The following is an 88,103-nucleotide window of genomic DNA, read 5'->3' on the forward strand; positions in this document are numbered from 1 at the left end:
ACGCGGCGGATCGCGCCGCCGTCCTCGTCGTCGTGGATGTCGTGGCGGACCGCGACGGTGCGCGGGGAGTCGATCAGCAGGCCGAGCAGCGTCGCGTCGCGCTCGACGGGGTCGACGGAGGACAGGACGACGACGGGGGTGCGGGTCACGGGCGCTCCTGGTTGATGCGAATCGTTCTCGACAGTTGACGAGAATCATAATCAATAACTACGGTCGTCCGCCATGAGCAACCACTGCCAGGTCCTGGGGAAGGTGCCGACCTTCGGGCGCACCGTGTCCCACTCGGGGCGCCGCACGTCGCGGCGGTTCGTGCCGAACGTCCAGCGCCGCCGCTACTGGGTGCCGTCGCTCGGGCGGCACGTGCGGCTGCGCGTCTCGACGGACGGCATCAAGACCATCGACCGCCGCGGCATCGACGTCGTCGTCGCCGCGATCCTCGCGCGCGGGGAGAAGGTCTGATGGCCGGCAAGCGCGCCGACCTGCGGCCCGTCATCAAGCTCCGCTCCACCGGCGGCACCGGGTTCACCTACGTGACCCGCAAGAACCGCCGCAACACCCCCGACCGCCTCGTGCTGCGCAAGTTCGACCCCGTGCTGCGCCGGCACGTCGACTTCCGCGAGGAGCGCTGACATGGCCAAGAAGTCCAAGATCGCCCGCGACGCCCAGCGCCGCGAGGTCGTCGCCCGGTACGCCGCACGCCGCACCGAGCTGCGCGCCGCGTCCGTGAACCCCCACCTCACCGAGGACGAGCGCCGCGCCGCCCGCGCCGCGCTGCACGCCCAGCCGCGCGACGCGAGCCCCGTGCGGCTGCGCAACCGCGACCTCGCCGACGGCCGCCCGCGCGGCCACCTGCGCACGTTCGGGCTGTCCCGCGTGCGGTTCCGTCAGACGGCGCTGCGCGGCGAGCTGCCCGGCGTCACCAAGTCCAGCTGGTGAGGAGCCACCCGTGAAGCAGGGCATCCACCCCGACTACCACCCCGTCGTCTTCCGTGACGCGTCCGCCGGGTACGCGTTCCTCACGCGCTCGACCGCGACGTCCACCACCACGGTCGAGTGGGAGGACGGGCGCACCTACCCCGTGATCGACGTCGAGATCTCGAGCGCGAGCCACCCGTTCTGGACCGGCAGCGCACGCGTCATGGACACCGCGGGCCGCGTCGAGAAGTTCCACCGCCGCTACGGCACGCCCGGCGGCACCACGCCGAAGGAGCAGGACCGATGAAGGTGCGCGCGTCGCTCGCGTCGCTCAAGAAGAAGGACGGGTCGATCGTCGTGCGCCGCCGCGGCAGGACCTACGTCATCAACAAGAAGAACCCGCGCTGGAAGGGGCGGCAGGGCTGATGGCCGTCCCCAAGCGCAGGACCTCGCGCTCGCGCACGCGGACCCGCCGCGCGCAGTGGGTCGCGACGCCGACGCCCCTGACCCGCGTGCGCGTCGACGGACGCGACGTCGTCGTGCCGTCGCGCCTCGTGCCCGCGCTGCGCCGCGGGCTCCTCGACCCGGGGACGCTGCCGCCGGCACCGTGAGGACCGCGCCCGGCACGCGGCGGCCCCGAGGCGGGGCGGAGAGGCCGAGCCCTCGCCGCCCCGCCTCGTCGTCGCTCCCGCCCCGGGCCAACGGCGCGACCCGGCACCGTCAGGCCACGCGTGCCGCGTCGGGCGCGACGCGGAGCGCGGGCTCGGACGCCGAGGGCGCGGACAGCCGGACGAACGTCGCCGCGAGCGCCGTCGTCACCGGGATCGCGAGCACCAGCCCGATCGAGCCGACCAACGTGCGGACGACCTCCTCGGCGATCTCGCCGCTGGTCAGCAGGCCCAGCAGGTCACGGTCGGACAGGCTCACGAGCAGCACGAGCGGCAGCGCCGCACCCACGTACGCGAACACGATCGTGTAGACGGTCGACGCGATGTGGTCGCGCCCGATCCGCATGCCCTGGCCGAACAGCGCCCGCCACGAGCGCCCCGGGCTCGCAGCGTGCAGCTCCCAGACGGCGGACGCCTGCGTGATCGTCACGTCATTCAGCACCCCCAGGCCGGCCAGCACCATGCCGCACACCAGCACGGCCCGCAGCCGCACCTCGGGCGCGACGGACATCAGGTCCAGCGCGTACTCGCCCGACAGGCCGGTCAGGTGCGCCGCGCCGCCCGCCCACGCCGCGATGCCCGCGGTCGCGACGAGCCCGACGAGCGTCCCGGCGAGCGCGGTCGACGTGCGCACCGACACCCCGTGCGCGAGGTAGAGCACCGCGAACATGATCGCGACGCTCGTCACGAGGGCCACGGGCACCGCGGGGCGGCCCTGCAGCAGCGCGGGCAGTGTGAACGCCGCGACGACGGCGAGCCCCACGGCCATGCCCGCCAGTGCCGCGAGCCCCCGCCAGCGCGCCACCAGCACGACGAGCAGCGCGAACACCGCCGCCAGCAGCGCCATGGGCGGCCCGCGCACGAAGTCGACGAACACGTGCTGCGTGATCATCGCGTCCGGGTCCGCGGTCGGGTCGAACGCGATCGCCGCGACCTGCATGCTCGCGGCCCGGACCGTGTCGCCGACCGCGAGCTCGGGCACGTACTCGGGCGGCACGTGCAGGCCGACCTCGGTGCCGTCGGACAACCGGATCGTCGCCTGGTCGTCGGTGCCGGGGCCGCCGGTGCCGTGGTCGCCGGTGGCAGAGCGTCCCGTGCCGACGTCGCCCGTGCCGCCGTCCCCTTCACCGAGGTCGCCGGCACCGAGGTCGCCGGTCGCGGCGCCGTCGACCGTGCCGTCGTGCACCGCGACGACCTCGCCGCGCACGTACGTGACGCCGGGCCCGTCGGTCGCGAACTGCGGCGGTGCCGCGTCCGGGTCGGGCCACAGCCACCACGCGCCGAGGCCGGTGACCACGACGACCGGCAGCAGGACCGCGGCGAGCAGCACGCGCGCCCGCCGCGCCGACGCTGCTGGCAGCACCGTCGCCCCGTGCCCGTGCCCGTGCCCGTGCCCGTGCCCGTGCCCGTGCCCGTTGCCAGCGTGCTCGTGCTCGTGCGCGCGCCCGTGCTCGTGCCCGGGTCCGTCGTCGCCTGCGGGCCGAGCGTCGGGCGGGTGACCGGCGTCCGGTCCCGTGCCCGTGCCGTGCCGGGCGTCCGCCTCAGCTCCGCGCTGGGCGAGCGCGTCCGTACGGCGCCCGGCGACGTCGTCCGTGTCGCGTCCGCCGGCCGGACCGTCGGAGGCGGGCACGTGGGCCGTCGCCGGTGCTCGCTCGGCGGGTGTCCTGTCCGTCACCGCACCACCCTGACCGCGCCGCGCACCCGAGCGCGGCACGCCACGCCGACGACCCCGAGCCGCGCCCTCTCACCGACCCCTCGCGGCCCCTCTCGCCGACCCCGACCGACGAGCCCCGGCCGCGGAGCTGTCGCCACCGCGCCCGGTCAGCACCGTGTCCGGCCGTGCCCCCGCGCCGCGAGCGCGGTACTCGTTCGTCGAGTGCGCCGGGAACGAGTGCCGCGTTCGGTGCGCGAGTGCCGCGCTCGCGGTGCCCCGCTGCTCGCGGATGGTCCGGCACGGCCACGGACCCGCGGCGCCGTCGATCCAGCGGGGTCGTCGGCTTCTCTCCTCGGCGAGCGCGGTAGTCGTTCGTCGAGTGCGCCGGGAACGAGTGCCGCGCTCGGTGCGCGAGTGCCGCACTCGGCGAGTGACGACCCTGCACGAGGCGCGACGATCGCCTCGGTGGACGGCGGGCGCACTCGCCGTGTGGCTGGGCCTGACCCGGCAGCCACCTGCCTCCGGTCTCGTCCTGCCTGGCGAGCGCGGTAGTTGTTCGCCGAGTGCGCCGGGAACGAGTGCCGCGCTCGGTGCGCGAGTGCCGCGTTCGCAGACGAGTGCCGTGCTCGGTGCGCGCGCACTGACGGCCGGCCGGCCGGCCAGCCCGCCCCCGCGCGCCGGCCGCCCACCCGCGCGCCGGCCGCCCACCCGCGCGCCGGCCGCCCACCCGCGCGCCGGTGCGCTCGCACCCGTGCGACGGGCACGCGGCGCACGGGCGACGTCCGCGACAGGCCGGTGGGCGCGGCACGCACCCGGCGCCCGCGTGCGCCAGACTGCCCGGGTGACCGACCTGCTCTCGTCGCCGCGCCTGCTGGGCGACGGGACGGCGATCTCGCACCGGCCGGACTGGACCTGGCTGCCGCCGGGTGCGGCCCCGACCGACGACGACCTCGCGCGCGCCGCGCGGCAGGCCGAGCAGCTGCTCGCCGAGCACGGCGTGACCTACGGCGGCGACGGGCCCGACGGCGAGCAGCCCTGGCGTCTCGACCCGCTGCCGGTGGTCGTCGACGAGCCCGAGTGGGCGCGCCTGGACGCGGCGCTCGTGCAGCGCGCCGAGGTGCTCGACGCGGTGCTGCACGACCTGTACGGGCCGCGCCGCCTGCTCGACGACCGCGTGCTGCCGCCCACGGCGGTGCTGTCGCACCCCGGCTTCCTGCGTGCGGTCGACGGGCTGCGGCTGCCGGGCGGGCGGGAGCTCGTGCTGACCGCGACGGACCTGGTGCGGGACTCGACGGGCGGCTGGTGCGCGGTCGCGGACCGCACGCAGGCGCCGTCGGGCGCCGGGTACGCCATGGAGGGGCGCCGCGTCACGTCGCAGGTGCTCGCGGGCGTGTACCGGCAGGCGCCGATCGCGCGGCTCGGGCCGTTCTTCCACGCGCTGCGGCAGGCGCTGCGGGAGGTCGCGCCCGAGACGGCGGGCGACGAGCCGCGCGCCGTGCTGCTGTCGCCGGGACCGGGCAGCGAGACCGCGTTCGACCAGGCGTTCCTCGCCTCGATGCTCGGGCTGCCGCTGGTCGAGGGGTCCGACCTGGTGGTGCGCGCCGGGCGCCTGCACCTGCAGGGCATCGACGGGCTCGAGCGCGTCGACGTCGTGCTGCGCCGCGTCGACGGCGACTGGTGCGACCCGCTCGACCTGCGGGCCGGTTCCCGACTGGGGGTGCCCGGGCTGGTGCACGCGGTCCGGCAGGGGTCGGTGAGCGTCGTCAACCCGCTGGGGGCGTCGGTGCTGGAGAGCCCCGCGCTGCTCACGTACCTGCCGCGGCTCGCGCGCGCGGTGCTCGACCAGGACCTCGTGCTCGCGTCGGCGCCCACGTGGTGGTGCGGCGAGGAGCGGTCGCTGCGGCACGTGCTGGGCCGGATCGACCGCCTCGTGCTCAAGCCGACGGTGCACGGTCCGCGCACCACGACCGTGCTGGGCTGGACGTTGAGCGCCGCCGAGCGTGACGCTCTCGCGGCGCGCATCACGGCCGAGCCGTGGCGGTGGGTCGGGCAGGAGCCCGTCGGCCCGACCGTCGAGGAGGCGGGCGTCGCGACCGACCGGCCGGGCGTCGAGGGCGTCGGGCCCGCGGACCTGGGGCCGCGGGCGGCCGTGCTGCGCGCGTACGCGGTCGCGCACGCCGGCACGTACACGGTGATGTCCGGCGGCCTCGCGCGCGTCGCCGACGACCCGGTCGTGTCGTCGTCGTCGCGCGGGGCGACCGCCAAGGACGTGTGGGTCATGTCCTCGCAGCCCACGACGTCCGCCGTCGGGCCGCGCGAGGACGCCGTGACCGCCGTCGGGCGCGTCGCCGGGTACGGCATCTCGCCGCGCACCGCCGAGAACCTGTACTGGATCGGCCGGTACGCCGAGCGCGCCGAGGGCGAGGTGCGCGTGCTGCGCGCCGTCGCCGACCGTTGGGACGACTACCACCGCACGCCCGACGCGCCGGGCGGTCAGGCGCTCGCGGTGCTGCTGCACGCGCTGACCCCCGCCGCGCTCCCGGACGGCGGTGACGCGGGCACCGGGGCGCCCGACGCTCCGCCCGTCGCGCCCCACGTGCCCGCGCTGCGGGACCTGCTTCTCGACCGCCGCACGCCGGGCTCGGTGGCCCGCGCGGTGCGCCGGCTCGGCACCGCGGCGGCCGCCGCGCGCGACCAGCTCTCGACCGACGTCTACGGTCCGCTGGCCCGCATCGAGCGGGCGCTGCGCGACGAGCGCTCGCGCGGCCGCACGCGCGGGCAGGGCGGCGACGCCGACGTCCCGGGGGCAGTCACCGCGGGGCTGCGTCCGACGCTCGACCGCGTCCTCGAGGGCCTGCTCGCGATCTCCGGCGTCGCTGCGGAAGGCCTCACGCGCGACGTCGGCTGGCACCTGCTCGACGCGGGCCGCCGCATCGAGCGTGCGCAGAACATCGTCGACATGCTCGGTGCGACGCTCGTCGTGCGGCGGCCCGCCGACGTCGAGGAGCTGCTGCTCGAGTCGGTGCTCATCGCGGGGGAGTCGGTCATCACCTACCGCCGTCGGCACCAGTCCGGCGCGAGCGTCGCCAGCGTGCTCGACCTGCTGGTGCACGACCGCACCAACCCGCGCTCGCTCGCGTTCCAGCTCGACCGGCTGCTCGCCGACCTCGAGGCCGTGCCCGCGCCGCGGTCCGCCGCGCAGCGCGACCACCTGCTGCAGGGCGTCGCCGAGCTGGTCGCCGAGCTCGACACGGTCGCGGTCGGCAACGAGGTGTCCGAGGACGGGCGCCGCGTGCGCCTGGCCGACGCGCTGGGCTCGATGCTGTGGCGGCTGCGCGAGGCGTCGGACGAGATCGAGCGCGTGCACTTCGTGCGGCCCGGACCGGGCCGCGCGCTCGTGGACCTGTGGGGCACGGGCGACGACACGAGCGGGGGTGGCGCGTGAGCGTCCGGACGTACGACCTCGTGCACCGCACGACCTACGAGTACCCGCAACCCGTCACCGACTCCTACGGCCGCACCACGATGACGCCGCGCGACCTGCCCGACCAGCGCGTGCTCAGCACGAGCCTGACGATCGACCCCGCGCCCGCCGACACGGGCGAGCACGTCGACTGGTTCGGCAGCACGACCACGTACTTCGGGGTGACGACGCCGCACACGCGGCTCGTCGTGACGTCCCGCTCGACGCTCGAGGTGAGCCGGACCGTGCCGCCGCGCGACGCGCTGCCCGACGTCGGCTGGCGTGCCGTCGCGCGCGCCGTGACCGCGGGCGACCTGGGCGCGCTGCGCACCGACGCCGCGGGGCTCGTCGCGGTGCGCGAGGCCGTGCTCCCGTCGACGCACGTGACGTTCGTCGACGAGGTCCGCGACTGGGCCGCGCCGTCGTTCGCGCAGGACCGGCCGCTCGCGGACGTCGTGGTCGACCTCGTCCACCGCATCCGCACCGAGCTGACCTACCGCTCCGGCTCGACGACCGTCCACACCACGCAGGCGCAGCTGCTCGCGCAGGGGGCCGGCGTGTGCCAGGACTTCGCGCACCTCATGATCGCGGCGCTGCGCCTGCACGGCCTGCCCGCGCGGTACGCGTCGGGGTACATCGAGACGCGCCCCCGCCCGGGACGGCCCAAGCTGCGCGGCGCCGACGCGTCGCACGCCTGGGTCTCGGTGTGGCTGCCCGGGCACGGCTGGCTCGACGCCGACCCGACCAACGACCAGCTCGTCGACGACCGGTACGTCGTCCTCGGCTGGGGCCGCGACTACCACGACGTGCCGCCGCTGCGCGGCGTGATCTTCACCGACGGCCGCGGCGCGACGCCCCGCGTCGAGGTGGACCTGGTCCCGGCGGGCTCCGCACCGTTCGTCTGACGCGGCCCGACGGTCGGCCGTGGCGTCAGCGTGCCCGCGCGCGCCGCTCGAGCTCGTCGCGCGTCACCACGAACCCGCCGACGTCGACGACCGTCCCGCCGACCGCCGCGTGCAGCGCCGCGACGGCACCCGCGACACCCGGCGCGACGCGCTGCCGCGCGATGACGTGCAGCTGCGACGGCGTCTCGCGCGTCAGCTCGTACGGGTCCGGCGGCCGCCACGTGACGCGGTACGCCCACGGCCCGTGCTCGTGCGGGTCGATCGTCGACAGGACCATCGGCACCTCGGCCGCGCGTTCGCAGCGCACGTCGACCTCGCCGTCGTACGCGTAGGCGGCGGTCAGCGTGAAACCCGCCGGCGCCGCGCCCGGCGTCGCCGGGGGCGGTGGGGCGACGCGGCTGCCGGTCAGCGCGGGGCGCACCACGGGCAGCGCGTCCTGCACGGTGAGCGGTGCGGGCGACCACAGGGTGAGGTCGACGGCCGCCCCGGGGTCGGGCACGACCGCGCGGTCCCGCGCCGCGGGCAGCACGCCGCCGCCCGTGCGCCGCGCGACGGCCGCGGCCCAGCCCGCGACGAGCTCGGGCGTCACCGTCGTTCCCGGTGCGACGGCCGCGGGGAGCCCGTAGAGCGCGGAGTCCTGCGCGGGCAGGCCGACCGCGCGGGCGCCCGCGGCGTCCAGGGGGTGCGGCCCGTCGAGCTCGACGGTGCCGGCCAGCGCCAGCGCGCCGACCTCCGGCTCGGGCGCCGTCGCGATGCCGCGGAACCGGGCGCCCGACGCGGGGCGTGCGGCGGACGCGTCGTCACCGGACCGCGGGGCGCGGGACCAGCGCGCGTCGGGGAACCAGGCGCGGGCCAGGGGCAGCAGGTCCGTGGCCGCGGGGACGGCCAGCACGTGCCGGCCGTCGAGCGCGGGAGGGACCGCACGCGGTTCGGTCATGGGCGGACGCTACACAGCGCGTGCTGCCGGCAGGTGTCGCGTGCCACGGACGGGTGAGTGCGCGCGGCGCGTCGGGCGGGACGCGCCGCGCGGGCGGGCCGGCGCGTCCGCGGAGCGGACGTCGCCGTGGCGGACGGCGTCGGGACGCCGTCGCCGGAGGGTCGGCGTCCCGAGGGCGTCGTCGGACGGGCCGCCCGGGTCAGGCGTGCACGTCGTGCAGGTGGTGGACGACGTCGTGCAGGAAGTACTGCCCGAGCGTGCGCACCGTGAACTCCGAGCCGTTGCTCCGCCGGCCGCGGCGCTCCCACTGCTCGTCGGTGACCGTGTCGAAGCGGTCGGCGGTCGCGTCGGCGGCCGCGACGAGCTCGTCGGCGACGACGGCCGGGTCCTGCTGGTCGTAGCGCTCGGCCCGCGCGGTCTCGTCCTGGTCCCAGTTCGGGAACAGCGGGTCCTCCTCCTCGACCATGAGGCGCACGCGCTCGTCGAACACGCGCATCACGTCACGCGCGTGCGCGCCGTACTCGAGCGTCGACCAGACCGTCGGCTCGGGGCGCACGCGCGCGTCCTCGCGGTGCAGCGCCGCGACCCACCGCGGCACGAGGTCCCGCACGGTGCCGGCGATGTCGGTCGGGTCGACGTCGGAGGCGGCGAAGCCGCACTCCGGGCACCGGGACCGCAGGACCCAGGTCCAGTCCTTGGCGTCCGGCTCGATCGCGGGCGGGGTCACGGTGCTCTCGGGATGGTGGGTGTCCACGAGCGCCACGCTAGCCGCCGGTGCGGCGTCGCGGGAACCGCTCGCCGCGCCGGCGGTGCCCGGGTGGTGCGATCGGGCCGGTGGTGGTCGGGCGACGCGCCCCCTCCCGCGCGCCGCCCGACCCGGCGACCGGGCGACGGGTCCCCGAGGGGAGCCGGGCGACGGTGCCACCGCGCCGCACGCTAGCCCGCGGACCGTTGCACGACCGTTGCACGGCCGGGGCGTGACCGCGCGGGTCAGCGCAGCGTGCGGTCGAGCTGCGCGAGCCGCGTGTGGGCGCGCAGGTGCGCGGCGGATCCGATGGGCGCGACCTGCGCGAGGGTCTGCCACGCCTGCCAGTCGTCGGCGCCCTCGTCGCCGGCCGTCCAGCGCGCGACGAGGCCCGGGTCGCGCGACGCGAGCGCGGCCGACCGCACCTCGGCGTGCAGCGCGTCGCGCAGGCGGGCGACGCCCGGGGAGGCCGAGCGCGGCAGCATCGGGCCGGTGTACGACGTCAGGGCCGCGCCGGGGTCGCCCAGCGCGAGGGCCTCGCGCACGCCGTCGACGTCGGTCTGCAGCGGTGCGGTCAGGCGGTAGGGGCGGGACTCGGACAGCAGGGGGCCGACGAGTCGGCGCAGACGTGAGATCTCCGCCCGGACCGTGACCTCGGACAGCTCGGACTCGGACAGCAGCACGGCGAGCTCGTCGCCGCGCAGGCCGGCGGGGTGCTCGGCCAGCAGCAGCAGGATCTCGGCGTGCCGGCACGTGAGCCGACGACGGCCGGCGGGCGTGTGCAGCGTGCCCGCGTGCGCGCCGAGCACCTCGAGACGGGCGGTCGGGGGTGCACCGGCGCTCGCGGCGATCGTCGCCTCGACGGCGGTGACCGTCGCGCGGACGAGCGCGAGCGCCATCCACGACGCCGCGTCCTCCCGCCCCGTGACGTCGAGCACCCCGAGCAGGCGGCCGTCGGCGTCGTGCAGGGGGACGGCGGCGCAGCTCCACGGGTGCACCGCGCGCGCCCAGTGCTCGCTGCCGAGCACCTGCAGGGGGCGGCGCGTCGCGAGCGCGGTGCCGAGCGCGTTGGTGCCGACCGCGTGCTCGCCCCAGGCCGCGCCCTCGACGAACCCGACGCCGTCGAGGGGTCGGCGCAGCGTCCGGTCGCCGTCGACCCACAGCAGGCGCCCCGACTCGTCGCTGAGCGCGGCGACCCAGCTCGGCCCCGGCTCCAGCAGCAGGCGCCGGACGATCGGCACGGCCCCGGACAGCGGGTGCGCGTCGCGCAGCGCGGTGAGGTCACGGCCCGCGACGTCGACGGGCGGGACCGGCTGCTCGGGGTCGACGCCGACCCGGCGGCTGCGTCGCCAGGAGTCCGCGACGACGGGCCTGACCTGCCGTCCCGGGTCGTCGCCCGCCGTCACGAACCGTTCGTGCGCGGCGCGCACGACGCCGACCGCCGCGGGGGCGGGTGCGTCGTGCGGCTCGCGCGCGTGGCGGCTCATGGGCGGGCCTCCGTGCTGTGGTCCTAGGTGCCCGCGAATTATAGGCGAATGCGACGAACCGCCGTGAGACAGATCACACGAGAGGAGAGAGGTCTCATCCGACCGGGCCGTTTTGCTGACGGCGTGTGTGAGAATGTCAGCATGCCGAAGATCATCGGGGCCTCGCTCCACGAGCACCGGGAGCAGACCCGACGTCGCCTGTTCGACGCGCTCTCGACGCTCATGGGCGAACGCGGGTTCGACGCCATCACGCTCGCGGACATCGCCGCCGCGGCCGGGGTCGGCCGGACCGCCGTCTACAACCACTTCCCCGACAAGGAGGCGCTGCTCCTCGGCTTCATCACGCACGAGACCGAGCAGTACGCCGCCGGGCTGCAGGCCTCGCTCGACGACATCGAGGACCCCGTCGAGCAGCTGCGCGCCTACGTGCGCGCGCAGGCCTCGCTCACCCGCGTCTACCACGTCGCCCCCGGGCCCGAGCTGCGCTCGGTGCTGTCGCGCGGCGCCCAGCAGCGCGTGCGTGAGCACGTCGGCGTCGTCGAGCAGATCCTGCGTCGCATCCTCGACGCCGGCATCGCGTCCGGCGCGTTCCCCGAGCAGGACCTCGCGACCACCGTGCCCCTCGTCAACGCGTGCCTCACCGGCCGCGGCCTGCCCGAGGCGGGCGCCGACCGCGAGCGCGCGATCGAGCAGACCGAGTCGTTCGTGCTCCGCGCCGTCGGCGCCGGCGTGCCGGTGCCGGCCTGAACGCGCGGCGCGGGCCCGGCCGCCCCGGCGAGGGCGACCGCTCGCAGGGCGGCGGCCGCGGGGCCGACCCCCGACGTGACGTCCGGTCCGGCCGTGCCGACGGCGCTCCGCGCGACGGTGACGGCTCCACGCGCGGTGCGAACGGCCGCGGGCGCGGCGGCCCCGGTGGTGCGTCGACGCGTGGTGCGGCGGCCCGTGGTGGCTCGGCGTCCCGCGGCCCCGGTGCCGGTGCTGCGGGCCCGGGTCTCCGCGGGTCCGCCGGTGATGACGCGCGTGGCCCCGGTGGCGGTGCACGCGGAGCGAGCGGTGGCGCACGCGGAGCGAACGCGTCGCGCCCGGGTGGTCCCGCCGCCGGTGCGCGCACGTCGGGCGTCGGTCGCCCCTCCGACGGTGCGGCGCGCGGCACGGGCCGCGGGGGCGCCCGCCCCGCCGGCACCCGCGGCACGCGGGATCGGCGAGCCGGTGCGCGGGACGAGTGGCTCGGCCGCGCCGAGCTGCCCCCTGCCGAGCGAGGCGCGCGCGCCGGGCGCACGAGCAGCACGCGAGGCCGCGTCGACGGTCCGCACGCCCGGGACGCGTCGCGCCACGACGACGCGTGGGGTGACGCGCGACGACCCCGCACGGACCGACGGGACGCACGTCCCGACGCCCCGCGCGGCACCCGCTCCGACGCCCGCGCCGGCCTGGCCGAGGGCAGCGGTCGGGGACGTCCGAGCGGTGACCGCCGACGGCGCCCCGACGCACCCGGCGTCGGTCGTCCGGAGCCGCCCCGTGGCTCGCGTCCCGACGCGTCCCGAGGCGCTCGCGCGGGCTCGACCCGCGGTGCCGTCCCGGACGCACCCCGCGTCGGACGCGCCGACGCAGCCCGGGGCGGCCGCGCCGGCACCGCGCGCGACGTGCCCCGTCCCGACCGCACCCGCGCGTCGGCCGCGCCGCCCGTGACGCGCGTCGAGCTCACGTACCTCCCGGGCCTGCGCGAGGTGCTGCTCGACGAGGTCGCGCAGGTCCTGCCGGGCGCGCGCGACGTGCACGACGTGCCCGACCGGGACGACGCGCTCGCGCTGACCCTGCCCGGTGCGCTCGCGGGCGTCACGGCGCTGCGGACCGCGGTGGCCGCGTGGGTCGTCGTGCACCTCGACGTGCCCCGGCCGCGGTCGTTCTCGAGCCCCGAGCACCTGCGCCGCGTGGTCGACGCGATGTACGCGTCGCTGCGCGTCGGCGGGTCGTCGTCGTTCCGGTTCGAGGCGGCGGGCGCCGACTCGGCGACGTTCCTGCGGCTCGCGGACCTGCTGCGGGAGGCCACAGGGCTGCTGCACGACCCGGCGGGCGGCGACCTCGTCGTCCGTGTGCGCCGCGGCCGACGCACCGGCGACGCCGACCCCGGCTGGGACGTCCTCGTGCGCGTCGGACCGCGGCCGCTGTCCGCACGGACGTGGCGCGTCGCCGACTTCCCGGGTGCGGCCAACGCGACGATCGCGGCGGCCGTCGCGCGGCTCGCGGGGCTGCGCGACGAGGACCGCGTCGTCAACCTCATGGCCGGGTCCGGCACGCTGCTGGTCGAGCGGCTGCTGGCGGGGCCCGCGGCGGCGTCCGTCGCGGTCGACCTCGACGCGGACGCGCTCGCGGCGGCGCGGTCGAACCTCGAGGCCGCGCGGCTGCTCGCGCGCCCGCCGCGCCCGGTGCTCGTGCAGGCCGACGCGACCGACCCCGACGCGCTCGCCGCGGCGGTCGCCGAGCCGCTCGGCGGTCTCGCCGACGTGGTCCTGGCCGACCCGCCGTGGGGCACGTTGCACGGCTCGCACGCCGACGCGCCGCGCGTGCACGCCGGCCTGCTGCGCGCCGCCCACGCGGTCGCCGCGCCGGGCGCGCGGCTCGTGGTGCTGACGCACGAGGTGAAGGTCATGGAGCGCGTCGTGCGCGAGACGGCCGACCTGTGGACGCCGCGGTCCGTGACGCGTGTCTTCGCGAAGGGCCACCACCCGCGCATCCACGTGCTCGACCGCGTCTGACGCCGACGATGCGACGCCACGTCGCACCGTCGGCGTCCGCACCTGGACGCGCCGACCCCGCGATCTGTCGTGCGGCGTGGTGCCGACTCCGTGATCGGTCGTGCGGCGTGGTGCCGACCCCGCGATCTGTCGTGCGGCGTCGTGCCGGTGCGCGACAGATGACGGGGCAGCGGGTCTCTCGCCCGGTGCGCGGGACCGGTCGGACCGACGGCCGCGAGCGGTGCTGAAACGGTTCGAGGGGTCGCTTCCACGGACGTCGAACCGCACCGTGGACGGGCCCACCCGGCGGCCCGTCGTCACCCGCGCACCGTCGCGACCCGTGACCGCGACCCGGTCGCCGCCCGGACCATCCCGAGGAGACACCCATGCCCACCCGTACCCGCGGCCGGCTCGGCGCGCTCGCCCGGCTCGGTCGCCTGGCGCTCGCCGTGCCGCTCGCGCTCGCCGTGACGGGCGTCGTCGCGTCGTCCGCGAGCGCGCACGGCTCCGTCACCGACCCGCCGACCCGCAACTACGGCTGCTGGGAGCGGTGGGGCGACGACCACCTCAACCCGCAGATGGCCCAGCTCGACCCGATGTGCTGGCAGGCGTTCCAGGAGAACCCGCAGACGATGTGGAACTGGAACGGGCTGTACCGCGAGGGGGTCGGCGGGCAGCACCAGGCCGTGATCCCCGACGGGCAGCTCTGCTCGGGCGGTCGCACGCAGAACGGTCTGTACGCGTCGCTCGACGAGGTCGGTCCGTGGGTCGCGAAGCAGGTGCCGACGACGTTCACGCTGACGCTCACCGACGGCGCCAAGCACGGTGCCGACTACCTGCGGATCTACGTCTCCAAGCCGGGCTTCGACCCCACCACCGAGGCGCTCGGCTGGGGTGACCTCGACCTCGTCAAGGAGACCGGCCGCTACGGCACCACCGGGCTCTACCAGACCGACGTCGACCTGACCGGCCGCTCGGGCCGCGCGGTGCTGTTCACGATCTGGCAGGCCAGCCACCTCGACCAGCCGTACTACCTGTGCTCGGACATCCAGATCGGTGGCGGTGGTTCGACGCCGACCCCCACGCCCACGCCCACGCCGACCCCGACTCCGACCCCGACGCCGACGCCCACGCCGACGCCGACGCCCACGCCGACGCCGACCGTCACCCCGACGCCCACGCCGGGTGCGGGTGCGTGCACCGCCACCGTCAAGGCGACGAGCACGTGGACGGGCGGCTGGCAGGGTGAGGTCACGGTGACCGCGGGCGGCGCGCCGATCAGCGGCTGGAAGGTCACGGTCGGTGGCGCGACGATCACGCAGGCGTGGAGCAGCACCCACAGCGGTGGCGTGCTGAGCAACGCGTCCTGGAACGGCGCCCTCGCGTCCGGCGCCAGCACTACCGCCGGGTTCCTGGCGTCCGGCGCTCCGGGCTCGCTGACGGCCACCTGCACCACGGCCTGACGACGACGCACCACCCGCACGACGCACCACCCGCAGCACCCATCCCATCCGCACGACCGTCGACGGCCGGACGCCACCCACCCTCCCCGGTGGCGTCCGGCCGTCGGCGCGCGCCGACATGCGTCGGTCCGTGCACTGGTCACTTCGGTGACCAGGTGCCGCTCGCCCGTCCCGATTTCTGACCAGTGGGCGGTTTGGAGGATGCAGATCTGACCAGTGGGCGGCGCGGGGGTCTGAGGTGCGACCGCCGGGCGGTGCGGGTGTGCGACGCCCGGCCACCGGCCGTGCGGCCGTGCGCGTGCGGCGAGTGCGCAGGGTCGTCCGTGCACTGGTCACTTCGGTGACCAGTTGCCGCTCCTCGGTTGCGATATCTGACCAGTGGGCGGTTTGGGGGGGAGCCCGATCTGACCAGTGGGCGGATCGGGGGCGACGTCGGGCGGCGCGGAGGCGCGATCTGACCAGTGGGCGGTTCTGGGGTGCGCGATCTGACCAGTGGGCGGTTCTGGGGTGCGCGATCTGACCAGTGGCGGCGGTGCCCGCGCGTGGCACACCCCGTCGTACCGGTGCGCGGATGCCCGGCGGCGTGGGGTGCGACGTCGGTGAGAATGGGCGACGTGACGTCGACCTCCGCCCCCCGTCTGCCCCGTGTGCGCGCGTCCGAGCTGGTCGGGCGCGGCTGGCTCAACACCGGTGGCAGGGACGTGACGCTCGCCGACCTGCGCGGCAAGGTCGTCGTGCTCGACTTCTGGACGTTCTGCTGCATCAACTGCCTGCACGTGCTGGACGAGCTGCGCGAGATCGAGGAGCGGCACCGCGACGTGCTCGTGATCGTGGGCGTGCACTCGCCGAAGTTCGTCCACGAGGCCGACCCGGTCGCGCTCGCGGCCGCGGTCGAGCGGTACGAGGTGCACCACCCGGTGCTCGACGACCCGGACCTGGTGACGTGGCAGGCGTTCACGGCGCGCGCGTGGCCGACCCTCGTGGTCATCGACCCCGAGGGGTACGTCGTCGCGCAGATGGCCGGCGAGGGGCACGCCCACGCGGTCGAGACGCTCGTGGCGGAGCTGGTCGCCGAGCACGAGGCGAAGGGCACGCTGCACCGCGGCGACGGCCCGTACGTCGCGCCGACGCCGCAGCCGACGACGCTGCGCTTCCCCGCGAAGGCGGTCGCGCTGCCGGGCGGCACGTTCCTCGTCGCCGACGCCGGGCACCACGCGCTCACCGAGGTCGCGGCGGACGGCGAGACGCTCGTGCGGCGCATCGGCACGGGCGAGCGCGGGCTGGTCGACGGCGACCCGGACGAGGCCAGGTTCAGCGAGCCGAACGGTCTGTGCCTCGTGCCGGACGAGCTGCGCGAGCGGCTCGGCTACGACGTCCTCGTGGCGGACACCGTCAACCACGCGCTGCGCGGCGTGCGCCTGGCCGACGGGCACGTGACGACGGTCGCCGGCACGGGTGAGCAGTACATGGTCGGCGCGGTCGACAACGTGCTGCCGTCGCAGGGTGCCGAGCACCCCACGGAGCAGGGCGTGGGCGACCGCTGGCCCGCGCACCAGGTCAAGCTGTCCTCGCCGTGGGACGTGACGTGGTCGCAGCCGCTCGCCGCGTTCGTCGTCGCGATGGCCGGCAACCACACCCTGTGGGCGTTCGACCCGACCGCGGGGACCGTGGCCCACCTCGCCGGCACCATGAACGAGGGCCTGGTCGACGGTGCGCCCGGGCAGTCGTGGTTCGCGCAGCCGTCGGGTCTGTCGGTCGCGGCCGACGGGCGCGTCTGGCTCGCGGACGCCGAGACGTCGGCGCTGCGGTGGCTCGACCCCGCGGACGCGTCGGTGACGTCCGTCGTCGGGACGGGTCTGTTCGACTTCGGCCACCGCGACGGGACCGCCGACCAGGCGCTCCTGCAGCACCCGCTGGGCGTCGCGGCGCTGCCCGACGGCTCGGTGCTGGTCGCCGACACGTACAACGGCGCGCTGCGCCGCTGGGTCTCGGGCGTCGACGGCGCCCCGGGCGAGGTGAGCACGCTCGCGACCGACCTCGCCGAGCCCAGCGGTCTCGTGCTGCCGGCGGGCGACGTCGACCACGTGGTGGTCGTCGAGTCCGCGGCGCACCGGCTGACGCGCGTGCCGCTGCCCGCCGGTGCGGGCACGCGGGTCGACGGCGGTGCGCACCGCACGCAGCGGCCCGTGACCGAGATCGGCGCCGACGTCGCGCTCGAGGTCGTGTTCCACCCCGCCGCGGGGCAGAAGCTCGACGACCGGTGGGGCCCGTCCACGTCGCTGCGGGTGTCGGCCACGCCGCCCGGCCTGCTGCTCGACGGTGCGGGCGACGACGTCGCGCTCGGTCGCGCGCTGCGCCTCGACCCGACGGTGGGCGAGGGCGTGCTCCACGTGACCGCGCGCGCCGCGAGCTGCGACGCCGACCCCGCGATCGAGCACCCCGCGTGCCACCTCGCGGCGCAGGACTGGGGCGTCCCGGTCCGCGTGGTCGACGGCGGCGACGGCGCCCTCGTGCTGCCGCTGCACGGCTGACCGCCGGGCGCCCGGCGGGCCGACCCCCGGCGGCGACGTCGCGGCCGGTGCGTCGGCGGTGACGTGCCGCGACCCGTCCAGGCCGCCGGCCCGGCGGCTCCCGTCCTGCCGTCGGCCCAGGGGCTCCCGCCCTGCTCCGGCAGGTGGCGGCGGTGGGCGCCGTGCCGGGAACCGCACCGGCCCACGCGCCGGGTGACCGTCGACCCGCTCGACGACGCCGCCCGTGACGGCGTCAGGCGTTGCGGGCGCCGTCGACCGCGATCGCGACGAGCGCGTGCAGCGCGGTCTGCACCTGCCGGCCGGTCGACGCGAGCGCGGCGACCGCGATCTCGACGACCCACGCGTCCCGCTCGACCGTGACCAGGCGGGTCTCGGCCGCGTCGGCGGGGCTGCCGCCGCGTGCGACCGTCGTGAACGTCTGCGACCCGGGCATGCGCTCGCGCACGGCCCACGAGTCACCGCCGAGGGTCTCGGTGGCCGCTGCGGCGAACGCGCACAGCCGCGGGACGATCGCGGGCGCGGCCGCGCCGATCGCGACCGACCCGCTGGCGGTGAGCCGCTCGACGGCCTGCACGGGGTCGGAGATCGGCGGCGTGGTGCGTGCGCGGGCGCGAGCCCGGCGGCGCTTGGCCTGGTACTGCGCCTGGTCGGCGCGCCGGAACAGGTGCCGTGCCTCGACCGAGCCCATGACGGCGGTCGACGCGATGCCGTAGGAGATCGCGGCGCCGTGCGGCAGCGGGAACTTCGCGACCGTCGTCGCCATGGCCGTCGCGACGGCCTCGCGCGGCTGGTCGACGGTCACGAGGCAGAACTCGTCGCCGCCGATGCGCGCGGCGGTCGCGCCGGGGATCGCGTCGGCCGCGCGGCGCAGCACGTCCGCGACGGCGCGCAGCAGGTCGTCGCCCGCGTCGTGGCCGAGCTCGTCGTTGACGCGCTTGAGCCCGTCGACGTCGCACATGACGACGCACGTCTCGCGGCCCGACGCGAGCGCCGCCTCGGCGGCCTGGTCGGCGGTGCGCCGGTTCGCGAGGCCCGTGAGCGGGTCGTCGGCGATCATGTGGCGCATCTGCTTCTCGAGGTCGACGCGCGCGATCGCACCGGCCGCGAGCGCCGCCAGCACCTCGGCGGTCGCGACGTCGTCGGCGTGGAACAGCGGCGCCTCGAAGTCCCGCAGCAGCGTGATCTGCCCCCACACGGCGTCGTTGACGACGACCGGCGCGGTGAGGGCCGAGGCCGCGCCGATCTCGCGCAGGAGCTCGACCTCGACGCGGTCGCCGGCCGTGGGGTCGCCGGGGCGCACCGAGCGGCCGTGCGCGTCGAACGCGTGCGCGACCCAGCTCTCGCGGTTGCGCAGCAGCGACCGCAGCGCCGGGCGGTCCTCGGCGCGGTACGTGGTGCGCAGGAACTGGTCGCGGCGCGGGTCGTCGGCGGGCTGCTCGACGTGCAGGACGCGCGACGTCTCCTGCGTGATGCGGCTCACCGCGCACGCGTCGGCGCCGAGCACGTCGACCGCCGCGCGGGCGGCCGCCTCGACGACCTCCTCGACCCGGCGGCACGCGTCGAACCGGTGCGCGGCCACCGCGAGTCCGCGCACGCCACCGAGGTCCGCAGCCGAGAGACCCCCTCGGTGCGCACCCTGGGAGGCCGTGCCTCTGCGCGTCACGTGCCCATCATCGGGCCTCGGAGGCCGTCTCGCCGCGCAGCGTTCCGTGAGAGGTGCGTGAGATCACCTCCTGGTGCGCCCGTTCACCCCGTCGCGCGCGGACGCGTCGGCCGTGCTGGAAACGTTTCGCGGCCTTGTCGGCCCCCGGGGCGCTCCGCAGGCTGGGCCGACGTCCCGGGTGACCCGGGACCTGCCCGACACCCTGCGGCGACGACGCCGCTCGCGCGAGAGGGAGCCAACCATGACCCGAGACAGACCGACCCGTCGCACCCGCCGGTCCCTGGGGGGAGGCCTCGCCGCGACCGCGGTGGTGGCGGCCGCGCTGGTCGCCGTGCCGACCGCGGCGCAGGCGCACGGCGGCCTGACCGAGCCGGCCACCCGCACCTACCAGTGCTACGTCGACGGCCTGGCGGGGGGCGAGGCCGCCGGTGAGAGCGGGAACATGAAGCCGCGCCTCGAGCCGTGCGTCGACGCGTTCGCCGAGGGCAACTACTCGTTCTACAACTGGTTCGGGAACCTGCTCGGCACGATCGCGGGGCGGCACGAGACGATCCCCGACGGCAAGCTGTGCGGCCCGGACTCGCGCTTCGACGCGTACAACGCGCCGTCCGACGCGTGGCCGACGACGGCGGTGACGCCCGGCCAGACGATGACGTTCCGGTACGCGGCGGTCGCGCCGCACCCGGGCTGGTTCACGACGTGGATCACGAAGGACGGCTGGGACCCGTCGCAGCCGATCGGCTGGGACGACCTGGAGCCCGCGCCGTTCGACCGCGTGCTCGACCCGCCGATCCGCCCGGGCGGCCCCGCGGGCCCGGAGTACTGGTGGGACGTGCAGCTGCCGTCGGGCAAGACCGGCAAGCACGTGCTGTTCAACATCTGGGAGCGGACGGACAGCCCGGAGTCGTTCTACAACTGCGTGGACGTCGACTTCGGCGGGGGTGGCACGACGCCGACCCCGACGCCGACGCCCACCGCGACGCCGACTCCGACCCCGACTCCGACCCCGACGCCCACCCCGACGCCGACTCCGACCCCGACTCCGACTCCGACTCCGACCCCGACGGTGCCGACGGACGCGGTCTGCGAGATCGAGGTCGACGTCACCAGCCGCTGGCAGGGCGGGTTCCAGGGGAACGTGACCGTGTTCAACGCGACCATGGAGCCGGTGAACGGCTGGGAGGTCGCGTGGGACTTCACGAACGGTGAGCAGATCACGCAGGCGTGGAGCTCGGTCGCGTCGCAGTCCGGCTCGACCGTGACCGTGACGAACGCGGCGTGGAACTCGACGATCGCGCACCACAACGCGGTGTCGTTCGGGTTCATCGCCTCCGGGACGCCGCAGGACGTGACGTCCGCGACGCTCAACGGCAACAGCTGCATCGTGCGCTGACGCGTGCGTGACGTGCCGGTGCGCTGACGCGCGCGTGACGTGCCGGTGCGCCGACGGTGCGCCTGACGCGCCCGCACCCCGCGCAGGGGTGCGGGCGCGTCGCCGTGCGTGGCCCGCAGCCGCGCGTCCCGCGTGGTCGGTGATGCGCGGTCCTGCGCGGTGATGCGCGGTGCGCGCTCAGCGCTGCGCGGTCACGGGCCCCGTGGTGCGCACGTGCACCGCGACGCCGTGCACGTGCGTCGGCACGTCGAGGCGGCGGGCCGTGACGGCGTCGCCGCGCACGCGCACGAGCAGGCCGTACCCGTCGTCGTCGGGCGCGATGCCGATGCCGGACACGCCCGCGCGCCCGGCGAGGGCGGCCTTGAGCTCCTCCTTGGCCCGGCGGGCCTGGTCGAGGTCGGCCACTGCACACCTCCCGCACCCCTCGGCGGCGCGCGGGGCTGCCCGCGTCAGGCGAGCAGCGTCGCGTCGAGCGCCCCGAGGACGGCGTCGATCGGGTTGACGTACGTCAGCCCTCGACCATTCTCGCCCCCGGTCTCCGACCCGGCAAAGAGCAGCCCCAGGGCGACCCCGTCCTCGCGGTACACGAGCGAGCCCGAGTCGCCGCCGCGCGAGAACGGCGACCGCCCGGTGCCCTCGACCTCGATCTGGTCGTCGAACCGCAGGTCGCCCAGCTCCTCGCCGTAGCCGACGACGACGTCGTCGAGCTCGATGGCCGTCACGCGTCCGGCGGTGACGGCCGTGGTGCGGCCGATCTTGCCGACGGTCTCGCCGCCGAGCGCGCGCGCCGTGGTCGTCACGGCGCCCACCGGGTACGTCGCGTCGACGTCGGGGTCGTCGAGCAGCGCGACCGCCGCGTCGACCGTGGCCGTGGTGCCCGCCGCGAGCGGGACCACCGCGGCGAGCGTGCCGACCCGGTCGGCGGGCGCCCGGCCGCCGTCGGCGGGTCCGGGCTGCAGCACGAGGTCGCCGGGCCGCGCCGCGGGGGAGCCCGCGAGCACGTGGTAGTTCGACAGCGCGTGCACCACGCCGCCCACCAGCACGAACGCACCGAGCGTGCCGGCCGTGACGTCGACGTGCGCGATCGAGACGCCCGGCCGCAGCGGCCGCACGCGGCCGGTCTCGCCGGCGGCCTGCGCCGTGATCACGGGGGGTCGCGGGCCCGGCACCGGGCCGTGCGCGAGCGGGCGGATCCGCCCCGTGCGGCGCACGTCGACGGTCGTCCCGACCTCGCCGACCTCGGCCGCGACCTTGCGCGCGAGGCTCCGCACCTGCGGGAGCCCGAGCCGGTACCGCAGCGCGACCGCGTACCCGCCGTCGTCGCGCGGCGCCAGGCCGACCGCCAGCGGTGCGACCGCCGGCGCGTCGGCGCTCGACGCGCGCACCACCCGCTCCGTCAGCGTCCGCGCCACCTGCGCGGCGTGCGCCTTGGCCTCGCGTGCCTCGTCCCGCTCCATGCGCCCCCCTCGTGGACCGTCCGCCGGTGCGTGCCCAGTGTGTCGGGAAGGTCCGACACGCGCCGGTCGTTCGGGTGGCCGCGTGGCACCGGTCCGGCGTGCCGTCGCGGGCACGCCGCACCGGGCATCTCGAGGCATGGGACGAGCCGCCCGCGAGACCGGGCTGGCGTCGCGATCCCGGCCCGGGGGCGCTCCCAGCCCGGTCTCGTACGTCCCGCGTCCCACCAGGTGAGTGGCGAGGCCCGTCGTCGGCCGGCCGGTGCGGCGGCCGCCACCGGGCCCTCGGACGCCCGTCGGCCGCCACCGGCCCTCGGACGCCCGTCGGCCGCAACCGGGCCCACGGACCCCCGCCCCGGTCGGGGCCGGGTCCACGGCGCCCCGCCGGTCGCGAGCGGGCACGCCGACGCCCCGTCGGTCAGGACCGGCGGGGCGTCGGGCAGGGGCGTCCCGTGCGGGACGGCGGGACCGTCGTCCGGGGCGTCAGGCCACCGGTGGAGCGGGCGGCTCCTCGCGGTGCTCGACCACCTGGCGGTGCGTCGTGTTGGTGCGCTGCGCGTTGAGCGCGATCGCGAGGATGAGCGCGAGCACGCCCGCACCCATGCAGATGTAGCCGATGACCGTGAGGTCGACGCCCTCGACCCGGTCGGACACGCCGAACGAGAGGATCGCCCCGATCACCAGGAGTGCGATGCCGCCACCGATGCCCATGTCGCTCCTTCGTCGTACCGCGTCGCGTGGGCCACGGCGGACCACGCGGTGGTCCAGGAGTCTGCTGCCGATCGGGGCGCTCCGCACCCGGAGCGCCGCGGTCCCCGCCCGGGCGGCCGCCTGGGGGTGCCGTCGCCGCGCACCACGGGTAGACACGACGCATGGGTGTCCTCCTCCGCTCCGCCGCGCTGGGCCTCGCCACCGGCGGCCGCTCGTCCGTCGCGTTCGCCGTCCCGGTCGCCGCCGCCGCGCGCCGCGGTCATGACGTCCCCGCGCTGCGCGCGCTCGCGGCCCTCGCGGTCGTGGGCGAGGCTGTGACCGACAAGCTGCCGGGCGTGCCGAGCCGGCTGGTGGCCCCGCAGCTCGCGGGCCGGGTCGTGGCAGGCGCCGCGGGTGCGGGTGCGCTCGCGGTCGTCGACGGGCGTCGCGTCCCCGCGGTGCTGGTCGCGGCCGTCGTCGGCGCGGCCGGGGCGTTCGCGGGGTCGGTGGTCGGCGCGTCGTGGCGGCAGTGGGCCGACGACGACGGCCGGCTGGGCTCGGACACGCGGGCCGCGCTCGTCGAGGACGCGGTGGTGCTCGCGACGGCGGGGGCGCTGAGCCGCTGACGGGTCCGGCGCCGCCTGCCGGCTGACGCCGGCGCACCGACCGTCCCGCGCGACGCCGAGCGTCGGCGCACCGACCGTCCCCCACGTCGTCGAGCGCCGGCGCACGACGGTCCGACGGGGCGCGCCGTGGTCGGGTGGGCACCGCGCACCGGCACCCCGGCGGGGACACGGCCAGGTCTAGGTTCGACGCATGACCTGGCGGACCCTGTCCTCGCGCGTCGCGTACCGGAACCCGTGGATCACGGTCCGCGAGGACCAGGTGCTCGCGCCGGACGGGTCGCCGGCGGTGTACGGCGTGGTCGAGCTGCGGGACTCGGTGTTCGTCGTCGCGCTGACCGACGACGACGAGGTCGTGCTCGTCACGACCGACCGCTACACGACCGGCCCCGGATCGGTCGAGGTCCCCGCGGGCGGCGGCGAGGGTCAGGACCCCCTCGACGCCGCACGCCGCGAGCTCGCCGAGGAGGCCGGGCTGACGGCGCGCGAGTGGACCCACCTCGGGACGACCGAGGCGCTCAACGGCGTCGCGCGTGCGGTCGAGCACGTGTACCTCGCGCGAGGCCTCACGCCCGTCGCCGACGGGGACGCGACCGCGCACGAGCAGGCCGCCGAGGGCATCAGCGCCGTGCGGACCGTGCCGTTCGCCGACGCGCTCGCGATGGTCCGCACGGGCGAGGTCCGCGACGGCGAGACGATCACCGCGCTCGCGCTCGCGGCCCTGCACCTGGGCCGGCTGCGCTGACGACGACGGGCCCGCCCCGGGTGAGGGCGGGCCCGTCGCGGCTCGTCGTCGCTGAGGGTCAGTCGAGCGGCTCGTACGTCGCGTGCACGACGTCGGCGACGGCCGTGGTCGCGTGGCCGTCGCTGGTCGCGTAGACGCCCAGGTGGACGCCCGTGAACCCGCCAGCGGTCTGCGTGCTGAGCGCGCGCCCGTCGACCGTGCCGACCGTGGTCCACGCGCCGTCGGGCTCGCGCGCCTCCGCGGTGTACGTCAGCCGGTCTGCGGTCACGCGCAGGTCGACCGGGCCGTCGCCGGGCAACGGCAGCGTGCCGACGGTGGTCCGCTCGTCGCCCTGCGTGAGCACCAGCTCGACGACGCGCGCGTCGCCGCCGTCGCGCAGCGCGAGGACCGCGTGGTGCGTGTCCTTCTGACGGACGGCGAGGCCCGCGCGCTCGTGCGCCGCCAGGCCGGGCGCCTCGACCGTGGTCGTGAACCGCGCGCGGTGGTGCTGCTGGCGCAGCCCGAGGAACGCGGGCGTCGTCGGCTCGTCGAGCGTCGCCGGGCGCAGCGCGAGGCGCAGCGCACCCGGGCGGGACGTCGTGTCGGCCGGGTCGTCGCCCGTGCGCAGCCGGTTCCAGCGCGGTGACAGCCCACCGGTCGTCGGGTCGGCGAACGTCTCGGTGAACGGCTCGTCCGCGGCGGGGCGCACGACCTCGCCGTCGGGCACGGCGGGGTGCTCGACCAGCGGGGTCACCTGCCCGACGCCCGGCGCGAGCACGGGCCAGCCGTCCTCCCAGCGCGCGGGCACGACGAACGTCTCGCGGCCCAGCAGGTGGTGCCCGTCGACCGGTCGGGTGCCGAGCGCGAACGCCCACCACGCGCCGTCCGGACCCTCGACGAGCTCGGCGTGCCCGACGCTCGACACCGGGTGGTCGCGGCCCAGGTGCCGGTGCGTGAGCACCGGGTTCGCGCGGTTGCCCGCGTACGGGCCGGTGACGTGGTCGGCGCGCGCGACGGTCACGGCGTGGTGCACGTCGGTGCCGCCCTCGGCGATGACGAGCAGGTACCGCCCGTCGACCTTGTACAGGTGCGGGCCCTCGGCCCACACCGCGGCGTGCAGCGCGCCGTGCCACAGCACGTGCTCGGGGCCGACCAGCTGCCGCGTGCGCACGTCGAACCGGCGCAGCCAGATGTCCGTGGTCTGCGGGTCCTCGGGGTGCGGGTCGTGCGTGGGCCGCGCGCCGAGGTACCAGGCGGACCCGTCGTCGTCGAAGAACAGCGACGGGTCGATGCCCTCGGCGTCCTCGAGCCACGTGACGTCGCTCCACGGGCCCGCGGGGTGCTCGGCGCTCATGACGAAGTTGCCCGCGCCCCGGTGCCCGTCGACGAGCGTGCACGTCATCCAGAACGTCCCGTCGTGGTGCCGCAGCGTCGGCGCGTACAGGCCGCCCGACGGCCGGACGCCTTCCATGTCGAGCTGCGAGCGCCGGTCGATCGCGTGGCCGACGTGCTCCCAGCGCGCGAGGTCCGTGCTGTGGTGCACCGGCAGGCCCGGGAAGTACTCGAACGTCGAGGTCACGAGCCAGTAGTCGTCGCCGACGCGGCACACGGTCGGGTCCGGGTGGAAGCCCGGCAGGACGGGGTTGCTGACGGCGCCGCTCATGCCAGGGCCGCCACGGTCGTCGTGGGGCGCAGCGCACGGTCGCGGCCGGGGTGGCGGCGCGGGCCCGTGAGCTCGACGCCCCCGGTCAGGACGTCGCCCTCGCTCGAGCCGCCGACCTGCACGCCGATCGCGCCGGGGTCGACGACGCGTCGCAGGTCGACGCCCGTGTAGGACGTCAGGTCGGCGGGGACGGTGAAGGTCACGCGGCGGGACTCCCTCGGTGCGAGCGGGACACGGACGTACCCCGCGAGCTGCTTGACCGGGCGCGCGACGTCGGCGACCGGGTCGGACAGGTAGAGCTGGACGACCTCGGTGCCGGGGCGCTCGCCCGTGCACGTGAGCGTCACGGACACGTCGAACGCGCCGTCGGTGGGCGCGGTGGGCGTGACCTCGAGGTCGGAGTACGTGAACGTCGTGTACGACAGGCCGTGCCCGAACGGGAACGCGGGCGTCGGGTCGAGGTTGCTGATGCGGTCCAGGCGGCGCGTCAGCGCGGGGCCGAGGTAGGTCTGCGGGCCGCTGCCCGGGTCGCGCGGCACCTGCACGGGCAGCTTGCCGCTGGGCGTCACGCGGCCTGACAGCACGCCCGCGACCGCCCCGGCGCCCTCCTCGCCCGGCATGAACGCCTGCACGACCGCCGCCGCGCGGTCGGCGTACGCGCCGAGCGCGTAGGGGCGCCCCGAGACGACGACGAGCACGACGGGCGTGCCCGTGGCGAGCACGGCCTCGACGAGCTCGTGCTGCACGCCCGGCAGCCGCAGGTCGGGCGCGTCGCAGCCCTCGCCCGACGTGCCGCGCCCGAACATGCCGGCCCGGTCGCCGACGGTCAGCACGCACACGTCCGCGTCGGCCGCGGCGCGCACGGCCGCGTCGAACCCCGACCGGTCGTCGCCGACCACGGCGCAGCCGGGCTCGTGCACGACGTCGTCGCCCGCGAGCTCGGTGCGCAGCGCGTCGAGCAGCGACGGCACCTCGACGCCCAGGCCCAGCTCGGGGTGCCGCGGCAGCACGTGGATGGGGTACGAGTAGCAGCCGAGCAGCACGCCCGGGTCGGCGGCCGACGGGCCGACGACGGCGACGCGCCGCGGCGCACGGTCGGCGGTGGTGCGCAGCGGCAGGACGCCGTCGGGGTTGGCCAGCAGCACGACCGACTCCTCGGCCAGGCGCCGGGCCAGGTCGCGGTTGGCGGGGCTGTCGAGGTCGATCGGCGCGTCGTCGGGGGCGCCGCCGGGCGGCGTGCCGTCGGGCGCGGGTGCGTCGAGCAGGCCCAGCTCGGCCTTCTGCCGCAGCACGCGCCGCACCGCGCGGTCCACGAGGTGCTCGTCGAGCCGGCCGTCGCGCACGAGCGGTGCGAGCTCGCCGAAGCACATCGTGTTGGGCAGCTCGACGTCGAGGCCCGCGCGCAGCGAGCGCGCGCCCGCGTCGGCGGCGTCGGCCGCGACCCCGTGCGCGGTGACGAGGAACGCGACCGCCCAGTAGTCCGAGACGACCGTGCCCTCGAACCCCCACGCACCGCGCAGCAGGTCGGTGAGCAGCGAGCGCGACGCCGCGACGGGTTCGCCGTCGAGGTCGGTGTACGAGTTCATGACCGACCGCGCGCCGCCCTCGCGCACCGCCATCTCGAACGGCGGCAGCAGCACGTCGGCGAGCTCGCGCGGGCCGATCGACACGGGCGCGTGGTTGCGTCCGGCGCGCGACGCCGAGTACCCGACGAAGTGCTTGAGCGTCGCGACGACGCCCTGCTCCTCGAGCCCGCGGACGTACGCGGTCGCGATGGTGCCGACGGTGTACGGGTCCTCGCCGACGGTCTCCTCGACGCGACCCCAGCGGTGGTCGCGCACGACGTCGAGCACCGGGCCGAGGCCCTGGTGCACGCCCAGGCGTCGCAGGTCCCGGCCGATGGCCGTGCCGACCTCGTGCACGAGGTCCGGGTCGAACGACGCGCCCCACGCGAGCGGCGCCGGGTACACGGTCGCGCCGTACGACGTGACGCCCGTGAGGCACTCCTCGTGCGCGATCGCCGGCAGCCCCAGACGGTGGTGCCCGGCGAGCTCGCGCTGCGTCCGCGCGAGCTTGTCCCGCCCCTCGTCGGCGGGGACGGGCTCGGTGCCCAGCACACGCGTGAGGTGCCCCAGCCCGTGCCGCGCGGCGGTCGGGAAGTCGGGCCGGCGCGCACCGAACGTGTCCTGCATCGGCGCGACGACCTCACCCGCGCCGCGCCGGTCGAACCAGTACGAGCCGAGCTGCGCGAGGCGCTCCTCGAGGCTCATCGACGCCAGCAGCAGCTCGACGCGGTCGGCGACCGGCAGGCGCGGGTCCTGCCAGGGGCGCTCCGTGCGGGGGGACGTGGTGGCGGTGGTGCTCACCGGGCTCCTTCCGGTCCGGCCGACGGCTGCGGCGGCGGTGCGGTCGAGTCGCGGACCACGAGCGACGTGGCCAGCTCGATGTGGTGCGAGTCGGGCAGGCGGCCCTCGTCCATGCCGAGGACCGTGCGCAGCGCGACGCGCCCGATGTCCTGCAGCGGCTGGTGCACGCAGGTCAGCGGCGGGTTGGTCCACGCCGCGACGTACGTGTCGTCGTACCCGACGACCGACAGGTCGCGCGGCACGACGAGCCCGAGACGGCGCGCGGCCTCGAGCACCCCGAGCGCCTGCGCGTCGCTGCACGCGAGGACCGCGGTGGGCGGGTCGGGCAGGCGCAGGATCGCGTCGGCGGCGTCGCGCGCGGCGTCGTGGTCGAACGCGACGTGCCGCACGAGCGCGGGGTCGGGCGTGACGCCCGCGCGCTGGCACGCCGAGCGGAACCCGTCGACGCGGGCGACCGCGCCGATCGACGCCTCGGGGCCGCCGATCACGGCGATGCGTCGGTGGCCGAGCGCGAGCAGGTGCTCGGTCGCGGTGCGGCCGCCGGTCCAGTTGGTCGACCCGACGGAGACGAGCTCGGGCGTCGTGAGGTGCAGCGGGTCGATGACGACGACGGGCAGCCGGGCGCGCGCGATCGCGTCGTACGTGGTGTCGGTGACCTGCGCGGTCACGACGATCGCCCCCGTGCGGCGGGCCGCGACGAGGCGGCGGGTCCAGCTCGACGGCGGCTCGTCGCCGCCGCGACGCACGCGCGAGACGGTGACGTCGACGTCGGCCTCCTCGGCCGCGAGCGTGACGCCGCGCAGCACCTCCATGGCGTACGGGCTGCCCAGCTTGTCGACGAGGAACTCGACCGTGCGGCGGCCGTCGCCGCGGCGCGCGCCGGGGGCGCGGTACCCGAGCTCGGCGGCGGCGGCCTCGACGCGCTCGCGGGTCGCGGCGGCGACGTCGGTGTGCCGGTTGATGACCTTGGAGGCCGTCGCGATGGACACGCCGGCGCGCTCGGCGACCGACGTGAGCGTGGGCCGTCCTGCGGGTCGTGGCATCGGTGCCTCCTGGGTCGTCGGGCCGACGCTAGCGGGATCGCGTCGAAAACATCAAGTAGTTCAGAAGGGCTTTCAGGAGGTGGTCGGCCGTTCGCCACCAGCCGTTGACAGCGTCGACGCCGAAAACTAGCGTCCCCATTGCAGCATTGTGCACGAAAAGTTTTCGATGACGAGAACCGGAGGCTCGACGATGAGTTCGACCGCACGCCCTCGGGGCGCGGACGGCACCACCCGCCCCACGAGCGAGCGGTGGCCGATCGCCGCCGCGATGCTCAACTTCCCCGGGTCGCAGGACGCGCCCGCGGACACGTGGGTCGACCACCTCGCCGAGGTCGCCTACGAGGGCTTCACCGAGGTCGACCTCACCGACTCCTGGGTGCAGCCGGGCGACCTGACGCCCGCCCGGATCGAGGAGCTGCGCGGCGCGCTCGCGGCCACCGGCCTCGACCCCGTCGCGCTGTCCGCGATCCGCCGGTCCGTCATCGACCCCGTCACGGGCGACGACAACCTCGCCTACTCGCACCGCACGATCGACGCCGCCGCGGCCCTCGGTGTCAAGGTCGTGAGCGTCGGCCTGCACCGCCCGCTGCTGCCGCAGCAGCGCCAGGCGTTCTGGTTCTGGACCGAGGAGGGCCCGCACGACGACACCGACGCCGACACGTGGGCGCGCGCCGTGCAGCGCCTGCGCGAGCTCGGGACGCACGCGCGCGAGGTCGGCCTCGAGCTGTCGCTCGAGATGTACGAGGACACGCTGCTCGGCACCGCCGAGTCCGCCGTGCGGCTCGTGCACGACATCGACCACGAGGCCGTCGGCCTCAACCCCGACCTCGGCAACCTCATCCGCCTGCACCGGCCCATCGAGGACTTCCAGGCCGCCGTCGCCGCGTGCCTGCCCGTGTCGAACTACTGGCACGTCAAGAGCTACTTCCGCGACGAGGACCGCCACACCGGCACGGTCGTCGCGCTGCCCGCGCCCATGGAGATGGGCTCGGTGAGCTACCGCACCGCGATGCGCACCGCGATCGACGCCGGGTTCACCGGTCCGCTGTGCGTCGAGCACTACGGCGGCGACGGCCTGTCCGTCGCGGCGCGCAACATGCGCTACCTGCGGCGCATGCTCGCGGTCGCCACGGGCGAGGCCCGCGAGCAGGTCCTGCGCACGGCGGGGGCGGGCCGATGAGCGCGCGCGTCGCCGTCCTCGGGCTCGGCGCCATGGGGCTGCCCATGGCCACGACGCTCGCGCGGACCTTCACCACCGTCGGGTACGACGTGGCCCCGGAGCGCGTGACGCTCGCCGTCGAGGCCGGCGCTACCGCCGCCGCGAGCGTCGCCGAGGCCTGCGCGGGCACCGACGTCGTCGTCGTCGGCGTGCGCGACGGCGCGCAGCTCGACGCGCTCGTCCTGGGTGAGGGCGGGGTCGCCGACTCGCTGGCCGCCGGGGCCGTGGTCGTCATCACGTCGACCGTGGGCGAGGCCGCCGTGCGGTCCGTCGCCGACGCGCTCGCGGCCCGTGGCATCCACACCGTCGACGCACCCGTCTCGGGCGGCCCCGTGCGGGCGGGTCAGGGCGACCTGCTCATCATGGTCGGCGCCGACGACGCCGCGCTCGCCGCGGCGCAGGGCGTGCTCGACGCGCTCGCGTCGTCGCTCACGGTCGTCGGCGGCATCGGCGCCGGACAGCAGCTCAAGACCGTCAACCAGCTGCTGTGCGGCATCCACACCGCCGCCGCGTCCGAGGCGCTCGCGCTCGCGCACCGCCTGGGCCTCGACCTCGACGCGTGCATCGAGGTGCTGTCGCAGGGCGCCGCCGCGTCGTTCATGCTCGCCGACCGCGGGCCCCGCATCGCGGCCCAGCTGCGCGGCGAGGAGCCGCCGCTGCGCTCGCGGCTCGACGTCATCGGCAAGGACATGGGCATCGTCGGCGACCTGACGCGCAGCCTCAAGGTCGCGACGCCCGTCGCCGCGGCCGCCGAGCAGCTGTACCGCACGGTCGCCGCCGCGGGCCTCGAGGCCGCCGACGACTCGGTCGTCGCGACGCTCCTCGCCCGCCGGGAGGGGACGTGGTGAGCCCGCTCGCCGACGACCCGGCCCGGTTCGTCGAGGACGCCCTCGAGGGGTTCGTCGACCTGTACCGCGACCAGGTGCGGCTCGTGCCCGGCGGCGTCGTGCGCGCCGTGCCGGCGCCGCGCTCGCAGGTCGCGGTCGTGGTCGGCGGCGGGTCCGGGCACTACCCGGCGTTCTGCGGGGTCGTCGGGCCGGGGCTCGCGCACGGCGCCGTGGTCGGCAACGTGTTCACGTCGCCGTCGACGGCCGACGCGGTGTCGGTCGGGGCCGCGGCCGCGGGCGACGCGGGCGTGCTCATGATCACCGGCAACTACGCGGGCGACGTCATGAACTTCACGCTCGCGCGCGACGAGCTGCGGCGCCGCGGCGTCGACGCGCACTTCCTCGTCGTCACCGACGACGTCGCGAGCGCCCCGGCCGACGAGGTCGACAGGCGCCGCGGCATCGCGGGCGACCTCGTGGTCTTCAAGGCCGCCGGTGCGGCCGCCGCCGAGGGCGCGAACCTCGACGCGGTCGTCGCGGCCGCCGAGCACGCCAACGCGCGGACCCGCACGCTCGGCGTCGCGTTCGACGGGTGCACGCTGCCCGGAGCGGACGCGCCGCTGTTCACCGTGCCCGACGGCGTGTTCGGGCTCGGCGTCGGCATCCACGGCGAGCCGGGCATCGGCGAGGTGCCCGCGTGCACCGCGTCCGAGCTGGCCGCACTGCTCGTCGACCGCCTGCTCGAGGAGCGCCCCGACGGCGCCGGGCCGCGGGTCGCGGTGATGCTCAACGGCCTGGGGCGCACCAAGTACGAGGAGCTGTTCGTACTGTGGCGCGCCGTGCGGGCCCGGCTCGACGCCGCCGGGCTGGAGGTCGTGCAGCCCGACGTCGGCGAGCTCGTGACCAGCCTCGACATGGCCGGCTGCTCGCTCACGCTCGTGTGGCTCGACGAGGACCTCGAGCGGTGGTGGACCGCACCCGCGCAGACGCCCGCGTACCGCAAGGGTGCGCCGCCGGCCGCGGGTGGCGTGGCCGGCGGGTCTGACGCGGGCTCGGGCGCGGCCGGTGCCGGCGCGACCGCCGGGTCCGACGTGGGCGCCGGGGCCGGTGCGACCGGTGCGTGGGGCGCGGACGGCGGACCCGGCACGCCCCGTGCGGGGGAGAACCGGCGGGACGCGGCGGTCGACGACGCGTGGCCGACGGCGCCCGTCGCCGTCGTCGAGGCCGGGCCGCGGGTCGTCGACGACGCGGACGCCGCCGAGGCCGCCGCCGTCGTCGACGCGCTGCGCCGCGTCGCGGACGTGCTCGCCGACCTGGAGACGCGCCTCGGCCGGCTCGACGCGGTCGCCGGGGACGGCGACCACGGGCGCGGCATGCTGCGCGGCTCACGCGCCGCCGCCGACGCCGCGGCCGCCGCGGCGCAGGACGGTCACGGCGCCGTCGCGTGCCTGCAGGACGCCGGGCACGCGTGGGCCGACCGCGCGGGCGGCACGTCGGGCGTGCTGTGGGGCGCTGGCCTCGCGGCCGCGGCCGACGCGCTCGCCACCCGGCCCGTGGGCGACCCGACGGCGCGCGTCGCCGCGGCCGTGCGGGCGGGCGTCGACGCGGTCGCGAGCCTCGGCAAGGCGCGCCCGGGCGACAAGACGATGCTCGACTCGGGCGAGCCGCTCGCGGCCGCGTTCGAGGCCGCGGCGGCGGCGGGCGACGCGCTCGACGCCGCGTGGACCGGTGCGCTCGCCGCCGGACGGACCGCCGCGGCGGCGACCGCCGACCTGCGCCCGCAGGTCGGGCGCGCGCGGCCGCTGGCCGAGCGCAGCGTCGGCACGCCCGACCCGGGCGCCGTGTCGCTCGTCGCGGTGCTCGCCGCTGCCGCGGGGCGCGACCCGCAGGAGGGGGTCGTGGCCGACGTGCTGCCGGCGACCCCGGTGCTCGACGACGGGGCCGGAGGTACCGGTACGGACGAGGGGGAGCAGCGATGAGCGTCGCGAGGATCGTGGTCGGTGCCGACGAGGCGGGCCTGGCGTACAAGGACGTCCTGGCGGACCTGCTGCGCGCGGACCCGCGCGTCGAGGTCGTCGAGGACGTCGGCGTGCACGCGGACGACGACGGCACGGCCTACCCGCACGTGGCCGTGGCCGCCGCGCGGCGCGTCGCCGAGGGTGCCGCGGACCGCGCGCTGCTGGTGTGCGGCACGGGCCTGGGCATGGCGATCGCGGCCAACAAGGTCGCGGGCGTGCGGGCGGTGACGGCGCACGACGCCTTCTCCGTCGAGCGGTCCGTGCTGTCGAACGACGCGCAGGTGCTGTGCCTCGGGCAGCGCGTCATCGGCGTCGAGCTCGCCAAGATGCTGGTGCGGCAGTGGCTCGACCTCGAGTTCGACCCGACGAGCCGGTCGGCCGCCAAGGTCGACGCGATCCGCGGGTACGAGACCGGCGGGACCGACGGCGGGGAGGCCGCCGGCTCCTGCTGACCCGCCCGGGTCCCGGTGGTCCGCCGCCGCCGGGCCCGGGCGCGGGGGCGCCCGCACGTGCGGGGCGTCGCTCGCGACCACCGAGCCCGGCACTCGCCCACCGAGCGCGGTGTTCGCCCACCGAGCGCGGTGTTCGCCCACCGAGCGCGGGCCTCACCTGCCGAGTGCGGTACTCGTGAGGCGAGTGCGGTACGTACGAGTGCCGCGCTCGGCGGCGTTCTACCGCGCTCGGCGTTGCGGCTCGGGGGCACCTTCCGACGGTCGGGTGCGACTCTCGACCACCAGCCGCACCCCGGCGCGGTCCTTGATCGCCGAGTGCGGTACTCGTGAGGCGAGTGCGGTACGTACGAGTGCCGCGCTCGGCCGAGTTCTACCGCGCTGGGCGGCGGGGACCCGGTGGTGAGGTGGCCCACCACGGCGGCACACCCGTGCCGGTGCGTGCGAGCATGGCGACGGGCCTGCCACGGGTGGCGGGCCCCCGGACGAGCGGCGCCGTACCCGGAGAGCGACAAGACGGCAGCCACGGGAGCACCCATGTCCGCCACGTCCCTCGCCTGGCTCGTCCTCGTCGTGTCCGGCGTCCTGGAGGCCGTCTGGGCCTCGGCGCTCGGCCGCGCGGAGGGGTTCACGCGCCTCGGCCCGTCGGTGCTGTTCTTCGTCGCGCTGGCCGCGTCGATGGCCGGTCTGGCGTTCGCGATGCGCACGCTGCCGACCGGCACGTCCTACGCGGTCTGGGTCGGCATCGGCGCGACCCTCACCGTCACGTGGGCGATGCTCACGGGCGCCGAGCCGGCGAGCCTGGTCAAGGTGCTGCTGATCCTCGGGATCGTCGGCTGCGTGATCGGCCTCAAGCTCACCCACTGACACCCATCGGCGTCACCGGCGACCACGTGATCGGTGGTGTCGGCGAGGTAGGGAGTGCGACTGATGACGGGGTCGCCCGGTGCCGGTCCCTGAGACGGTCATCCGTCGCGCTGGCGCGGCCGGGCCCGCGACCGATCACGGTCTCGTCGGGCTCGATCCCTGAGCACGTCATTCGTCGTGGTGGGGCCGTCCGGCCGCGACCGACCTCGGTGGGGTCGAGCGTCGACCGTGAGCCGACCCCGTGAGCCGATCCCGTCGTCGGTCGCTCCCGCGGCGGGCGACCCCGTCGTCGATCGCTCCCGCGGCGGGTGCCCCCGTCATCGGTCGCTCCCGCGGCGGGCGACCCCGTCGTCGATCGCTCCCGCGGCGGGCGACCCCGTCATCGGTCGCTCCCGCAGCAGTCGCCCCCGTCATCGGTCGCTCGGTGGGCGCTCGGGCCGCGACGGATGACGGGGTCGGCGACCGGGCGGGCAGCGGCCACGAGCGGCCACGAGCAGCACCGGGCACGTGAGCGCGCGCGGGCACGCGCCGGGCACGTGCCCGCGTCGCGCGTCAGGCGGCGGTGGTCGCCGCGGGTGCGAACTGGGTGCGGTACAGGTCGGCGTAGAGGCCGTCGCGGGCGAGCAGCTCGGTGTGCGTGCCGTGCTCGACGACGCGTCCGGCGTCGAGGACGACGATGAGGTCGGCCTGCCGGACGGTCGACAGGCGGTGCGCGATGACGAGCGACGTCCGCCCGACGAGCGCCTGGTCGAGCGCGGCCTGCACGGCGGCCTCGGACTCGGAGTCGAGGTGCGCGGTGGCCTCGTCGAGCACGACGACGTCGGGGGCCTTGAGCAGGAGCCGCGCGATCGCGAGCCGCTGCCGCTCGCCGCCGGACAGCCGGTAGCCGCGGTCGCCGACGACCGTCTCGAGGCCGTCGGGCAGGGACGCGACGAGGTCCCACACGTGGGCGCCGCGCAGCGCGTTCTCGAGGTCGTCGTCGGTGGCGTCGGGGCGTGCGAAGCGCAGGTTGCCCGCGATGGTGTCGTGGAAGAGGTGCGCCTCCTGGCTGACGACGCCCACGGTGTCGCGCAGCGACGCGGCGGTGACGTCGCGCAGGTCCTGCCCGGCGATGCGCACGGCGCCGCGCGTGGGGTCGTACATGCGCGTGACGAGCTGCGAGACGGTCGTCTTGCCGGCGCCGGACGGGCCGACGAGCGCGACCATCGACCCGGCGGGCACGTGGAACGTGACGTCGTGCAGCGTGTCGCCCGTGAGGTCGGGGCGCAGGGCGGCGACGGACTCGAGGGAGGCCAGCGAGACCTCGTCGGCCGACGGGTAGCGGAAGCCCACGTGGTCGAGCTCGAGGTCGGCGCCGCGGGCCGCGACGGCCGCGCGGAGGTCGGAGGCGTCGGGCTTCTCGGCGACCGTCGGCTCGAGGTCGAGGACCTCGAGGACGCGCTCGAACGACACGAGCGCGGTCATGACGTCGACCTGGACGTTCGACATCGCGGTGAGCGGCCCGTAGAGCCGCCCGAGGTAGGCGGCGAGCGCGACGACGGTGCCGACGGTGAGCTGCCCGCGGATCGCGAGGACGCCGCCGAGCCCGTAGACGACGGCGGTCGCGACGGCCGCGACGGTGGTGAGCCCGACGCGGAACCACGTCGAGTACAGGGCGCGCCTGACGCCGATGTCGCGCACGCGCGCGGTCTGCTCGGCGTACGCGGCGGACTCGCGCGCGGGGTCGCCGAAGACCTTGACGAGGTGCGCGCCGGCGACGTTGAAGCGTTCGGTCATGGTCTGCGACGCGTCGGCGTTGAGCTCGTAGGACTCGCGCGTGATCGCGGCGATGCGGCGCCCGAACCAGCGGGCGGGCAGCACGAACACGGGCAGCAGGACGAGCGAGAGCAGCGTGAGCTGCCACGACATCGACAGCATCGCGGCGAGCACGAAGACGACGGTGAGCGAGTTGCTGACGACGTTGGACAGCGTGGACGTGAACGCCTGCTGGGCGCCGAGCACGTCGCCGTTGAGGCGCTGCACGAGCGCGCCGGTGCGGGCGCGGCTGAAGAATGCGAGCGGCATGCGCTGCACGTGGTCGAACACGGCGGTGCGCAGGTCGTGGATGAGGCCCTCGCCGATGCGTGCGGACACCCACCGCTCGCCGACGCCGAGCGCGGCGGACACCACGGCCAGCAGCGCGACGGCGGCGGCGATCCCGACGACGACGCGGGTGTCGCCCGCGGTGATGCCGTCGTCGATGAGGCGCTGGAACAGCCAGGGGGTGAGGGCGCCGGCGGCGGCGCCGAGCGCGATGAGGACGAGGAACGCCGCGAGCTGGGCGCGGTAGGGGCGGCCGAAAGCGAGGATGCGGCGCAGCGTGCCGGGGGCGAGGCGCTGCCGGGCGACGCCGCGGTCGCGGCTGAAGCCGCGCAGTCCGGGCGGGCCGGGGACGGGTCCGGGGTGGGTCACGGGACCTCCTGGGGGTGGAGGGGGCGGGGGCGAGCCCGCAAGATGCTGAGGTTACCTCACCATCAAGCGCGGAGGCCTCCCGACTATTCCGACGGCCCGCCGACGTCACCCGCGAAACCGCCGCGGCCGCGGCCCGTGGCGCGCTACGTTCACGCGCGTGATCCTCAGCCCCCGCGGTGACGCGGCCACCATGCCCACGCCCGCGCTCCACCTGCCGGGGAGCGGCCCGCGCGCCGGTGCCGCGCTCAACCTCGTCGTCGCGGTGCTCGCGCTGGTCGGCGGTGTCGTGGGGCTCGTCGTCGAGGCGTTCTCCGGGTTCACGGGCGTCGGCGAACGCCGCGGGACGACGTTCCCGATGTGGGTCGTCTACGCGGCCATGGTCGCCCTCGGTGCCGCCGCTCTGGTGGTCCGCGCGCGACGTGCCCCCTGGTACCGGGGCTGGTCGATGCTCGAGGTGCTCGACGGGCCCGACGGGATCGTCCTGTTCGCGGGCCGGCTCGGCGCGCGGCACGAGGGCCTGGCCGTCCGGCGCGGCGAGACCGTCGAGATCGCCGCGGAGCACCAGCTCCGCACGAGCTACCGCTACACGGTCACGGCGCCGTCGGGCTCGATGACGTTCACGGCCGACGGCTTCGTGCACAAGCTCACGATGCAGCCGCTCGAGGAGCTCGCCGGGCGCCACGGCATCACGGTCCGCACGACCGGCGAGGCCGCGCGCATCGTGCGGACCGTCCCGGCCTGACCGGCCCCGGGCCGGTCGGCACCGCCCAGGCGGACGCCGTCCGGGGCCGCCCTCCCTCGCGAGGTGCCCGGGGCGCCCCGGTAGCCTCGCCCCGTGCGACCCCACGAGCACCCGGACGCGGGCGGGCGCACCGACCGCGGCCGTCCCGCCTGCGACGGCGACCGCGACCCCGCGCGCCCGGTGCAGCCGTCCGAGGAGCTGCTCGACCTGCTGCACGACGTGCTGCGCAACGCGCGCCGCGACGCGTCCGAGCGCCTGGGTGACGCGATCACGCCCGGCCAGCTGCGCCTGCTGCGCACGCTCGACCGCCTGGGGCGCCCGCGCCGCCTGGGCGAGCTCGCCGAGGCCCTCGACGTCGCACCCCGGTCGGTGACGTCGAAGGTGGACCAGGCGGCGGCCGACGGCTGGGTGCGCCGCGTGCCCGACCCCGACGACCGGCGCGCGACGCTCGTCGAGCTGACCGACGCGGGGCGCGAGCGTCTCGACGCGGTCGCGAGCAGCCGCGAGGCCGGGGTCCGTGCGCGCCTGGACGCGCTCGACGACGACGAGCAGCAGACCCTGCTGCGCCTGCTGCGTCGGGTCGCCGGGCGGGGCTGACGCGACGACCGCGGCGCGCAGCCACCACGGCCGTGGTTCGGCGTAGGTTGGCGAGGACCCTGTCCCACCCGACCGGAGGCCCGCGATGGCGCTGCTCACCTGTCACTTCTTCTCCGAGGCCCTGCAGGAGAGCACGGCGATGACCGTGCTGCTGCCCGAGTCGGCGCACGGCCAGATCGGCATGGCCGGCTCGGACCGCAGCGGTCCGCCGCCCGTGCTGTACCTGCTGCACGGGCTGTCGGACGACGAGACGATCTGGACCCGGCGCACGTCGATCGAGCGGTACGTCGCCGAGCGCGGCATCGCCGTGGTCATGCCGCGCGCGGGCCGCTCGTTCTACGCCGACGAGGTGCACGGGCAGGCGTTCTGGACGTTCCTGTCGCGTGAGCTGCCCGCGGCCGTGCAGCACTTCTTCCGGGTGTCGGACCGGCGGGAGGACACGTTCGTCGCGGGCCTGTCGATGGGCGGGTACGGCGCGCTGAAGTGGGCGCTGCGCGAGCCGCACCGGTTCGCCGCGGCCGCGAGCCTGTCGGGTGCGCTGTCGGTCACCGACGCGACGCAGCGCGGCATGCTCCTGGCGATGGTCCCGCAGGTGTGGGGCGACCAGGACCCCGAGGGCACCGACGACGACCTGCTGACGCTGCTCGACCGCGCCGACCCCGCGACGCTGCCCGCGCTGTACACGGTGTGCGGTGCGCAGGACCCGCTGGTCGCCGGCCAGGAGGCGTTCGTCGCGCGGGCCCGCGAGCGCGGCGTCCCGGTCGACGCGCACGTGCACCCGGGCGAGCACGAGTGGGGGTTCTGGGACCGGCACGTGCAGGACGTGCTGGAGTGGCTGCCGATCAGGGGCTGACGAGGCGGGTCCCGCGCTGCGCTGGCTGCGCGTGCGTGCGACGCTCGGCCGCATGGCCGACGACGCCCGGACCCCGCCCGTGCTCCGCGCCACGTCCGTGACGATCGGCGTGCCGGACGTGCGCGCGGCCGCCGCGTTCTGGTCGCGGCTGCTGGGTCACCGTGTGACGGCCGACGAGCCGCCGGCCCCGCACGACCCGCCGGGTGCCGGGTGGGCCCAGGTGGCACCGCCGCCGGGTGCGTCGGGGCTCACGATCAACCTCGAGCACGAGGTGCGGTACCGCGTGCCGGTGTGGCCCGCGCGGGACGGTGAGCAGGTCGCGACGCAGCACCTGGACCTGCACGTCCCCGACGGCGACCTCGACGCGGCGGTCGCGTGGGCGCTCGCGTGCGGCGCCCGCCTGGCCGACCACCAGCCGCAGGCCGACGTGCGGGTGCTGCTCGCGCCGGACGGACACCCGTTCTGCCTGTTCGTCTGAACCCGCGCGGGTCAGCCCGTGACCGGTTGCTGCAGCACGACGGCGCCGACGGCGGCCGTCGTGCCGAGGGCGGTGGTCGCGGCCTCGACGACGCGTGCGAGCACGGCGTCGGCGTCGTACCCGAGCGACGTCAGCGTGCCGGCTGCGAGCGCGACGACCACGCCGTAGGTCGCGTACGCGGTGAGCGGCACCGCGACGAGGCGCTCGCGCCGCGACCCGGTGGTGCCCAGCAGGGGGACCGCGAAGTTGCCGCCGCGGGTCCACACGTCGCGCAGCCCGGGCGTGCGCGTCCACCACCGCGGCGGGCGTGGCTCCCACGGCCAGAGCAGCGGCACGCCACCACCGGTGAGCATGTCGCCCAGCACGTGCACGGCGGCGCCGGTCCCGACGGCGACGGGCAGCCAGTCCCACCCCGTCGGCGCGACGACCGTGACGAACCCCGCGAGGGCGACGGCCAGGGCCCACGCCTGCAGCCGCCCGCGGCCCAGGCCGAGCGCGCGCGCCGCGAACGCGACGAGCAGCAGCGACGTCGCCCCGGCGCCCACGGCGAGGTCGCCCAGCGCGGAGGTCGTCGCCGTGACCTTCCCGGCCGCCCACGCGATGCCGACGAGCGCGGCGACCCCCAGCACCGAGTGCGTGCCGTTGCGGTGCCCGCCCGAGACGGCGCCCACCGCGTCGCAGACCCACTGCGACACGGGCGGCAGCGAGTGGGCGATGGTCGCGTCGTGGTGGTCGGCGTCGGGGGCGAGCGCGGCGCCGGCGCACACCAGCGCGCCGGCGACGACCCCGAGCGGGCCGACGGGGTACCAGCCGAGCGTCAGGGGTGCGGTCGACGCGACGGCGACCCACGCGGCCGCCCCGCACAACGCGTGGTGCGCGCCCTTCACCGGACGCCGCCCGGGACGTCCCGGCCCTCGACGAGCGCTGCGACCTGCGGGGACGGGGTGGTGCGGGGCAACGGGACCTCCGGACGGGTGACGCGGGCGGCGCCCACCTCACCCGTCCGGGCGACGTGCGTCAAATGACCGGTGCGTCCCGCACGGCGCGTCGTCGGCGGGGCACCCGGCGGTGCGCCGAGCGACCGGGTGGCCGTGGGCTCAGTCGAGCCAGCCGCGGTACACCGCGTCGCCGCCGGGCAGAGCCCGCAGCGCGTCCCAGCGCGCGCGCCACGCGCGGCGCGCGGCGGCGGGCGGCCAGGGCTCGGGGCGCAGGCCGGGCGGCAGCAGCGGGTCGTCGCGCATCGCGCGTTCGAGCGCGTCGGCCAGCCGGAGCTGACGGATGGCCACCGGCACGGGTCCGGCGGCGTCCCCTTCGGTCGTCGTGCCCGTGCGGGCGGCGCCGCGCCCTCCGGCACCGCCACACGGGCCACCGCCCGCCGCGCCGCCGCCCGCACCGTCGCCCGCCGCGCCGTCGGCCGCGAGCGCGGATGTCACCGCGTCGTACGCCGCGACCACCGGTCCGGCGGGCCACAGGGTCTCGGCCAGCACGAGCGGGTCGTCGACGCCGCGGACGTCGAGCGTCGTGGCGACGGCGGTGGCCGTGGTGGAGCGGGCCTGCGCCGGCAGCACGTCGGTCAGGTCGTGCGGGCTGACGTAGAGGCTGGTCGCGACGGCGGCGGCGCCGGACGCGAGCAGCTCGCGGCGCAGCGCGTCGCGCACGGCCCGCTCGCGCTCGGGCACCGTCAGGGCGACGAGGTGCCAGCGGCCGTCCCACGGGGCGTCGCCCGCGTCCTGCGCGAACGCCAGCGAGAGCGCGATCCGGTCGCGTGCCAGGCGACGCCGCCCGGCGTCTGTGAGCGCGACGGTCCCGGCGCGTCCGCGGCCCGCCTGCACGACGTCCCCCGCGGCGACCGCGCGGCGGATCGCGAGCCGCACGGGTTGGTCGTCGAGGCCGGCGAGGTTCGCGGTGTCGTAGACGAGTGCGAGCGGCACCGCCCCGTCGGGGGGCAGCAGCGCCTCGAGCGCGGTGCGGGGTGCGACGGCCGGGGTCATGGCGTGGTCCTCCGCTCCAGGGTCGTGACGCGGTCGACACCGTAGACGGGGCCGAGCGGGCCGAGCGAGTCGTGCCCCACCGGGCGGAAGCCGACCCGGTCGTACAGGGCGCGGGCGCGCGTGTTGGCGTCGACGACCGTGAGCCGCACCGCATCGAGCCCGTGCGCCCGGGCGTGGGAGCCGGCCGCGTCGAGCAAGGCGGTGCCGATCCCGTGCCCGCGCAGCCCGGCGTCGACGCAGATGCCGTCGAGCACGAGCGCCCCGGGTCGCTCGTCGCGGCGCAGCGGCAGCAGCACGAGGACGGCGCGCAGCGCGGCGAGCGGGCCGACGTGCCGGCGCAGGCCCGCCCACGTGACGTCGGCCATGCCGTGCCCGCCCCGGTGGTAGCCGCACACGCCGCTGACGCGGCCGTCGGTGCGGGCGACAAGCGCGCGGTCGGGGCGCAGGGTCGTGGCGACGACGGCGCGCCCGGTCGCGTCGTCGCGGAAGGCGGGGCGGAGCTTGCGTCGGAACGCGTGCCAGTAGAGGTCGGCGACGAGGTCGCGCTCGTCGTCGGTGAAGCCGGGGGACACGGTGGTCGTCATGACCTCAACGTATCGCTTACGATACGACCGTGCGAAAGACGATAGTTCGAGTCCTCGTGGTCCTGACCGTGCTGGCGGTCGGCCTCGGCGTCGTGACCGTCGCAGGCAACGACTTCCGCTTCACGCGACGTGAGGTCACCTTCGGCGGGCCGCAGGGATCCCTCGTGGGCGTCCTGACCGAACCCCGCGGCGGCGACGCACGCGGCCTGGTCGTCATGGTCCACGGCGACGGCCCCGTCGAGGCGACCCAGGGCGGTCTGTACTCCCCGTGGTTCGAGGCCGCGGCCGACGCCGGGTTCGCGACCCTCTCGTGGAGCAAGCCCGGGGTCGGCCGCTCCGCGGGCGACTGGCTCGACCAGTCGATGGCCGACCGCGCGGCCGAGGTCGACGCCGCGCTCGACTGGGCGCACGCGCAGGACGACGTCCCGACCGGCACGGTCGTGCTGTGGGCCGCGAGCCAGGGCGGCTGGGTGTTCCCGCGCGTGGTCGCCGACCGCGACGACGTCGCCGGCGTGGTCGCCGTCGGGACGGCCGTGGACTGGCTGCGGCAGGGCCGGTTCCACCTGCTCGCCGGGCTCGACGACCAGGGCGCCGACGACGACGAGCGGGCGCGGGCCGTCGCCGAGAGCGACCGCGTCCGGGACCTGCTGGAGCGTGGTGCGTCGTACGACGAGTACGCCACCACCACCCCCGAGGCCGACCGCATGACCCGCGACCGCTGGGGCTTCGTGCTGCGCAACGTGCACGCCGACGCGACCGAGGGCCTGCGCGCGATGGCCCCGCGCGGCGTCCCCGTGCACCTCATGGCCGGCGAGCACGACCGCAACGTCGACATCGCCGAGACCGAGCGCGTCTACCGCGACCTGCTGGGCGACCACGTGACGGTGTCGACCTTCGACGCCGTGCACTCCCTCGCGCGCCCGGTGGTCGAGGACGTCGACGTGGTCGGTGCCGTCACCGCCGTGGTGCGGCCGCGTGCGCTGCTCGCGCCCGGCGTTCTCGACGACTACCGCAGCGCGCTCGCGTCGATGGGTCGACGCGGGTGGTGATGGTCGGGCGTGGACGTGGGCTTGGTCGGTTCGCCCGGATCGCGTACGTTAGGTGCGCCTAAGTGAGGTAAGCCTAACTTCTGGACGTCCGTCCGGCGTCCACCGCAGGGGGAGACCACGTGACCGAGCTGCTCCACGCCGCCACCGCCGACGACTACGTCGCGACCATGAGGGCCACCGTCGACGCGGTCGCGCACCGCTTCCGCACCACCACCCGACCGTTCTCCGGCGCGAGCCTCGAGCACCTCCAGGAGCTCGTCGACGCGGTCGACCTCGACGGCCCCGGCCAGGGCACCGCCGCGGCCGTGCGCGAGGTCGACGAGCTCGTCGTCCGGCACGCCGTCTGGTACCACGACCCCGCGTACCTCGCGCACCTCAACTGCCCGGTCGCGCTGCCCGCGGTCGCGGCCGAGGCCGTGCTGGCCGCGGTCAACACGAGCGTCGACACCTACGACCAGTCGGGGATCGGCACGCTCGTCGAGCGCAGGCTCGTCGCGTGGACCGCGGGACGGCTCGGGTTCCCCGCCGGCGGCGGGGTGTTCACCTCGGGCGGCACGCAGTCCAACCTGCAGGGCGTGCTGCTCGCCCGGGAGCACGCGCGCGCGGACGTCCCGGGCCTGCGGGCCGAGGACCTCGTCGTCCTCGCGACGGCGTCGAGCCACTTCTCGGTCCAGACCGCTGCGCGCCTCGTCGGCCTCGCGCCCGACGCCGTACGCCTGGTCCCCACCGACGAGGACGGGCGCATGCGCGCCGACGCCCTGGCCATCGCGCTGCGGCACGTCGAGCGCGACGGACGTCACGCGATGGCGGTCGTCGCGACGGCCGGGACCACCGACCGCGGGTGCGTCGACCCCCTCGCGGCGATCGCCGACGTGTGCGACGCGCACGACGTCTGGCTGCACGTCGACGCGGCCTACGGGTGCGGCCTGCTCGTCAGCCCGACGCGCCGCCACCTGCTCGACGGCGTCGAGCGCGCGCGCTCGGTGACCGTCGACTTCCACAAGGCGTTCTTCCAGCCGGTGTCGTCGTCGGCGTTCGTCGTGCGGCACGCGGCCGACCTGCGGCTGCTCGCGCACCACCACGACTACCTCAACCCCGAGGACGCCGACGAGCCGAACCAGGTCGACGTGTCGCTGCAGACCACGCGCCGCTTCGACGCGCTCAAGCTCTGGACGACCCTGCGCGCGCTCGGCCCCGACCGGCTCGGCGAGCTGTGGGACGCGACGATCGACCTCGCCGTCGGCGTGCACGCGCTGCTCGCGGACGACCCCGACCTGCGGCTGCTCGCGCGCACCGACCTGTCGACCGTCCTGTTCCGGTACCAGCCCGACGGTCTCGACGACGCGCGCGCCGACGCGATGGTCGCGCCCGTGCGCCGGGCCCTGCTCGCGTCGGGACGCGCGGTCGTCGCCCGCACCGTGCTCGACGGCCGCCCGTGCCTCAAGCTCACGCTGCTCGACCCGACGACCGCGCTCGCGGACGTCCGGCACGTGCTCGAGCTCGTGCGGCGGACCGCCGCCGACACGCTCGCCGACGCCCAGCCGCTGGCGGAGGTGACGCCGTGACGCCGCGCGTGCACGACGTCGTCGGCGTCGGGATCGGCCCGTTCAACCTGGGCCTGGCGGCGCTCGCGGCCCCGCTGGACCTCGACACCGTCTTCCTCGACCGGGCGCCGGAGTTCCGCTGGCACCCCGGGATGATGCTCGAGGGCGCGACCATCCAGGTCCCGTTCCTCGCGGACCTCGTGACGATGGCCGACCCCACCAGCCCGTACTCGTTCCTCGCGTGGCTCAAGGCGACCGGTCGCCTCTACGCGTTCTACATCCGCGAGAGCTTCTACCCGCTGCGCAGCGAGTACGACGCGTACTGCCGGTGGGTCGCGCAGCAGCTCCCGTCGCTGCGCTGGGGTCGCACGGTCACGGCGGTCGAGGTCGACCCGCTCGACGACGACCTGTACGTCGTGCACGCGCGCACGGCCGACGGCGTCGAGTCGTACCGCACGCGGCACGTCGTGCTCGGCGTCGGCACGCGGCCCGTCGTGCCGCCCGCGCTGCGGGGGCTGGCCGGCCCGGTCGTCCACAGCGCCGACTACCTGCCGCACCGCGACGCCCTGCGCCGCGCGCCGTCCGTCACGGTGGTCGGCTCGGGGCAGTCGGCCGCGGAGATCTACCGCGACCTGCTCGAGGGTCTCGACGTCGACCGCGGCCGGCTGGACTGGGTGACGCGCTCGCCGCGGTTCTTCCCGATGGAGTACACCAAGCTCACGCTCGAGATGACGTCGCCCGAGTACACCGACCACTTCCACGCGCTGCCCATGGAGCTGCGGGACCGGCTCGCGCGCGAGCAGCGCCACCTCTACAAGGGCATCAGCGCGGACCTCGTCGACGACGTCTACGACACCCTGTACCGCCGCAGCGCGACCGGTCCGGTGCCGACGACGCTGCTGACCGACACCGAGGTGACGGGCGCCGTCTGGGACGCCGCCGCGCAGGAGTACACGCTGCGGCTGCGCCACGCGCAGACGGGCGCCGAGCACGAGCGCACCACCGCCGCGCTCGTCCTGGCCACGGGGTACGCGGCACCGGCGCCCGACGTGCTGCTCGGCATCGACGACCGTCTCGACCGGGACGCCCGCGGACGTCTGGCCGTCGCGCGCGACTACTCGGTCGACGGCGGGCGCGGGCGCGTGTTCGTGCAGAACGGCGAGGAGCACACGCACGGCCTCACCGCCCCCGACCTGGGGTTCGGTGCGTGGCGGTCCTCGACGATCCTCGCCGCGGTCTGCGGGCGGGAGGTCTACCCGCGCGAACGGCGCATCGCGTTCCAGGACTTCGGGGTGCCGGACGGTGCGCACCCGTCGCCCGCGGGCACGGTCGACGCGGGGGTGCCCGCGTGACCGGTGGACGTGGCACGGCGCCCGCGACGCCAGGGGACGTCGAGCCGTGGCGGTCGCTGGGTCCCGTGCGGCTCGCGCGCGTCGTGCCCGAGCGCGACGCGCCCCTGCTGCACGCGTGGCTCACGCACCCCGCGTCGTGGGCCTGGCAGATGGGCCACCTGGGCGTCGGCGAGGTGCTGGCGTACGAGCGCGGGATCGAGCGGTCGCCGCACGAGCAGGCGTGGCTCGGCCGCGTCGCCGGCAGCGCCACGTTCGTCGTCGAGACGTACGACCCCGCGCACGTGCTGCTCACCGACGTGCACGACGCGCGCCCTGGCGACGTCGGCATGCACCTGCTCGTCGCACCGCCGACCGGCCCGCGCGTCAGCGGCCTGACCGACGCCGTCATGGCCGCGACGCTGCGTTTCTGCTTCGGGGCGCTGCGTGCCGCGCGGGTCGTCGTCGAGCCCGACGTCCGCAACACCGCGATCGCCGTCAAGAACGCCGCCGCGGGCTTCCGCGTGCTGCGCGAGGTCGACCTGCCCGGCAAGCGCGCCGCGCTGTCGGTCTGCACGCGCGCCGACTTCGCCGCGAGCCGCCTGGGGGCGGACCCGCTGCCGGTCACCCGGCGCGGACCGAGGACCACCGCACCCGCCGTCACCACGACGCCCGCCGTCACCACCGCACCCGCCGTCACCACCGCGACCGAGGACCACCGATGACCGCTGCCGCCCCCGCCCCCGTCGTCCGCCGGCCACTGCCCGGCGCCGGCCCGTGCCCCGCGCCGCGCGACGTGCCGCCCGGCCCGCACCCCGCCGACCACCTGACGCCGGAGCACCTCGCCGCCGCGCAGCGCCACCTGGTCACCAAGGCGCTCGCGGAGTTCGCCCACGAGCGGCTGCTGGCGCCGTCGCGGGACCGCGCCGCCGGTCCGGACCGGTACGTCGTCGCGCTCGACGCACCCACGGGCCCGGTCGCCTACCGGTTCCGGGCGCGCCGCCTCGCGCTCGAGCACTGGGCCGTCGACGCGGCGAGCGTGGTGCGCGAGCGCGACGGGGTGCCCGCGGACCTCGACGTCCTCGAGCTCGTGCTCGAGCTCCAGCCGCTGCTGCGCATCCCCGACGCGATGCTCGCGCTCTACCTCGAGGAGCTGTCGGCGACGCTCGCGGCGGCCGCCTACAGGCGGCACCGGCCGGGGCCGCCGGTCGCCGCGCTGCTGCACGCCGACCTCGCGACCGTCGAGGCCGCGATGACCGAGGGGCACCCGGGGTTCGTGGCCAACAGCGGTCGCATCGGGTACGGCGTGGGCGAGCACGACGCGTACGCGCCCGAGGCCGCGCGCGACGTGCGCGTCGTCTGGTTGGCCGCGCGCCGCGACCGCACGCACCTCGCGCTCGGCGCCGGCCTGGACGAGGACGCGCTGTACGCGCGCGAGCTGGGCGCCGACGCGCTCGCGGGGTTCGCGGCGCACCTGCGCGGGCTCGGCCTGGACCCGGCGCGCTACCGCTACCTGCCCGTGCACCCGTGGCAGTGGGAGCACAAGGTCGCGGTGACCTTCGCGCCGGACGTCGCGCGACGCGACCTCGTGCTGCTCGGCGAGTCCGCCGACCTGTACCGGCCGCAGCAGTCCATCCGGACGTTCCTCAACGTGTCGCGCCCCGAGCGGGACTACGTGAAGACCGCCGTCGCGATCCAGAACATGGGGTTCCTGCGCGGGCTCAGCCCCGCGTACATGCGCGTCACGCCCGCGATCAACGACTGGGTCGCCGACCTCGTGCACGGCGACCCCGAGCTCGTCGCGTGCGGCGTGCGGGTGCTGCGCGAGCACGCGTCGATCGGCTACACGGGCGACGTCTACCACCGCACGCCGCAGCCCAGCGCGCACCGCAAGATGCTCGCGGCGCTGTGGCGGGAGTCGCCCGTGCCGCTGCTGCGCGACGGGCAGCGCGCCGCGACGATGGCCGCGCTGCTGCACCGCGACGCCCACGGCGACGCGTACGCGACCGCCGCCGTCCGGGCGTCGGGACTCGACCCCGTCGACTGGCTCGCCGCCTACCTGCGGGTGTACCTGCGTCCGCTCGTGCACTGCGTCCGCGCGCACGCGCTGGCGTTCATGCCGCACGGCGAGAACGTCATCCTCGTGCTCGAGGGGCACGTGCCCGTGGGGGCGTTCCTCAAGGACATCGGGGAGGAGGTCGCGGTCATGGACGAGCGCCCGCTGCCGCCCGACGTGGAGCGCGCGCGTGCCCTGGTCGACCCGTCCGAGCGCGCCGACGCGATCCTCGTCGACGTGCTCGACGGCGTGCTGCGGCACCTCGCGGCCGTGCTCGTCACCGACGGCGTGCTGACCGAGGAGGACTTCTGGGGAGCCGTCGCGCGCTGCCTCGACGCGCACGCGGCCGACCACCCCGACCTGCCGGCCGACGTCGACGTGCGGGTCGCGCGGTTCCGGCACTCGTGCCTCAACCGCCTCCAGCTGCGCGACCCGCTGCAGATGGTCGACCTGGCGGACCAGGCCTCGTCGTTCGTCTACGCGGGCACGCTCGCGAACCCCGTGGCGCGCGACGGCGCGCTCGTGGCGGCCGGCTGACGCGGTGGGCGAGGGCCGGGCGACGCGCGGGCCGTGCCCCGACGAGCGCGGCGGCCGCCGCTCAGCCGCGGTCGAGCCGGTCGAGCAGCAGCACCGCGATGTCCGCGACCTCGGGCACGCCCACCTGCGGGCGCGCGGCGGCGGGGGCGTCGGGCCCGGCGGGCGCGCGCGTCCCCGTGCTCGCGGCGCCGTCCGCCGCGGCGGGGGCCGACGCGTCGCCGGCCGCGCGCGCGTGCGCCGCGACGCCGTCGCCCAGCATGACCGTGCAGAACGGGCACGCGGTCGCGATGGTCGACGCACCGGTCGCGACGGCCTCGGCGGCGCGGACCGTGCCGATGCGCTCGCCGATCGTCTCCTCCATCCACATGCGCGCGCCGCCCGCGCCGCAGCAGAACGACATCTCGCGGTTGCGCGGCATCTCGGCGACCTCGACGCCCGCGGCGGCGAGCAGCTCGCGCGGCGGCGCGTACACCTGGTTGTGCCGGCCCAGGTAGCAGGGGTCGTGGTAGGTCACGGTCGCGCCGTCGGCGTCCTCGCCGACCCCGGGCGCGAACCGCAGGCGGCCCTCGCCGACCAGGCGGTCGAGCAGCTGCGTGTGGTGCACGACCTCGAACCGGCCGCCCATCGCGGGGTACTCGCGCGACAGCGTGTTGAAGCAGTGCGCGCACGTCACGACGACGCGCGTCGCACCCGCCTCGGTGAGCGTCTCGACGTTCTGCGCCGCGAGCATCTGGTAGAGCGCCTCGTTGCCCGCGCGCCGGGCCGGGTCGCCCGTGCACGTCTCGCCGTCGCCCAGCACCGCGAACGTCGTGCCCGCGGCGTGCAGCAGCTCCGCGACCGCGCGCGTGGTGCGCTTGGCGCGGTCCTCGAACGCGCCCGCGCAGCCCACCCAGAACAACCAGTCGACCTCGGCGGCGGACTCGACGTCCACGCCGACGACCGGCACGTCGAACTCGAGGCCCTTGGCCCAGTCGAGGCGCTGCCGCGCGGGCAGCCCCCACGGGTTGCCGCGGCGCTCCAGCTTGGTGAACGTGCCGCCCAGCTCGGCGGGGAACGCCGACTCCATGAGGGTCTGGTAGCGGCGGATGTCCACGATCGTGTCGACGTGCTCGATGTCGACCGGGCACTGCTGCACGCACGCGCCGCACGTGGTGCACGCCCACAGCGCGTCGGCGTCGACCACGCCCGAGCCGACCAGGTCGACCCCCAGGTGCGGGTCGGCCTGCGCCTCGTCCGACGCGCCCGCCGCGCGCGCGGCCCGCACGTACGGCGCGGTCGCGGCGGCGTGGTCGCGCAGCGCGAGCGTCAGCAGCTTGGGGCTCAGCGGCTTGCCGGTCGCCCACGCGGGGCACTGGTCCTGGCAGCGGCCGCACTCGGTGCACGTCGCGACGTCGAGCAGGCCCTTCCACGGCAGGTCCTCGACCGCGCCGACGCCCAGGCGGGCGTCCTCGGGCAGGTCCTCGACGGCCGTGAGGTCGAGCGGCTCGCCCGCGGCGTCGCGCAGCGGCACGAGCGGGCCGAGCGCGGGCGCGCCGTCGGGCTCGCGCCGCGCGTACACGTTGACCACGGCGAGGAACCGGTGCCACGCGACGCCCATCGTGGGCAGCAGGCCGACGACCACGAACCACGCCATCGACACGAGGATCTTCACGAGCGCGACGACGACGACCGCCGTCTCGAGCGTCGCGGGGGCCGCGCCGGTCCAGGCGCCGCCGAGCCACGCGGTGAGCGGGAAGTGCGCCGCGGTCGCCCACGCCGCGCCGTCCTGCACGCCGAGCGCGTACTCGAGCGAGCGCAGCACCAGCACCGCGACGACGACCAGCAGCACGGTCGCCTCGACGACGTACGCCCACACCTGGTTGGACCCGAAGAACCGCGACCGGCGCTGCTCGCCCTCGCTCTGGGACGCGCGCGGCCGCGTGCGCTGCCGCACCACGACGAGCGCGCCGATGCCGAGCAGCCCAAGCCACGCGAACGCCTCGACCGCCCACTCCAGCGGGTACCAGTGCCCGACCAGCGGCAGCCCGTAGCGCGGGTCGACGAGCTGCCCGTACCCCGTGAGCAGCGTGATCACGAGCACGGGGAACGACACCATGACGACCCAGTGCGCGACGCGCACGACCGGGCGGTGCTGGAACCGGCCGTGGCCCAGCACCTCGCGCGCGAGCGTCGCGAGCCGCGGCCCGACGGGCGCCCACCGCCCCGGCAGCGGCCGCCCGGTCCGCACCGTGCGGACGATCACGACCGCCCCGCGCACGAACGCCGCGACGCCGACGACCGTCGCCACCGCCGCCAGCACCACCGCGACCACCCGCACCCCGCTCACGGGCGTCAACCTATCCGGCCGGGTCGCCGCGGTCCCGGGCCGTCCGCCCCGCGCCGCGCGTCGCCGCGCGACCGCGTCGTCCGCCCGTCCGAACCGCGCTGCGGCCACGGGGGCGCCGGACGGTGCCACGGCGGCGTCCCGGATGCCGGACGGTCGCGGCGGGCGTCCTGCGCATCTCGGGCGGTGCGCGGGCCGATCGACGTGACACCCCTCACGTCGCGGGGCCTCACCCCGGGCCCCGAACTCATCCGTTGGTAGGATTTCCCCGTCCCCCGCACCCGACGTGACGGCCTCTGACCTGCACCGACCACCGGTCCGCGTGCAGGGACGATCTCCGCCGCGGCGGTCGCACCTTCCCACTTCCGGGTCACCCGGTCGTCGTCCGCGGCGTCGGACGGCCCCCGTGCGCCATCGTCGACGTGCGGTCAGACACCGACCACCGACCGACCACCCGCCCCCGACAGGACGGAGCCGGACGTGCTGCTGCTGCTGACGGTCCACCTCGCAGCGGCCCTCGTCGCGCCCGTGCTCTTCCACTGGTGGGGCCGGCGCGCGTTCTGGGCCCTCGCCCTCGCGCCCGCGTCCGCCGCGGTCTGGGCGCTCACCTGGACCAGCGAGGTGCAGGCCGGCAAAGGACCCGTCGAGGTCGTCGAGTGGATCCCGGCCCTCGGGCTGGACCTGAGCTTCCGCCTCGACACGCTGTCGTGGCTCATGACCCTCGTGGTCGGGGGCGTCGGCGCGCTCGTGCTCGTGTACTGCGCCGCGTACTTCTCGCCGACCGCGTCGGGGCTCGGGCGGTTCGGGGCCGTGTTCACGGCGTTCGCGGGGTCCATGCTCGGCCTCGTCACGGCCGACGACATGCTCCTGATGTTCGTGTTCTGGGAGCTCACGACCGTCACGTCGTACCTGCTCATCGGCCACTACGCCGACCGCAAGGCCAGCCGCCGCGCCGCCATGCAGGCGATCATCGTCACGACCGCGGGCGGCCTCGCGATGCTCGTCGGCGTCGTGATCCTCGGGCACGCCGCCGGCACGTACTCGCTGTCCGCGCTCATGGCCGACCCGCCGCCGGCCTCCGGCGCCGTCGTCGCCGCCGTGGTGTGCCTGCTCGCGGGCGCCGCGACCAAGTCCGCGCTCATCCCGTTCCACTTCTGGCTGCCCGCCGCGATGGCCGCGCCGACCCCCGTCAGCGCCTACCTGCACGCGGCGGCGATGGTCAAAGCAGGCGTCTACCTGGTCGCCCGGTTCGCGCCCGCCTACTCCGAGCTGCCCGCGTGGCGGTGGACCGTCGTCGTGCTCGGCGCCGGGACGCTGCTGCTCGGCGGGTACCGCGCGCTGCGTCAGCACGACCTCAAGCTCGTGCTCGCGTTCGGCACCGTCAGCCAGCTCGGCCTGATCATCCTGCTGGTCGGGCTCGGCACGCAGGCCACCGCGCTCGCGGGCCTCGCGATGCTCGGCGCGCACGCGATGTTCAAGGCCGCGCTGTTCACGGTCGTCGGCACGGTCGACGTCGCGTGCGGCACGCGTGACCTGCGGCGCCTGTCGGGCGTCGGGAAGGCGCTGCCGTGGACCGCGCTCGCGGGCGGTCTCGCGACCGCGTCGATGATCGGCCTGCCCCCGTTCGCCGGGTACGTCGCCAAGGAGGCCGGGCTCGAGGCGCTCGCGCACCTCGAGGACGGTGCGCTCGGCTGGGTCGTGCTCGCGTCGGTCGTCGTCGGCTCGGCCCTCACCGTCGCGTACGGCCTGCGCTTCTGGTGGGGCGCGTTCGCGACCAAGCCCGCGCTGGTGCCGCAGAGCGCGACGCAGGACGCGCAGGGCGTCGCGACCACGACGTCGCTCGCCGCCGGCGGCGAGGAGTCGGTCGAGCCGGCGCCCGTCACGCGCCCGTCGTTCCTGCTCACCGCGCCCGCGCTCGTGCTGTCGTTCCTGGGGCTCGCGGTCGCGCTGCTGCCGCAGCTCGGCGAGCACCTGCTCGAGCCGTACGCGTCGACGTACCCGCTCGGCGAGCCCGGGCACCTCGTGCTGTGGGGCGGGTTCGGGCTCGTGCTGTGGCTCACGGTCGGCGTCCTGGCCGTCGGCGGGCTGCTGTTCCTCGCGCGCGACAAGGTCGAGCGCTGGCAGGCGCGCGTGCCGCACGTCCTCGAGGCCGACCTCACGTACCGGCGCTCGATGCGCAAGCTCGATGACCTCGCGGCCGACGTCACGGCCGTCACGCAGCGCGGCTCGCTGCCGCTGTACCTCGGCGTCATCCTCACCACGTGGGTGCTCGCGGTCGGCACCGCGCTCGTGCGCGGGACCTCGTTCCCCGCCGCGGTGCGGCCCTGGGACTACGCCGCGCAGACCGTGTTCGCCGCCGGCACGATCGTCGCCGCGATCCTCGTCGCGCGCGCCCGCCGCCGCCTCAAGGCCGTGATCCTCGCGGGCATCAGCGGCTACGCGACCGCGGGCATGTTCCTGCTGTACGGCGCACCCGACCTCGCGGTCACGCAGGTGCTCGTCGAGACCATCACGCTCGTCGTCTTCGTGCTCGTGCTGCGCCGCCTGCCCCCGTACTTCTCCGACCGGCCGCTCGCGGCGTCGCGCTGGGTGCGCCTCGCCGTGGGCCTCGCGGTCGGCCTCGTCGTCGCGGGCGTCGCTCTCGTCGCGCCGTCGGCCCGCGTCCACGCACCCGTCTCGGCGGACTTCGCGACCGAGGCGTACGAGTTCGGCGGCGGCAAGAACATCGTCAACGTCACGCTCGTCGACATCCGCGCGTGGGACACCATGGGCGAGATCTCGGTGCTGCTCGTGGCCGCCACGGGCGTCGCGTCGCTCGTGTTCCTCTCGGCGCGCGGCGGTCGCATCTTCCGCGAGCGCGAGGCGCCCGCCGACCGCGCGGTGTGGGGCGGCACGGCCGACCCCATGGCCGCGCTGCGCCGCCCCGGCGACTCGGTGACGATCACGCCGCAGGGCAGCAGCGTCGGCACCAACGCCGCCGGTGCCGCGCGCGTCGGGTCGCGCGCCCGCGAGTGGCTGCGCGCCGGACGCACCCTCGCGCCGCAGCGCCGCTCGGTCATCTTCGAGGTCGTCGTGCGGCTGCTGTTCCACACGATGATCGTCTACTCGGCGTTCCTGCTGTTCAGCGGTCACAACCAGCCCGGCGGCGGGTTCGCCGCGGGCCTGGTCACGGGCATCGCGCTGGCCGTGCGGTACCTCGCGGGCGGGCGCTACGAGCTCGGCGAGGCGGCACCCGTGCAGCCCGGCGTGCTGCTCGGCACGGGCCTGTTCCTGTCCGCCGGTGCGGGCCTCGCGGCGTTCCTCGTCGGCGGGTCCGTGCTGGAGTCCTGGATCCTGCACTTCCACCTGCCGGTCTGGGGCGACGTCAAGTTCGTCACGAGCCTGTTCTTCGACGTCGGGGTGTACCTCGTGGTCGTCGGCCTCGTGCTCGACATCCTGCGCAGCCTCGGCGCGGAGATCGACCGGCGTGCCGAGTCCGGCGAGGACGACGTCGCGGACGACGCCGTCGGGGGCGACGACCAGCTCGCGCTCGCACGCGGCCGCACCGCCGCCGTCCAGGCGTCCGCCGTGCCGCGAGACCTGGGCGGCGACGCCGAGGGGGTGGTCCCGTGACCGACGTCGTCATGAGCCCGAACATCGTCTTCGTCGTGACCATCGCGGCGCTGTTCACCGTGGGCACGTACCTCGTGCTCGAGCGCAGCCTCACGCGCATCCTGCTCGGCATCGTCCTGCTGGGGAACGGCACGAACCTGCTGATCCTCGTGGCCGGCGGCGCCGCGGGCGCACCCCCGCTCATCGGCGTGCAGTCCGACCGGCCCATGAGCGACCCGCTGCCGCAGGCGCTGATCCTCACGGCCATCGTCATCACGCTCGGCCTGACCGCGTTCCTGCTGGCCATGGCCTACCGCTCGTGGCAGCTGCACCGCCACGACGAGGTGCAGGACGACGTCGAGGACCGCCGCATCGTGCGCCTCGCCGCGATCGACGAGCGCGCGTTCGAGGACGACGACACCGAGTCGGGCGGCGAGACGCTCGACGAGGAGGCCGCGACCACGCGCGACGAGATGGACGAGGGCCTCGCCTTCGAGGACGTGCACGCCGAACCGGCGCCCGACCACCCGGGCCGCGCCGCGCGCCCGAGCACGACCACGACCGACGGGGAGGAGGGCCGATGACCGACTGGAGCTGGCTCGTCCCGCTGCCCGTCGTGCTGCCGCTGTCGGGCGCGGGACTGACCCTCGCGCTCTACCGTCGACCGCGCGTGCAGCGCGTCGTGTCGCTCGTGACCCTGACGCTCGTCGCCGTGGTCGCGGCCGCGCTGCTCGTGCTCGCCGACGCCGGGCCCGTGGTCGTCGAGATCGGCGACTGGGCGGCGCCCGTCGGCATCAACCTCGTCGCCGACCGGCTGTCGGCGCTCATGCTGACCGTGTCGTCGGTCGTGATCCTGTGCGTCCTGATCTACTCGCTGGCCCAGGGCCGCGAGGACGGCGAGCGCTTCGCGCCGATCTCGATCTTCCACCCCACGTACCTCGTGCTGTCGGCGGGCGTCGCCAACGCGTTCCTCTCGGGCGACCTGTTCAACATCTACGTCGGGTTCGAGATCCTGCTCGCGGCGTCGTACGTGCTCATCACGCTGTCCGGCACGACCGAGCGCATCCGCGCGGGCACGATCTACGTGGTCGTCGCGATCCTGTCCTCGATCCTGTTCCTCGTCGCGATCGCCGGCGTCTACGCCGCGACCGGCACCGTGAACCTCGCGCAGCTCGCGCTGCGCCTGCCCGAGATCGACCCCGGCGTGCGGCTCGTGCTGCAGTCCATGCTGCTGCTCGCGTTCGGCATCAAGGCGGCCGTGTTCCCGCTGTCGGCGTGGCTGCCGGACTCGTACCCGACCGCGCCCGCACCCGTCACCGCGGTGTTCGCGGGCCTGCTCACCAAGGTCGGCGTGTACGCGATCATCCGCACGCAGACCCTGCTGTTCCCCGGCGGGCAGCTCGACGACGTGCTCATGTGGGTGGCCCTGGCGACCATGCTCGTCGGCATCCTCGGCGCGGTCGCGCAGGACGACGTCAAACGACTCCTGTCGTTCACGCTCGTCAGCCACATCGGGTACATGGTGTTCGGCGTCGCGCTGGGCTCCCAGCACGGCTGGACCGCCGCGATCTACTACGTCGCGCACCACATCACCGTGCAGACCGCGCTGTTCCTCGTCGTCGGCCTCGTCGAACGCTTCGGCGGGACGACGTCGCTCGACCGGCTCGGCGGGCTGGCCAAGATGGCCCCGGTGCTCGCGATCCTGTTCTTCGTGCCCGCGATGAACCTCGGCGGCATCCCGCCGTTCTCCGGGTTCCTCGGCAAGGTCGGGCTGCTCGAGGCCGGCGTCGAGCTCGGCACGCCGCTCGCGTACGCGCTCGTCGTCGGGTCCGTCGTGACGTCGCTGCTCACGCTGTACGCGCTCATCAAGGCGTGGAACAAGGCGTTCTGGCAGACCCCGCCCGAGCCGCTGCCCGCGCACCGCGTGCCGCTGCTCATGGTCGTGCCCACCGCCGCGCTCGTCGTCGTGAGCCTCGGGCTCACCGTCTTCGCCGGCCCGCTGTACGGCTACACCGAGCGCGCCGCGCAGACCCTGTCCGACCGCACGTACGTCCAGGCCGTGCTGCCGGACGGGCAGCGCGGCGAGGGCGAGTCGCAGCGCGCCGCCGACGAGGACGTGGAGGCCGGCACGGCCCCGCAGGACGGGGGTGAGGGATGAGCCTGCACCCGCGCCGCACCGGCTGGCGCTTCCAGTGGGTGACGATCCTGTGGCTCACCGCCGTGTGGGTCCTGCTGTGGGGCGACGTCTCGTGGGGCAACGTCGTCAACGGGGCGCTGCTCGGCGTGCTCGTCACCACCGGGCTGCGCATGACGCCCGTCGACTTCCACGGCCGCGTGCACCCCGCCGCGCTCGCCGTGCTCCTCGGGCGGTTCGCGCTCGACCTGGTGCGCGCGTCGTTCGAGGTCAGCCTCGTCGCGCTGCGCCCCCGGTACACGCCCCGCGGCGCCGTGATCTGCGTGCAGCTGCGCAGCCACTCCGACCTGTACCTCACGCTCACGGCCGAGCTCGTGTCCCTCGTGCCCGGCTCGATCATCGTCGAGGCGCACCGGCTCACCGGCCGGCTGTACGTCCACGTGCTCGACGTCGAGACCAGCGGCGGCATCGAGAAGGCCCGCCAGAACGTCCTCGACCAGGAGGCCCGCGTGCTGCGTGCGCTCGGATCCGACGCCGAGCTCGCCGAGGCGGGCCTGAGCCGCAGCCGACGCGCGCGGGAGGTGGCGACCCGATGACCGTGTTCGACGTCGTCGTCCTCGTGTGCGCCGCGCTGCTCACCGTCGGCGCGACCCTCGCCGTGATCCGCGCCGAGCGCGGCCCGTCGATGCTCGACCGCACCATCGCGCTCGACATCGTCGTCACCACCGTGATCGCGGGCGTCGCGCTCTACGCCGCGGTGTTCCGCCGCGCGGACGTCGTGCCGCTGCTCGTCGTGCTGTCGCTCGTCGGGTTCGTCGGGTCGGTGACCGTCGCGCGGTTCGCGGCCGTCGAGCCCGAGGGCGAGGGACGCGTGCGCACGCGCGAGGAGGTCGCCGCCGAGGAGGCCGAGAAGCGCCGCCTCGAGCAGGAGGAGCTGGCCGAGCGCCGCGCGCGCCGCCGCGCCGCGCTCGAGGCCGCGCGGGACGGCGTGCCGGCCGCGGCGACGGGGCCGGACCGCGACGCGTCGGAGCCGGCGACCGAGCCCGTGCCCGAGAGCGCGCGCGACACCGTCGAGGACGAGCCCGACCCCGAGCACCACGGCGGGCCGGCGGACGAGGAGACGCGATGACCCAGGACCAGTGGACCACCGTCGCCGACGTCGTCTCGGCGGTGTGCCTGCTCGGCGGCGCGTTCTTCGCGCTCGCTGCCGGCGTCGGCGCGCTGCGGTTCCCCGACCTGCTGTCCCGCATGCACGCGGCGACCAAGCCGCAGGTGCTCGGGCTCGTGCTCGTGCTCGTCGGCCTCGCGCTGCGGCTGCGCGAGGGCGGCGCGGTGTGGGCGCTCGTGCTCGTCGCGGTGTTCCAGATGCTCACGGCGCCCGTCGCGGCGCACATGGTCGGCCGTGCCGGGTTCCGCACGGGCAAGGTCCGGCAGGACCTGCTCGTCATCGACGAGCTGTCCCGCGACCTGGCGGCGACGCGTCAGACGGACGAGGGCGGCCGCCCGGACTGACCGGCGACGCCCGCCCGCGCGACGTCAGCGGGAGATGCGCCCCGCGAACTTCGCCGTGCCGCGCGTCGCGAGCACGCGCGACAGCGCGACCGCGGCACCCGTGATGACGGCCGCGAGGGCGACCTCGCTGAACTTCACGTCCTCCGCGGTCGAGTCGGCCTGCGGCGGCTTGTGGCCCTTGGCCTTCTGCCACGCCGAGTCGATGATCTTCTGCACCAGCCACGCGGCACCCAGGGCCACGCCCGCGCCGACGATCTTCGCGACCATCGACTGCTTCTGCTCGTCGTCCGACATGTGCGCCTCCTGTGCTCGTCCGCGTGCCCGGGCGCCACGCGGTGCGCGTGCCCTCGCCTGCACGGACGCTACCCGGCCCGGACCCCGGGCACAGTTCGGGGCGCCCACGTGGCGGGGCTAGGATCGTGCGCGAACGACAGGGGAGCGTCCGTCCCGCGTGCGGGGCGAGGACGCTGAGAGTGCGGACCACCGCAGACCCTCGAACCTGATCCGGTTGATACCGGCGTAGGGAGTCGGGCTTTCTCTCCTCCCGCGGTCGGCGTGCCCGCGCGGCACGACGGGCGCTGGACCCCTCCGACGACGACGGAGGAGCACCACCACATGACGACCCACCGCGGCCCTCGTGCCGCACTGGCCGCCGCGACCACCCTCGTGGCCCTCACCGCCTGCTCGGCCCTGGGGACGGGCGACGCGGCCACGCCGGACGCGACCGGCGGCACGTCCGGCGGCACCGTGACCCTCGTGACGCACGAGTCGTTCGGGCTGTCCGACGGGCTGCTGGAGAAGTTCGAGCAGGACAGCGGGCTGACCGTCCAGGTCGTGCAGCAGGCCGACGCGGGCGCGCTCGTCAACCAGCTCGTGCTCACCAAGGACGCGCCGCTGGGCGACCTCGTGTACGGCATCGACAACGCGTTCGCGTCGCGCGCGCTCGACGAGGGCGTCGTCGTCCCCGCCGACGTCACGGCACCCGCGGCGGCCGACGCGCAGACGTACGCCGTGCCGGGCGACGACGACGGCGCGCTCACCGCGATCGACCTGTCCGACGTGTGCCTCAACGTCGACTCGACGTGGTTCGCCGACAAGGGCGTGACGCCGCCGACGACGCTCGAGTCGCTGCTCGACCCGGCCTACCGCGACCTCGTCGTCGTGCCGGACCCCGTGACGTCGTCGCCCGGGCTGGCGTTCCTGCTGGCGACCGTCGGGGCGTTCGGCGAGGACGGCTGGGCCGGCTACTGGGCGGGCCTGCGCGACAACGGCCTCAAGGTCGCCGACGGCTGGTCCGACGCGTACTACACGGACTTCTCCGGGGCCGGTGGCGACGGGCCGCGGCCGGTCGTGCTGTCGTACGCGTCGTCGCCGCCCGTGACGGTCCCCGAGGGCGGGGACACGCCGCGCACCGCCGCGCTGCTCGACACGTGCTTCCGCCAGGTCGAGTACGCGGGTGTGCTCGCGGGCGCGAAGAACCCCGAGGGTGCTGCGCAGCTGCTCGACTTCCTGCTGTCCGACGACGTCCAGGCCGACATCCCCGGCTCGATGTACATGTACCCCGTGAGCTCGTCGGTCGACCTGCCCGACGACTGGGCGCGGTGGGCGCCGCTGGCCGAGACGCCGTTCGAGGTCGCGCCCGCCGACATCGCGGAGCACCGCGAGGAGTGGCTCAGCACGTGGTCCGACACGGTCATCGGCTGACCGGGCGGCCCACGACGTGACGACGACGCTCGCGCGCGGACCCGCCCCGACGGCCCCGGCCGCGGGGCGGGCCGCGCGCGTGCGCCCCGCCCTCGCGTGGGGCGCGGCCGTCGCCGTGCCCCTGCTCTTCCTCGGGGTGTTCTTCGTGCAGCCCGTCGCGGAGATCGTGGGCCGCGGGTTCGTCACCGACGGTCGGCTCGACCTCTCGGGGTTCGCCGAGGTGTTCGCGCGGCCCCGCACGTGGCGCGTCGTCGGGCAGACCCTCGCGCAGGCCGCGCTCGGCACGGCGGGCGCCGTGCTGCTGGGCGTGCCCGGCGCGTACGTGCTCTACCGGTGCCGGTTCCCCGGCCGCGGCGCGCTGCGCGCGTTCGTCACCGTGCCGTTCGTGCTGCCGACCGTCGTGGTCGGCGTGGCCTTCCGGTCGCTGCTCGTCGACGGCGGCCTGCTGGGCGGGCTCGGCCTCGACGGCACGGTCACCGCGATCGTGCTCGCGCTCGTGTTCTTCAACTACGCGGTCGTCGTGCGGACCGTCGGCGGCATGTGGGAGCGCCTCGACGAGCGCACCGAGCAGGCCGCACGCGCGCTCGGCGCGTCGCCGTGGCGCGTCCTGACCACCGTCACGCTGCCCGCGCTCGGCCCCGCGATCGCGTCCGCCGCGTCCCTCGTGTTCCTGTTCTGCGCGACCGCGTTCGGCACCGTGCTGGTGCTCGGCGGGCGCCGGTACGGCACGGTCGAGACCGAGATCTGGATCCAGACCACGCAGTTCCTCGACCTGCGTGCCGCGGCCGTGCTGTCGGTCGTGCAGCTCGTCGTCGTCGCCGCGGCCCTGACGGTGGCCGGGCGGGCGCGGGCCCGCACCGAGCGCGCGCTGAGCGTCGGCGGGCCCGCCGCGGCCCGTCCCGTGCGGCTGCGGGAGCCGCTCGACGCCGCGGCCGTCGCGGTCACCGCCGTGGCGGTGCTGGGGCTGCTGGCGCTGCCGCTGGTCAACCTCGTGGTCCGCTCGCTGCGCACGCCGCGCGGCTGGGGCCTCGACAACTACGCCGCGCTCGCCGTGCCGCAGGACACGCTCGCGGTCAGCGCCTGGCACGCGGCCGGCACGTCGCTGCGCACGGCCACCGACGCGACCGTCATCGCCCTCGTGGTCGGGGGGCTCGTCGCGCTCGTGGTGTCGCGGCGCCCGCGCGGCACGGCCGCGCGGCGCGCCGTCGGCGGGCTCGACGCGCTGTTCATGCTGCCGCTGGGCGTGTCCGCCGTGACCGTCGGGTTCGGGTTCCTCGTCGCGATGGACGCACCGCTCGGCCTGCCCGTCGACCTGCGCACGTCGCCCGCGCTCGTCGCGGTCGCGCAGGCCGTCGTCGCCGTGCCGCTCGTGGTGCGGACCGTGCTGCCCGTGCTGCGCGCGATCGACCCGCGGCAGCGCGAGGTCGCCGCGACGCTGGGCGCCCCGCCCGGGCGCGTGCTGCGGACCGTCGACCTCGCGGTCGCCGCGCGGGCCGTGGGCCTCGCCCTCGGGTTCGCGTTCGCGGCGTCCCTCGGGGAGTTCGGTGCCACGTCGTTCCTCGCGCGCCCGCAGGAGCCGACGCTGCCCGTCGTGATCTTCCGGCTGCTGGGACGCCCCGGCGCCGAGAACTACGGTGCGGCGCTCGCCGCGTCGGTGCTGCTGGCCGCGCTGACGGCGGGCATCGTGGCGGTGTGCGAGCGGCTGCGCCGCCCGGGGATCGGAGGTGCGTGGTGAGCGACGGGCTGCAGGTCGCCGACGTCGTCGTGCGGTACCCGGGCGCGGAGCGCGCCGCGGTCGACGGCGTCGACCTGGCCGTGCCCACCGGTGAGGTCGTCGCGCTGCTCGGCCCGTCCGGCTGCGGCAAGTCCTCGCTGCTGCGGGCCGTCGCGGGCCTCGAGCCGCTGGCCGGCGGCGACGTCGCGTGGGACGGCGTGCCGGTCACCGGCGTGCCCGTGCACCGCCGCGGGTTCGGGCTGCTGTTCCAGGACGGCCAGCTGTTCGCGCACCGCGACGTCGCGGGCAACGTCGCGTACGGGCTGCCCGCGGGCGTGCGCCGCGACCGGGCGGCGCGCACGGCGCGCGTCGCCGAGCTGCTCGACCTCGTGGGCCTGCCCGGCACGCAGCGGCGCGACGTCGCGACCCTGTCGGGCGGCGAGCGGCAGCGCGTCGCGCTCGCCCGCGCGCTCGCGCCGCGCCCCCGGCTGCTGCTGCTCGACGAGCCGCTGTCCGCGCTCGACCGCGGCCTGCGCGAGCGGCTCGCGCTCGACCTGCGCGACGTGCTGGTGACGACCGCGACCACGGCGCTGTTCGTCACGCACGACCAGGACGAGGCGTTCGCCGTCGCCGACCGCGTCGCCGTCATGGACGCCGGGCGCCTGCTGCAGGTCGCGTCGCCCGCCGACCTGTGGGCGCGCCCCGCGTCCCGACGGGTCGCCGAGTTCCTCGGGTACGAGGCGTTCGTGCCCGTGCCCGTGCCCGCGGCGGGGGACGCCGTGCCGCCCGCCGTCGCCGCGCTCGTCGGTGCCGCGCGCAGCGCCGGGGTCGCCCTGCTGCCCGCCGGGGGCGTGCTCGCGCTCGCGGCGGGTGCGTTCGTCGTCGTCCCGGGCGGCGAGGGCGCCGAGCGCGGGGGAGCCGACCACGCGGCCGGTGCCGCGGTCGACGGCCCGGGGTCCGTCGGCACGGTGCCCGGCGCAGCGTCCGGGTCCGCCGTCGGGGGGCCCGCCAGCGACGACCGACACCATGCCGGTGCCGCGGTCGACGGGCGGGTCGAGGTCGTGCGGTCGCGGCGGGGGCGCACCGAGGTCGTCGTCGAGGTCGCCGGCGTGGGCCGTGTGAGCGCGCTCGCACCCGCGGGCTGGACGTGCGCGGCGGGTGAACGCGTCGCCCTGCGGGTCGACGCCGCTGCGGTCGCTGGCCTCCCGGGCTAACGTCGCAGGTACGGGTCGCCGACGCCCCGCCGGACCCGCAGGCCCGCCGTGGAACCGAGGGAGCAGCCATGTTGCTCGATCGTCGTGAGGTCGTCTCCGTGGACGTCGACGCACCCGCCGCCATCGTCTGGGCGCACCTGCGCGACCCGGACCTCGTCGCACGGTGGTTCGGGTGGGACTCCGACACGCTCGACGCCGAGATCCGGCAGATCTTCCGCGGGGCCGTGCACGAGCACGAGGAGCACGCCGACGGCGTCGCGACCCGGACGCTCGAGCTCGGGCACCACGACCGGATCGTCGTCACGACGCGCGACGACACGCCCCGCCGCTCGCACGTCGCGCTCACGCGCCGCAGCCACGCCGGGCTCGCCCCGTTCGACGGCGTGTTCGACGAGATCGACGAGGGCTGGACGCAGTTCGTCCAGCAGCTCGCGTTCGCGCTCGACGTGCACCTCGGGCAGGACCGCGTGACGCTCTCGGCGCACGGCCTGGACGCGGGCGACCGCAGCGACCCGCTGCTGTTCCGTGCCGGGCTGCACGGCGTGCGCGGCCTGCCCGTCGGTGCCCACGTCGAGGTCGTGCGGCCCGACGGATCCCGGCTCGGCGGGACGCTGCGGTACCGCACCGAGCACCAGGTGGGGATCCACGTGCACGGCATCGCCGAGTCGCTGCTCGTGCTCGTGATGCGGCCCGCCGCCGCGCACCCGCCGCACGGCACGATCGACGCGACCCTGTCGACCTACGGGCTCGACGACGAGGTGCTCGCCGAGGCCCGCCGCCGGTGGGCCGGCTGGTGGGGCGCCCCGCAGCGCGCCGCCGTGCTCTGACCGGCTCGTCCGCAGCACGTGGCGCCCACTGGTCACTTCGGTGCACCCGGTGGTGACCACTGGTCACTTCGGGAGCGGATGTCCTGCCTGGAGTGCCCCGAAGTGACCAGTGGCGGCTCGCCTCAGAGGGTGAGCTGCCAGACGCCCGTGCCGCCCGCCGGGCGGAAGCCCAGCGCGACGTTGATCGCGAGCATCCAGCGGTTCTCCTCGGCGTTCCACGTGCTGATGCGGCAGACCTGCGGGCGGCGCGCGACGAGCGCCTGCAGCTGGACGGTCTTGGCGAGCATGCCGAGGCGGTGGCCGCGGTGCTCGCGCAGCACGAGCGTGTCCTCCTGCCACACGAAGTCCTGCGTGTGCGGCGGCATCATGAAGCCCGAGTACGCGACCAGCCGCCCCGACGGCACGTGCTCGACCGCCGTGGTCAGCCGGTGCTCGTCGCGCTCCGCGTACTCCGCGTCGAGCGCGCGCACGCGTGCGGCGTCCCAGTGCTCCTCCTCGACCGCGAGCCCGCCCGTGGGTTCGTCGGTGCTCATGCGGGTGCGGAGCTCGGCCATCGCGTCGGCCCACGCGTCGGGCGTCGCGTCCTCCCACGTCACCGCCCGGTAGTCGGGCCCCGCGGCGGCGACGGCTGCGCCCCGGTGCGCCTCGAGCGCCGCGGCGTCGACCGGCAGCGTGAGCCGCGAGTGCCGGGCCACCTGCTCGAGCCGCCAGCCGCGCGCGAGCGCGAACCGCACGCCCGCGGCGTCGGCGGCGACACGTCCCTCGCCCGTCGGCGCGGCGAGCGTGCCCGGCCCGGGAGCGGGCTCGACGGCCTGGTCGGTCTCGGCCATCAGGTGCGTGCGGCCGGCGGCGCGCGCCACGTCGAGCGCGGCCTCGTGCAGCGCGCCCCCGACGCCCGCCCCGCGGTGCTGCTCGCGCACGCCGATCTCGAGCCAGCCGGTGTGCGTGTTGTCCCGCTGCGGCAGGTCCAGGCACGCGAACCCGAGCACGGACGCGGGGTCCGCCGGGTCGGCGGCGGGATCGACCGCGAGCAGCCGGACGCGACGCTGGTACTCCTGGTGCTGCAGCCGGGACAGCGACCGGCGCGCGGTCGTCGTGAAGTCGTCGGTGCCCCACTCCGCCCGCACGACCGCGTTCTGGGCGTCGACGAGCCCGTGCAACAGGGCCGCGTCGGGGGCGTCGAGCGACGACGGCACGGGCACGTCCTGCAGGGTCCACACGGTCATGCGTCCCACGATCCATCGTGAGGCGTCTCACGTCGACGTGTTTGCCGCCCGCGCCGGACCCCGGACCCTAGCCTGCTCGGATGCCGTGGTGGGAGATCGTCGGGTGGGCGGGTTCGGTCCTCGTCGTGCTGTCGCTCATGCAGGCGCGCGTGTGGCGGTTCCGCGTCATGAACCTCGTGGGTGCCGTGCTCGCGACCGCGTACAACGCGGTCTTCGGCATCTGGGCGTTCGCGGCGATGAACGGCGCGATCGCGGTCATCGACGTGTACTGGCTGTGGCGGCTGCGCCGCGAGCGGTCCGACGCCGCGGTGTACGCCGTCGTCGAGGTCGCGCGCGACGACGCGTACCTGCGGCACGTGCTCGCGGTGCACGCCGACGACGTCGCACGGCACCGCACCGTGCCCGCGGCCGGAGCGCCCGCACCTGGCGCGTCTGCACCTGGCGCGTCTGCCCCCGGCGCGTCCGCACCCGGGGCGCCCGCGCCCGACGCCCACGCGCCCGACGCCTCGGCGCCGGGCACCCCCGGCGACGAGCTCGCGTTCCTCGTCGTGCGCGGCGACGAGACCGTGGGCGTCGTGCTCGTGCGCGACGACGGCGACGGCACGGGCGTCGTCGCTCTGGACTGGGTGACCCCGCGGTTCCGGGACTTCACGCCCGGCGAGTTCGTGTACCGGCACTCCGACGTGTTCGCGGCGCACGGGCTGCGCCGGCTCGTCGTGCCGACCGCCCCGCCGGGTGCGATCGCGTACCTCGAGCGCGTCGGCTTCCGCGCGCAGGCCGACGGCGCGTGGGTGCGCGAGGTCGCCGCGGCCTGACCGCGTGGGTCGTGCGGGCCGGGGTGCGCGCCGTCGCCCGGCGCGGCGTCGTGCGCGGCGACCGGTGCCGCCGGACGTGCGCGGTGCGTCAGCCCGCGACCTGCGCGGTGCTTCTGCCCGTGACGTGCGCGGTGCGTCAGCCCGCGACCTGCGCGGGCGTCGTGCCGGTGAGTCGCGCGACGAGCCCGACCGCCGCGTCCCACGAGCGTGCGTAGTGCTGCGGGTCGGCGTTGCGCTGCACGGCGTGCGCGACGAGCGTCGGCGCCATCGTGTCCCGCCCGTCGACGCGCTGCAGCGCGCGGAAGAAGCTCTGCGCCGACGCGGTCGGGTCCATGCGCTCGGCGTACGTGCCCCACGCGCCGTTGTCGCGCTGCTGGAACAGGCCGCGGCTGTCCGGCCCGGCGGCGTCGCCGCGGTCGACGACGCGGAGCGACGACTCGCCGATCGCCGTCATGACGCCGATCGCCTGGTCCCGCAGCGACAGGCCCATGCCACGGCCCGCCGCGACGACGGCGGACGCGTTGCCGACCTGCTCGGGCGTGAAGCCGTCCACCGCGGGCAGGGCGCCCGTCGCGGTGGCGCCGGTGGTGCGGACCCCGGCGGTGCGGGTCTCGGCGGTGCGGACCTCCGCGGCCAGAGCCGCCGCGAACGCGGTGCCGGTCGCCGACGGCGTCGAGGTCGCGCCGGTGGCGGTGGGCGTCCGGGCAGCGCTGACCGTCGCGATGGCCGACTCGATCGCGGCCATGCGCGCGGTGATCGCCTGCACGCCCTGCACGCCCTGCACGTCCACCTCCCGTCCCCCTGCCCATCGGTGGCGGCCCGGCGGGCCTGAGCGGTCGGGGGCGGGCGGGTCGGGCGTGGACGGTCGGGCGCGCGGCGGTCGGCCGCCGTGCGGTCGGCGTCACGGCGTCGACGCCAGGCTGTCGACGCCAGCCCGTCGGCGTCAGGCGCGGTGGACGTCCGTGACCAGCAGGTCGACGCGCACGGCGTCGTCGGGCAGGTCGGGGTCGCCGAGCACGTCGCGCAGGTGCGCGGCCACGGTGCGCCGCACGTCGTCGGCCAGCGGCTCGAGCGGCTGCAGGTACGCGGCCGACACCTCGACGACGGCCTCCTCCAGCACGTCGTCGGGGCCGGTGCGCAGCGCGAGCCGCCGCAGCCGGACGCGCGGGTCGGGGTCGAGCAGCGCGCGGACCGACGTGCGCAGGACGTCGGCCGCGACCACGTAGTCGCCTTCCACGTGGCGCCCCCGCACGGGCTGCGACGGCCGGACCGCCCGCAGCGCGGACGCCAGCACGCGCGGCGCGACCGTCACCCAGCCGTCGTCGGTGTGGGTGCGCAGCTGGGCCGTCGCGAGGTCGAGCAGGTCGTCGCCGGGCGTGCGGCGCGTGCCGTCGCCGTCGTCTACCGCCATGTCTCGAACCTCCTCCCGAGCGTCCTGCGGGCCCGTTCCAGCAGTCCCCGGACCGCCGCGTGCGTCGTGCCCAGCACGTGCGCCGCGTCCGCGTACGGCATGCCCTCGACCTCGACCAGGAGCCACGCCGCGCGCTGCGGGCCGGGCAGGTCCGCGAGCGCGAGGTCGAGCGCGGCGCGCAGGTCGGTCGCGAGCAAGTGTTCCACCGGGTCGTCGCCGGCGGGAGCCGGGTCGGTGCGGTCGTCGTCGGCGTCGGGCGTCACGGGGACGGGCGTGCGGGTGCGCGTGCGGGCCGCGCGACGCACGCAGTTGGCCTGGATCCCGAAGAGCCAGGTGCGCACGCTCGACGCGCCGCGGAACCCCTCGGCGCCGAGCCACGCGGCGGTCAGCGCGTCCTGCACGGCGTCCTCGGCGTCGGCCGCGGAGCCGAGCATCCGGCGCGCGTAGCGGTAGAGCGCGGCGCCGTGGCGCGCGACGAGCTCGGCGAACGCGGCGTGGTCGCCGAGGCCCGCGCGCGCGACGAGCTCGGCGTCGGGGACGGGCGCGTCCGGGGGTGCCGGGACGGCCGGTGTCATCGCGCGCTCCGGTGGCGGATCGCACCAGGAGAGGTGTGATGGAGATCACAGCAGGTCGACCGTGACGTCGACGCGGCAACGGGCACTCACCCAGTGTCGGCGCACCACGCCCCCGCGGCGCGGCGAGCGCACGGCACCCGACCGGCACCACCGGGCCGCGGCCAGCGGCACGCCCAGCACAGGAGGAACGATGACCGAGCAGACCAGCACGCCGACGTCGACCACCACGAGCACCCCGAGCCCCGCGAACCGCGGCCCGCGCGGCGGCAACACCGCGCTCGGCGGCGGCGTCGCGAGCTCGACCCCGCTGCAGACCGAGCACGGCACCACGACGATCGCCGACGGCGTCGTCGCCAAGATCGCCGGCATCGCCGCGGGCGACGTCGCGGGTGTGTACGCCCTGGGCGGCGGCGCGGCCCGTGCGTTCGGCGCGCTGCGCGAGCGCATCCCCGGCGGCACGACCAACCACGCGCAGGGCATCAGCGTCGAGGTCGGCGAGCAGGAGGCCGCGATCGACGTCGACCTCGTCGCCGAGTACGGCGTGTCCGTCGTCGACCTCGCCGAGGGCGTGCGCCGCAACATCATCACGTCCGTCGAGCGCATGACCGGGCTGCGTGTCATCGAGGTCAACATCACGGTCAACGACGTGCACCTGCCGCAGGACGACCCGCAGCCCGAGCCCGAGCCGCAGCCCCGCGTGGCATGAGCACCGACCGACCGGACGCCCCGGCGCCCCGGGTCGTCCCCCCGGGCGGGGCGGACGTCGGCCCTCGGTCGGCGCCCGCCACCGCCGGGAGGCCCGTGCCCGGCGGGTCGCCCGATCCGGCCGGGGCACGCGTGCCCGGCGCGTCGCCCCTTCCGGTCGCGCCGCGCGATCCGGCCGGGGCACCCGTCCCCGTCGCGCCGCCCGTCCCCGTCGACCCGCCCGACCCGGCCGAGCTCGCCGCCGCGACCGCGCTCGCGGTGCCCGGCGTCACCGGCCTGCACCCCGGGCCGTTCGGCGAGATCGGCACCTACCTGCCCGGCCGTCGCGTCGCCGGCGTCCGCGTCCGCACCACCCCCGACGGCACGTCCACCGAGGTCCACGTGGTGCTGCGGCTCGGCACCGACCTGCGGGCCACCGCGGGCGCCGTGCACGCGGCCGTCCGCGCCGCCGTCGGCGGCGACGTCCACGTCGTCGTCGACGACCTCGCCCCCTGACGCGCAGCGCGACCCCGCCCCGCGCGCCCCACCCCGCACCCGAGGAGAACCCCATGTCCCTGTCCCTCGCCGGTCTGCTGACCGGTCTGCTGCTCGCGCTCGCCGCCGTCGCCGGCGGGTTCACGGGCTTCCTGCTCGCGCTCGTGCTCGGCGCCCTGGGCTGGGTCGTGGGTGCCGCGCTCGAGGGCCGGGTGGACCTGACGACATTCACGAACGGCCGGCGCCGTGGCTGACGTCGCCCTCGCGCCCACGCCTGCCGAGGCACCGCCCGACCCCGGCACGCGCGGCACCCTCACGGTCGCCGACCGCGCCGTGCAGCGCGTCGCCGCCGTCGCCGCCGCGCGGGTCCCCGGCGTCGCGCGCACCACGGCCGGCGGGCTGCTGGGCCGCGACCTGCCGCACGCGTCCGCGCACGTCGTGGGCACGCGCGCGCAGGTCGAGGTGGACGTCGCGCTCGTCTGGCCCGCACCCGCGGCCGTCACCGCGCGCGCCGTCCGCGAGGCCGTCGCCGCGGCCGTCGAGCGGTTCGCGGGGGTGCCCACCGACCGCGTCGACGTCCGCGTCGTCGCCGTCACCGACCCGTCCGACGCACCCCGGGAGCGTGTGCGATGACCACCGGCACCCCCGTGCCCCGCACCGGTGCGCACGTCGCCCCGGCGGAGGCGCCCGCACCGTCCGTCGCCGCGGCGCCCGCCGGCCGGCCCGACGACGCCACGGCCCACCGGCCCGTGCCGTACGCACCGCCCCGTCCCGCCGGGACGCTCGCGTGGCTCGGCCCGCTGCTCGCGGTCGTCGTGCTCGCGGTCGCCGTCCTGCTCGTCCACGACGGTCTCGTGGCGCTCGGCGCGCTGCCCGGCACGCCGTGGGTCGCGGACGCCGGCACCGGGCTCGGCCCGCTGCGGCCGACGTGGCCCGTCGCGCTCGTCGGGGTCGTGCTCGCGCTCGCGGGCCTGCGGCTCGTCGTCGCCGCGCTCACGCCGCGCCGTCGCCCCGGCCTGCCCCTCGCCGCGGGCGCCGGGCAGCACGTGCGGGGTCAGGACGTCGCGCGGCTCGCGTCCGCGGCGGCCGCCCGGGTCGACGGCGTGCTCGACGTGAGCAGCACGTGGGGGCGGCGCGCCGTGACCGTCACCGCGACGACCGACGGCGACCCGACGATCGAGGCGCGCGTCGCCGTCGCGGTCACGCAGCGGCTCACCGCGCTGACCGACCCGCCGCGCGTCGTCGTCCGCACGCGCCGCGCCCGGACCGAGGACACCGAGACCCGTGGAGGTGCGCGATGACCCGCCGTGTGCGCGGCCTGGACCGCGCGGTCGCCCTGCTGCTGGGCGTCGTGCTGCTCGTGGTCGGCGTGGCCGCGGTGCTGTGGTGGACGGGCACGCTGGCCCGCCTGTGGCCCGGCGCGCCGGCCGCGCTCGAGCCGGCCCGCGCCGCCGACGTCACCGAGGCCTCCTGGTTCGGGGCAGCGGCCACCGCGAGTGGCGTCGTGCTCGGCGCCCTCGCGCTGTGGTGGCTGCTCGCGCACCTCGGCACGCCGCGCGTGCGGGAGCTGCCGCTCGCCGGGTCCGACGCGTCCGGCCGGCTCGTGCTCGACGTCGCGCCGCTCGCCGCGCAGGTCGCCGAGCAGGCGCGCCGCGTGCCCGGCGTGCTCGGCGCCCGCGCGGTCGTGGACCACGAGGGCGGGCGGCACGTGCTGGTCAGCACGCTGCGGGTCGACCCCGAGGCCGACCTCGACGCGCTGTCCCGGGACGTCGCCGGCCTCGTGGCGCGCACGCGCGACGTCACGGGCCTCGACGACCTCGCGGCCCGCACCCGGCTCGCGGTGCAGCGCCGCACGCGCGGCCCCCGCGTCCGCTGACGCGCCGGACCGCCGCCCCGCGGGCTGCTCACGGGCCGGGGCTGCGGGCCTCGGCCAGGCGGCGCTCCAGGTGGTCGCGCTCGGCGGCGTCGGGGACGAGGCCGAGCGCGCGCTCGAGCTCGGCGACGGCCTCGGGGTGACGGCCTGCGCGCAGCAGGAGCTCGCCGCGCACCGCCGGGAGCCGGTGGTGGCGGGGGAGCGCGGCGTCCAGGCCCTCGAGCACGGCGAGGCCCGCGTCCGGCCCGGCGGCCTCGGCGACCGCGACCGCGCGCGCCAGGCGCACCACCGGCGACCCGGTGCGTGCCTCGAGCAGCGCGTAGAGGCCGGCGACGACGTACCACCGGGTGTCCGCCGCGGTCCGCGCGGTCGCGTGCTCGGCGGCCACGAGCGCCTGCAGCCGGTGGTCCTCGGCCAGGCCGTCGAGCGGCGGCAGCGCGCGCAGCAGCGCGACGCCCTCCGCGATCTCGGCCGCGTGCCAGCGCGCGCGGTCCTGGTCGGGCAGCAGCACCAGGCGGCCCGCGTCGTCGACGCGCGCGTCGCGGCGCGAGTGCTGCAGCAGCACCAGCGCGAGCAGCGCGCGCACGCGCAGCGACCCGCCCAGCAGCCCGTCGAGCTCGCGCACGAGCCGCACGGCCTCGTCGGCGAGGTCGACGCGCAGCCCCCCGGGCACGTCGGCGGGCTGGTACCCGGCCGTGAACAGCAGGTACAGCACGGTCGTCACGGCGTCGAGACGCTCGTCGAGCCGGTCGCGCGGCGGCACGACGAACGGCACGCCGGTCTCCGCGAGACGACGCTTGGCGCGCGTGAGCCGTGCCGACATCGCGGTGTGCTGCACGAGCTGCAGCCGCGCGATGTCCGCGGTCGAGAGCCCGACGACGAACCGCAGCGTCATCGCGACCCGGTCGGCCGGTGCGAGCGCCGGGTGGCAGCACGTCAGCACGAGCCGCAGCTGCTCGTCCGCGACGTGCGCGCCGGGGTCGTGCGCGGCCGCCGCGAGCGCGCGCATCTCGTCGTCGACCACGAGCAGCGGCTCCTTGCGGCGGTGCAGCGCGCGGGCGCGCAGCCGGTCGACGACGCGGCGGCGGGCCGCGGTCAGCAGCCACGCGCCGGGGTTGGCCGGCACGCCGTCGCGCGGCCACGTGCGCGCCGCGGCCTCGAACGCGTCGCCGGCCGCGTCCTCGGCGAGGTCGGGGCTCGCGTACTGCGCGACGAGCAGCGCGACGACGTGCGACCAGTGCGCGCGCCACGCGTCGGCGACGGCGGACCCGACCGGGTCCGCCGCGTCCTCGTGCGCGGTCACCGCGGGTTCACCGGGCAGCGCACGTCGCGGGTGCGCCCGCGCGTCGCGGGTGCGCCGGCCGCGTGCCCGCGCGGGGCACGGGCCGGCGCTCCGACCGGGTGACGGGCGGTCATGCCTCGGCGACCTCGCGCACCTCGACCGTGTACTCCGGCAGGTGCCGCAGCGTCGCCAGCAGCGTGTCCGCGTCGGGCGCGTCGACCAGGTAGAACCCGCCGAGCTGCTCGGCCGTCTCGGCGAACGGCCCGTCGGTGACGGTGACGTCGTCGCCGACGCGGCGGTGCGTGCGCGCCGCGGCGACGCCCACGAGCGCCTCGCCGGCCACGACGGTCACGCCCGCGGTGCGCAGCGCGCCGTCGAACGCCGCGTGCTGCGCGTGGTACCGCGCGCGCTCGGCGTCGTCGGCGCGCCGCCACACGTCCTCGTCCTGGTACAGCAGGACGACGAACCTCATACGACGGCGCCGGCCTGCGCGGCGGTCGCCTCGTCGCCCGCGCCGTGCGTGACGACGGCCCGCAGCTCGAGCGTCCCGCCGCCGACCTCGTCCATGACCAGCGGGGCCGCGAGCCGCAGCAGGCCCTCGGGGTCGGACGTGCGGACCAGGTAGAACCCGCCGAGCTGCTCGGTGAGCTCGGCGAACGGTCCGTCGGTGACCTCGGACCCGCCCGGGCCGACGCGCAGCACGCGCGCGGTCGTGGGGCTCGTGAGCTCCTCGCCGCCGAGGATCTCGTGGCCCCGCGCGGCGCACTCCTGCGCGAACCGCTCGTGCGCGGCGTACGCGGCCGCGAGGTCGTCGCACGCGTCGGGGTCGCCCCAGAGCAGGAGCGTGTAGGTCGTGGGGGTCGTCATGTCGTCCTCCGTGGTCCGGGGCACCCACTGTGCCCGCTCGCCCCCATGACGCGCGAGGGTCCCGGATTTCGACAGCCCCGACCTTCGCGCTCCCGGCGTGCGGGGGTGCGGGCCCCCTGCCTACCGTGGCGGCGGCCCGGGCGACCCCCGGGTCACCCGAACCGAGGGAGGCACACCATGTCCGACGCGGACCTCACCGGCCGCCGCGTGCTGGCCGTCGTCACCAACTACGGGGTCGAGCAGGACGAGCTCGTCGTGCCCGTCGAGCACCTGCGGGGCGCGGGCGCCACGGTCGACGTCGCGGCGGTCGACGACGCGCCAGTCGAGACGCTCGTCGGCGACAAGGACCCCGGTCGCACCGTCCAGCCGACCACCACGCTCGGCCAGGTCGACGCGTCCGGCTACGACCTGCTGCTCGTGCCCGGCGGCACGCTCAACGCCGACAGCCTGCGCCTGCAGGACGACGCGGTGCGGCTGGTCGGCGCGTTCGCGCAGGCGGGGCGGCCGGTCGCGGCGATCTGCCACGGCCCGTGGCTGCTGGTCGAGGCGGGTCTCGTGCAGGGCAAGCGGCTCACGTCGTACCCGTCGCTCACCACGGACGTGCGCAACGCGGGCGGCACGTGGGTCGACGAGGAGGTCGTGGCCGACGACGCGCAGGGCTTCCGGCTCGTCACGTCCCGCACGCCCGACGACCTCGACGCGTTCCTGCGCGAGGTGGACGCGGCGCTCACGGCCTGACGCTCACGGCCTGACGTCGTCCGGCCCGTCGGCCTCGTCGGCCGGCGGGCCGTCGTCGTGCCGCCCGTCGTCGGTCGGACCGTCGTCGGTCGGGCCGTCGTCCGTCGGCTCGTCGTCCGGGCCTCGCACGCCGTCCTCCTGCGCGGCCCGTTCGGCGGCGACCAGCGCGCCCTCGCCGACCCGCGGCAGCAGCACGACGAGCCCGCCGGCCACGACCCCGCCGACGACGAACACCCAGCGCAGGCCCCACGTCTCGCCGATGAGCCCGCCGAGCGCGGCGCCGAGCGGCATGGTGCCCCACGCGAGCAGCCGGTAGGCGCTGTTGACGCGGCCCAGCAGGTGGTCGGGGGTGAGGCGCTGGCGCAGCGACACCGTCACGACGTTCCACAGCGCGATGCCGAACCCGGCGACGGTGTTGGCGGCGCCGACGAGCAGCGGGTCGGTCGTCACGGCCGGTGCGGCCAGGCACAGCGCGGACCCGACGACGCTGACGCCGAGCGTCGCGGTGCGTCCGAGGCGCGCGGTGACGGGCCCGGCGACGAGCGAGCCGCCCACTGCGCCGACCGCGAGCCACATCAGCAGCACGCCGTACTGCGCCTCGGTGAGCCCCATCGCGGACCCCGCCCCCACGGCCCACAGCACGAACACCGCCGACACGGCCGACATCGCGAGGTTGGTCACCCCGACCATGACCGCGAGCGTGCGCAGCACGGGGCGCCGCCACAGGAACCGCAGGCCCTCGCCGATGTCGCGCCGCAGCGTGGTGCGCGGTGCGTCGACCGCGCGGGGCGCGCGGAACGAGCCACGCACCTGCAGCAGCGCGAGCACGGCCAGCGCCCACAGCCCCGCGGGGGCCCCGAGCGCGACCGCCGCGCCGACGCCCACGAGCACCCCGCCCAGCGGCGGCCCGGCGAACGCGTTGGTGGTCAGCTCGGCGGCGTGCAGGCGTCCGTTCGCGGCGGGCAGCGCGTCGCGCCCGACGACCTGCGGCAGCACCGACTGCGCCGTGGTGTCCCGGAACACCTCGGCCACGCCGACGAGCACGGCCGCGGCGTACAGCGCAGCCATCGACCCGCCGCCCGTGAGCGTCACGACCGTGAGCAGCGCGACGACGACCGCGCGCGCGACGTCCGCCACGACGAGCGTCGCCCGCCGGTCCCACCGGTCCACGAGCGCACCGGCGGGCAGCGCGACGACGAGCCACGGCAGCGACAGCGCGAGCGACAGCCCCGCGACCGCCGCGGGCGACGTCGTGAACCCGAGCGCGACCAGCGGCAGCGCGGTCTTCAGCACGCCGTCGGCGAGGTTCGACGCCGCCGACGACGTCCACAGCCACCAGAAGGCGCGGGGGAGTCGCGCGGGTGCGGTCACGTGCCGCACGCTAGCAACGGCGCCCGGCGACGGTCCGGGCCGGGCGGGACGACGGGACGGGTGGTGGCCGGGTGCCGGTGACGAGCGCGGGGCTGCTGCTGCACCACGGGCGGGGTGCGGACGTGCACGTGCTCGTCGCGCACATGGGCGGCCCGTTCTGGGCCCGCAAGGACGACCACGCGTGGTCGCTGCCGAAGGGGCTGGTCGAGCCGGGCGAGGACGTCGAGGCGGCGGCGCGGCGCGAGTTCGCCGAGGAGCTGGGCGTGCCGGCGCCGGACCTGCCGGCCGTCGACCTCGGTGCGTTCCGCTACTCCTCGGGCAAGGTCGTGCACGTGCTGGCGGTCGAGGTCCCCGCGTCGCTCGTCGGCTCGCCCGACGACCCGGCGAGCGCCGACCTGACGACGCGGCCCGGCATCAGCACCGCACGCGTCGAGTGGCCGCCGCGCTCGGGGCGTCACCTCGACGTACCCGAGGTGGACCGCGCCGTGTGGGCGCCCCTCGACGACGCGCGCCGCCTGCTCGTCAAGGGTCAGCAGCCCGCGCTCGACGCGCTGCTGCGGGTCACCGCGTAGCCGCCGACGGGACGGTCAGACCCTGCTGCGCATCTGCTGCATGCTCGCGAGCAGGGTCGGGTCGCGCTGCTCGGGCCACCCGAACCCCGCCTCGTCGTCCCACGGCACGGGGTCGTCGTCGACGCTCACCTGCCACGACGTGCCCGGCAGCGCGCGACGCACGTCCGTGAGCGCGCGGCACCAGTGCGCGAGCCCGAGGAACGTCGCGAACGGGTCCTGCTGCGGGAGGGTCGTGCTGCCCTGCAGCGACGCGTCACCGGGGTCGGCGAGGTCGAGCGCGTCGGCGTCGAACGGGAAGTCCGCGTTGTGCGCGGCCACCAGCCCGCGGGCGACGGCCACCTCGTCGGGGGTCAGGGGTGCGGGACGGGTCGCGCGGTAGTGCAGCCGGACAGCCATGATCCGGGAGGATACGGGACGGAACGGACGTCCGGTGCGAGTTCCGGACGCCCGTCCGGGTCGCGCGTCACAGACCGTCGGGACGGCGCTTCTGCGGGTACGGCGTGCGGCCGTGCGCGAGGTCGTCGACGAACGTCGCGATGCGGCGCGCGCGGGTCTCGGGCCGCTTGGCCTGCCCGACGCGCAGCAGCACCGCGAACCGGTTGCCCGAGGTCAACGCGTCGAACCAGGCGCGCGCGGCGGGCACCGCGTCGAGCGCGGCCGCCAGGTCGTCGGGGACCTCGATGGTCGCGGGGCCCCGGTAGGCGGCCTCCCACCGGCCGTCGGCCTGCGCCGCGGCGACCTGCGCGCGGCCGGCGTCGTGCATGCGGCCCTCGCGCTCGAGGCGCGCGACCCGCTCGACGTTGACCGCGGACCACGCGCTGCGCGGCCGGCGCGGCGTCATGCGCTGGAACGTGCTGGCCTCGTCGCGTCGCCGCGCCTGGCCGTCGATCCACCCGAAGCACAGCGCCTCGTCGACCGCGTCGGTGTACGTCAGCGCCGTCACGTCGCCGCCCTTGCGGTGCAGCACGAGCCACACGCCCGTCCGCTGCGCGTGGTGCTCGGCCAGCCACGCGCGCCACGCCGCGGCGTCGGGGAGCAGCAGCTCGGGCAGGTCGTCGGCCACGGCGTCAGCCGTCCCGCCGGCCCACGCGGGCGTCACTCACCGGTGCTCCCGTCCACGGCCTCGCGCAGCAGGTCCGCGTGCCCGTTGTGCCGCGCGTACTCCTCGACCATGTGCACGAGCACCCACCGCAGCGACACGGGCTCGCCCGTCGCGGAGTGCCGTCGCGCCGACACCTGGTCGAGCCCGCCCGCGGCGAGCGCGTCGTCGACCGTGCGCTGCGAGCGCGCCACCGCCTCGTCCCACAGCGCGCGCAGCTGCTCCGGGGAGTCGTCGGCCGCGCTCGTGAAGTCCCAGTCGCGGTCCGCGTCCCAGTCGGCCGACGCCCACGGCTCGACGTGCGGGCGGTCGTGCCACACGACGCCGAACCAGCTGTCCTCGACCATCGCCAGGTGCTTCATCAGGCCGCCGAGCGTCAGGGTCGACGGCGGGAGGGCCTGCCGCAGGTGCGCGGCGTCCAGGCCCTCGGTCTTGAGGAGCAGCGTGCGGCGGTGGAAGTCGAGGAACGTGAGCAGCGTCGTGGCCTCGTCCGCGCGGTGCGGCGGGTCGCCCCGCTCGGACGTGAGGCGCGCGGGTGCGTGCCGCCCGTCGGTGGGCGTGCCGGGGGCGGGCGCGTCGGTCATGAGGACAGCGTGCCAGCCGGGTCCGACACGCCTCACGCGGGCCCGTGGGCGGCGGCGTCCGGCGCGGGCTGCGCGTCGGTGTGCGCGACGTGCCGCAGCTGCCGCCAGATCAGCACGACGAACACGGCCGACCCGCCGAACGCGCCCCAGAACGGCGCGGTGACGCCCCACCGCTGCGCCGCCCAGCCGCCCACCAGCCCGCCCAGCACGAGGCCGCCGAACGTGCCGATGACGTTGACGCCGTTGACGCGGCCCTGCAACGCGCTCGGCACGGCGCGCTGCCGGATCGTCATCGACGTCGTGCCCCAGACGAACGCGTGCGCGCCGAACACGAAGAACACCGGCATCGCGACCCACGCGCTCGTCGTCACCGCCAGCACCAGGTGCGTGAGCGTCTCCACGACCAGCCCGACCCGCATGAGCCCCGCGAGCGACACGCGCGCCGTCAGCCACCCGTAGGCCGTGACGCCCAGCAGGCCGCCGAGCGCCTGCACGGTGGTGACCAGCCCGAACCCGACGTCACCGAGGCCCAGGCGCTGCTGCGCGTAGAGCACGAGCACCGACCACGCGGCCCCGAACGTCACGTTGAACACGAGGATCGTCAGCACGAGCGTGCGCACCGCGGGGTGGTGCCAGGTCCAGCGGACGCCCTCGACGACGTCGGCCCGCACGGTCGTCGTGCCGCGGGCGCGCCCGTGCGGCGGCAGCTCGACGCGCGCGACGAGCGCGACGGCGGCCGCCATGAGCACGGCCGTCGCGGCGAACGGCGACCACTGCCCGGCCGTGAACAGGGCGGCGCCGAGCGGCGGGCCGGCGAGCTGGTTGAGGCCGATGAAACCGGCCTGCGTGCGCGCGTTCGCGGTCGCGAGGTCGTCGCGCCGCACGACCATCGGTGCGAGCGTGCCGGCCACGTTGTCCGCGAACGTCTCCGCGGCTCCCAGCGCGACGAGCGCCACCAGCACGACCCACACGGGCGCGACGTCGCCCGCGACGGCGGCGGCCAGCAGCGCGAGCACGGCGACCCGCACCGCGTTGCACACCATGACGAGACGCCGGCGGTCCACGCGGTCGGTGACGACGCCCGCCCACAGCGCCAGCAGCAGGCGCGGGAGCCACGCGGCCGTCGCGGCGAGCGCCACGACGAACGGGTCCTGCGTGCGGGTCGCGACCAGCAGCGGCCCCGCCGCCAGCACGAGCCCGTCGCCCAGGTTCGACGTCCACGAGGACGCGACCAGCCACCGGAAGGGTGCGCCGAGCCGCGCCGGGAGGACCGCCTCGAGCGCACGTCGCAGCACGCGTGCACGGTAGCCGGGCCGGGGCGGTGGACCCACGGCGGGTCCGCGCCCCGGCCCGGCCCGCGGCGTGGGTGCTCGGTGCCACACTGCCCGCATGACCCGTGACGACGCGTTCCTCCTCGCCGCCGACGCCGTGCTCGACCTGGTCGACCTGCCCGAGGTCGCGGTGCGGTGGTCGCAGCCGTCGGCGCTGCCGCGCCTGACCGTCGGCGGGCTCGCGGTGCACCTGGGCAACCAGGTGGTGCGCGCGGCGGAGCTCCTGACGCGCGAGCCCGGCGGCCTGCCCGTGCTCGCCGACGCCGACGAGCACTACGCGCGCTCGGCGTGGCCGACGGCCGCGCCCGAGGACCCGGTGAACGACCGCGGCGGTGACGAGACGCTCGCGCTCGAGGGCCCCGCGGCGCTGCACGACCGCGTCGTCGCGCACCGCGACCGCGTGCGCGACGCGCTCGTGTCCGGCGCCGCGCAGGACGTCGTGCCCGTGCCGTGGGCCGGGTGGGCGCTGCGGCGCGAGGACTTCCTGCTGACGCGCATGCTCGAGGTCGTCGTGCACTCCGACGACCTCGCGGTGAGCGTCGGCGTCGACACCCCGACGTTCCCCGTCGCGGTGTTCGACCCGGTGCGTGACCTGCTGGTGCGCCTCGCGGTCGCGCGGCACGGTCAGGCGCGCGTCGTCGCGGCCCTCACGCGTCGCGAGCGCGCGCTGCCGGTCCACGCGTTCTGAGCCGCGTGGCCGCGGGCGGGGCCGTCAGCGCCGGAAGCCGCCCTCGGTCGAGAGCACCTGCCCCACGACCCACCTCCCGGCGTCGGACACGAGCCACGCGATGAGCCGCGCCGGGTCGTCGGGCTCGCCGAACCGCCCGCCGGGGAAGTGCGCGAGCACGGCCTCGACCACCTCGGCGGGGGCCGCGTCGGCGTCGAGGTAGCCGGTGTTGACCGGCCCGGGGTTGACGGTGTTGAGCAGGATGCCGCGGTCGACCAGGTCGTCCGCGACCGACGGCGTCAGCCCCGCGAGCACCGCCTTCGACGCGGCGTACGCGATCTCGTCCGGCATGGGCCCGGCGAGCTGGCCCGACGTCATCCACACCACGCGGCCGCCGGGCCGGCCGTCGTGCTGCGCCGCGAACGCCTTGGTCGCGAGCAGCGTGGCGCGGGCGTTCACGGCCCAGTGCGCGTCGAGCGTGGCCGCCGTCTGGGCCGCCAGCCGACCGTCGCCGCCGCTGCGCGCGTGGTTGCAGACCAGCACGTCGAGGTGCCCCAGCGCGGCGCCCGCGCGTTCGACGAGCTCCTCGCCCGCGGTCGGCGCCGCGAGGTCGAGGCTCGTGGCCGCGAGGCGCGCGCCCGGCGCGAGGTGCGCCTCGAGCTCGCCCAGCAGCGCGTCGACGTCGTCGGCGCCCCACGGCTGCTCGGCGTCGTGCGGGGCCCAGTGCTGGACGACGAGGCTCGCGCCGGCGCGTGCGAGCCGCGACGCGACCGCGAACCCGATGCCGCGCCGGCGGCTCACGCCCGTGACGACGGCGACCCTGCCGTGCAGGCTCTCGCCCCGGTCGGGTGCTGCGGTGCTGTGCCGGTCGTGTCCCATGGGCGGCGACCCTAGGGGCGGGTCGGTGCGGGGGCGAACGATTTGCGGGCGGTGCGGCGTACCCTGGCCGCGGCGATGGATCCCGCCGGGGCGTGCCGCCCGAACCGCCGCACGGCTGATGGTTCCTGCTCCGGTGGTACGGGCGCAGGCTGCTGCCCGCGGGAGGTGACCATGGCCGACGTCGCACGTTCCTCGCCGCCCTCGAACGCACGCTCGGCGGTGCCGTCGCCCGTGTCGTCAGCGGCGCTGGTCGCCGCGGGCGGGACGCTCGGCGTGACGGTGCGCGCGCTGCTCGAGGGCGCGTTCCCGGCGGCGCCCGGCGGCTGGCCGTGGACGACGACGGCGATCAACGTCACGGGTTCGCTGCTGCTGGGCCTGCTGCTCACGGCGCTCGCGCGCCGCGGGCCCGACGCCGGGCGGCGGCGTGCCGTGCGGCTGGGCGTCGGCACGGGCGTGATCGGCGGGTACACGACGTACAGCACGTTCGTGCTCGAGGTGGAGCGGCTGGTCACGGGCGGGGCGGTCGTGACGGGGGTCGCGTACGCGCTGGTGAGCGTCGTGCTCGGGGTCGCGGCCGCGGTGCTCGGCGTCGTGCTCGCGGGCGGGCGCGCGGGTGCGCGGGGGCAGGCCGCGCACGACCCGGACGCCCTGGTCGAGGAGCGTGCGCGGCCCGGCGACGGCCCGCGCGCGGGGGAGGTGCGGCCGTGATCGTCGTGCTCGCGCTCGCGGGCGGCCTGGGGGCGGCCGCGCGGTTCGGTGTCGACACCGCCGTCGCGCGTCGGGCCCGCGGGTCGGTGCCGCTCGGGACCGTCGTCGTCAACGTCACCGCGTGCCTGCTGCTGGGCCTGCTGACGGGCTGGGCGCTGCGGCACGCGGGGCACGACGGCGTGCAGGCCGTGCTCGGCGTGGGGTTCCTGGGCGGGTACTCGACGTTCAGCACCGCGAGCGTCGAGGCCGCCCGGCTGCTGCTCGCGGGCCGGGGTGTGGCGGCGGTGCTGCACGCGGCCGGCATGCTCGTGGCCGGGCTCGCCGCGGCCGTGCTGGGGCTCGCGCTCACGTCCTGACGGACCGACCGGTCGAGCGGTCGGCCGCCCGCGCGCCGGAAGGCGCTTGCCGAAACGGTTCACGGTCTGGAGCGCGGCAGCGGGGCGGCCCTACCGTCGCCGCACGGACGGTGCGGCCCGACGACGCCCCGACCGCCCGGGACGACGACGTCCAGCCCCGGCGAGAGGTGATCCCATGACGCACCCACCCGCGCGGCCGACCCGCCGCGCCACGCTCACGGCCCTGCTCGCCGCGGCCCTCGCGGCGGCGAGCGTCGTCCTGGCGCCACCCGTGCAGGCCGCCCCCGGCACGAGCTGCACGGGCTCCACCGTCCACGGGTCGGCCGTGCAGGACGGTGGCACGTGGCGCGCCTACCGCGGCAGCACGCAGCTGTGGGCCGGCCCCGACATGCTCACCGCGATCAACCGGGCCGTCGAAGGGCTCGACGCCGGGCGCACCAGCAAGCAGCGCGTCGTCGTGAACGGCTCGGGGACCATGAGCGCGAACGCGCGCATCACGCTGCCCAGCTACACGACCCTCGAGTCCTGCGGCACCGTCCACGTCACCGGCACCGGCTCGGGCAACGTCGCCGGCGTGTACATGCGCGGCGCCACCGACATCGAGGTCGCCCGCCTGCACCTCACGGGCACCCCCGTGTACGGGATCTTCGCGCGCGACGTCGACAACCTGCGGCTGCGGGAGATCGACATGCGGCTCAGCGGCGGCGGCATCGGCGTGCGGATCGACAACCACGGCGACCGCAGCCGCTTCGTGCGCAACATCACCGTCAACTCGCTGTACGTGTCCGGCGCGGGGTCGCACGCGCTCGAGACCTACGGGGTCGACGGGCTCACGGTCGGCACGGTCACCGCGCGCGGCGTCGGCGAGTCCGGCGTGCTGCTCAACGAGACGATCAACGCGACGGTGAGCCTGGTCGACGCGCAGGACGCCGGCACCGGCACCGGCTACGCGGCGTTCCGGATCGCCAACCGCGCCGGACGCATCGGCGCGTCCTACCCGACCAACATTCGCGTCGGCACCGTCAAGGCCGTCGGCGGCGGGCGCGGCGTGTTCTGCGTCTCCGAGAGCGGCGGCCTGCGCATCGACCGCGTCGAGCTGCGGGCCACGGGCAACAACCCCGTGCTCGTCGAGAACTGCACCAACGTCGACCTCGCCCCGGCGGGCGGCACGATCTCGGGCGGCGAGGTGCGGCTCGCGGCGCGCAGCGACATGCCGCAGACCCGTGACGTCACGCTGCAGAACCTCACGCTGTCGAACGGTGCTCGCGTCGTCGAGCGGCCGTGCGTCGCGAACCTCGTGATCCGGAACGTCACGGGCGGGTCCGTCACGCGCTGCTGACCCGCCGCGCGTCGGCCGGGCGCCGCCACACCAGCGCGTACCGCCACAGCGGCAGCCGGCGCCACCGCACGCCGGGCAGCGCGTCGCGCGCGGCGTCGCGGACCTGCGCGAACGTGTGCGGCGGCGGCCACACCGTGGGCGCCGTGTGCTCCCAGAACGTGCGGGTGCGGCTCAGCACCTGGTGCTGCACGACGCCGATCGTGTCCCACGCGGCGTCAACCGGCCCCGACGACGCCGCGCACCCGACGACCACGAGCACCCCGCCCGGCGCGGTGAGGCGAGCCAGGGCCCGCAGCGCGTCCGCGGGGTCCGGCAGGTGGTGCAGCGTCGCGATCGACGTGACGACGTCGAACGACGCCGCCGCGAACGGTGCGCGCAGCGCGTCGCCGCGCACCCACGCGCCCTGCGGGGCCGCCGCGCGGGCGCGGGCGAGCACCGCGGCGTCCAGGTCGAGGCCCACGACGTGCGGCACGCACCGGCGCAGGTCGGCCGCGAGCAGCCCGTCGCCCGTGCCCACGTCGAGCGCCGTCCGGGCGTGCGGTGGAACCTCCCGCAGCACGAGCCGGTGGTAGTGGACGTTGTGGTTCCACGGGCGGGGCGGAGCGGCGTCGCTCACGAGGCCTCCGGGGCGTGGGACAGCGGGTCGGTCGACCGTAGCGGGCCGGCGGGTGCCCGCGCGCCCGTCGGCGTGCCACGCGCCCCGGCGCGCCGACGGGCGGGACCGGTGCGGTCCCGCCCGTCGGGTGGTGCGTCAGACGCCGTGCGGTGGGCCCGGCGCGCCGGGCCACCCGGTCAGGCGCAGGTGAGGGTCGGCGACCCCGGCGTGCCCGTGCCGATGAACCCGAACGTCGTCGAGCCGCCCGCGGGCAGCGCGCCGTTCCACGCGGCGTTGCGGACCGTCACGTTCGACCCGCTGCTCGACACGTCGCCGCTCCACAGCTGCGAGACCGTGAACGACGAGCTCGACCAGCCGACCGTCCAGCCGCTCAGCGCGGACGAGCCGGCCGTGACGGTGACCTCGGCCTGGAACCCGCCCGGCCACGTGCCGGTGGTGCGCAGCGTCGCCGAGCACCGTCCGGTCGGTGTGGTCGGCGTCGGGGTCGGGGTGGCCGTCGGCGTCGGGGTGGCGGTGGGCGTGGGGGTCGGGGTGGGCGTGGGGGTCGGCGTCGGCGTCGTGGTCGTCGACCTCAGCGCCGAGAAGAACTGCCAGATCTCGCCCGGGACGTGCGACTGCTGCGCGCCGCGGTCGCGCGCGTCCCACTGGTGGTCGCTGTCGTTGGCGATCCACACCACGGGGAAGCCGTCGCGGCACGTGTACGTCGTCTTGGTGTGCTGCCCGCTGCCCGCCGCGGGCTCGGGCGCGTTCTGCGCCTGGCAGCCGTTGTTGCGCAGCGCGCGGTCGCGCAGCGCGCGGCCCTGCGAGATGTTGAGCACGCTGTCGGCCACGCCGTGCGAGCCGAGGTACGCGATGGGCTGCGTGCCGCCCGCGCAGCCCGAGAGCTGGGCGCCGTTGAGCACCGCGACGGCCCGGAACACGTCGGCCCGCGCGCACGCCAGCGCGTTGCTCATGCCGCCGCCGTAGCTGAAGCCGGTCGCGAACCGCTGCGTCGTGTCGATGCACAGGGACGCGTCGAGCGTGCGCAGCAGGTCGTCGATGAACGTGACGTCGCGGCCGTTGCTGTTGGGCCACGCGTTGTCGATTCCCTGCGGCGCCACGAAGATCGTGCTGTTGTTCGCGAGCGGCTTGAGGCCGTAGAAGTTCTGGTTGACGACGTCCTGCGACGTGCCGTGCCACCAGTGCAGCCCGACGACCAGGCGGTACGGCTTGTTCGGGTCGTACCCGGCGGGGACGTCGAGGCGGTAGCTGCGCTGCTGGCCGCTGCTGGTGAGCGTGTGGTTGCCGGTGCCGAGGCCGGCGGGCTTGCCGCAGCCGCCGGTCGTGGCGGCCGCGACGGGGCCGCCCGGCAGCGCGGTCGCGGGCCCGGCGGCGGCAGTCAGGCCGCCGACGGCGAGCGCGACGGCTGCCACGAGGGCGCCGAGGCGTCGGCGGGTCGGGGATCGGTGCACGGTGGCTCCTCACGGTCGTCGCGCCGGCGTCGGCGTCGGCGCGGGGGTGACGTGGCGGTGGCAGGGCTGTGCCCCGGCGCACGTTCGTGCCCGCGACGCTAGTGACGGCGAGTGGGTGACCACACCGTGAGTAATCGTTTCACCACACGTCCGGGGCGACGCGTCAGCGCACCCCCACGCCCAGCAGGTGGCCCGACAGGTCGACCGCCTCGGTGTCGCCGTCCGCCGCACGGGCCAGCACCAGCGCGGCGGCGACCACGTCGTCGTCGGGACGCAGGAACTCGAGCGCGAGCGAGCCTGGCCCCTCGACGCCCACGACGCGCGCGTCGCGGAACCCGGCGGTGGTCAGCTCGTCGGCGAGCTCCGCCGCGGTGTGGAAGTGCGCACCGGGGAACCCGCCCTCGTCCCGGTCCAGCGCCTCCGCCGGCTCGCCCGTCTCGAGCAGCCTCGTCAGCTCCGGACCCGGCAGGGCCGTGAACCGGCGGCTCAGCACGACGTCCATCGTCGCGATCGACCGCGTGATGCCGGCCGCGAGCACGACACCGCCGGGGCGCAGCACCCGGAGCGCCTCGCGCAGCGCCCGCAGCCGGTCGTCGCGCGTCGCCAGGTGGTACAGCGGGCCGGCCAGCAGCACCGCGTCGAACGTCGCGTCGGCCGCCCGCAGCGCGCGGGCGTCGCCGACCTCGGCCGCGAACGTCCCGACCGCGCGCGCCGTCTCGACCTGCGACGCGACCGGGTCGACGAGCGTCACGTCGTGCCCCTGCGCCGCGAGCCACGTCGCGTGCACGCCCGTGCCGCCGCCCACGTCGAGCACGCGCGACCCGGGGCCCAGGTGCGCGCCGACGACCTCGCGCGTGCGGACCAGCTCGACCGCCCCGGCCGCGGTGCGCCCGAGCCGCGCGCCCTCGTCGACGTGCGTGCCGTAGTAGCGCTGCAGACGTGCGTCGAACGTGGCCTGGTCCATGGCGGGACGCTAGCGGCGCCGGTCGCGCCGGTGCGCGGGGATTGCGCTCAGCGCGCCGCCGACGCGCCCCGCTGCCGGACGCCCGTGCGGTGCATCGCGTCGGCCACGGCCGGCGCGTCCGCGTGCCGCTCGCCTGCCAGGCCCGCGACGACGCCCGCGTGGTCCTGCGGCGACCGGTTCTGGCTGAGCTTGGCCTTGGCCTCGACGCGCTCGACGCGCAGCTCGACGCCCACGACGGCGCGGAGCTGACGCCGCACGAAGTCCGCGGGCGCGTCGGTGACGGCCCACGGCTGCGCGCGGTCGCGCTCGTGCTGCTCGGTCAGCGTCGTCACGAGCCGGTGCAGCTCCTCGACGTCCTCGTGGACGCGCAGCCGGCCCGTCAGGTGCACGGCCGAGTAGTTCCACGTCGGCACGACCCGCCCGTGCTCGGCCTTGCTCGCGTACCAGGACGGCGACACGTACGCCTGCGGTCCGCTGACGACAGCGAGTGCCGGGGCGTCGTCGGGCAGGTCGCGCCACTGCGGGTTCGCGCGCGCCATGTGCCCCAGCAGCCGGTCGCCGTCCCACACGACGGGCAGCAGCGTCGCGACGGGGTACCCGTCGGCGCCGACGGTGACGACCTGCGCGGTGCCGACGGCCGCGACCAGCGCGCGGACCTCGTCGGCGTCGTCGAGCGCGTTGAACACCGGGACGTACATCCCGTGACGCTAGCCGCGGCGAGCGCCACGGCGCGAGAGGTGTCTCAGCACGGTGGCGGGGTGCGCGCGCGACGGCCGACCGGACAGCCCTCTCACGGGCGGGGGTGGATCGCCGCGTGGTGGCGAGAGTGCGATCCGGTCGTGTCGTGGACAGTGCTGGATCGCCTTGTGGTGGTGCTTGTGGTGGTGAGAGTGCGATCCGGTCGTGTCCCGGACGGTGCTGGATCGCCCTCTCGCGGCGAGAGGGCGATCCAGCTGCCGCGGTGAGAGGGCGATCCAGCACCGGTGGGACGTCAGGAGCAGATGCCCCAGGGGATGTAGCTGATGTTCTGGGAGCCCTTGTAGTAGGTGACGCCGAAGCTGTTGGAGCCCGACGGGGTGAAGGTGTTGCCGCTGCGGTTGGCGCCCCAGGCGCTCTGGATGGACTGGCCGGTGTTGGGGTACACCGTCACCGACCAGTTGGACCGGCCGGTCACGGTGTAGGTGACGTTGAAGCGGTCGCCCCAGCTCTCGCCGCGGGTCCAGCTGACGGTGCAGCCGTTGGTGGTGTTGCTGCCCGAGTCCGTGCCGTTGCCGGTGCCCGGGTTCCCGCCGTTGTCGCCGCCGCCGGGCGTGCCGTTGAGCGGCGCGACGGCCCGGCCCGTGGTCGGGGAGATCTGCCCCGCGCACAGGTTGCGGGCCTGCAGGTCCTGCAGGATCCCCGGGAGGGCCTGCACGGTCGCGCCCGGCCAGTCGTGCATGAGGATCACCTGCCCGGGCTGCAGCCGCTGCGCGGCCTGCCGGATCGCGGACGCCGACGCGTTGTTCCAGTCCGCCGAGTCGACGTCCCACGTCACGACCGTGAGCCCGAGCGACGACGCGACCGAGCGGACCGTCTGGTTGACCTCGCCGTACGGCGGGCGGAACACCTGGGGCGTGACGCCCGCGGTCTGCTGCACGACCTGCTGCGTGCGGGACAGCTGCGACCGCACGTCCGACTCGCTCATGTTCACCAGGTGCGGGTGGTCCCAGCTGTGGTTGCCGATCTGCAGCCCGGCGTTCTTGTACGTCTGCATGAGCGACGCGTTGTTCTGCGCGTTCTGGCCCGTGGGGAAGACGGTCGCCGACGCGCCGTACTGGCGCAGCGTCGAGACGATCTGCGACGTCGTCGCGGCGGTGGGCCCGTCGTCGAACGTCAGCGCGACGTAGCCGGCCGAGCAGGACGCGGCGCTCGCGGTCGGGGCCAGCGCGAGGCCCCCCGCCAGGACGACGCCGACCGTCGCGAGTCCGGACAGCGCACGCAGCGCGCGACGCGGGGAGAGGGTTCGGGACACGGGGGAAGACCTCTTCTCGGGGAGGGGCGCGACGGGTCGCGCACGGGCCAGTACGACGGTGCTGAATCGCCCTCACATGGTGAGAGTGCGATCCGGTCTGGTTGCGGATGGTGCTGGATTGCGCTCTCGCGGGTGGGGCGGGTGCTGGATCGCCCTCTCGCGGCGAGAGGGCGATCCAGCGCCCGGCGTCAGGAGCAGATGCCCCAGGGGATGTAGCTGATGTTCTGGGAGCCCTTGTAGTAGGTGACGCCGAAGCTGTTGGAGCCCGACGGGGTGAAGGTGTTGCCGCTGCGGTTGGCGCCCCAGGCGCTCTGGATGGACTGGCCGGTGTTGGGGTACACCGTCACCGACCAGTTGGACCGGCCGGTCACGGTGTAGGTGACGTTGAAGCGGTCGCCCCAGCTCTCGCCGCGGGTCCAGCTGACGGTGCAGCCGTTGGTGGTGTTGCTGCCCGAGTC

The 88,103-nt window shown here is 76.4% G+C and carries 88 protein-coding genes, 1 pseudogene and 3 riboswitches (1 of these 92 cut by a window edge); of the genes and pseudogenes, 52 read left to right on the forward strand and 37 right to left on the reverse strand.

The features are described from left to right. Window positions 1-149: the beginning of a GTP-binding protein gene (locus E4A51_RS10725; RefSeq protein WP_134851728.1), read on the reverse strand. 952 nt of this gene lie to the left of the window's left edge; only the first 149 of its 1,101 coding nucleotides appear in the window; the start codon lies at window positions 147-149; its stop codon lies beyond the left edge, outside the window. Between the two features lie 73 nt (window positions 150-222). Here E4A51_RS10725 and rpmB point away from each other — a divergent pair, with 73 nt between their 5' ends. From rpmB to rpmF, 6 genes are read left to right on the forward strand one after another with little or no spacing between them, the layout of a single operon-like run. Further along, a complete protein-coding gene (rpmB, locus tag E4A51_RS10730; RefSeq protein WP_070320737.1) occupies window positions 223-459 on the forward strand; it encodes a 50S ribosomal protein L28 in 237 nt (78 codons plus the stop codon). Further along, on the forward strand, window positions 459-629 hold the full coding sequence (gene rpmG / locus E4A51_RS10735) for a 50S ribosomal protein L33 (protein WP_070320738.1): 171 nt from the start codon (window positions 459-461) through the stop codon (window positions 627-629). Before rpmB ends, rpmG begins: the two co-directional genes overlap by 1 nt. 1 nt (window position 630) lies before the next feature. Further along, a complete protein-coding gene (gene rpsN / locus E4A51_RS10740; protein ID WP_070320739.1) occupies window positions 631-936 on the forward strand; it encodes a 30S ribosomal protein S14 in 306 nt (101 codons plus the stop codon). A 10-nt stretch (window positions 937-946) separates the two neighbouring features. Next, window positions 947-1,222: a type B 50S ribosomal protein L31 gene (locus tag E4A51_RS10745; protein WP_062101235.1), complete on the forward strand. Its 276-nt coding sequence runs from the start codon at window positions 947-949 to the stop codon at window positions 1,220-1,222. Then, a complete protein-coding gene (gene ykgO / locus E4A51_RS10750; protein WP_046529805.1) occupies window positions 1,219-1,341 on the forward strand; it encodes a type B 50S ribosomal protein L36 in 123 nt (40 codons plus the stop codon). Before E4A51_RS10745 ends, ykgO begins: the two co-directional genes overlap by 4 nt. Continuing rightward, window positions 1,341-1,526 carry a 50S ribosomal protein L32 gene (rpmF, locus tag E4A51_RS10755; protein ID WP_070320740.1) on the forward strand — a complete coding sequence of 62 codons (186 nt, stop codon included), beginning with the start codon at window positions 1,341-1,343 and terminating at the stop codon, window positions 1,524-1,526. Before ykgO ends, rpmF begins: the two co-directional genes overlap by 1 nt. 109 nt (window positions 1,527-1,635) lie before the next feature. Here rpmF and E4A51_RS10760 read toward each other — a convergent pair whose 3' ends face one another. Next, a complete protein-coding gene (locus E4A51_RS10760; protein ID WP_240696442.1) occupies window positions 1,636-2,946 on the reverse strand; it encodes a YibE/F family protein in 1,311 nt (436 codons plus the stop codon). A 1,132-nt stretch (window positions 2,947-4,078) separates the two neighbouring features. Here E4A51_RS10760 and E4A51_RS10765 point away from each other — a divergent pair. Both E4A51_RS10765 and E4A51_RS10770 read left to right on the forward strand, forming a co-directional pair. Then, on the forward strand, window positions 4,079-6,682 hold the full coding sequence (locus E4A51_RS10765) for a circularly permuted type 2 ATP-grasp protein (RefSeq protein WP_134851729.1): 2,604 nt from the start codon (window positions 4,079-4,081) through the stop codon (window positions 6,680-6,682). Further along, on the forward strand, window positions 6,679-7,605 hold the full coding sequence (locus E4A51_RS10770; protein WP_046529808.1) for a transglutaminase family protein: 927 nt from the start codon (window positions 6,679-6,681) through the stop codon (window positions 7,603-7,605). Before E4A51_RS10765 ends, E4A51_RS10770 begins: the two co-directional genes overlap by 4 nt. Window positions 7,606-7,630: 25 nt before the next feature. On the opposite strand, the gene E4A51_RS10775 is transcribed toward E4A51_RS10770, so the two are convergent. From E4A51_RS10775 to E4A51_RS10790, 3 genes are all read right to left on the reverse strand, one after another. After that, entirely contained in the window at window positions 7,631-8,542 is a 912-nt protein-coding gene (locus E4A51_RS10775) for a hypothetical protein (RefSeq protein WP_134851730.1), read from the reverse strand. A gap of 199 nt (window positions 8,543-8,741) precedes the next feature. Next, window positions 8,742-9,296 carry a DinB family protein gene (locus tag E4A51_RS10780; protein ID WP_370297494.1) on the reverse strand — a complete coding sequence of 185 codons (555 nt, stop codon included), beginning with the start codon at window positions 9,294-9,296 and terminating at the stop codon, window positions 8,742-8,744. A 236-nt stretch (window positions 9,297-9,532) separates the two neighbouring features. Continuing rightward, the gene (locus E4A51_RS10790) at window positions 9,533-10,774 is read right to left on the reverse strand and encodes a GAF domain-containing protein (protein WP_046529811.1); all 1,242 of its coding nucleotides are present in this window, start codon (window positions 10,772-10,774) and stop codon (window positions 9,533-9,535) included. A gap of 141 nt (window positions 10,775-10,915) precedes the next feature. Between E4A51_RS10790 and E4A51_RS10795 the strand changes: the two genes are divergently transcribed. From E4A51_RS10795 to E4A51_RS10810, 4 genes are all read left to right on the forward strand, one after another. Next, a complete protein-coding gene (locus E4A51_RS10795; protein ID WP_046529812.1) occupies window positions 10,916-11,521 on the forward strand; it encodes a TetR/AcrR family transcriptional regulator in 606 nt (201 codons plus the stop codon). An 896-nt stretch (window positions 11,522-12,417) separates the two neighbouring features. Continuing rightward, on the forward strand, window positions 12,418-13,530 hold the full coding sequence (locus E4A51_RS10800; protein WP_240465690.1) for an RNA methyltransferase: 1,113 nt from the start codon (window positions 12,418-12,420) through the stop codon (window positions 13,528-13,530). Between the two features lie 365 nt (window positions 13,531-13,895). Further along, on the forward strand, window positions 13,896-14,972 hold the full coding sequence (locus E4A51_RS10805) for a lytic polysaccharide monooxygenase (protein ID WP_134851733.1): 1,077 nt from the start codon (window positions 13,896-13,898) through the stop codon (window positions 14,970-14,972). Window positions 14,973-15,577: 605 nt separating this feature from the next. Continuing rightward, complete coding sequence (locus E4A51_RS10810) at window positions 15,578-17,503, forward strand: NHL domain-containing thioredoxin family protein (protein WP_134851734.1); 1,926 nt, start codon at window positions 15,578-15,580, stop codon at window positions 17,501-17,503. 232 nt (window positions 17,504-17,735) lie between these two features. On the opposite strand, the gene E4A51_RS10815 is transcribed toward E4A51_RS10810, so the two are convergent. Further along, window positions 17,736-19,082: a diguanylate cyclase gene (locus tag E4A51_RS10815; protein WP_236686798.1), complete on the reverse strand. Its 1,347-nt coding sequence runs from the start codon at window positions 19,080-19,082 to the stop codon at window positions 17,736-17,738. Window positions 19,083-19,407: 325 nt separating this feature from the next. On the opposite strand from E4A51_RS10815, the gene E4A51_RS10820 reads away from it, so the two are divergent. Then, window positions 19,408-20,559, forward strand: coding sequence for a lytic polysaccharide monooxygenase (locus E4A51_RS10820; protein WP_134851735.1), 1,152 nt, complete (start codon window positions 19,408-19,410; stop codon window positions 20,557-20,559). Between the two features lie 177 nt (window positions 20,560-20,736). Here the strand turns inward: E4A51_RS10820 and E4A51_RS10825 are convergent, their stop codons facing one another. The 3 genes from E4A51_RS10825 to E4A51_RS10835 form a co-directional block, all read right to left on the reverse strand. Then, complete coding sequence (locus E4A51_RS10825) at window positions 20,737-20,964, reverse strand: hypothetical protein (RefSeq protein WP_062102007.1); 228 nt, start codon at window positions 20,962-20,964, stop codon at window positions 20,737-20,739. Window positions 20,965-21,008: 44 nt separating this feature from the next. Beyond that, window positions 21,009-22,016 (reverse strand): hypothetical protein, encoded by a 1,008-nt coding sequence (locus E4A51_RS10830; protein ID WP_134851736.1) that lies wholly within the window; start codon window positions 22,014-22,016, stop codon window positions 21,009-21,011. A gap of 480 nt (window positions 22,017-22,496) precedes the next feature. Next, the gene (locus E4A51_RS10835; protein WP_046529821.1) at window positions 22,497-22,724 is read right to left on the reverse strand and encodes a DUF6458 family protein; all 228 of its coding nucleotides are present in this window, start codon (window positions 22,722-22,724) and stop codon (window positions 22,497-22,499) included. A 161-nt stretch (window positions 22,725-22,885) separates the two neighbouring features. Between E4A51_RS10835 and E4A51_RS10840 the strand changes: the two genes are divergently transcribed. Together E4A51_RS10840 and E4A51_RS10845 are read left to right on the forward strand one after the other, a co-directional pair. Then, window positions 22,886-23,329 (forward strand): hypothetical protein, encoded by a 444-nt coding sequence (locus tag E4A51_RS10840; RefSeq protein WP_134851737.1) that lies wholly within the window; start codon window positions 22,886-22,888, stop codon window positions 23,327-23,329. A gap of 190 nt (window positions 23,330-23,519) precedes the next feature. After that, on the forward strand, window positions 23,520-24,071 hold the full coding sequence (locus tag E4A51_RS10845) for an NUDIX hydrolase (RefSeq protein WP_070320513.1): 552 nt from the start codon (window positions 23,520-23,522) through the stop codon (window positions 24,069-24,071). Between the two features lie 58 nt (window positions 24,072-24,129). Here E4A51_RS10845 and E4A51_RS10850 read toward each other — a convergent pair whose 3' ends face one another. Genes E4A51_RS10850 through E4A51_RS10860 form a run of 3 tightly spaced genes read right to left on the reverse strand, consistent with a single transcriptional unit; the run spans window position 24,130 to window position 29,122 of the window. Next, a complete protein-coding gene (locus tag E4A51_RS10850) occupies window positions 24,130-25,713 on the reverse strand; it encodes a glycoside hydrolase family 43 protein (protein WP_134851738.1) in 1,584 nt (527 codons plus the stop codon). After that, complete coding sequence (locus E4A51_RS10855; protein WP_233421204.1) at window positions 25,710-28,079, reverse strand: beta-glucosidase; 2,370 nt, start codon at window positions 28,077-28,079, stop codon at window positions 25,710-25,712. Before E4A51_RS10855 ends, E4A51_RS10850 begins: the two co-directional genes overlap by 4 nt. Further along, window positions 28,076-29,122, reverse strand: a complete 1,047-nt coding sequence (locus E4A51_RS10860; RefSeq protein WP_134851739.1) for a LacI family DNA-binding transcriptional regulator — start codon at window positions 29,120-29,122, stop codon at window positions 28,076-28,078. The genes E4A51_RS10855 and E4A51_RS10860 overlap by 4 nt, the downstream gene beginning before the upstream one ends. A 190-nt stretch (window positions 29,123-29,312) precedes the next feature. Here E4A51_RS10860 and E4A51_RS10865 point away from each other — a divergent pair, with 190 nt between their 5' ends. The 5 genes from E4A51_RS10865 (at window position 29,313) to E4A51_RS10885 (ending at window position 34,502) form a co-directional block, all read left to right on the forward strand. Beyond that, on the forward strand, window positions 29,313-30,302 hold the full coding sequence (locus tag E4A51_RS10865) for a sugar phosphate isomerase/epimerase (RefSeq protein WP_134851740.1): 990 nt from the start codon (window positions 29,313-29,315) through the stop codon (window positions 30,300-30,302). Then, window positions 30,299-31,189 carry an NAD(P)-dependent oxidoreductase gene (locus E4A51_RS10870; protein ID WP_134851741.1) on the forward strand — a complete coding sequence of 297 codons (891 nt, stop codon included), beginning with the start codon at window positions 30,299-30,301 and terminating at the stop codon, window positions 31,187-31,189. The genes E4A51_RS10865 and E4A51_RS10870 overlap by 4 nt, the downstream gene beginning before the upstream one ends. Next, window positions 31,186-33,147 carry a dihydroxyacetone kinase family protein gene (locus E4A51_RS10875; protein WP_134851802.1) on the forward strand — a complete coding sequence of 654 codons (1,962 nt, stop codon included), beginning with the start codon at window positions 31,186-31,188 and terminating at the stop codon, window positions 33,145-33,147. The genes E4A51_RS10870 and E4A51_RS10875 overlap by 4 nt, the downstream gene beginning before the upstream one ends. After that, entirely contained in the window at window positions 33,144-33,638 is a 495-nt protein-coding gene (locus E4A51_RS10880) for a ribose-5-phosphate isomerase (RefSeq protein WP_070320568.1), read from the forward strand. Before E4A51_RS10875 ends, E4A51_RS10880 begins: the two co-directional genes overlap by 4 nt. A 451-nt stretch (window positions 33,639-34,089) precedes the next feature. Next, window positions 34,090-34,162: riboswitch (guanidine-III (ykkC-III) riboswitch) on the forward strand. 10 nt (window positions 34,163-34,172) lie between these two features. After that, window positions 34,173-34,502 (forward strand): multidrug efflux SMR transporter, encoded by a 330-nt coding sequence (locus tag E4A51_RS10885; protein ID WP_070320569.1) that lies wholly within the window; start codon window positions 34,173-34,175, stop codon window positions 34,500-34,502. 552 nt (window positions 34,503-35,054) lie between these two features. Here the strand turns inward: E4A51_RS10885 and E4A51_RS10890 are convergent. After that, window positions 35,055-36,953, reverse strand: coding sequence for an ABC transporter ATP-binding protein (locus tag E4A51_RS10890; RefSeq protein ID WP_134851742.1), 1,899 nt, complete (start codon window positions 36,951-36,953; stop codon window positions 35,055-35,057). A 157-nt stretch (window positions 36,954-37,110) separates the two neighbouring features. On the opposite strand from E4A51_RS10890, the gene E4A51_RS10895 reads away from it, so the two are divergent. The 4 genes from E4A51_RS10895 to E4A51_RS10910 all read left to right on the forward strand — a co-directional run bounded on the left by E4A51_RS10895 (window position 37,111) and on the right by E4A51_RS10910 (window position 39,623). Then, window positions 37,111-37,695 (forward strand): hypothetical protein, encoded by a 585-nt coding sequence (locus E4A51_RS10895; RefSeq protein WP_070320571.1) that lies wholly within the window; start codon window positions 37,111-37,113, stop codon window positions 37,693-37,695. A gap of 93 nt (window positions 37,696-37,788) precedes the next feature. Further along, window positions 37,789-38,292, forward strand: a complete 504-nt coding sequence (locus E4A51_RS10900; RefSeq protein ID WP_082740266.1) for a MarR family winged helix-turn-helix transcriptional regulator — start codon at window positions 37,789-37,791, stop codon at window positions 38,290-38,292. 85 nt (window positions 38,293-38,377) lie between these two features. Continuing rightward, on the forward strand, window positions 38,378-39,145 hold the full coding sequence (locus E4A51_RS10905) for an alpha/beta hydrolase family protein (RefSeq protein WP_070320572.1): 768 nt from the start codon (window positions 38,378-38,380) through the stop codon (window positions 39,143-39,145). A 52-nt stretch (window positions 39,146-39,197) separates the two neighbouring features. Next, the gene (locus E4A51_RS10910) at window positions 39,198-39,623 is read left to right on the forward strand and encodes a VOC family protein (protein WP_070320579.1); all 426 of its coding nucleotides are present in this window, start codon (window positions 39,198-39,200) and stop codon (window positions 39,621-39,623) included. An 11-nt stretch (window positions 39,624-39,634) separates the two neighbouring features. Here E4A51_RS10910 and E4A51_RS10915 read toward each other — a convergent pair whose 3' ends face one another. The 3 genes from E4A51_RS10915 to E4A51_RS10925 all read right to left on the reverse strand — a co-directional run bounded on the left by E4A51_RS10915 (window position 39,635) and on the right by E4A51_RS10925 (window position 42,198). Further along, window positions 39,635-40,510, reverse strand: coding sequence for a metal-dependent hydrolase (locus E4A51_RS10915; RefSeq protein ID WP_070320573.1), 876 nt, complete (start codon window positions 40,508-40,510; stop codon window positions 39,635-39,637). A 210-nt stretch (window positions 40,511-40,720) separates the two neighbouring features. Next, window positions 40,721-41,614 carry a PaaX family transcriptional regulator gene (locus E4A51_RS10920; RefSeq protein ID WP_134851743.1) on the reverse strand — a complete coding sequence of 298 codons (894 nt, stop codon included), beginning with the start codon at window positions 41,612-41,614 and terminating at the stop codon, window positions 40,721-40,723. Then, on the reverse strand, window positions 41,611-42,198 hold the full coding sequence (locus tag E4A51_RS10925) for a GNAT family N-acetyltransferase (protein ID WP_070320575.1): 588 nt from the start codon (window positions 42,196-42,198) through the stop codon (window positions 41,611-41,613). The genes E4A51_RS10920 and E4A51_RS10925 overlap by 4 nt, the downstream gene beginning before the upstream one ends. Window positions 42,199-42,227: 29 nt before the next feature. On the opposite strand from E4A51_RS10925, the gene E4A51_RS10930 reads away from it, so the two are divergent. The 5 genes from E4A51_RS10930 (at window position 42,228) to E4A51_RS10950 (ending at window position 48,712) form a co-directional block, all read left to right on the forward strand. Then, window positions 42,228-43,247, forward strand: a complete 1,020-nt coding sequence (locus E4A51_RS10930; RefSeq protein WP_134851744.1) for a S9 family peptidase — start codon at window positions 42,228-42,230, stop codon at window positions 43,245-43,247. 119 nt (window positions 43,248-43,366) lie between these two features. After that, entirely contained in the window at window positions 43,367-44,812 is a 1,446-nt protein-coding gene (locus E4A51_RS10935; RefSeq protein ID WP_134851745.1) for an aminotransferase class V-fold PLP-dependent enzyme, read from the forward strand. Next, window positions 44,809-46,143: a lysine N(6)-hydroxylase/L-ornithine N(5)-oxygenase family protein gene (locus E4A51_RS10940; RefSeq protein ID WP_134851746.1), complete on the forward strand. Its 1,335-nt coding sequence runs from the start codon at window positions 44,809-44,811 to the stop codon at window positions 46,141-46,143. The genes E4A51_RS10935 and E4A51_RS10940 overlap by 4 nt, the downstream gene beginning before the upstream one ends. Next, window positions 46,140-46,844 carry a GNAT family N-acetyltransferase gene (locus tag E4A51_RS10945; RefSeq protein ID WP_134851747.1) on the forward strand — a complete coding sequence of 235 codons (705 nt, stop codon included), beginning with the start codon at window positions 46,140-46,142 and terminating at the stop codon, window positions 46,842-46,844. Before E4A51_RS10940 ends, E4A51_RS10945 begins: the two co-directional genes overlap by 4 nt. Next, window positions 46,841-48,712: an IucA/IucC family siderophore biosynthesis protein gene (locus E4A51_RS10950; protein WP_134851748.1), complete on the forward strand. Its 1,872-nt coding sequence runs from the start codon at window positions 46,841-46,843 to the stop codon at window positions 48,710-48,712. Before E4A51_RS10945 ends, E4A51_RS10950 begins: the two co-directional genes overlap by 4 nt. 61 nt (window positions 48,713-48,773) lie before the next feature. Here E4A51_RS10950 and E4A51_RS10955 read toward each other — a convergent pair whose 3' ends face one another. Further along, window positions 48,774-51,038: a (Fe-S)-binding protein gene (locus E4A51_RS10955; protein ID WP_134851749.1), complete on the reverse strand. Its 2,265-nt coding sequence runs from the start codon at window positions 51,036-51,038 to the stop codon at window positions 48,774-48,776. A 477-nt stretch (window positions 51,039-51,515) separates the two neighbouring features. Between E4A51_RS10955 and E4A51_RS10960 the strand changes: the two genes are divergently transcribed. Genes E4A51_RS10960 through mnhG form a run of 6 tightly spaced genes read left to right on the forward strand, consistent with a single transcriptional unit; the run spans window position 51,516 to window position 58,272 of the window. After that, the gene (locus E4A51_RS10960; RefSeq protein WP_134851750.1) at window positions 51,516-54,647 is read left to right on the forward strand and encodes a Na+/H+ antiporter subunit A; all 3,132 of its coding nucleotides are present in this window, start codon (window positions 51,516-51,518) and stop codon (window positions 54,645-54,647) included. 11 nt (window positions 54,648-54,658) lie between these two features. Continuing rightward, window positions 54,659-55,210, forward strand: a complete 552-nt coding sequence (locus tag E4A51_RS10965; RefSeq protein ID WP_226239497.1) for a Na(+)/H(+) antiporter subunit C — start codon at window positions 54,659-54,661, stop codon at window positions 55,208-55,210. Continuing rightward, entirely contained in the window at window positions 55,207-56,784 is a 1,578-nt protein-coding gene (locus E4A51_RS10970) for a Na+/H+ antiporter subunit D (RefSeq protein WP_134851751.1), read from the forward strand. The genes E4A51_RS10965 and E4A51_RS10970 overlap by 4 nt, the downstream gene beginning before the upstream one ends. After that, on the forward strand, window positions 56,781-57,356 hold the full coding sequence (locus E4A51_RS10975; protein ID WP_134851752.1) for a Na+/H+ antiporter subunit E: 576 nt from the start codon (window positions 56,781-56,783) through the stop codon (window positions 57,354-57,356). The genes E4A51_RS10970 and E4A51_RS10975 overlap by 4 nt, the downstream gene beginning before the upstream one ends. Further along, on the forward strand, window positions 57,353-57,889 hold the full coding sequence (locus E4A51_RS10980; protein WP_134851753.1) for a monovalent cation/H+ antiporter complex subunit F: 537 nt from the start codon (window positions 57,353-57,355) through the stop codon (window positions 57,887-57,889). The genes E4A51_RS10975 and E4A51_RS10980 overlap by 4 nt, the downstream gene beginning before the upstream one ends. Beyond that, the gene (gene mnhG, locus E4A51_RS10985; protein ID WP_134851754.1) at window positions 57,886-58,272 is read left to right on the forward strand and encodes a monovalent cation/H(+) antiporter subunit G; all 387 of its coding nucleotides are present in this window, start codon (window positions 57,886-57,888) and stop codon (window positions 58,270-58,272) included. Before E4A51_RS10980 ends, mnhG begins: the two co-directional genes overlap by 4 nt. A gap of 24 nt (window positions 58,273-58,296) precedes the next feature. Here the strand turns inward: mnhG and E4A51_RS10990 are convergent, their stop codons facing one another. Beyond that, complete coding sequence (locus E4A51_RS10990) at window positions 58,297-58,566, reverse strand: DUF4235 domain-containing protein (RefSeq protein ID WP_134851755.1); 270 nt, start codon at window positions 58,564-58,566, stop codon at window positions 58,297-58,299. Window positions 58,567-58,694: 128 nt separating this feature from the next. Beyond that, window positions 58,695-58,815: riboswitch (TPP riboswitch) on the forward strand. 72 nt (window positions 58,816-58,887) lie between these two features. On the opposite strand from E4A51_RS10990, the gene E4A51_RS10995 reads away from it, so the two are divergent. From E4A51_RS10995 to E4A51_RS11010, 4 genes are all read left to right on the forward strand, one after another. Next, a complete protein-coding gene (locus tag E4A51_RS10995; protein ID WP_134851756.1) occupies window positions 58,888-59,976 on the forward strand; it encodes a thiamine ABC transporter substrate binding subunit in 1,089 nt (362 codons plus the stop codon). A 16-nt stretch (window positions 59,977-59,992) separates the two neighbouring features. Then, window positions 59,993-61,711 (forward strand): iron ABC transporter permease, encoded by a 1,719-nt coding sequence (locus E4A51_RS11000; protein WP_134851757.1) that lies wholly within the window; start codon window positions 59,993-59,995, stop codon window positions 61,709-61,711. Next, on the forward strand, window positions 61,708-62,904 hold the full coding sequence (locus E4A51_RS11005) for an ABC transporter ATP-binding protein (RefSeq protein ID WP_134851758.1): 1,197 nt from the start codon (window positions 61,708-61,710) through the stop codon (window positions 62,902-62,904). Before E4A51_RS11000 ends, E4A51_RS11005 begins: the two co-directional genes overlap by 4 nt. 68 nt (window positions 62,905-62,972) lie before the next feature. Then, entirely contained in the window at window positions 62,973-63,731 is a 759-nt protein-coding gene (locus E4A51_RS11010; RefSeq protein ID WP_070320839.1) for an SRPBCC domain-containing protein, read from the forward strand. Window positions 63,732-63,853: 122 nt separating this feature from the next. On the opposite strand, the gene E4A51_RS11015 is transcribed toward E4A51_RS11010, so the two are convergent. Further along, window positions 63,854-64,957 (reverse strand): GNAT family N-acetyltransferase, encoded by a 1,104-nt coding sequence (locus E4A51_RS11015; protein WP_134851759.1) that lies wholly within the window; start codon window positions 64,955-64,957, stop codon window positions 63,854-63,856. Window positions 64,958-65,037: 80 nt separating this feature from the next. On the opposite strand from E4A51_RS11015, the gene E4A51_RS11020 reads away from it, so the two are divergent. After that, window positions 65,038-65,772, forward strand: a complete 735-nt coding sequence (locus tag E4A51_RS11020; protein WP_134851760.1) for a hypothetical protein — start codon at window positions 65,038-65,040, stop codon at window positions 65,770-65,772. A gap of 136 nt (window positions 65,773-65,908) precedes the next feature. Here the strand turns inward: E4A51_RS11020 and E4A51_RS11025 are convergent, their stop codons facing one another. From E4A51_RS11025 to E4A51_RS11035, 3 genes are all read right to left on the reverse strand, one after another. Then, window positions 65,909-66,562: a hypothetical protein gene (locus E4A51_RS11025; RefSeq protein ID WP_134851761.1), complete on the reverse strand. Its 654-nt coding sequence runs from the start codon at window positions 66,560-66,562 to the stop codon at window positions 65,909-65,911. A 153-nt stretch (window positions 66,563-66,715) separates the two neighbouring features. Beyond that, on the reverse strand, window positions 66,716-67,183 hold the full coding sequence (locus E4A51_RS11030; RefSeq protein WP_134851762.1) for a hypothetical protein: 468 nt from the start codon (window positions 67,181-67,183) through the stop codon (window positions 66,716-66,718). Beyond that, window positions 67,174-67,758: an RNA polymerase sigma factor gene (locus E4A51_RS11035; RefSeq protein WP_134851763.1), complete on the reverse strand. Its 585-nt coding sequence runs from the start codon at window positions 67,756-67,758 to the stop codon at window positions 67,174-67,176. Before E4A51_RS11035 ends, E4A51_RS11030 begins: the two co-directional genes overlap by 10 nt. 190 nt (window positions 67,759-67,948) lie before the next feature. Between E4A51_RS11035 and E4A51_RS11040 the strand changes: the two genes are divergently transcribed. From E4A51_RS11040 to E4A51_RS11065, 6 genes are all read left to right on the forward strand, one after another. Next, window positions 67,949-68,464, forward strand: a complete 516-nt coding sequence (locus E4A51_RS11040) for an Asp23/Gls24 family envelope stress response protein (protein WP_082131576.1) — start codon at window positions 67,949-67,951, stop codon at window positions 68,462-68,464. A gap of 95 nt (window positions 68,465-68,559) precedes the next feature. Next, on the forward strand, window positions 68,560-68,958 hold the full coding sequence (locus E4A51_RS18715; protein WP_240696443.1) for a hypothetical protein: 399 nt from the start codon (window positions 68,560-68,562) through the stop codon (window positions 68,956-68,958). A gap of 53 nt (window positions 68,959-69,011) precedes the next feature. Beyond that, window positions 69,012-69,191: a hypothetical protein gene (locus E4A51_RS11050; RefSeq protein ID WP_046529848.1), complete on the forward strand. Its 180-nt coding sequence runs from the start codon at window positions 69,012-69,014 to the stop codon at window positions 69,189-69,191. After that, window positions 69,184-69,570, forward strand: a complete 387-nt coding sequence (locus tag E4A51_RS11055) for an Asp23/Gls24 family envelope stress response protein (RefSeq protein WP_134851764.1) — start codon at window positions 69,184-69,186, stop codon at window positions 69,568-69,570. The genes E4A51_RS11050 and E4A51_RS11055 overlap by 8 nt, the downstream gene beginning before the upstream one ends. After that, on the forward strand, window positions 69,567-70,238 hold the full coding sequence (locus E4A51_RS11060; protein ID WP_134851765.1) for a DUF6286 domain-containing protein: 672 nt from the start codon (window positions 69,567-69,569) through the stop codon (window positions 70,236-70,238). The genes E4A51_RS11055 and E4A51_RS11060 overlap by 4 nt, the downstream gene beginning before the upstream one ends. Then, window positions 70,235-70,813: a hypothetical protein gene (locus E4A51_RS11065; protein WP_134851766.1), complete on the forward strand. Its 579-nt coding sequence runs from the start codon at window positions 70,235-70,237 to the stop codon at window positions 70,811-70,813. Before E4A51_RS11060 ends, E4A51_RS11065 begins: the two co-directional genes overlap by 4 nt. Before the next feature lie 28 nt (window positions 70,814-70,841). On the opposite strand, the gene E4A51_RS11070 is transcribed toward E4A51_RS11065, so the two are convergent. The 3 genes from E4A51_RS11070 to E4A51_RS11080 all read right to left on the reverse strand — a co-directional run bounded on the left by E4A51_RS11070 (window position 70,842) and on the right by E4A51_RS11080 (window position 72,959). Continuing rightward, entirely contained in the window at window positions 70,842-72,113 is a 1,272-nt protein-coding gene (locus tag E4A51_RS11070) for an RNA polymerase sigma factor (RefSeq protein ID WP_134851767.1), read from the reverse strand. A 109-nt stretch (window positions 72,114-72,222) separates the two neighbouring features. Then, the gene (locus E4A51_RS11075) at window positions 72,223-72,564 is read right to left on the reverse strand and encodes a YciI family protein (protein WP_046529853.1); all 342 of its coding nucleotides are present in this window, start codon (window positions 72,562-72,564) and stop codon (window positions 72,223-72,225) included. Continuing rightward, window positions 72,561-72,959: a YciI family protein gene (locus E4A51_RS11080; protein ID WP_134851768.1), complete on the reverse strand. Its 399-nt coding sequence runs from the start codon at window positions 72,957-72,959 to the stop codon at window positions 72,561-72,563. The genes E4A51_RS11075 and E4A51_RS11080 overlap by 4 nt, the downstream gene beginning before the upstream one ends. Window positions 72,960-73,136: 177 nt before the next feature. Here E4A51_RS11080 and E4A51_RS11085 point away from each other — a divergent pair, with 177 nt between their 5' ends. Next, a complete protein-coding gene (locus E4A51_RS11085; RefSeq protein ID WP_046529855.1) occupies window positions 73,137-73,697 on the forward strand; it encodes a type 1 glutamine amidotransferase domain-containing protein in 561 nt (186 codons plus the stop codon). 3 nt (window positions 73,698-73,700) lie between these two features. Here the strand turns inward: E4A51_RS11085 and E4A51_RS11090 are convergent, their stop codons facing one another. After that, window positions 73,701-75,068: an MFS transporter gene (locus E4A51_RS11090; RefSeq protein WP_134851769.1), complete on the reverse strand. Its 1,368-nt coding sequence runs from the start codon at window positions 75,066-75,068 to the stop codon at window positions 73,701-73,703. A 71-nt stretch (window positions 75,069-75,139) separates the two neighbouring features. On the opposite strand from E4A51_RS11090, the gene E4A51_RS11095 reads away from it, so the two are divergent. Beyond that, window positions 75,140-75,640, forward strand: coding sequence for an NUDIX domain-containing protein (locus E4A51_RS11095; protein ID WP_046529856.1), 501 nt, complete (start codon window positions 75,140-75,142; stop codon window positions 75,638-75,640). 15 nt (window positions 75,641-75,655) lie between these two features. Here the strand turns inward: E4A51_RS11095 and E4A51_RS11100 are convergent, their stop codons facing one another. The 4 genes from E4A51_RS11100 to E4A51_RS11115 form a co-directional block, all read right to left on the reverse strand. Then, window positions 75,656-76,036, reverse strand: coding sequence for a hypothetical protein (locus tag E4A51_RS11100; protein WP_134851770.1), 381 nt, complete (start codon window positions 76,034-76,036; stop codon window positions 75,656-75,658). 67 nt (window positions 76,037-76,103) lie between these two features. Beyond that, window positions 76,104-76,703: a YdeI family protein gene (locus E4A51_RS11105; protein ID WP_070318497.1), complete on the reverse strand. Its 600-nt coding sequence runs from the start codon at window positions 76,701-76,703 to the stop codon at window positions 76,104-76,106. A 32-nt stretch (window positions 76,704-76,735) separates the two neighbouring features. Next, window positions 76,736-77,323 carry a DinB family protein gene (locus E4A51_RS11110; protein WP_070318488.1) on the reverse strand — a complete coding sequence of 196 codons (588 nt, stop codon included), beginning with the start codon at window positions 77,321-77,323 and terminating at the stop codon, window positions 76,736-76,738. A 32-nt stretch (window positions 77,324-77,355) separates the two neighbouring features. Further along, complete coding sequence (locus E4A51_RS11115) at window positions 77,356-78,618, reverse strand: MFS transporter (RefSeq protein WP_307416215.1); 1,263 nt, start codon at window positions 78,616-78,618, stop codon at window positions 77,356-77,358. A 94-nt stretch (window positions 78,619-78,712) separates the two neighbouring features. Here E4A51_RS11115 and E4A51_RS11120 point away from each other — a divergent pair, with 94 nt between their 5' ends. Further along, window positions 78,713-79,342 carry a maleylpyruvate isomerase N-terminal domain-containing protein gene (locus E4A51_RS11120; protein WP_134851771.1) on the forward strand — a complete coding sequence of 210 codons (630 nt, stop codon included), beginning with the start codon at window positions 78,713-78,715 and terminating at the stop codon, window positions 79,340-79,342. Between the two features lie 24 nt (window positions 79,343-79,366). Here E4A51_RS11120 and E4A51_RS11125 read toward each other — a convergent pair whose 3' ends face one another. Beyond that, window positions 79,367-80,200 (reverse strand): SDR family oxidoreductase, encoded by an 834-nt coding sequence (locus tag E4A51_RS11125; RefSeq protein ID WP_070318490.1) that lies wholly within the window; start codon window positions 80,198-80,200, stop codon window positions 79,367-79,369. Window positions 80,201-80,262: 62 nt separating this feature from the next. Continuing rightward, window positions 80,263-80,335, forward strand: a riboswitch (Fluoride riboswitch). A gap of 36 nt (window positions 80,336-80,371) precedes the next feature. Here E4A51_RS11125 and E4A51_RS11130 point away from each other — a divergent pair. The 3 genes from E4A51_RS11130 (at window position 80,372) to E4A51_RS11140 (ending at window position 82,603) form a co-directional block, all read left to right on the forward strand. Further along, on the forward strand, window positions 80,372-80,908 hold the full coding sequence (locus tag E4A51_RS11130) for a CrcB family protein (protein ID WP_134851772.1): 537 nt from the start codon (window positions 80,372-80,374) through the stop codon (window positions 80,906-80,908). Continuing rightward, window positions 80,905-81,264 (forward strand): CrcB family protein, encoded by a 360-nt coding sequence (locus E4A51_RS11135; protein ID WP_134851773.1) that lies wholly within the window; start codon window positions 80,905-80,907, stop codon window positions 81,262-81,264. Before E4A51_RS11130 ends, E4A51_RS11135 begins: the two co-directional genes overlap by 4 nt. Window positions 81,265-81,439: 175 nt before the next feature. Next, complete coding sequence (locus tag E4A51_RS11140) at window positions 81,440-82,603, forward strand: hypothetical protein (protein ID WP_134851774.1); 1,164 nt, start codon at window positions 81,440-81,442, stop codon at window positions 82,601-82,603. Here E4A51_RS11140 and E4A51_RS11145 read toward each other — a convergent pair. From E4A51_RS11145 to E4A51_RS11170, 6 genes and pseudogenes are all read right to left on the reverse strand, one after another. Beyond that, the gene (locus E4A51_RS11145) at window positions 82,590-83,219 is read right to left on the reverse strand and encodes a bifunctional 2-polyprenyl-6-hydroxyphenol methylase/3-demethylubiquinol 3-O-methyltransferase UbiG (RefSeq protein WP_134851775.1); all 630 of its coding nucleotides are present in this window, start codon (window positions 83,217-83,219) and stop codon (window positions 82,590-82,592) included. The two genes, E4A51_RS11140 and E4A51_RS11145, sit on opposite strands and share 14 nt — an antisense overlap. 176 nt (window positions 83,220-83,395) lie before the next feature. Continuing rightward, window positions 83,396-84,670: a cellulose binding domain-containing protein gene (locus E4A51_RS18720; RefSeq protein WP_070318494.1), complete on the reverse strand. Its 1,275-nt coding sequence runs from the start codon at window positions 84,668-84,670 to the stop codon at window positions 83,396-83,398. 163 nt (window positions 84,671-84,833) lie between these two features. Beyond that, window positions 84,834-85,634 (reverse strand): bifunctional 2-polyprenyl-6-hydroxyphenol methylase/3-demethylubiquinol 3-O-methyltransferase UbiG, encoded by an 801-nt coding sequence (locus tag E4A51_RS11155; protein WP_134851776.1) that lies wholly within the window; start codon window positions 85,632-85,634, stop codon window positions 84,834-84,836. 47 nt (window positions 85,635-85,681) lie between these two features. Beyond that, window positions 85,682-86,332 carry an FMN-binding negative transcriptional regulator gene (locus tag E4A51_RS11160; protein ID WP_134851777.1) on the reverse strand — a complete coding sequence of 217 codons (651 nt, stop codon included), beginning with the start codon at window positions 86,330-86,332 and terminating at the stop codon, window positions 85,682-85,684. Window positions 86,333-86,625: 293 nt separating this feature from the next. After that, on the reverse strand, window positions 86,626-87,645 hold the full coding sequence (locus E4A51_RS11165; protein WP_206120028.1) for a polysaccharide deacetylase family protein: 1,020 nt from the start codon (window positions 87,643-87,645) through the stop codon (window positions 86,626-86,628). Between the two features lie 188 nt (window positions 87,646-87,833). Further along, window positions 87,834-88,103, reverse strand: a pseudogene (locus E4A51_RS11170) (1,4-beta-xylanase); the annotation flags it as partial.

The organism is Cellulomonas sp. HD19AZ1 (assembly GCF_004535805.1).
Lineage (GTDB): Bacteria > Actinomycetota > Actinomycetes > Actinomycetales > Cellulomonadaceae > Cellulomonas > Cellulomonas iranensis.

What these genes read in the sequence shown, in the direction of transcription:
- rpmB (WP_070320737.1), top strand. Translation starts at nt 223, where the DNA reads ATGAGCAACCACTGCCAGGTCCTGGGGAAGGTGCCGACCTTCGGGCGC.
- rpmG (WP_070320738.1), top strand. Translation starts at nt 459, where the DNA reads ATGGCCGGCAAGCGCGCCGACCTGCGGCCCGTCATCAAGCTCCGCTCC.
- rpsN (WP_070320739.1), top strand. Translation starts at nt 631, where the DNA reads ATGGCCAAGAAGTCCAAGATCGCCCGCGACGCCCAGCGCCGCGAGGTC.
- ykgO (WP_046529805.1), top strand. Translation starts at nt 1,219, where the DNA reads ATGAAGGTGCGCGCGTCGCTCGCGTCGCTCAAGAAGAAGGACGGGTCG.
- rpmF (WP_070320740.1), top strand. Translation starts at nt 1,341, where the DNA reads ATGGCCGTCCCCAAGCGCAGGACCTCGCGCTCGCGCACGCGGACCCGC.
- E4A51_RS10775 (WP_134851730.1), bottom strand. Translation starts at nt 8,542, where the DNA reads ATGACCGAACCGCGTGCGGTCCCTCCCGCGCTCGACGGCCGGCACGTG.
- E4A51_RS10790 (WP_046529811.1), bottom strand. Translation starts at nt 10,774, where the DNA reads ATGAGCCGCCACGCGCGCGAGCCGCACGACGCACCCGCCCCCGCGGCG.
- E4A51_RS10795 (WP_046529812.1), top strand. Translation starts at nt 10,916, where the DNA reads ATGCCGAAGATCATCGGGGCCTCGCTCCACGAGCACCGGGAGCAGACC.
- E4A51_RS10805 (WP_134851733.1), top strand. Translation starts at nt 13,896, where the DNA reads ATGCCCACCCGTACCCGCGGCCGGCTCGGCGCGCTCGCCCGGCTCGGT.
- E4A51_RS10810 (WP_134851734.1), top strand. Translation starts at nt 15,578, where the DNA reads ATGGGCGACGTGACGTCGACCTCCGCCCCCCGTCTGCCCCGTGTGCGC.
- E4A51_RS10820 (WP_134851735.1), top strand. Translation starts at nt 19,408, where the DNA reads ATGACCCGAGACAGACCGACCCGTCGCACCCGCCGGTCCCTGGGGGGA.
- E4A51_RS10830 (WP_134851736.1), bottom strand. Translation starts at nt 22,016, where the DNA reads ATGGAGCGGGACGAGGCACGCGAGGCCAAGGCGCACGCCGCGCAGGTG.
- E4A51_RS10835 (WP_046529821.1), bottom strand. Translation starts at nt 22,724, where the DNA reads ATGGGCATCGGTGGCGGCATCGCACTCCTGGTGATCGGGGCGATCCTC.
- E4A51_RS10840 (WP_134851737.1), top strand. Translation starts at nt 22,886, where the DNA reads ATGGGTGTCCTCCTCCGCTCCGCCGCGCTGGGCCTCGCCACCGGCGGC.
- E4A51_RS10845 (WP_070320513.1), top strand. Translation starts at nt 23,520, where the DNA reads ATGACCTGGCGGACCCTGTCCTCGCGCGTCGCGTACCGGAACCCGTGG.
- E4A51_RS10850 (WP_134851738.1), bottom strand. Translation starts at nt 25,713, where the DNA reads ATGAGCGGCGCCGTCAGCAACCCCGTCCTGCCGGGCTTCCACCCGGAC.
- E4A51_RS10860 (WP_134851739.1), bottom strand. Translation starts at nt 29,122, where the DNA reads ATGCCACGACCCGCAGGACGGCCCACGCTCACGTCGGTCGCCGAGCGC.
- E4A51_RS10865 (WP_134851740.1), top strand. Translation starts at nt 29,313, where the DNA reads ATGAGTTCGACCGCACGCCCTCGGGGCGCGGACGGCACCACCCGCCCC.
- E4A51_RS10870 (WP_134851741.1), top strand. Translation starts at nt 30,299, where the DNA reads ATGAGCGCGCGCGTCGCCGTCCTCGGGCTCGGCGCCATGGGGCTGCCC.
- E4A51_RS10880 (WP_070320568.1), top strand. Translation starts at nt 33,144, where the DNA reads ATGAGCGTCGCGAGGATCGTGGTCGGTGCCGACGAGGCGGGCCTGGCG.
- E4A51_RS10885 (WP_070320569.1), top strand. Translation starts at nt 34,173, where the DNA reads ATGTCCGCCACGTCCCTCGCCTGGCTCGTCCTCGTCGTGTCCGGCGTC.
- E4A51_RS10905 (WP_070320572.1), top strand. Translation starts at nt 38,378, where the DNA reads ATGGCGCTGCTCACCTGTCACTTCTTCTCCGAGGCCCTGCAGGAGAGC.
- E4A51_RS10910 (WP_070320579.1), top strand. Translation starts at nt 39,198, where the DNA reads ATGGCCGACGACGCCCGGACCCCGCCCGTGCTCCGCGCCACGTCCGTG.
- E4A51_RS10920 (WP_134851743.1), bottom strand. Translation starts at nt 41,614, where the DNA reads ATGACCCCGGCCGTCGCACCCCGCACCGCGCTCGAGGCGCTGCTGCCC.
- E4A51_RS10925 (WP_070320575.1), bottom strand. Translation starts at nt 42,198, where the DNA reads ATGACGACCACCGTGTCCCCCGGCTTCACCGACGACGAGCGCGACCTC.
- E4A51_RS10950 (WP_134851748.1), top strand. Translation starts at nt 46,841, where the DNA reads ATGACCGCTGCCGCCCCCGCCCCCGTCGTCCGCCGGCCACTGCCCGGC.
- E4A51_RS10965 (WP_226239497.1), top strand. Translation starts at nt 54,659, where the DNA reads ATGAGCCCGAACATCGTCTTCGTCGTGACCATCGCGGCGCTGTTCACC.
- E4A51_RS10970 (WP_134851751.1), top strand. Translation starts at nt 55,207, where the DNA reads ATGACCGACTGGAGCTGGCTCGTCCCGCTGCCCGTCGTGCTGCCGCTG.
- E4A51_RS10975 (WP_134851752.1), top strand. Translation starts at nt 56,781, where the DNA reads ATGAGCCTGCACCCGCGCCGCACCGGCTGGCGCTTCCAGTGGGTGACG.
- E4A51_RS10980 (WP_134851753.1), top strand. Translation starts at nt 57,353, where the DNA reads ATGACCGTGTTCGACGTCGTCGTCCTCGTGTGCGCCGCGCTGCTCACC.
- mnhG (WP_134851754.1), top strand. Translation starts at nt 57,886, where the DNA reads ATGACCCAGGACCAGTGGACCACCGTCGCCGACGTCGTCTCGGCGGTG.
- E4A51_RS10990 (WP_134851755.1), bottom strand. Translation starts at nt 58,566, where the DNA reads ATGTCGGACGACGAGCAGAAGCAGTCGATGGTCGCGAAGATCGTCGGC.
- E4A51_RS10995 (WP_134851756.1), top strand. Translation starts at nt 58,888, where the DNA reads ATGACGACCCACCGCGGCCCTCGTGCCGCACTGGCCGCCGCGACCACC.
- E4A51_RS11010 (WP_070320839.1), top strand. Translation starts at nt 62,973, where the DNA reads ATGTTGCTCGATCGTCGTGAGGTCGTCTCCGTGGACGTCGACGCACCC.
- E4A51_RS11015 (WP_134851759.1), bottom strand. Translation starts at nt 64,957, where the DNA reads ATGACCGTGTGGACCCTGCAGGACGTGCCCGTGCCGTCGTCGCTCGAC.
- E4A51_RS11020 (WP_134851760.1), top strand. Translation starts at nt 65,038, where the DNA reads ATGCCGTGGTGGGAGATCGTCGGGTGGGCGGGTTCGGTCCTCGTCGTG.
- E4A51_RS11030 (WP_134851762.1), bottom strand. Translation starts at nt 67,183, where the DNA reads ATGGCGGTAGACGACGGCGACGGCACGCGCCGCACGCCCGGCGACGAC.
- E4A51_RS11035 (WP_134851763.1), bottom strand. Translation starts at nt 67,758, where the DNA reads ATGACACCGGCCGTCCCGGCACCCCCGGACGCGCCCGTCCCCGACGCC.
- E4A51_RS11040 (WP_082131576.1), top strand. Translation starts at nt 67,949, where the DNA reads ATGACCGAGCAGACCAGCACGCCGACGTCGACCACCACGAGCACCCCG.
- E4A51_RS11050 (WP_046529848.1), top strand. Translation starts at nt 69,012, where the DNA reads ATGTCCCTGTCCCTCGCCGGTCTGCTGACCGGTCTGCTGCTCGCGCTC.
- E4A51_RS11060 (WP_134851765.1), top strand. Translation starts at nt 69,567, where the DNA reads ATGACCACCGGCACCCCCGTGCCCCGCACCGGTGCGCACGTCGCCCCG.
- E4A51_RS11065 (WP_134851766.1), top strand. Translation starts at nt 70,235, where the DNA reads ATGACCCGCCGTGTGCGCGGCCTGGACCGCGCGGTCGCCCTGCTGCTG.
- E4A51_RS11075 (WP_046529853.1), bottom strand. Translation starts at nt 72,564, where the DNA reads ATGAGGTTCGTCGTCCTGCTGTACCAGGACGAGGACGTGTGGCGGCGC.
- E4A51_RS11080 (WP_134851768.1), bottom strand. Translation starts at nt 72,959, where the DNA reads ATGACGACCCCCACGACCTACACGCTCCTGCTCTGGGGCGACCCCGAC.
- E4A51_RS11085 (WP_046529855.1), top strand. Translation starts at nt 73,137, where the DNA reads ATGTCCGACGCGGACCTCACCGGCCGCCGCGTGCTGGCCGTCGTCACC.
- E4A51_RS11100 (WP_134851770.1), bottom strand. Translation starts at nt 76,036, where the DNA reads ATGGCTGTCCGGCTGCACTACCGCGCGACCCGTCCCGCACCCCTGACC.
- E4A51_RS11110 (WP_070318488.1), bottom strand. Translation starts at nt 77,323, where the DNA reads ATGACCGACGCGCCCGCCCCCGGCACGCCCACCGACGGGCGGCACGCA.
- E4A51_RS11120 (WP_134851771.1), top strand. Translation starts at nt 78,713, where the DNA reads ATGACCCGTGACGACGCGTTCCTCCTCGCCGCCGACGCCGTGCTCGAC.
- E4A51_RS11125 (WP_070318490.1), bottom strand. Translation starts at nt 80,200, where the DNA reads ATGGGACACGACCGGCACAGCACCGCAGCACCCGACCGGGGCGAGAGC.
- E4A51_RS11130 (WP_134851772.1), top strand. Translation starts at nt 80,372, where the DNA reads ATGGCCGACGTCGCACGTTCCTCGCCGCCCTCGAACGCACGCTCGGCG.
- E4A51_RS11140 (WP_134851774.1), top strand. Translation starts at nt 81,440, where the DNA reads ATGACGCACCCACCCGCGCGGCCGACCCGCCGCGCCACGCTCACGGCC.
- E4A51_RS11155 (WP_134851776.1), bottom strand. Translation starts at nt 85,634, where the DNA reads ATGGACCAGGCCACGTTCGACGCACGTCTGCAGCGCTACTACGGCACG.
- E4A51_RS11160 (WP_134851777.1), bottom strand. Translation starts at nt 86,332, where the DNA reads ATGTACGTCCCGGTGTTCAACGCGCTCGACGACGCCGACGAGGTCCGC.